The organism is Vibrio sp. L85, assembly GCF_963871815.1.
GTDB classification, from domain to species: Bacteria; Pseudomonadota; Gammaproteobacteria; order Enterobacterales; family Vibrionaceae; genus Vibrio; species Vibrio harveyi.
In genome coordinates this window covers 230,686-346,028 of the sequence record NZ_CAWMYL010000022.1, presented here as the reverse complement: position 1 = coordinate 346,028, position 115,343 = coordinate 230,686, and the positions used below count along the sequence as shown (strand labels likewise).

General features: G+C 44.6%; 100 protein-coding genes (2 of these 100 only partly in view). 46 read left to right on the top strand and 54 right to left on the bottom strand.

Features of this window, described 5'->3' with window-relative positions; all coding sequences use genetic code 11:
* Positions 1 to 1,136, bottom strand: the beginning of a protein-coding gene (locus tag AACR11_RS06190) for an HD domain-containing phosphohydrolase (RefSeq protein ID WP_029789755.1). It extends 2,011 nt beyond the left edge of the window; 1,136 of the gene's 3,147 nt are visible here — the first part of the coding sequence; the start codon lies at positions 1,134 to 1,136; the stop codon falls past the left edge of the window.
* 281 nt (positions 1,137 to 1,417) lie between these two features.
* On the opposite strand from AACR11_RS06190, the gene AACR11_RS06185 reads away from it, so the two are divergent.
* Together AACR11_RS06185 and AACR11_RS06180 are read left to right on the top strand one after the other, a co-directional pair.
* The gene (locus tag AACR11_RS06185; RefSeq protein ID WP_009696964.1) at positions 1,418 to 1,903 is read left to right on the top strand and encodes a type II secretion system protein; all 486 of its coding nucleotides are present in this window, start codon (positions 1,418 to 1,420) and stop codon (positions 1,901 to 1,903) included.
* Between the two features lie 92 nt (positions 1,904 to 1,995).
* Positions 1,996 to 2,445, top strand: coding sequence for a GNAT family N-acetyltransferase (locus tag AACR11_RS06180; RefSeq protein WP_005451904.1), 450 nt, complete (start codon positions 1,996 to 1,998; stop codon positions 2,443 to 2,445).
* Positions 2,446 to 2,604: 159 nt separating this feature from the next.
* Here AACR11_RS06180 and AACR11_RS06175 read toward each other — a convergent pair whose 3' ends face one another.
* Positions 2,605 to 3,003 carry a GFA family protein gene (locus AACR11_RS06175; protein WP_005451902.1) on the bottom strand — a complete coding sequence of 133 codons (399 nt, stop codon included), beginning with the start codon at positions 3,001 to 3,003 and terminating at the stop codon, positions 2,605 to 2,607.
* 284 nt (positions 3,004 to 3,287) lie between these two features.
* Here AACR11_RS06175 and AACR11_RS06170 point away from each other — a divergent pair, with 284 nt between their 5' ends.
* The 4 genes from AACR11_RS06170 (at position 3,288) to AACR11_RS06155 (ending at position 7,460) form a co-directional block, all read left to right on the top strand.
* The gene (locus AACR11_RS06170; protein ID WP_079325604.1) at positions 3,288 to 4,262 is read left to right on the top strand and encodes a tripartite tricarboxylate transporter substrate binding protein; all 975 of its coding nucleotides are present in this window, start codon (positions 3,288 to 3,290) and stop codon (positions 4,260 to 4,262) included.
* Positions 4,263 to 4,493: 231 nt separating this feature from the next.
* Positions 4,494 to 4,988 carry a tripartite tricarboxylate transporter TctB family protein gene (locus tag AACR11_RS06165; RefSeq protein WP_005451900.1) on the top strand — a complete coding sequence of 165 codons (495 nt, stop codon included), beginning with the start codon at positions 4,494 to 4,496 and terminating at the stop codon, positions 4,986 to 4,988.
* Positions 4,989 to 5,008: 20 nt separating this feature from the next.
* Entirely contained in the window at positions 5,009 to 6,535 is a 1,527-nt protein-coding gene (locus AACR11_RS06160) for a tripartite tricarboxylate transporter permease (protein ID WP_005451899.1), read from the top strand.
* A 154-nt stretch (positions 6,536 to 6,689) separates the two neighbouring features.
* Entirely contained in the window at positions 6,690 to 7,460 is a 771-nt protein-coding gene (locus AACR11_RS06155) for a sulfite exporter TauE/SafE family protein (RefSeq protein ID WP_029789757.1), read from the top strand.
* Between the two features lie 97 nt (positions 7,461 to 7,557).
* Here AACR11_RS06155 and AACR11_RS06150 read toward each other — a convergent pair whose 3' ends face one another.
* The 5 genes from AACR11_RS06150 to AACR11_RS06130 form a co-directional block, all read right to left on the bottom strand.
* Entirely contained in the window at positions 7,558 to 8,529 is a 972-nt protein-coding gene (locus AACR11_RS06150) for a TAXI family TRAP transporter solute-binding subunit (protein ID WP_005451897.1), read from the bottom strand.
* A gap of 211 nt (positions 8,530 to 8,740) precedes the next feature.
* Positions 8,741 to 11,788, bottom strand: a complete 3,048-nt coding sequence (locus tag AACR11_RS06145) for an efflux RND transporter permease subunit (RefSeq protein ID WP_079325602.1) — start codon at positions 11,786 to 11,788, stop codon at positions 8,741 to 8,743.
* A complete protein-coding gene (locus tag AACR11_RS06140; RefSeq protein WP_029789759.1) occupies positions 11,785 to 12,555 on the bottom strand; it encodes an efflux RND transporter periplasmic adaptor subunit in 771 nt (256 codons plus the stop codon). The genes AACR11_RS06145 and AACR11_RS06140 overlap by 4 nt, the downstream gene beginning before the upstream one ends.
* A 426-nt stretch (positions 12,556 to 12,981) precedes the next feature.
* Positions 12,982 to 13,548, bottom strand: a complete 567-nt coding sequence (locus AACR11_RS06135) for a hypothetical protein (RefSeq protein ID WP_005451891.1) — start codon at positions 13,546 to 13,548, stop codon at positions 12,982 to 12,984.
* A complete protein-coding gene (locus tag AACR11_RS06130; RefSeq protein WP_009696973.1) occupies positions 13,548 to 14,183 on the bottom strand; it encodes a LysE family translocator in 636 nt (211 codons plus the stop codon). The genes AACR11_RS06135 and AACR11_RS06130 overlap by 1 nt, the downstream gene beginning before the upstream one ends.
* Positions 14,184 to 14,586: 403 nt before the next feature.
* Here AACR11_RS06130 and AACR11_RS06125 point away from each other — a divergent pair, with 403 nt between their 5' ends.
* The 9 genes from AACR11_RS06125 to AACR11_RS06085 all read left to right on the top strand — a co-directional run bounded on the left by AACR11_RS06125 (position 14,587) and on the right by AACR11_RS06085 (position 23,212).
* Complete coding sequence (locus tag AACR11_RS06125; RefSeq protein ID WP_223295806.1) at positions 14,587 to 15,090, top strand: hypothetical protein; 504 nt, start codon at positions 14,587 to 14,589, stop codon at positions 15,088 to 15,090.
* Positions 15,091 to 15,178: 88 nt separating this feature from the next.
* Positions 15,179 to 15,673 (top strand): hypothetical protein, encoded by a 495-nt coding sequence (locus AACR11_RS06120; protein WP_005451888.1) that lies wholly within the window; start codon positions 15,179 to 15,181, stop codon positions 15,671 to 15,673.
* Positions 15,674 to 15,749: 76 nt separating this feature from the next.
* Positions 15,750 to 16,454, top strand: coding sequence for a molecular chaperone (locus AACR11_RS06115; RefSeq protein WP_050902775.1), 705 nt, complete (start codon positions 15,750 to 15,752; stop codon positions 16,452 to 16,454).
* A gap of 1 nt (position 16,455) precedes the next feature.
* Positions 16,456 to 17,142: a fimbria/pilus periplasmic chaperone gene (locus AACR11_RS06110; RefSeq protein ID WP_050582044.1), complete on the top strand. Its 687-nt coding sequence runs from the start codon at positions 16,456 to 16,458 to the stop codon at positions 17,140 to 17,142.
* On the top strand, positions 17,126 to 19,609 hold the full coding sequence (locus tag AACR11_RS06105; RefSeq protein WP_029789762.1) for a fimbria/pilus outer membrane usher protein: 2,484 nt from the start codon (positions 17,126 to 17,128) through the stop codon (positions 19,607 to 19,609). Before AACR11_RS06110 ends, AACR11_RS06105 begins: the two co-directional genes overlap by 17 nt.
* Entirely contained in the window at positions 19,599 to 20,471 is an 873-nt protein-coding gene (locus AACR11_RS06100; protein ID WP_017819447.1) for a hypothetical protein, read from the top strand. Before AACR11_RS06105 ends, AACR11_RS06100 begins: the two co-directional genes overlap by 11 nt.
* A 107-nt stretch (positions 20,472 to 20,578) precedes the next feature.
* Positions 20,579 to 21,247 carry a response regulator transcription factor gene (locus tag AACR11_RS06095; protein WP_017188108.1) on the top strand — a complete coding sequence of 223 codons (669 nt, stop codon included), beginning with the start codon at positions 20,579 to 20,581 and terminating at the stop codon, positions 21,245 to 21,247.
* Positions 21,248 to 21,483: 236 nt separating this feature from the next.
* Positions 21,484 to 22,962, top strand: a complete 1,479-nt coding sequence (locus AACR11_RS06090; RefSeq protein WP_029789763.1) for a carboxypeptidase M32 — start codon at positions 21,484 to 21,486, stop codon at positions 22,960 to 22,962.
* Between the two features lie 112 nt (positions 22,963 to 23,074).
* Positions 23,075 to 23,212: a hypothetical protein gene (locus AACR11_RS06085; RefSeq protein ID WP_009696979.1), complete on the top strand. Its 138-nt coding sequence runs from the start codon at positions 23,075 to 23,077 to the stop codon at positions 23,210 to 23,212.
* 91 nt (positions 23,213 to 23,303) lie between these two features.
* On the opposite strand, the gene AACR11_RS06080 is transcribed toward AACR11_RS06085, so the two are convergent.
* The 4 genes from AACR11_RS06080 to AACR11_RS06065 all read right to left on the bottom strand — a co-directional run bounded on the left by AACR11_RS06080 (position 23,304) and on the right by AACR11_RS06065 (position 26,689).
* Positions 23,304 to 23,876 (bottom strand): hypothetical protein, encoded by a 573-nt coding sequence (locus tag AACR11_RS06080; RefSeq protein WP_029789764.1) that lies wholly within the window; start codon positions 23,874 to 23,876, stop codon positions 23,304 to 23,306.
* Positions 23,877 to 23,925: 49 nt separating this feature from the next.
* Positions 23,926 to 24,456 (bottom strand): RNA 2',3'-cyclic phosphodiesterase, encoded by a 531-nt coding sequence (gene thpR, locus AACR11_RS06075; RefSeq protein WP_029789765.1) that lies wholly within the window; start codon positions 24,454 to 24,456, stop codon positions 23,926 to 23,928.
* Between the two features lie 104 nt (positions 24,457 to 24,560).
* Positions 24,561 to 25,508 (bottom strand): LpxL/LpxP family Kdo(2)-lipid IV(A) lauroyl/palmitoleoyl acyltransferase, encoded by a 948-nt coding sequence (locus tag AACR11_RS06070; protein WP_029789769.1) that lies wholly within the window; start codon positions 25,506 to 25,508, stop codon positions 24,561 to 24,563.
* A gap of 242 nt (positions 25,509 to 25,750) precedes the next feature.
* A complete protein-coding gene (locus AACR11_RS06065) occupies positions 25,751 to 26,689 on the bottom strand; it encodes a LysR family transcriptional regulator (protein WP_029789770.1) in 939 nt (312 codons plus the stop codon).
* 481 nt (positions 26,690 to 27,170) lie between these two features.
* On the opposite strand from AACR11_RS06065, the gene AACR11_RS06060 reads away from it, so the two are divergent.
* Both AACR11_RS06060 and AACR11_RS06055 read left to right on the top strand, forming a co-directional pair.
* Positions 27,171 to 27,800 (top strand): LysE family translocator, encoded by a 630-nt coding sequence (locus AACR11_RS06060; protein WP_009698046.1) that lies wholly within the window; start codon positions 27,171 to 27,173, stop codon positions 27,798 to 27,800.
* A gap of 614 nt (positions 27,801 to 28,414) precedes the next feature.
* Complete coding sequence (locus AACR11_RS06055) at positions 28,415 to 29,842, top strand: APC family permease (RefSeq protein ID WP_005451870.1); 1,428 nt, start codon at positions 28,415 to 28,417, stop codon at positions 29,840 to 29,842.
* A gap of 94 nt (positions 29,843 to 29,936) precedes the next feature.
* Here the strand turns inward: AACR11_RS06055 and AACR11_RS06050 are convergent, their stop codons facing one another.
* The 3 genes from AACR11_RS06050 to AACR11_RS06040 all read right to left on the bottom strand — a co-directional run bounded on the left by AACR11_RS06050 (position 29,937) and on the right by AACR11_RS06040 (position 31,793).
* A complete protein-coding gene (locus AACR11_RS06050) occupies positions 29,937 to 30,269 on the bottom strand; it encodes a DMT family transporter (protein WP_005451868.1) in 333 nt (110 codons plus the stop codon).
* A gap of 153 nt (positions 30,270 to 30,422) precedes the next feature.
* Positions 30,423 to 31,103, bottom strand: a complete 681-nt coding sequence (locus AACR11_RS06045; protein ID WP_223295804.1) for a hypothetical protein — start codon at positions 31,101 to 31,103, stop codon at positions 30,423 to 30,425.
* Between the two features lie 306 nt (positions 31,104 to 31,409).
* Positions 31,410 to 31,793, bottom strand: coding sequence for a hypothetical protein (locus tag AACR11_RS06040; RefSeq protein WP_029789860.1), 384 nt, complete (start codon positions 31,791 to 31,793; stop codon positions 31,410 to 31,412).
* Positions 31,794 to 32,370: 577 nt separating this feature from the next.
* Between AACR11_RS06040 and metA the strand changes: the two genes are divergently transcribed.
* The 4 genes from metA to AACR11_RS06020 all read left to right on the top strand — a co-directional run bounded on the left by metA (position 32,371) and on the right by AACR11_RS06020 (position 36,463).
* Complete coding sequence (gene metA / locus AACR11_RS06035) at positions 32,371 to 33,312, top strand: homoserine O-acetyltransferase MetA (RefSeq protein WP_005451864.1); 942 nt, start codon at positions 32,371 to 32,373, stop codon at positions 33,310 to 33,312.
* A gap of 148 nt (positions 33,313 to 33,460) precedes the next feature.
* Positions 33,461 to 34,189 carry a type IV pilus biogenesis/stability protein PilW gene (gene pilW, locus AACR11_RS06030; RefSeq protein WP_009698053.1) on the top strand — a complete coding sequence of 243 codons (729 nt, stop codon included), beginning with the start codon at positions 33,461 to 33,463 and terminating at the stop codon, positions 34,187 to 34,189.
* 305 nt (positions 34,190 to 34,494) lie between these two features.
* The gene (locus tag AACR11_RS06025; RefSeq protein ID WP_029789859.1) at positions 34,495 to 36,072 is read left to right on the top strand and encodes a S41 family peptidase; all 1,578 of its coding nucleotides are present in this window, start codon (positions 34,495 to 34,497) and stop codon (positions 36,070 to 36,072) included.
* Complete coding sequence (locus AACR11_RS06020; RefSeq protein WP_029789858.1) at positions 36,056 to 36,463, top strand: hypothetical protein; 408 nt, start codon at positions 36,056 to 36,058, stop codon at positions 36,461 to 36,463. Before AACR11_RS06025 ends, AACR11_RS06020 begins: the two co-directional genes overlap by 17 nt.
* Positions 36,464 to 36,554: 91 nt before the next feature.
* Here AACR11_RS06020 and AACR11_RS06015 read toward each other — a convergent pair whose 3' ends face one another.
* The 4 genes from AACR11_RS06015 to hrpA form a co-directional block, all read right to left on the bottom strand.
* Positions 36,555 to 37,070 carry an outer membrane beta-barrel protein gene (locus AACR11_RS06015; RefSeq protein ID WP_009698056.1) on the bottom strand — a complete coding sequence of 172 codons (516 nt, stop codon included), beginning with the start codon at positions 37,068 to 37,070 and terminating at the stop codon, positions 36,555 to 36,557.
* 195 nt (positions 37,071 to 37,265) lie between these two features.
* Positions 37,266 to 37,745 carry an outer membrane beta-barrel protein gene (locus AACR11_RS06010; RefSeq protein WP_005451857.1) on the bottom strand — a complete coding sequence of 160 codons (480 nt, stop codon included), beginning with the start codon at positions 37,743 to 37,745 and terminating at the stop codon, positions 37,266 to 37,268.
* Positions 37,746 to 37,754: 9 nt separating this feature from the next.
* On the bottom strand, positions 37,755 to 37,907 hold the full coding sequence (locus tag AACR11_RS06005; RefSeq protein WP_196334505.1) for a hypothetical protein: 153 nt from the start codon (positions 37,905 to 37,907) through the stop codon (positions 37,755 to 37,757).
* A gap of 51 nt (positions 37,908 to 37,958) precedes the next feature.
* A complete protein-coding gene (hrpA, locus tag AACR11_RS06000; RefSeq protein WP_079325600.1) occupies positions 37,959 to 41,996 on the bottom strand; it encodes an ATP-dependent RNA helicase HrpA in 4,038 nt (1,345 codons plus the stop codon).
* A 175-nt stretch (positions 41,997 to 42,171) separates the two neighbouring features.
* On the opposite strand from hrpA, the gene AACR11_RS05995 reads away from it, so the two are divergent.
* On the top strand, positions 42,172 to 42,756 hold the full coding sequence (locus AACR11_RS05995; protein ID WP_005433839.1) for an FMN-dependent NADH-azoreductase: 585 nt from the start codon (positions 42,172 to 42,174) through the stop codon (positions 42,754 to 42,756).
* A gap of 55 nt (positions 42,757 to 42,811) precedes the next feature.
* Here AACR11_RS05995 and AACR11_RS05990 read toward each other — a convergent pair whose 3' ends face one another.
* From AACR11_RS05990 to AACR11_RS05965, 6 genes are all read right to left on the bottom strand, one after another.
* Positions 42,812 to 43,309, bottom strand: coding sequence for a 4Fe-4S binding protein (locus AACR11_RS05990; protein ID WP_029789855.1), 498 nt, complete (start codon positions 43,307 to 43,309; stop codon positions 42,812 to 42,814).
* The gene (locus tag AACR11_RS05985) at positions 43,296 to 43,907 is read right to left on the bottom strand and encodes a TorD/DmsD family molecular chaperone (protein WP_029789853.1); all 612 of its coding nucleotides are present in this window, start codon (positions 43,905 to 43,907) and stop codon (positions 43,296 to 43,298) included. The genes AACR11_RS05990 and AACR11_RS05985 overlap by 14 nt, the downstream gene beginning before the upstream one ends.
* 130 nt (positions 43,908 to 44,037) lie before the next feature.
* Positions 44,038 to 44,889, bottom strand: coding sequence for a dimethyl sulfoxide reductase anchor subunit family protein (locus AACR11_RS05980; protein ID WP_029789852.1), 852 nt, complete (start codon positions 44,887 to 44,889; stop codon positions 44,038 to 44,040).
* Positions 44,889 to 45,518: a DMSO/selenate family reductase complex B subunit gene (locus tag AACR11_RS05975; RefSeq protein ID WP_005433785.1), complete on the bottom strand. Its 630-nt coding sequence runs from the start codon at positions 45,516 to 45,518 to the stop codon at positions 44,889 to 44,891. The genes AACR11_RS05980 and AACR11_RS05975 overlap by 1 nt, the downstream gene beginning before the upstream one ends.
* A complete protein-coding gene (locus AACR11_RS05970; RefSeq protein WP_029789851.1) occupies positions 45,518 to 47,965 on the bottom strand; it encodes a DmsA/YnfE/YnfF family dimethyl sulfoxide reductase in 2,448 nt (815 codons plus the stop codon). The genes AACR11_RS05975 and AACR11_RS05970 overlap by 1 nt, the downstream gene beginning before the upstream one ends.
* A 522-nt stretch (positions 47,966 to 48,487) precedes the next feature.
* Positions 48,488 to 49,801 carry a MipA/OmpV family protein gene (locus tag AACR11_RS05965; protein ID WP_029789850.1) on the bottom strand — a complete coding sequence of 438 codons (1,314 nt, stop codon included), beginning with the start codon at positions 49,799 to 49,801 and terminating at the stop codon, positions 48,488 to 48,490.
* 290 nt (positions 49,802 to 50,091) lie between these two features.
* Here AACR11_RS05965 and AACR11_RS05960 point away from each other — a divergent pair, with 290 nt between their 5' ends.
* The 3 genes from AACR11_RS05960 (at position 50,092) to AACR11_RS05950 (ending at position 52,989) form a co-directional block, all read left to right on the top strand.
* On the top strand, positions 50,092 to 50,442 hold the full coding sequence (locus AACR11_RS05960) for a hypothetical protein (protein ID WP_005451841.1): 351 nt from the start codon (positions 50,092 to 50,094) through the stop codon (positions 50,440 to 50,442).
* A 22-nt stretch (positions 50,443 to 50,464) separates the two neighbouring features.
* Positions 50,465 to 52,405, top strand: coding sequence for an alkaline phosphatase D family protein (locus AACR11_RS05955; protein ID WP_029789849.1), 1,941 nt, complete (start codon positions 50,465 to 50,467; stop codon positions 52,403 to 52,405).
* Positions 52,406 to 52,548: 143 nt separating this feature from the next.
* The gene (locus tag AACR11_RS05950) at positions 52,549 to 52,989 is read left to right on the top strand and encodes a tellurite resistance TerB family protein (protein WP_005451837.1); all 441 of its coding nucleotides are present in this window, start codon (positions 52,549 to 52,551) and stop codon (positions 52,987 to 52,989) included.
* A gap of 203 nt (positions 52,990 to 53,192) precedes the next feature.
* Here AACR11_RS05950 and AACR11_RS05945 read toward each other — a convergent pair whose 3' ends face one another.
* Both AACR11_RS05945 and AACR11_RS05940 read right to left on the bottom strand, forming a co-directional pair.
* Positions 53,193 to 53,723, bottom strand: a complete 531-nt coding sequence (locus AACR11_RS05945; RefSeq protein WP_005451835.1) for a 3'-5' exonuclease — start codon at positions 53,721 to 53,723, stop codon at positions 53,193 to 53,195.
* Between the two features lie 82 nt (positions 53,724 to 53,805).
* Positions 53,806 to 55,347, bottom strand: coding sequence for a sensor domain-containing diguanylate cyclase (locus AACR11_RS05940; protein ID WP_029789848.1), 1,542 nt, complete (start codon positions 55,345 to 55,347; stop codon positions 53,806 to 53,808).
* Between the two features lie 287 nt (positions 55,348 to 55,634).
* Between AACR11_RS05940 and AACR11_RS05935 the strand changes: the two genes are divergently transcribed.
* From AACR11_RS05935 to AACR11_RS05925, 3 genes are read left to right on the top strand one after another with little or no spacing between them, the layout of a single operon-like run.
* On the top strand, positions 55,635 to 56,267 hold the full coding sequence (locus AACR11_RS05935) for a DUF2760 domain-containing protein (RefSeq protein ID WP_045488389.1): 633 nt from the start codon (positions 55,635 to 55,637) through the stop codon (positions 56,265 to 56,267).
* Positions 56,267 to 58,228 (top strand): Hsp70 family protein, encoded by a 1,962-nt coding sequence (locus AACR11_RS05930; RefSeq protein ID WP_029789846.1) that lies wholly within the window; start codon positions 56,267 to 56,269, stop codon positions 58,226 to 58,228. Before AACR11_RS05935 ends, AACR11_RS05930 begins: the two co-directional genes overlap by 1 nt.
* Before the next feature lie 55 nt (positions 58,229 to 58,283).
* The gene (locus tag AACR11_RS05925; protein WP_029789845.1) at positions 58,284 to 61,094 is read left to right on the top strand and encodes an Hsp70 family protein; all 2,811 of its coding nucleotides are present in this window, start codon (positions 58,284 to 58,286) and stop codon (positions 61,092 to 61,094) included.
* A 72-nt stretch (positions 61,095 to 61,166) separates the two neighbouring features.
* Here AACR11_RS05925 and AACR11_RS05920 read toward each other — a convergent pair whose 3' ends face one another.
* Entirely contained in the window at positions 61,167 to 61,361 is a 195-nt protein-coding gene (locus AACR11_RS05920; RefSeq protein WP_005377692.1) for a hypothetical protein, read from the bottom strand.
* 86 nt (positions 61,362 to 61,447) lie between these two features.
* Between AACR11_RS05920 and AACR11_RS05915 the strand changes: the two genes are divergently transcribed.
* Positions 61,448 to 62,134, top strand: coding sequence for a DNA-3-methyladenine glycosylase I (locus tag AACR11_RS05915; RefSeq protein WP_029789843.1), 687 nt, complete (start codon positions 61,448 to 61,450; stop codon positions 62,132 to 62,134).
* An 84-nt stretch (positions 62,135 to 62,218) separates the two neighbouring features.
* Here the strand turns inward: AACR11_RS05915 and AACR11_RS05910 are convergent, their stop codons facing one another.
* Together AACR11_RS05910 and AACR11_RS05905 are read right to left on the bottom strand one after the other, a co-directional pair.
* Positions 62,219 to 63,196, bottom strand: a complete 978-nt coding sequence (locus AACR11_RS05910) for a Gfo/Idh/MocA family protein (protein ID WP_029789842.1) — start codon at positions 63,194 to 63,196, stop codon at positions 62,219 to 62,221.
* A gap of 11 nt (positions 63,197 to 63,207) precedes the next feature.
* The gene (locus AACR11_RS05905) at positions 63,208 to 63,495 is read right to left on the bottom strand and encodes a putative quinol monooxygenase (RefSeq protein WP_009698079.1); all 288 of its coding nucleotides are present in this window, start codon (positions 63,493 to 63,495) and stop codon (positions 63,208 to 63,210) included.
* Between the two features lie 103 nt (positions 63,496 to 63,598).
* On the opposite strand from AACR11_RS05905, the gene AACR11_RS05900 reads away from it, so the two are divergent.
* The 7 genes from AACR11_RS05900 (at position 63,599) to AACR11_RS05870 (ending at position 74,023) form a co-directional block, all read left to right on the top strand.
* Positions 63,599 to 64,477: a LysR family transcriptional regulator gene (locus tag AACR11_RS05900; protein WP_029789841.1), complete on the top strand. Its 879-nt coding sequence runs from the start codon at positions 63,599 to 63,601 to the stop codon at positions 64,475 to 64,477.
* A gap of 426 nt (positions 64,478 to 64,903) precedes the next feature.
* On the top strand, positions 64,904 to 66,247 hold the full coding sequence (locus tag AACR11_RS05895) for a sodium/glutamate symporter (RefSeq protein ID WP_029789840.1): 1,344 nt from the start codon (positions 64,904 to 64,906) through the stop codon (positions 66,245 to 66,247).
* A 229-nt stretch (positions 66,248 to 66,476) separates the two neighbouring features.
* Positions 66,477 to 66,968: a type II secretion system protein gene (locus AACR11_RS05890; protein WP_079325598.1), complete on the top strand. Its 492-nt coding sequence runs from the start codon at positions 66,477 to 66,479 to the stop codon at positions 66,966 to 66,968.
* A gap of 271 nt (positions 66,969 to 67,239) precedes the next feature.
* Positions 67,240 to 68,982, top strand: a complete 1,743-nt coding sequence (locus tag AACR11_RS05885; RefSeq protein WP_029789838.1) for an ABC transporter transmembrane domain-containing protein — start codon at positions 67,240 to 67,242, stop codon at positions 68,980 to 68,982.
* Entirely contained in the window at positions 68,982 to 70,760 is a 1,779-nt protein-coding gene (locus AACR11_RS05880) for an ABC transporter transmembrane domain-containing protein (RefSeq protein WP_005444422.1), read from the top strand. Before AACR11_RS05885 ends, AACR11_RS05880 begins: the two co-directional genes overlap by 1 nt.
* Before the next feature lie 491 nt (positions 70,761 to 71,251).
* A complete protein-coding gene (locus tag AACR11_RS05875; protein ID WP_029789402.1) occupies positions 71,252 to 72,979 on the top strand; it encodes a DUF3466 family protein in 1,728 nt (575 codons plus the stop codon).
* Positions 72,980 to 73,474: 495 nt separating this feature from the next.
* A complete protein-coding gene (locus AACR11_RS05870) occupies positions 73,475 to 74,023 on the top strand; it encodes an MSHA operon transcriptional regulator (protein ID WP_005442115.1) in 549 nt (182 codons plus the stop codon).
* Positions 74,024 to 74,067: 44 nt separating this feature from the next.
* Here AACR11_RS05870 and AACR11_RS05865 read toward each other — a convergent pair whose 3' ends face one another.
* From AACR11_RS05865 to AACR11_RS05830, 8 genes are all read right to left on the bottom strand, one after another.
* On the bottom strand, positions 74,068 to 76,290 hold the full coding sequence (locus tag AACR11_RS05865) for a TonB-dependent siderophore receptor (protein ID WP_029789403.1): 2,223 nt from the start codon (positions 76,288 to 76,290) through the stop codon (positions 74,068 to 74,070).
* Between the two features lie 216 nt (positions 76,291 to 76,506).
* The gene (gene fhuB, locus AACR11_RS05860; RefSeq protein ID WP_009699514.1) at positions 76,507 to 78,483 is read right to left on the bottom strand and encodes a Fe(3+)-hydroxamate ABC transporter permease FhuB; all 1,977 of its coding nucleotides are present in this window, start codon (positions 78,481 to 78,483) and stop codon (positions 76,507 to 76,509) included.
* Positions 78,483 to 79,367, bottom strand: coding sequence for an ABC transporter substrate-binding protein (locus AACR11_RS05855; protein ID WP_017819471.1), 885 nt, complete (start codon positions 79,365 to 79,367; stop codon positions 78,483 to 78,485). The genes fhuB and AACR11_RS05855 overlap by 1 nt, the downstream gene beginning before the upstream one ends.
* Positions 79,368 to 79,379: 12 nt before the next feature.
* Positions 79,380 to 80,144, bottom strand: a complete 765-nt coding sequence (locus AACR11_RS05850) for an ABC transporter ATP-binding protein (protein ID WP_005444434.1) — start codon at positions 80,142 to 80,144, stop codon at positions 79,380 to 79,382.
* A gap of 374 nt (positions 80,145 to 80,518) precedes the next feature.
* Positions 80,519 to 80,734 carry a hypothetical protein gene (locus AACR11_RS05845; RefSeq protein WP_005433984.1) on the bottom strand — a complete coding sequence of 72 codons (216 nt, stop codon included), beginning with the start codon at positions 80,732 to 80,734 and terminating at the stop codon, positions 80,519 to 80,521.
* Between the two features lie 99 nt (positions 80,735 to 80,833).
* On the bottom strand, positions 80,834 to 81,958 hold the full coding sequence (locus tag AACR11_RS05840) for an HD-GYP domain-containing protein (protein WP_079325596.1): 1,125 nt from the start codon (positions 81,956 to 81,958) through the stop codon (positions 80,834 to 80,836).
* A 259-nt stretch (positions 81,959 to 82,217) separates the two neighbouring features.
* Positions 82,218 to 83,423: an aromatic amino acid transport family protein gene (locus tag AACR11_RS05835; protein WP_009698092.1), complete on the bottom strand. Its 1,206-nt coding sequence runs from the start codon at positions 83,421 to 83,423 to the stop codon at positions 82,218 to 82,220.
* A gap of 174 nt (positions 83,424 to 83,597) precedes the next feature.
* Positions 83,598 to 84,791 (bottom strand): iron-containing alcohol dehydrogenase, encoded by a 1,194-nt coding sequence (locus AACR11_RS05830; protein ID WP_029789406.1) that lies wholly within the window; start codon positions 84,789 to 84,791, stop codon positions 83,598 to 83,600.
* 162 nt (positions 84,792 to 84,953) lie between these two features.
* Here AACR11_RS05830 and AACR11_RS05825 point away from each other — a divergent pair, with 162 nt between their 5' ends.
* Together AACR11_RS05825 and AACR11_RS05820 are read left to right on the top strand one after the other, a co-directional pair.
* Positions 84,954 to 85,451, top strand: a complete 498-nt coding sequence (locus AACR11_RS05825) for a hypothetical protein (protein WP_029789407.1) — start codon at positions 84,954 to 84,956, stop codon at positions 85,449 to 85,451.
* 65 nt (positions 85,452 to 85,516) lie between these two features.
* Positions 85,517 to 86,887, top strand: a complete 1,371-nt coding sequence (locus tag AACR11_RS05820; RefSeq protein WP_050582043.1) for a GGDEF domain-containing protein — start codon at positions 85,517 to 85,519, stop codon at positions 86,885 to 86,887.
* A gap of 37 nt (positions 86,888 to 86,924) precedes the next feature.
* On the opposite strand, the gene AACR11_RS05815 is transcribed toward AACR11_RS05820, so the two are convergent.
* The gene (locus AACR11_RS05815; RefSeq protein WP_029789411.1) at positions 86,925 to 87,557 is read right to left on the bottom strand and encodes an SDR family NAD(P)-dependent oxidoreductase; all 633 of its coding nucleotides are present in this window, start codon (positions 87,555 to 87,557) and stop codon (positions 86,925 to 86,927) included.
* Positions 87,558 to 87,849: 292 nt separating this feature from the next.
* Between AACR11_RS05815 and AACR11_RS05810 the strand changes: the two genes are divergently transcribed.
* Positions 87,850 to 89,109 (top strand): HD domain-containing phosphohydrolase, encoded by a 1,260-nt coding sequence (locus tag AACR11_RS05810; RefSeq protein ID WP_029789412.1) that lies wholly within the window; start codon positions 87,850 to 87,852, stop codon positions 89,107 to 89,109.
* Positions 89,110 to 89,202: 93 nt separating this feature from the next.
* Here the strand turns inward: AACR11_RS05810 and AACR11_RS05805 are convergent, their stop codons facing one another.
* Both AACR11_RS05805 and AACR11_RS05800 read right to left on the bottom strand, forming a co-directional pair.
* Positions 89,203 to 89,805: a 2OG-Fe(II) oxygenase gene (locus AACR11_RS05805; RefSeq protein WP_009698095.1), complete on the bottom strand. Its 603-nt coding sequence runs from the start codon at positions 89,803 to 89,805 to the stop codon at positions 89,203 to 89,205.
* A 168-nt stretch (positions 89,806 to 89,973) separates the two neighbouring features.
* Positions 89,974 to 90,741 (bottom strand): TerC family protein, encoded by a 768-nt coding sequence (locus AACR11_RS05800; protein ID WP_009702297.1) that lies wholly within the window; start codon positions 90,739 to 90,741, stop codon positions 89,974 to 89,976.
* A gap of 338 nt (positions 90,742 to 91,079) precedes the next feature.
* On the opposite strand from AACR11_RS05800, the gene AACR11_RS05795 reads away from it, so the two are divergent.
* Positions 91,080 to 92,036, top strand: a complete 957-nt coding sequence (locus AACR11_RS05795; RefSeq protein ID WP_045488354.1) for a LysR family transcriptional regulator — start codon at positions 91,080 to 91,082, stop codon at positions 92,034 to 92,036.
* A gap of 16 nt (positions 92,037 to 92,052) precedes the next feature.
* On the opposite strand, the gene AACR11_RS05790 is transcribed toward AACR11_RS05795, so the two are convergent.
* The 4 genes from AACR11_RS05790 to AACR11_RS05775 form a co-directional block, all read right to left on the bottom strand.
* Positions 92,053 to 92,934 (bottom strand): YjjW family glycine radical enzyme activase, encoded by an 882-nt coding sequence (locus AACR11_RS05790; RefSeq protein ID WP_029789413.1) that lies wholly within the window; start codon positions 92,932 to 92,934, stop codon positions 92,053 to 92,055.
* 21 nt (positions 92,935 to 92,955) lie between these two features.
* Complete coding sequence (locus AACR11_RS05785) at positions 92,956 to 94,500, bottom strand: YjjI family glycine radical enzyme (protein ID WP_029789414.1); 1,545 nt, start codon at positions 94,498 to 94,500, stop codon at positions 92,956 to 92,958.
* A gap of 207 nt (positions 94,501 to 94,707) precedes the next feature.
* A complete protein-coding gene (locus AACR11_RS05780) occupies positions 94,708 to 95,334 on the bottom strand; it encodes a LysE family translocator (RefSeq protein WP_005444463.1) in 627 nt (208 codons plus the stop codon).
* A 323-nt stretch (positions 95,335 to 95,657) separates the two neighbouring features.
* Positions 95,658 to 96,869 carry an HD-GYP domain-containing protein gene (locus AACR11_RS05775; RefSeq protein WP_005444470.1) on the bottom strand — a complete coding sequence of 404 codons (1,212 nt, stop codon included), beginning with the start codon at positions 96,867 to 96,869 and terminating at the stop codon, positions 95,658 to 95,660.
* 460 nt (positions 96,870 to 97,329) lie between these two features.
* Between AACR11_RS05775 and AACR11_RS05770 the strand changes: the two genes are divergently transcribed.
* Positions 97,330 to 99,036: a putative bifunctional diguanylate cyclase/phosphodiesterase gene (locus AACR11_RS05770; RefSeq protein ID WP_005444471.1), complete on the top strand. Its 1,707-nt coding sequence runs from the start codon at positions 97,330 to 97,332 to the stop codon at positions 99,034 to 99,036.
* 85 nt (positions 99,037 to 99,121) lie between these two features.
* On the opposite strand, the gene AACR11_RS05765 is transcribed toward AACR11_RS05770, so the two are convergent.
* The 5 genes from AACR11_RS05765 to AACR11_RS05745 form a co-directional block, all read right to left on the bottom strand.
* On the bottom strand, positions 99,122 to 99,595 hold the full coding sequence (locus tag AACR11_RS05765) for a response regulator (protein WP_005444472.1): 474 nt from the start codon (positions 99,593 to 99,595) through the stop codon (positions 99,122 to 99,124).
* The gene (locus AACR11_RS05760; RefSeq protein WP_009698101.1) at positions 99,582 to 100,919 is read right to left on the bottom strand and encodes an ATP-binding protein; all 1,338 of its coding nucleotides are present in this window, start codon (positions 100,917 to 100,919) and stop codon (positions 99,582 to 99,584) included. The genes AACR11_RS05765 and AACR11_RS05760 overlap by 14 nt, the downstream gene beginning before the upstream one ends.
* A 3-nt stretch (positions 100,920 to 100,922) precedes the next feature.
* Positions 100,923 to 102,341, bottom strand: coding sequence for an SLC13 family permease (locus AACR11_RS05755; RefSeq protein ID WP_005444477.1), 1,419 nt, complete (start codon positions 102,339 to 102,341; stop codon positions 100,923 to 100,925).
* A gap of 209 nt (positions 102,342 to 102,550) precedes the next feature.
* Positions 102,551 to 103,030: a GNAT family N-acetyltransferase gene (locus tag AACR11_RS05750; protein WP_009698102.1), complete on the bottom strand. Its 480-nt coding sequence runs from the start codon at positions 103,028 to 103,030 to the stop codon at positions 102,551 to 102,553.
* A complete protein-coding gene (locus AACR11_RS05745; RefSeq protein WP_009698103.1) occupies positions 103,027 to 103,503 on the bottom strand; it encodes a GNAT family N-acetyltransferase in 477 nt (158 codons plus the stop codon). Before AACR11_RS05745 ends, AACR11_RS05750 begins: the two co-directional genes overlap by 4 nt.
* A gap of 128 nt (positions 103,504 to 103,631) precedes the next feature.
* Between AACR11_RS05745 and AACR11_RS05740 the strand changes: the two genes are divergently transcribed.
* The gene (locus AACR11_RS05740) at positions 103,632 to 104,096 is read left to right on the top strand and encodes a DUF417 family protein (protein ID WP_005444484.1); all 465 of its coding nucleotides are present in this window, start codon (positions 103,632 to 103,634) and stop codon (positions 104,094 to 104,096) included.
* A gap of 376 nt (positions 104,097 to 104,472) precedes the next feature.
* On the top strand, positions 104,473 to 104,703 hold the full coding sequence (locus tag AACR11_RS05735) for a PAS factor family protein (protein WP_009698104.1): 231 nt from the start codon (positions 104,473 to 104,475) through the stop codon (positions 104,701 to 104,703).
* A 58-nt stretch (positions 104,704 to 104,761) separates the two neighbouring features.
* On the opposite strand, the gene AACR11_RS05730 is transcribed toward AACR11_RS05735, so the two are convergent.
* The 4 genes from AACR11_RS05730 to AACR11_RS05715 form a co-directional block, all read right to left on the bottom strand.
* On the bottom strand, positions 104,762 to 105,121 hold the full coding sequence (locus tag AACR11_RS05730; RefSeq protein WP_009701546.1) for a T6SS amidase immunity protein Tai4 family protein: 360 nt from the start codon (positions 105,119 to 105,121) through the stop codon (positions 104,762 to 104,764).
* Between the two features lie 215 nt (positions 105,122 to 105,336).
* Positions 105,337 to 107,013 carry an alkaline phosphatase D family protein gene (locus AACR11_RS05725; RefSeq protein ID WP_079325594.1) on the bottom strand — a complete coding sequence of 559 codons (1,677 nt, stop codon included), beginning with the start codon at positions 107,011 to 107,013 and terminating at the stop codon, positions 105,337 to 105,339.
* 291 nt (positions 107,014 to 107,304) lie between these two features.
* The gene (locus AACR11_RS05720) at positions 107,305 to 107,682 is read right to left on the bottom strand and encodes a hypothetical protein (RefSeq protein ID WP_005444488.1); all 378 of its coding nucleotides are present in this window, start codon (positions 107,680 to 107,682) and stop codon (positions 107,305 to 107,307) included.
* 402 nt (positions 107,683 to 108,084) lie between these two features.
* Entirely contained in the window at positions 108,085 to 110,439 is a 2,355-nt protein-coding gene (locus AACR11_RS05715) for a helicase-related protein (RefSeq protein ID WP_029789416.1), read from the bottom strand.
* 228 nt (positions 110,440 to 110,667) lie between these two features.
* On the opposite strand from AACR11_RS05715, the gene AACR11_RS05710 reads away from it, so the two are divergent.
* From AACR11_RS05710 to AACR11_RS05700, 3 genes are all read left to right on the top strand, one after another.
* Positions 110,668 to 112,356, top strand: a complete 1,689-nt coding sequence (locus AACR11_RS05710) for an NAD-dependent malic enzyme (RefSeq protein WP_029789417.1) — start codon at positions 110,668 to 110,670, stop codon at positions 112,354 to 112,356.
* A 166-nt stretch (positions 112,357 to 112,522) separates the two neighbouring features.
* On the top strand, positions 112,523 to 113,257 hold the full coding sequence (locus AACR11_RS05705) for a SanA/YdcF family protein (protein ID WP_009700901.1): 735 nt from the start codon (positions 112,523 to 112,525) through the stop codon (positions 113,255 to 113,257).
* Positions 113,258 to 113,502: 245 nt separating this feature from the next.
* Positions 113,503 to 114,873 carry an SLC13 family permease gene (locus AACR11_RS05700; RefSeq protein ID WP_009698107.1) on the top strand — a complete coding sequence of 457 codons (1,371 nt, stop codon included), beginning with the start codon at positions 113,503 to 113,505 and terminating at the stop codon, positions 114,871 to 114,873.
* Between the two features lie 196 nt (positions 114,874 to 115,069).
* On the opposite strand, the gene AACR11_RS05695 is transcribed toward AACR11_RS05700, so the two are convergent.
* On the bottom strand, positions 115,070 to 115,343 hold the 3' portion of the coding sequence (locus AACR11_RS05695; RefSeq protein ID WP_029789418.1) for a GGDEF domain-containing protein. Its footprint extends 1,064 nt past the window's final position; only the last 274 of its 1,338 coding nucleotides appear in the window; its start codon lies off the right edge, out of view; it ends in the stop codon at positions 115,070 to 115,072.

Genomic DNA, 115,343 nt, shown 5'->3' with positions numbered 1-115,343 from the left:
GCGATAGCCAGTTGTCCGTAAAATATCGGATGGCTCTTGAGACCAAATTCAGAGGGAGCACCAAGCACGGGCTGAAGTATATCTATTTCGCCATTGCGATACTTCTTCACCAATTCTGCAGAACTGAAGCCATTTACGAACTCCACTGCCATGCCCGTTTTCTCAGCGATGAGTTTTAAAACATCGATAGCATAGCCACCAGGCTCACCACTCTCGGTATAATCGTATGGTCCCCAATCATTCTGGTTGGACACAACAAACTCTTTATCATTCAATAATGCTTGCTGTTCTTTTGTTAAAGTTAACGGTGGCGATGTCGGAATTTCAACCTCTTGAAATACGTTGATGCTTGAAGCGATCACTTCACCTCGATTGTTAAAAATGAACGACTCTACGCCATCATCTTTTTTCATTCCGAGTTCAGTCGCTGTGATTTTCTCACTCAGAGACGAGAGCACGGTATCGACACCGATCACGGCGCCTTTATTACTGCGAACAGAATAGGATTGACCGGTGATTTTTAAATGCTGAAATAAGTAGGGATCGGTCTTGTAGACACTGTTTTTTGAGGCATTGTCGAACCAAGGTCTCCGAGATGGATAGAAGTTACTAGTTTGTTTTGTAGTACGAACCAGCTCAAGCGACTCTGAATAAAATAAGGAATATCTTGTTCGCTCTTCGCCTTCTCCTACAATTTTGATAACCGCCCAACGTTCATCCGGCGCCGCTCCTATTTTTCCTCTAACAATTGAAGAAGATTCCAAGTTAACTACTTGAAAGAAGAACTCTTCCTGATTCGCAAAGTAAATACTGTAAAAGACAGGGTTATCAATCAAGGTTTGGGTAAATACGTGCTGAATTTCATCTTCACTAAATTGTGTATCACTGTAATCAGCTACACTCCGCAGTATCCCTGCACTACTTGTTGCACTCGCATCAATTTGATGGATATGGCTACTGACGTCTTTAGCCGTCATGGTTAAGCGCGTCAAAATATGTTCCTCTGACATCTGCTTACCAAAGTAGTATTGCATTCCAACCCCGAGTAACGCAGTCACTGCAGTAGCAAATATGAAGAGACTTCCGACGGTGAACTTAATCGAAAACTTACGAGGAGAACCTGATTTAGTTTTCACGCGATAACGCCCTCCAATGGCATTGACGACAAGAAAATTCGCTACCTATGTTGGCAACTTGAGGCATATTAATATCAAGTCTAGTACATATTTTTCATAGACTTGCACAAGGAGCGACCAAAAGGTTATTAATCGGCAAGTACCACTATCGCAACCACAGTCTCAGTTCTTTCATAGGTTTCGACTGTTGAAATAATCGGTCATCTCAAATTTATCCTAAGCACCTAGCTCGCTAACATTACGCTTCTTTTGTATGCCCCCTCTATCTGTAAGAAATATCTATGAAGCAAAAAGGATTCTCCTTAACCGAAGTTACTGTAGCGCTTATTCTCTTAGCCATAATAAGTTTGTTTTCAGCACCACAAATCATGCAGAAGCAACGTCAAGATCGACTCAACAGCTTGGAATCTTTTATCGACAAATTTCATGACATCAACCAGGAGATGATGACACACGCTAAGAGTCAAGGTGTCGCAGAAATGCCGTTAGCAAAACTGTCAGAACTGAACATTTATGTCAGATTGGGAACGCTAGCGTTGGATGATTTCAATGTAGAGAAAGCGATGGGCGTGCAAGGGTTGAACCTTGCCAATATCGGACCGACCGAGAAACCGTCATTACTTATTTACTTAGGCAAGGAAAAGTCACCTGAACAGATAAAAGAGTCAGGTTGTTTCCTCAGTATCAGCCGCCCATCTCACGGCGCTACGAGTCTAACTGCAACTACGAATAAGTTAACCATCACAAAGTTTTACGACTATTGCTAGAGCTCCATTTTAGAGAGATTAGATTACTACGAAATCTTATTCTTCAATCGGCGTATGCTAGCTAATGTCTTATATACCCTTAAGGTTTTATTATGATCGTCGTGAAAAAAGCAGGTGTCTCTGATGTCAAAAAGGTCTCTCCTCTTTACCTAAAATATCTTGAGTTTTATCAAGTCGATGTTTCAGGTAAAGACCCAGAGTCTTTTATCAAAGCTCGTATTGAGAATGAAGAATCAGTCGTGTACTACGCAACGGATGAAAGTGGGCGGACGCTCGGTTTTGCGCAGCTTTATCCACTCTTCTGTTCGCTAGAAATGCGTAAGATTTGGCTTCTGTACGATTTGTATGTGGATTCATCACAGAGAAAACGAGGGATTGGTGAACGCTTATTGGAACAAGCGGACCAACTGGCAAAAGAGACCGACTCTGCCTTTGTTATGTTAAGCACTGGTATTGATAATAAAACCGCACAATCCGTGTATGAGAAACACGGTTACGTACGAGATGTCGAGTTTTATAACTATGTTCACATGCTTAAGTAATCAAACGAGCACATGAGCAAAGAGCGAAAAGCCGAGTTAATACTCGGCTTTTAATGATCAACTTACACCACTTTGTACTTGCTGATAGACAATCAAAAATAAACCTGCAAATACCGCTACTGTCAGTAAAACCTTTAACCAGAGAAACTTCATTTTTATCTACTCTTCTGGCGCATATTGGTCAAAAACTTCTTGAGCTGTCATTTTCTTGCTGTGTGGTTGCAGATCATAGTATGCGGGCTTCTCATCAGTGAAGATCTCTAAGCTTAATTTGAAATCTGGCTCATTAAATAATCCCGCAGAAAGAATATATTCATCTGTTGCCAACAAGTGGTAATAGATATTCGTGCCGCATTCACCACAAAAACCTCGTACTGCCCATTGGGATGATTGATAGCGTTTAGGCTCAGCACCGTTAAATGTCACACCGGGACCACAATGCACCGCATGCAGAGGCCCACTTGACCACTTTCGACACATATCGCAATGACAAAAGCTCACTTCATTGTGTTGAGGTGCGGTCACTTCAATAGCGCCACATAAACATGTTCCTTTCATCTCTATTCCTCCCTATTCAACCTCCATCATTATGGCGGTTTTAGACACTCCATTGATGTGACCAACCTAGTCTTTCACCACATTCTTTGATGAGTATATTTGCGTGAACTTTATGAACAAAACGTCGTTTATGCTCAATATTCTCTTTATCTACGCATTAGAGACATCACGTTAACACCTTATTAACCTTTAATTCATCACTAGCGAGTCACCCTACCTTGCTAGGAGAACAAATAATAAGACTCTTCAAAACAAGAGAGTCACCAACATAAGGAACGTGAAACATGTTAAAGGTACTCAAACCAACGCTCGCCGCATCCATCATTGCAGCCTCATTTTCTTTCCACACTTTTGCTGCTGATGTTGAAAAAATCCACTTTCTAATCCCTGGTGGTGCTGGTGGTGGCTGGGATATGACGGCTCGTGGTACAGGTGATGTACTGGTTAAATCCGACATCGTTGAAAATGTCTCTTTCCAAAACCTCTCTGGTGGCGGTGGTGGTAAAGCCATTGCACACCTTATCGAAACCGCTGAGCGCCAACCTGATACGTTGATGGTGAACTCAACCCCAATCGTTGTTCGTTCACTGACGGGTATCTTCCCGCAATCTTTCCGAGATCTCACACCAGTAGCCGCAACGATTGCTGATTACGGCGCTATCGTGACCTCCGCGGATTCGAAGTACAACACATGGGAAGATGTGGTCAAAGATTTCGAATCTAACCCACGTAAAGTAAAAATCGCCGGCGGTTCTGCTCGTGGCTCGATGGATCACCTTGTCGTCGCAGCTGCATTTAAAGGCGAAGGTTTTGACGCGCGTAAAGTTCGCTACATCGCGTATGACGCTGGCGGCAAAGCAATGGCAGCGCTTCTGTCTGGCGAAACACAATTGCTTTCAACCGGTCTTGGCGAAGTATTAGAGATGTCGAAATCTGGTCAGGTAAAAGTACTGGCGATTACGGCACCAAAACGTCTAGACGCTGCACCAAACATCCCTACCCTGAAAGAATACGGCAATGAGACTGTGTTCGCGAACTGGCGTGGTTTCTTTGCCGCTCCTGGCACGAGCCAAGCCAAACTCGATGAATGGAACGCGGCTCTGACCAAGATGTACAAAACGGACGAATGGCAAGTTGTTCGTGACCGCAATGGTTGGATTGACAACTACAAAGCGGATAAAGAGTTCTTCGCGTTCCTAGAAGAGCAAGAGCAGCAAATGGGCGATCTAATGCGCGAATTAGGTTTCCTTAAAAAGTAATAACTCCCATCCGAGTTTGTGGGGTTAGCTATAACCTAGCCCCGTTGTATTTGCACTCTAATTTCACCGTATATGGGCATTGTCGATATTCGACAAGTAAAAACTCCTTTGTTTATTGATTGGTAAACACTAAGTAACTCGACTAGCAGCGATGCGCTTAATTGTTAATGACTTGGTCCTTCTTCATTAACGCCCATATACGGTCTTTTCCTGTTGTTCTAGGAGTTGGATATGTCTCATTCAACCAATATTTTTACCAAAGAGAACTTGCTGTGCCGCGATCGTGTTGGCGCGATGATCTTTTTGTTGTTTTGCCTATGCTATGGCTACCAAACTACGCAAATCCCTCTCTTTCCCGGGGATGAATACGAACCCTTCACGGCTCGCACTTTACCGACCATTCTGACCTACGTCGGGATTGGTTTAGCGCTAATGCTATTGGTCACTGGTCAGCCCGATAAACAAAGCGGCGCTGTGATGTCATTCAACTGGAAATTGCTTATCGCCTTTTTAGTTTTGATGGCGCTTTATGGTCTGGGTTTGACTTACATCGGCTTTGTATTAGCGACAGGATTCTTCCTGCTTGCGGGCTTTTACCTTCTTGGCGAACGACGTAAATCGGTGTTGTTTGGAGCCTCATTCCCGTTCGTTATCGCGTTTTACTTGTTGCTCACTCAAGGTCTGGATATCTACCTTGAGCCTGGTCTGATTTTCACCATCTGGTAGTCAAAAGAAAGGACTGAATTATGTTAGATGGAATTCTACAAGGTTTATCCACCGCCGTGATGCCAATGAACATCATGATGGTGATTGTTGGCTGTTTTGTTGGTACGTTTATCGGCATGCTACCGGGGCTTGGTCCTATTTCTGCCATCGCTCTGATGATTCCTATCACCTATGGTTTGGATCCATCTTCGGGTCTGATTCTGATGGCAGGTGTTTACTATGGTGCGGTATTTGGTGGTTCAACTTCCTCTATTCTTATCAACGCACCGGGTTGTTCTTCAACCGTAGTTACCGCGTTTGATGGCTACCCAATGGCGCAGAAAGGACAAGCAGGTAAAGCACTTGCACTGGCGGCTTACTCTTCTTTCACTGGTGGCACGCTTTCAGCAATAATGCTGCTTGTGGCTGCACCTGCATTGGCTAACGTCTCGTTAAGCTTCCAATCTTCTGACTACTTTGCGCTAATGCTTCTTGGCTTATCCGCAGTGGCTGCGTTCGCTGGCAAAGGACAAGTAATAAAAGCATGGATGATGACCATTCTAGGCTTGATGTTGTCTACCGTCGGCATTGATAAAGGCGTCGGTGTCGAACGCTTCACCTTTGGTCTAACGGATTTGATGGATGGCTTTAGCTTCCTATTGTTGGCGATGGCGACCTTTGCGCTTGGTGAAACTTTGATGGGTATTTTGAAGCCTTCTGAAGATACGCGTGATGAAGAACAAGATAAGCTGAGCAACATTGGCTCGATGAAAGTCACCAAGGAAGAAATCAAAGAAGTAGCGCCAGTTTCTATTCGCTCTTCAATCCTTGGATTCTTTACTGGTGTTCTTCCGGGCGCAGGTGCAACCATCGCCGCCTTCTTAAGCTACGGCATGGAACGTAACCTTGCTCCAAAGGATAAAAAAGAGCAGTTTGGTAAAGGCAGCATCCGAGGTTTGGTGGCTCCGGAGTCAGCGAACAACGCAGCATCAAGTGGTTCTTTCGTTCCTCTATTGACCCTTGGTATTCCGGGCTCTGGTACAACCGCAATCATGCTAGGAGCGTTAATCGCTTACGGTATTCAACCGGGTCCTCGTCTGTTTGTTGAGCATCCAGATGTGTTCTGGTCGGTAATTATCTCCATGTACTTCGGCAACATTGTGTTGGTTATTCTTAACCTACCGCTGATCCCATACATCTCAAAGCTGTTGGCAGTCCCAAGAACCGTGTTGTTGCCGATGATTCTGTTCTTCTCCATTACGGGTGTGTATCTGGTTTCTTTCAACACCATGGACGTGTTTGTGATGTTACTTGTGGCAATGGCTGCCATCGCGCTAAGGCTGGCAAACTTCCCTCTCGCACCGCTATTGCTTGGCTTTATCCTTGGTGGATTAATGGAAGAGAACCTGCGCCGTGCATTGATGATTTCCGATGGTGAACTGAGCTTCTTATGGGAACGCCCAATCACACTGACATTCACAGTGCTTGCAGTATTGGTACTTGGCAGTCCGCTGTTTGTAAAACTTTTTCAAAAGCTTAAAGCACAACCAGTAAAAGTTGAGCAATAAGCATTCTATCTCTCCCTCAAGATAGACCTTTGAAACCAAGCCACCCTCTGCGGTGGCTTTTTTCTTGGACTAATCGCTACTTTATTTCTTTGGGTGAGTTGCGTAGTGTTAACCGTTCAGAAACAAAAATTATAAGAACAAAAAAGGATTTTTTATGCTGCTGGAATTTGCTCTCTTGTTTGCCGCAGGCGTCGTGGGTGGGATCATGAACTCCGTCGCCGGTGGTGGTAGCTTCATAACCTTCCCTGCCTTGATGGCGGTTGGCGTGCCTCCTATCATGGCGAACGCGACGAATACTTATGCTTCTTGCGCAGGCTACATCAGTGGTGCAATCGGCTTTCGCGAAGAAATCATGAAGAACAAGCAAGAACTGGCTTTCACTATCTCTTTCAGTTTGATTGGTGGCGCTGTCGGTGCTTACCTTCTGCTGAATACGCCGGAATCTGTTTTTCTTGAAGCTATTCCATGGCTACTGTTATTCGCAACCGTGCTCTTTTTAACTGGCTCACGCATGACCGCGTTGATTAAATCTCTGACCAAAGAGACCAAACACGCCGGCATTCTGGGTGTGATTGCACTAAGTCTTCTTTTGATTGGCGTCTCTGCTTATGGCGGCTTCTTCAATGCGGGACTAGGCGTGATCGTATTAAGTTATTTAGTGGTTGCAGGGCACCAAGACATCAACTTAATGAACGGGCTTAAGCTGCTGGTTTCGACCTGTGTTTCTCTGATTGCCATCGTAATTTTTGTTGCTAACGGTTCGATCGATTGGACCAAAGGCAGCGTTGTAATGGTTGGCACATTAGTTGGCGGCTACTTGGCAGCGCGAGTATCTCGCCAGTTGAATCCTAGTCATGTAAAAGGCTTCGTTGCCCTCTCTTCTATCGCGATTACCATTTACTTCTTCGTAGATGTCTATGCCTAACTCAATACCACGATATAACCAAAGCCAAGCGCTCATTGCTCACAAACAAAAACGCCATCGCAAACTACGATGGCGTTTTTATTAGTTCTAAGTGAAATTACTTAATCAAACCCACTTCTTTGTAGTACTTCTCAGCCCCTGGATGAAGCGGCGCAGATAGACCATCTTTCACCATTTCTTCTTTCTTCAAGTTGGCGAATGCTGGGTGTAGACGGCGGAAATCATCAAAGTTTTCGAATACCGCTTTCACTACGTTGTAAACTACTTCGTCTGGCACGGCCGTTGAAGAAACAAACGTCGCACCTACACCAAAGGTTTGGACATCACTTTCTGAACCGCGGTACATGCCACCCGGTACGTTTGCGATACGGTAGAAGCTGTTATCAGAAACCAACTTCTCAACTTGTGGACCGGCTACCGTTACGATATTGCTGTCACACGAGGTAGTTGCTTCTTTAATCGCACCACTTGGGTGACCGACTGTGTAAACCATCGCGTCGATCTTGTTATCACACAGTGCTTTTGACTGTTCTGATGCTTTTAGCTCAGATACCAGCTTGAAATCATCATTCGTCCAACCGTACTCTTTCATTAGCACTTCCATGGTACCGCGCTGACCAGAACCTGGGTTACCAATGTTCACTCGTTTGCCTTTTAGGTCATCAAACGTGTTGATGTTAGCGTCTTTACGAGCCACAACGGTGAACGGTTCTGGGTGTACAGAGAACACCGCACGAAGCTCTTTGAATGGTCCTTTATCTTCAAACTTGCTCGTACCGTTATAAGCATGGTATTGCCAGTCCGACTGCGCGATACCTAAATCCAACTCACCTGCGCGAATGGTATTGATGTTGTAGATAGAACCACCGGTACTTTCTACTGAACAACGGATGCCATGATCAGCACGTGATTTGTTCACCAAACGACAAATTGCACCACCCGTCGGGTAGTACACGCCAGTTACACCGCCCGTACCAATGGTTACGAACGTATCTTTAGCAGAAACTGAAAAACTTGTACTTAGTGCAGCCAGAGAAGCCGCGACAGCAATTTGCTTGAGCTTTAACATTGAACGTCCTTATTTTTCCTTTGTTTATGGCTTGGTAAGTATAGCAATCGTTAACAAACTGATAACGTTTAAGATCACATCCTGAGAATTATCACCACGCAGCAAAAGGCATTGATCGGTAAGCAATTATGAACCGTGTTCGACTTTAGTTTTAGCCCAACCAAAAAGCCCGCAGAATTTAACTGCGGGCTGTCCGGTATTTCAATAATACTTAGTCGGTCGCTAGGGTTCTCTCCTCGCTGTTGTCATTGACTGCGGATGCACTTTCATTCCCTTTCCCGTGTGTCCATAGGTAAATGGATGGGATCACGGTAAGCGTGACGATCATTGAGATCACGCAGCCCCAACCAACCACCAGCGCCATCGGCGACATGTAGTTATCGTAGCCACCCAAGCCGTACGCAAGCGGGATAAGACCTGCAACGGTTGTGATTGTGGTTAAGGTGATTGGTCTCACTCGGCTTTGCGTTCCACGAATTACAAACTCCAGCAAGTTGGTATCGTTACATTCCGCTTCGTGTTCTTTGAAGTGCCAAATCAACACCAAACTGTTGTTCACCATAATACCAATCAAGGCAATCATCCCGATGATGGAGAAAAAGCTCAGCACCTGATTATGTAAGAACAGAATGAACAGCGCGCCTGCGATGCCAAATGGAATCACCGTCAGCACAATTAAGGTTTCACACATTCGGTCAAACAGAAGAATCAGAAGCAACGCAATACCAATAAACGCCACGCTAATCGCGATCATAAAGCCTTGTTGCGCTTCTTGTGTTTCTAAGATCTGCCCTGTCGCAATGATAGAAGCACCGCCGTATTCTTTATTGGCAAAGGTTTCTTGAACCGCAGCAAAAACGGCAACGGGATCGGTCACGGTCGAATCGACACCTGACGACACGCGAATCACTCGCTCACCATTGAAGTGTTTGATTTGCGCTTCTGCATCGGCATTTTTCCAGCGAACCAACTCACTTAATGGCACCAGTTTGTTATTGCTGGCACGAACCAGAATGTTATCCAGTTCTTTTAAGGATTTGTCGTCATCTTCTAGCGCGACTCGGAAGTAAACTTCTTCTTCGCCATTAAAGATCCTTGTCACGCGTTGACCGTCAATCGCAAACTTAATGATATCGCCGACCTTGTTGGCACTGATGCCGTAGTACTTAAGCCAATGATGCTGTAGCTCAACTTGAATCTGTGGTGCTGGAGCATTTAAATCACGTCGTACTCGGCTCGTCCCTTCTAATGACTCAATGTACGCCGTCAGCTCATTAGCTAGCTTTTCTCGCCCTTCATCCGTACCGCCGACGACACGCAAATCCACCGGACGCCCTACCGGAGGACCGCCGCCATCAATATCGAACTCAATTTGAGCCAACCCAGTAATTTGCGTCGCTTTCTCTTCCCACTCTTCGACGATTTGTTCTGCAGTTCTTGTTCGGTTGTTTGGTGGTGTTAATGAAATCACCCAATAGCTATTTGGTGAGCTCACTTCGCCGTACCAATAATTCACCTCTTCAGTGCTTTTGATCAGCGCTTCGAGATGTTGTGTTTCTTTCCAGACGTCATCCAAATCTAACTCTGGATTCGATTCAGCACTGATTTCTATCAAATACGCGCCGTCTGTTGGGAAGAACAAGAAGCTCAAACTCTTATATGAAATCGCTCCTAAAGTCAGAATCACTACGGTAATACATGGCAGCGCTACTTTGCTGTTTCGAATGACAAGTTCAATTAAACGATTCAGTGCGCTTAAATCTAAAAATGGCTTTTTCTTTACCTGACTCTTCTTACTCAAAATGCCTTTTAAATGGGCAGGAATAAAGAACAGCGCGTCGATAAACGAAAAGCACAACGCAATAATGACCGTAAGCGGAATTACATAAACCAATTTACCGCTGTTTCCCGGTAAGAAGAGCAAAGGTATGAAGGCAATCATGGTCGATAAAATGCTTGCTAGGACCGCTGGGAATACACTCTTCACACCTTGCGAGACCGCCTTATCAACCGGATAACCTTCTTCAACTAGTGCCACGATTTTATCGCTCACCACCACGGCATCATCGACAATAATTCCGACAATCAAAATTAAGGCGGACATAGTGAACACATCCAGAATCTGCCCGAAAGGAGGCAGCAAAGCCAGCGTGCCGAAGATACATACGGGAATAGAAACCGCGACCCAAAATGCAATGCGTCTATCAAGGAAAAGCGCCAACGTGATCAGCACCAAGCCAAGTCCAACCAAGCCGTTGTCTTGCACTATGCGCGCTTTCTCTTGGATGTCTTCAGACAAATCAGAACCGATGGCAATAGTGTATTTGTCACCGAGCAGTTTTTGCTGATTTGCAATCAGAGCTTTCACCGCGTTAGAAGTGCTAATAACGTCCGCGCTTTCATTAGTTCTTAAGTCAAAAAGAATACTCTTATTACCGTTGATTGAGCCATAAACCTCGCCTTTTTCAAACCCATCCTCAATGAGACCTGCAACGTCTTTAAGTTGAATATTCGGGCTGAATGAGATGAACATTTCACGTAGCTCTTCAATGCTATCCAGCTCGGCAGAGGTCATCAGTTCTGGGTTGTTCTTTAACGTTTCCAGACGACCACCGCTGATCAGCGTATTACGCTCTGCAATCAATGCCGCCACTTGATCCAACGTTAAGCCATAACGTCTCAAAGAAATCGGTTCGAGTTGGATTAAGAACTCTGGCGCACGCAAATCGACGGTGTAAACTTCACCAATCCCTTCGACCCGTCGCAAAGCCAACTCTAGGTCTTTGGCTTTATCTCGCAGTGCTTTATAACCAACATCACCAGAAATACCGACCACCATGAAATCCAAGCTGTACGATTTTTTGATCGACAGCGTTGGCGCTTCGGTCACACCAGCGGGTAAATCCGTTACCCTTGCCAGTGCATCTCGAATGTCTTGGTAAACGGCATTCGGATCAGAGACATTGCTGTCCAACACCACACTGATGTTTGACACGCCCGTTTCCGACGTAGAGGTAAACTCTTTCAATCCAGAAATAGACAGCAATTCTTTCTCAATTTTACTGGTGATGTTGCTTTCAATATCTTTCGCACTGGCACCAGGATAAACCGTGACGATATCGCCTTTTCCTAAGTCAAATCGAGGCTTCTCAGCAAGGGGAAGATTGTAGGCAGTAAGGGCACCAATGCTGATGATCAAAATGGTCAGGATTTTAGACGCAAACTTTCGGTGAGAGAGCAAATCTAAGAAGAAATTCACAGTGCCTCCTGATCATTGAAATACACGTACGATTCCATTCCCGGATTAAGCTTGCCGTTAGCGTTTTCTACCGTCACTTCAACAAGGAAGCCCGGCTCACTGTTTTGGAAAGCAGGAGAAAGTAAAGTGATGGTGCCGTCCAACGTCTGCTCAACAGAAGGCACTTCGACCTTAACCTTCTCGCCTTTACTGAACTTGTTGAAATCAATCTCTAACAGGTGAAAACGTACTTTCAATCGTTCCATATCTGCAATGGTAAAGAGCGCATCACCCACCGAAATAAACTGCCCTAGCTCAACAGAGCGATTGATGACCACCCCATCAAAAGGTGCATCCGGAGAGGCTTTATCCAGCGTTCGTGCGGCGATTTTGTAGTGTGTATTACTTACGTTGAATTGAGCTCGACCAATGTTGGTTACACGAATTTGGTTGTCCACGTCACTTGCCGAGACGCCATTACTGGTCAGCAAGGATTGATAACGCTTTAATTGCTTTTCTTGAATATCTAACTCGGCACGACTCACCTCTAACTCGTTACGGGCTAAGTCCAAACTCAATGCATAGTCTTCTGAGGACAGAGACAATAGCTCCTGCCCTTGAGTCACAGAGTCACCGTTATCATAACGATAAGAATCCACCACGCCGACGACTTCACTTTTTACCACAACACTTTTTTCAGGAATCAGTTGACCAACAACGTAATCGCTCGCTGCATGAGCAGCGCTTGATAAAAGAAATAAAGGAATTAGTACGGATCTTTTTTTCATTTAGTTATCTCATTTCCGATGAACCAAATGACTTGTGTAACCGTTCCTCCGACAAGTCACCACTGACAGGAACACACAAGCCTTTAGTGTTTACTAAGGCATTAACCAGAAGTACAGCAAACGATTAACGCTCTTATTTATTGATGCTTGATATATAAATTATCAGTGGAGGTGTGGAAAAAAAGTGAGTCCTGAATGAAGCGTTTAACTACTTAAATCGAGGGAGTCCTTTCTGATTTGTTAGTACTTCGTTCAATCAAAACCGTTGCAGGTCTGTCGAGAGAAACTCGCCATGATTTGATATACCCCTATAACCTCGCGATGCTTGGCTATAAAAAAAGAGACAAGCCGATCGACTTGTCTCTTTCTCATTTCATCTTATTGTATTTATACCCAGGTCACTCCTAGATACTTAGGTATAGTACATCAATCTCTGAGCCATTGATGATCTTCACCACCATCTTTCTTATTGAAAAATGCAGAGTGTTGCTGTTTGAACTGATCTGCTTTTATCTCTGAAATCGGCCACAATGTAAAATCTTCACGAATAAAGCTATCGTCAATACCAAACTCAAGCGTTCTTAGCTTATTGCCGATAAATCGATAGATGTACGTTTCACCGGTCTTCTCGCACACCATTGGTACATGCGACATCGGCTGACCATTGACTGAAACTGACACCCATTTACTGCTCTTTGGCTCACAAGACGCTTGATTTACTACATCAATTTCGAACTTGTTGTCTAAGGTCGTACCGACAAAGACGACGGTGGAATCTTGCAAATAGACGCGCCTTAATAAAAGCTGTTTAGTATCTTGAGTACGTGTGGTTTGAATACCATTAGAAAATGGTTCGAAGTAAGACCAATGCCAGTTCCATTGCATGCCTTTTTCAACAAAGTGAAGTTGAGGTATGGTTTTCCAAGCCACAATACCAGCAAGCGCCGCAATAAAAGCGATCAGGATAATTAGAATTCGAACAAGTGAATGCATTAGACTGGTTTTTCTACAAGTAATTTAACACCAAGTGCAACCAGTACCGCTCCAGTTGCCCCTTCCATCCATTTCATAAAACTTGCATTTTTTAACAAGCTTTTCGCGGAATTTAATGCACCAGCCAGACCACATTGCCAAACCATCGCAATCATAAAGTGAATAGACGCCATGAGCATAGATTGCATTAATGGAGAACCTTCTGGGTTAACAAACTGAGGTAAAAACGCCAAATAGAACACTGCCGTTTTTGGATTAAGCACATTAGATAAGAAGCCTTCACGGAAAGAGCGTTTACCGCTATACGCTTGGTGGGTCTGTTCAGAGACAGCAATGCCGCCATTCGATTTCATTAACGCTCTCAAACTACTTAATCCAAGCCAGATCAAATAAGCAGCACCCACCATTTTCACCATTTGAAATAGTTCAGCGGATTGAGCTAAAACAGCAGAGATGCCTACAGCAGAGAAAAATGCATGAACAAACAGACCGAAACAAATACCTAAACTTGTCGTACAACCATCTTTAAGACCTGCACGACTGGTGTTACGAATCACCAAAGCGGTGTCCAATCCCGGTGTAAGCGTCAAAATAGTGATGGCAATGAGGAATGCCTCAAAATTCAAAATATCCATATTCTTGTAGTGAGTGATTGTGCATTACCCATCAATACCGTCAATCCACGCAATTCGCAAGCAACTTTTGTGATCAACATCGTTGAAAATCACATAACGTACAAAGCCATACGCATAAAAGCACTTAATAAGCATACACACAAATGATTTTAAGATGCAGGGCTCAAAACGTTGTCATTGATTCGAGGTCAAGGAAAACAACGTAGCGTCTACAAACCAAGTCATTCTCGCTAAACAAAGCATCTCGAGGTTACTTGAGCATAAGGTCTTTCTTATATAAAGAGAGTTACTACTATTTCTACAACTTTTATAAAAACGATCAACCTCCTTTACTACTCTTCTATTTCCATCAGGAATTATAGTTTATTTCAACAACACAAAATAAACGAAAGTTGGTGTGCAAATGGGATATATGCTTCTTTTTCATTGCTGCCTGATGATCGCAATTTGGTTATTTATATTTGCGCCACTATTTAGTAACGCAAATACCTTAACGATGAATCTTGTTGGCAAATTAGAAGACCGATGTGAGATAAATTTCACGTCAGGTCAGAAAATCGACTTGTCAGACAGCAATATAAAAACACTACCATTGGACATATATTGCAACCAACCACTCGGCGTAAGCGTATATTCAAAAAATGGCGGACTAAAACTGGATAAAAGAGATGATATTCCACCATTCGAGTATTTATTTGAAATCAACATTAACAAAGCAAATATTCATGAAGAAGTAAAAAGCATTGATTTGCTCTCTGAAAAACGCTTTGACAGTTCAGGTGTTATTCCTTTCTCGGCACTAGGAGAAATTAGAATAACACTAGAAGACCGCTTGCTATACGCAGGCTATTACGAAGACGTGATTGAAATTGATGTATTCCCCTCAATTAACAGCGTCATCAACTAGGAGTTCTGTATTCGATACAGAGAAAGGCTAGCTCGGTGGGATTTGGGCTAAACATGTATGTTATCTCTCAAGTTAAAGGAATCTTTTTATGAAAAAACTTACGATTTGTGCAGCGGCTGTTACAGCAATTTTCGGTTCGCAAGTTCACGCAGGTCCGGGTGATGTTCAATTAGTGGGTTATGTTTCTCCAGTATGTGAAGTATCAGGGCTTGCTACTCAATTGCTCGACTTTGGTGATGTAACACAAGAACAAACTGTTTCTATCGATCTGGATATGAAATGTAACGATGTCGATGGTGCAACCGTTTCTTTGACCAGTTCTGAAGGTGGTCTTGAATCGGATGATGACGAAGATTTCGCGCTAACTTATACCGCAACTTTTGCGCCTACAGGTCTTCCATCATTTGATCTAAATGCACCTGGTGGTCCGGGTTTAAACGATGTCTCTAGTGAGCTGTCATACCCAGGTTCTTCGGGTCTAGCATCTGGTGTTGATGCGACATTGACTGTACAAACAACAGAAGTGGCAACATGGGCGGGTGGCTACTCAGATACGCTAACCGTTAACGTGACTTCTAACTAAGTTCCCCTCCGGGAGGCTAAGCGTATGGCCTCCCTTTCTACACAGCCATACCAAGCTGACATTGATGGAGCTCAACATGACTCGATGGATTATCCTAGTCGCAACATTTTTATTTTGTTCTTACGCTAACGCATACAAGGTTGAACCTATGGTTGCTGAGATTGAACCCATAGGCAATCGAGCCCAAATGTCGATGCGTATCGACAATACATCCCGAGTACCCCTAACTGTTGAGCTCTATCCTTTTTCAATGACCATGGATGAGCAAGGTGTAGAAACAACAAAACCCGCAGACGATGAATTGCTCGTTATTCCAGTAACCGCAATCATAGAGCCAGGTCGCTCTCAATCGGTCATGATTCGTTATTTGGGTGATCCTTCAATCTCTGAATCAAAAGCATACCGTGTCTCCATTAAGCAGGTTGAAGTAGCCCGTGGCGAAGAACAAAGCGCTAAGATGGGGTTATTACTTCAATTCAATACACTAATTAATGTTAAGCCCCAAAATACATCGGCAAACTTAGATATAAAAAGTGTCAAACAAAAAGGAAGCAAATGGATTGTTGAAGTAGAGAATAATGGTAATAGTTATGGCAGGCTAACGAATACTAATTGGCATTTAACGGATGGCAGTAATTCTAAATACCTAAAAGGATTAGATATCAGTAAGTTAATCGCAGGCACACTTGTACTTCCTCATTCAACACGATTTTTTGAAATGAAACCATTGAAAGGGTTTGACGTGTCAGATTTGTCGATAGAAATAGAACAGGACAAATAACATGTTCTATCAATCTATAACATGTCTAATCTTGTTATTATTTAGTGGTTTTTGTAATGCAATCATTATTTCACCGACTGTATTTGAATTGAACACTGATAGAAATACAACATCACAGGTCATAGTGACAAATAATTCAACAGAAAAAATGCCGCTAGAAGTAAGTATTCATCAGCTAGTATTTAAGAAAAATGGTCAATATGAAACCAAAGCATTAAATAGCGACGTACTTTTGGTTTTTCCACCAGCAGCAATGTTAGCACCGAACTCAAAGCAAGTATTTCGTATTCAATGGCTTGATCCTTCTGTACAAAAAACATCCTCTAGCTACTTTATACGCTTTACGCAAGCTCATTTAGCGGGTGCTAATGGACAAAGTAGAGCTTTGCCTATGCAGCAGAGCGGAGTCAAAATTAAAGTGCATTATAACGCGCTGCTTCATGTGTACTCCAACAGCCAACAACCAGACGTCACCTTGGAAGTGTCTGATGCCGGACAATTGGTTATTCGTAATACTGGCGAACGCTTTACCTACTCTCGGCTACTGTATTTTGAGCCGTTAACAGCGACAGAAAATTACTCGCTCCAACAACAAGTCGGTGACCAATTTTTGCCACCATTTTCTACCTTCACCCTGCGTTCACGGAAAGCAATCCCAGTAGGAAAATATCATGGAAGAGAGCAATGAGCTTCGGAGCAGTGCTGTTTGGCTCCTATTCATTTTATTAACGATTTTATGTATCGCTCAAATCAACATCAGTTGGGCACGCGAGGTTGTGCTTAATCCAACAGGTCGAGATATCGAGCTATCCTCTCTTTTAAAAATCAGTGACAGCGTCTTGGGTCAGGCACAAGTCACCATTACCGCTGATGACGAGATTCGCTTACCGAAAGACAGTACCATCGCCCTACTTTCGTCATCTGTCGCCGAGTCAGCCTTAGAGAAATTACGAGACGCCCATTCAGAGACCTTATCTCAAGAAGACTTTCGACGTGCCGGGCTTGGGCTTACCTTTGATTTATCCACCCTAGAATGCATCATTTCAGTTCCTAACGAATTGAGCGTCACGCGACAAATATCGTTAGCTGAAGACAATGAACATTTTAATTATTCTGAACCCAGCTTTTTCAGTGGTTATGTTAATGTCACCGCATCGGCGAATGAAACTCAGACCATAGCAGAGCAAAATGACCGACAAAGTATTTACAGTACAAGATTTGAATCGGGCTTAAACGCAGGTTCTGCAAACCTTGAATACGAAGCCACCTTTGAAAATGGCTCGTCTCAAGACTCAGATTATTACCGCCAAGGCACGCGCTTAAACTATGATTTTCCTTCACAAGGAACGCGCCTTGTATTGGGTGATATGTTTAACTCTGGCAAGAGCTTTCAAGATGGTACCGACATCCTCGGAATCGGCATCACACGTGATTTTACTTTAATTCCTACTCGAAACGTGCGCCCTAAAGCCAATCAGTCTTTTACATTGCAACGCACGTCGAATGTCGACGTTGTTATCGATGGCATTGTCGTTCAGAGGCTGACACTGGGCGCAGGCAGCTATAACTTGAGTGATATCCCTCTCGCACAAGGTACTAACGATGTCGAATTGGTGATCACCGACTCTTCTGGGCAAACCGAAAGAATTCAATTTTCTGTCGCAACGGGGAATGACCTTCTTAACAGCGGAGAGTTTGAGTACAGTTTAATGGCGGGCGTGCCGTCAGAGGTCAATAACAACGAGCTCGATTATCAAACCGATCAAAAATTGATACATGGTTATCTTGATGTTGGTGTATTGCCATGGCTTACGCTAGGCGTAAACGGTCAAAAACGTGAAGACCTGTACCAATATGGTGGGACGGCTTTAATTGCAAGCTCACTAGGTGTCACCGAACTGTCCGCCTCTCAAAGCCATCATCCCACTCTCGATTCTGGGCAAGCATTTCGCATCGCTTTCGATGCAGAATTTGATGATGACAACCCTTGGCAACCACAATTAAGTGTTTTCTATGAATACCAATCGGAAAACTTCGCGGGCGTAGAAAGCTACGACACCATCGACTCTCCTCTCAACCAAACCACTCACTATGCCTCGGCGTTTGGTGCGTTTTATATTAATGACGATTTACGTGCAGCCATGACGGTCAATTACCGCTCTGGCACTGAAGATACTGCGAATTATTGGTCAGTTAGCCCTAGCCTGTCCGGTTCGTTCTTCTCGACACCTGCGACATGGAGCGCAAGGGTCAACTATCAGAACAACGACGTCGGTTCAGATGAATGGAATACGTCTCTCACGTTAAGCTGGCCATTAAGCGATTCCACACGATTAGTCAGCCGCTACAACAGTGAGGTCGATCAAGCAGTACTAGACCTCACTTATCAAAATAATGTAGGTAATACTGGGGGCATGTCAGGCTATGCTTCTGTTGTTACCAGCCGAGACAGCGACGCTGACATTGACCTTGGCGTTAACTATTCTGCCAACCGCTTTCAAGTTATCGCTGACCACGCTACGCGTATGGAGAGTTTGAACGAAGATATAAGAAACCACAGTACGCGTGTAGAAGTCAGTAGTGCGATTGCCTTTGCTGGTTCCTCAATCACAGTTGGACGCCCAGTCCGTGAAGCGTTTGCAGTGGTATCTAAGCACCCAAGCTTGGAAGAAAACAATGTTGATATCGATCCAACTCTAGACGGTGAAAACGCTCGCGTATATAGCCATAGCGCATCCAATGTATTGATACCGGACTTGGTTGCCTACAACCCTCAATTGATCAGTTATGACGTAGAGAACCTACCGCCCGGTTACGATTTAGGTGACGGGGCATTTTGGCTGAATCCTGGCTACAAACGCGGTTACCAACTCAAGATTGGCTCAGATTCTGTGTTAACCGTAATGGGAACATTACTCGATCGACGTACTGGCAGCCCTATCCCACTCATTGCTGGCGTGGCGACTTATTTGGGTAGCGAAAACCAACAGCCCATCGAATTCTTTACTAATCGAAATGGCTTGTTTGCAATCTCCGGCTTACGCCCCGGTCAATACCAACTCACACTCGACACAAAAGAAAAACAGACTGTGGTGATCACTTTAGATGAACGCAGCAATGTTTTAATCAGATTAGGAGAGCTTTATGTGGATTAAACCTTTTATCACTCTAATATTGCTTGCTCCCCCAGCATTAGCGGGTTCTCTTTGCTCAATGAGTAACTTAAGTGTCGAACCTGCTTCTACGCAGGCACGCTATGATGTGTTTGCCTCTGGTGCATACACACTCATTTCGACATATCGACTACGCGCGAATATTGAAGGCGAACAATGCCAAATTCCGGTCAAGTTAGAGATTGATGATGGTGACTCTTTTTTAAAAGGAGAAGCCAATGCCCAGCTAATTTTTGAATGGCAAGGCGGGAACGGTTACCAAAAAGGTAATCAATGGCATGTCGTCTTAACAGAGAATAACGCTGATATCACCTTTCAAATACGTTATCCGGCTCAACAATGGCTCGCCTCAGGTATTTATCAAGGTAAGCTCGAAGCAACAGTATTAACCGAACAACTGCTCAATAACGAATATGTTTTACCAGCTGTGACAAATATCGCAGTCACTGTTTTGCCGATGGCCAAAATACAGTTTTATGGTTTGACTCAACAGCATTACGAATTGGATATGGGGATACTCCAATCCAATAAAGTAGTTACATCCGCGCCCAAACTTTGGATTCAAAGTAACGCCGGATATAACTTGGTTTTTGAATCAACAAACCGAGGTGCGCTCCGACACGAATCTGCGGACACCCAGTGGGACATTAGCTACGATATGTATCTGGATTCTAAGCAAATTAACCTAGATCAGGCGAGTGCTAGAGTCAGCGAAAATACGCCATCTAAGGGACACGCTAACAACATGAAATTTATCATCGGCGATACGCTAAATAAACCGGGAGGTACCTACAACGATGTGCTCCAGATCTCAATTGAACCTAAGCTTTCGCAACAACCTTAGGCAGTCGCAAAGTTGAAACAGAGAAAAGTGGCGAGCACTATACCCCTAGACTAAGGTGATTACATTATCAATATTATTAGTACAAAACTATTATATAGGGGCTAGTTATGAATATGGGGACGCGTAGGAATGAATTAGAATCTAACATCCTTCTTATTGGTGAAAACTGTATTCAAAACCAGTTTATTCGCCGAGAGTTGGAAAAGAACCCCCAAAACAAACTTACCCGTAAAAGCATCCATTGCTTAGACGACGAAATTAACTTGTCCAGCTACAACGTTGTTCTGATTTCTAACTATTTATTGGAAGAAAGACCACTGTCTGACTACATCTCACTCAAAACAAAAAACACCGACTTAGTGGTTTATGACGTACCGAAAACGGGCTCAGATCTTCGGCTTTTTTCTTGTCTCAATCTCAAAGGCGTACTTTATGAAGATTCGCCAATAGAGCATTTAACTCGCTGTATCGATGCCGTCTTAAGTGGCGAATTATGGTTACCTCGAAAACTGATGGCAAAAATGCTGATTCATTTCAGACCTTATGCCATCAGCTCTCAAGAAATCAGCAACACATTAACGAAAAGAGAAAAACAAATCCTCGATCGTATTGTTCAGGGACAATCAAATTTAGAAATTGCTGACGCCCTGTTTGTTGCGGAAAGCACGGTAAAAACCCATGTTTACAAGCTTTACAAAAAACTCAACGTTAGCTGTCGTAAGGAAGCCATTCAAAAATTCAGCCGCCCTCTTAGGCAAGAAACTCAAGAACATTAGCCATCGCTGACTCTAGCTTTGTTTCTCAACGCTCCTTTTGGTTAGGTGTACAAGTGTCTGAATTTGTGCACAATAGACCTGCATTGTTTGTTAATAAATAGTAAATTAGCAACACTTCTCTATCGGCATTCTCTTGATGCGGCACTTTTTCTGCATCGGTGCTGAGGGATTCGAACAGTACGTTCAAGGACCCCGCTTGGGGCGTTTAAGGAAAGAACATAACAAAGAGTAGTCACATGAGCGCATTTCAAAAACTCGTCGAACATTCAAAAAAAGTCTCTAACTTTGGTCACTTAGCCTCCATCGTAGGGTGGGACCAAGCTGCCGTTATGCCATCAGGCGGTGCGGAAGCCCGTTCTAATGCAATGGCAGAACTTAATGTCCACATTCACTCTCTTATGACTCAACCTCATTTAGGTGATCTATTTGCACAAGCAGAAGAAGAGTCATTATCAACGCAAGATCAAGCCGTACTGCGTGAAATGAAACGCGATTGGCAGCAAGCGAATCTACTGCCTGAATCTTTAGTACAAGCGCAATCTCTCGCAGGTTCTAAGTGTGAACATGCGTGGCGTAGCCAACGTGGGAATGATGACTGGACTGGTTTCGAAAAAAACTGGGCAGAAGTCGTTAAACTGTCTCAAGAAGAAGCTCAAATTCGTGCAGAAGCTGCTGGCACATCACCTTACGATGCCATGCTGGAGCTGTACGAACCAGGTACAACATCCGCGTCTCTAGACGTGTTGTTTGCGGACGTAAAAACATGGTTACCATCAATGATTGATGAAGCCATCGAGAAGCAAAAAGCCAACAACATCCTGCTTCCTAACGGTCATTACCCGGCTGAAAAACAAAAAGCATTGGGGCTGGAAGTCATGAAGCTGCTTCAATTTGACTTCGAACATGGTCGTCTTGATGAAAGTGTTCACCCATTCTGTGGTGGCGTTCCTACTGACGTTCGTATCACCACTCGCTACGACGAAAAAGAGTTCGTGCAATCATTGATGGGCATCGTACATGAAACAGGTCACGCGCGTTACGAGCAAGGTCTGCCAAAATCATTAGCAGGCACTACGGCTGGTGAAGCTCGTTCAATGGGCATCCACGAATCTCAATCTCTGTTCTTCGAGATGCAAGTGGGTCGCAGCCAAGCCTTTGTTGAACACCTTGCTCGTCTGGCTTCTAACCATTTCGAAGGTCCTGAGTTTGCTCAAGACAACTTGTCGAAAATCTACACTCACGTGGAGAAAGGTTTCATCCGTGTCGATGCTGATGAACTGACTTATCCTGCTCACGTTATCTTGCGTTACGAAATTGAACGCGATCTCATGAATGGAGTTATTAAGCACACTGACGTTCCAGAACTGTGGAATGAGAAGATGAAGGCTTACTTAGGGCTGTCAACAGAAGGTAACTTCAAGAATGGCTGTATGCAAGACATCCACTGGACGGACGGTGCCTTTGGTTACTTCCCTTCCTACACGCTCGGTGCAATGTATGCTGCTCAATTCATGGCTGCAATGAAGCAAACGGTTGATGTAGATGGAGCGATTCGCTCTGGAGATCTATCCCCAATCTTCACTTGGCTATCTGATAACATCTGGAGTAAAGGCAGCTTGTTGTCTACTGACGACTTAGTAAGCCAAGCTACAGGCGATGTATTAAACGCGAAACACTTTAAAGCACACTTAGAAAGCCGTTATCTTGGTAAGTAAGATTTGCTTTTGAAAAAACCAAAAAGGCTGGTGAAATACCAGCCTTTTTATTAGTTTTAAATTTATCCCCAAATAACCTCGAGATGCTTGGTTCAGCGAGAAAGGCAATGATGTGTTAGCGAAGATCAAAACGGTCGACGCCAAGATCTTTCAAAAGATGACGCTAGATGTGTCGGACGACGACCTTGCCGCATTTCAGATTACTGCAGGTAAGTTAGCTGATAATTTAGCGAAAAAAGACAGCAAGTAAACTCACGTAGCCTCCAAACTTTTATGAGTATTAGCGGTTATTTTCCATGATCGTGATTGAATAAGAGAGCAACGCGTGCTGCTCTCTCCAATTAAGCTCTTATCCGGCTACGAATTTCTAATGTTTCTTGGTAAACATCTTCAAGGTGATACGGCTCAATTGCTTCATTAGAAATAAGCCACTCACCCAAGATCGAATCATCTTCAGTTTTTACGGCAATACAAGTGCCATCAACAAACATAATGTTGAGCCCATAGTCGTAGATAACAACCTCTGAAGAAGGGACAAACGCTTTATCAGCCAAATTTTCTTTTACTGCTTTACGGCTGCGTAATCGAATGACGTTGATACACTCGATTACTTTAGATTCTTCGCAAAACCTCACGCCTTCAAGCTGTGTCAGCTTTACCTCTTGTGGATTCAGCTCATCAACAAACCTTGCTACTGGCAAATGAAAGTCATGACCTTGGGGGCTTGTGTGCCATTCGTTTGTTAGCTCAACAAAACCAGTAGGCATCTGAAAAAACAATGGAGATAAGCTTGTCACCGGATCTGATTCAAGGCTCGTATTATCAATACTTGTCATTAACTTGCATTCTAATCCTACAATGCGCTTTAGTGCGTATATCGAAGCATCATCCATTTGATAGTCGAGTATTTCCATTACTTACCTCCTTACTCCATTGCTGACCGTTTTAATAACATAAACATCATCAAGAAGATGAACAAGCGACTTCTTCGATAACTTGATAGCTCAATTGCCCCTCTATCGTTTTACTTTCCATCAATGCGATGGAGTAAATTGGTATTGTTAGCGGTGAAATAAGAACCTCATCCAAAGGGGCTTGTTTTTCGACATGTCGAGCTAATGTAATGTGGGGGACGTACGTGCGTGACTCTGTCACAAACCCATGGCGCTCTAGAGTTTCTATTAATGCATTTTGTCGTTCTGCTATGGCGGGATTGTTCTTGATGCCTAGCCAAGCTAACTGTCTACCACTTTGATGGAACGTGCCGAGATGATCGACGACAATCTGCTCGCAAGAAGGCGTGACTGTGTGGAGAATCTTTGTGAGTTGCTGAGTTTCCTCGTTGGTCGATTCACCAATAAACGCCAAAGTAATATGGAAGTTGTCTTTTCGGGTATAACGCCCTTCAATTCCCTTTTGCTTCAGCTTATCTTGAATCAGTTTGAGCTTTGACTTACTTGCATCGTCAAACGTCATTGCAAAAAACAATCTCATCATAAACGTCCTTAAAGCCAGAATATCCATATTGTGGCAAACAAGCCTATGGAAATGAATCAACAGATAAAAGAAAGCCCAGAACAAACGTCTGGGCTTGGTGTTCACATTGCGGGTGCAAGTTGAGGTTTATACAAACAGCATTCACCATCAGGGCGTGTCTTAAAACGACGGTGCAACCACATATATTGACTCGGGCATGCCAAGATCGATTGTTCTACGATCTTGTTTACAAACACTGCCGCTTGGTCTGGGGCATTTTTCGGAAAACCTTCAACAGGAGCACGAAGGGTCAATGTATAGTGACCATCGCTACCACGAACCATGGTAAATGGTACTATTGCGCAGTCTGTTGAATCGACGAGCAAGCTTGTTCCTGTCGTAGTGCATGCACGCTTTACTGCAAACAAAGGTGCAAACGTCGAGCGACGCGTACCATAGTCATGATCCGGTGCGTACCAAACACGATGACCAGTATTGAGTGCTTCAAGCATGCCCTTAACATTTTTACGATCGATCAATGTACGATTCGAACGAGAGCGTCCCTTGTATTGAAAGTAGTCAAAACAGGGGTTGTTGTTTGGTCGGTAAACACCAGAACCAGATTTTTTGATGCCAAACGCACGAGCACCTAATTCTAGGTTCATTGAGTGAACCGCTAACATTAATACGCCCTTCCCTTGTTTCTCAAGCGCTTCGATGTGCTCCATACCTTCAATTGTCACGTGTTTGTTCACGCGTTTATCTGACCAGAACCATGCCATCGCGGTTTCGAATAAGGCAATACCTGCGTTGTCGATGTTATCTTTTAAAATCGCATCACGCTCTTGTTCACTCATCGCTGGAAAACATAGTTCTAAATTACGTTTGATCGTGACTTGTCGCTTTTTCATTAATCGCATAGCAAGACGACCAATTCCGCTTCCTAGCGCGAGTTGAACACGAAATGGGAGGAGACTAAAAAGGTACATGATGCCGATAATGATCAATGTGCCCCAGTAGCGAGGAGCCAGAAATTCTGCCTTGAATTTTGGTGCAGTATGCTTATTCATGAATGTGTCATCAGACGAGTTCGCCTATAAAGTTCTAAAAACAATGATAGAGATTAAAATCATTGACTGTGCTTATTACAAAAACTAAAGCGCGCGGATTCTAGGGCTCTTTAACACAACACACAATAAGAACTTTCCGATATTGCGGTCAGACCTATCAACTTGAACATAAAGGTCGTGATTTTCGTCGAATGGACACAAAAAAGCCGCCTTTCGTGGTTACAAAAGGCGACGAGTTAAGACTAGAGTTTTAAAACTTCGCTATCTAATACATTCTCTTTTACTAATTCAGACAGAATAGCGTTTGTTTTCTCTCTAAACAGATCTCTAAGTAACCTTACCGTTGGCGTTATAGACTGTCGGCTTGGGCAAATTAACCATAGCTCCGTCGGCGTCGGTTTATATTCACTCATGACATTCATTACCTTGCCATCCAGTAAGTCCTGCGACATGTCTAGACAAGATTTAATGGCTAATCCTTTGCCTGAAACACACCAACGTCGAACTAAGTCTCCGTCATTCGAAGCTCGGTTTCCTTTAAGTTTCACTTTGTATTCAGCACTGCCATCAGAGAACCCCCAGACATCTTGCAACGTATCGTGCAACTGATAAAGCAACCCATTGTGCTCAGCTAAATCTTGCGGATGCTTCGGTGTTCCTGCGAGATTGAGATACTCGGGTGTAGCGCACAATAATCGAGGTACGTTACAGATTTTAAAACCATACATACTGGAATCGGTGGGCGCACCATAACGCAACGCCATATCAACCGAATCACGGTAAAAATCTATGTTGCTGTCACTGATGTTGCTTCGCAATGTGACTTTTGAGTAGCTATCCATGAATTCATCCAACCATGGCGTAACCAAATTGCGCCCTAAATCAGAAGAGAGCGCAATACGCACCTCTCCATCAATGATATCGAGATCCTCACGCATGTTCTGCTTTGCATGTTCTAACATCTCTAGCGCTTTTTCACATTGAGGAAGGTAACGTTCGCCGGCGCTGGACAAACGTAAATGGCGTGTAGTACGAACGAATAGCTCCGCACCTAAAGAAGCTTCAACCCTTTTCACTGCTGCACTGGCCGTTGCTGTTCTCATATCGAGGGCTGTAGCAGCCCCAGTGATACTCCGAAACTCAGCGACTTTGAGCACGACTTGCAGATCTTCAAGCAACATATTATCTAATCCTATTTGATAATTTTCTGTCGATTATAATGCTTTAGAAAAGATAAGCATGTTTGAAAACTCACTTTTACTTAAGTCAGTTAACCTACTTGATCTACATTGCCCCTTCTGCCAAATAGAATTCTGATATACCCAAGTAACCTCGATATGCTAGGTTCAGCGAGACTGACTTGGTTTGTAGACGCGGCGGCGATTTAAAGGTTTAGTGGGTCTAAATCAAGAATCGGCAACAAAGTATACAAGCCAAGGCCCTTACTATTTGCAAAGAGTGCCCTTTGGGAGCGTGTCATTGACCCGATTGCTGCGTCAAACAACTTGGAAAGAGCTGGCTATTAAACTGCGTTGTTTTCCTTACTCTCGAATCAATGACAACGCTCTGAATCCTGCATCTTGAAGTTACTTGGGTATAGTCGTTTGTTTTTAAACACAAGCAGGTGTATAAACAGCGTGTAACCTTTCTATTGGAATAACCATGAACCTCGATACCTTGCTGGCTTTCGGCGGAATTGTTTTCTTTCTAGCGATAATTCCAGGTCCCAATGCCTTGTTGATACTGTTTACTGCACTGACGCAGAGCCGCCGCTTTGCCATTGCTAACATCCTTGGTGTGGCACTTGGTTTTATGATTCATGCGTTTGTATCCGCAAAAGGGTTGAGCTTGCTGCTTTCTCAATCGGCATTGGCGTTCAACATTCTTAAATGGATGGGCGTTGCGTATTTGGTTTGGTTGGGGATCAACAACCTAAAAAGCGGTCTTAAACTGGCTGACCAGAAGTTAAAGCTCGATCGTAAAGTTGAAGAACAAACTCTTAAACAAGCCTTTGTGAAAGGATTACTCACTAACCTTCTTAACCCGAAGATCGTGCTATTTTATCTGTCGATTTTCCCACAGTTTGTACAACCAGAACATATTCTTGAGCAAAGTATGATTCTAGGAGCACTGCAAGCAGGTATTGTGGCAAGTTGGTATTTATTCGTAATTTTCTTCGCAACGAAATTGAAAGTACTGCTTACTTCTTCGAAAACCAGCAAGTGGTTGAACTACGTTAGCGGTGCATTATTTATCTCTTTCGGCGTAGGGTTAGCAAATACTCGGTTTTAGACACAACGAGTTTTTCTGAACGAACAAAAACACGCTCTTTGGCGTGTTTTTTATTTTATACCGTTTTAACTTACACCTAAGCCCCTCGAAGTGCTTATTTAAAGAGCACGACTTGGTTCAACAGCGTGCGTTCGGTGTCTTTTTATGTTAGCCAAATACCGCAGCCAACAATAAGATCACAACAAACAGTGCTGCGACTAAACCTAATAAATACGATAGCTTTCCAGTGCCACCTTTTGGTGCTTGATTACAACATCCCATCATTTTCTCCATCTTCTACAACTTGTTGGTCGTATCCAATCTAGACCTTCCCCCAAGGTGAGAGTCAAACATTGGCAAAAATCCGCTAAATTTCCATATTTTCGGTAATAAATAATTCGCTATAAACACATTTATTAATATGCATTTTTTAACTCAATTTTGTGTTTTTTGACCAGAGCAAACGATTAAATTGATTACGATTAAGCCACTGAGATTTCGGTTCATTTTTGGGTAAATACATACCATTTTTGGCTATATACCCACAGATTCTTGCAGCCCTACAATACGCCGGTCTTACTTGTAGCACGCGGGTTCGCATCCAGAACTCGTGGCTCAATCATTAAAGGTATCGAATGAGCAATATCGCCAAATCCGCCGTCAAACTCAGTGTCTTTTCTGTCATCATGATTACGGTTACGTCCGTCGACAGTATAAGGAACATTCCGGGTGCCGCCTTATTTGGTAGTCACGCCATCTCTTTCTTTCTATTGGCTGGTCTTTGCTTCTTCGTTCCAACCGCATTAGTTTGTGCAGAATTGAGTACCACTTATCCGCAACAAGGCGGTGTGTATTTATGGGGTAAAGAGACGTTAGGTCCAAACTTTGGTTTTGCGACCGTGTGGTATCAGTATGCCGAGAACATTGTGTACTACCCACCGCTCATTTCATTCATCGTCGCGACTGGTGCGTATCCTTTCTTCCCTGAACTGGCACAAAACAACATCTTTATGTTGATCATGATTAACGTGATTTTCTGGGCTCTGACCTTGGTCAACATCTTTGGTTTGCGTTTGTCTTCGCTCATCACCAATGTGTTTGGCACTTTGGGGCTTATCTTCCCTATCCTACTGATCATCGGCTTGGGCGGTTACTGGGCTTATACCAACCCTAGTGAATCGCATATCTCCCTTCGTCATGCGTCTGACTGGCTACCGGATTTCTCGCAAGATGGTATTGGTGCAGGCTTTACAGCAGTTGTGCTTTCTCTAACAGGACTTGAGATAACCACGTCTTACGCAAGTGAAGTCGACAATCCGCAAAAGACTTACCCTAAGGCGCTGATTGCTTCAACTGTGTTGATTTTAGTCTCTTTGACTGCATGTTCACTTTCCATCTCTTCCGTAGTATCGAGCGATCATTCCAGCTTGAGCGAGGGCGTAATTCTGGCATTCAAAGCGTTCTTTGATGATTTGAACATGTCATTCATGCTGCCAGTTATCGCACTTGCCATTGTGTTTGGCAGCTTAGCGAGCCTAAACAACTGGATCATTGCACCAACCAAGAGCCTGCACGTCGCCGCAAAAGACCACTTCATGCCACTGACGCTATCAAAAGAAAATAAGAACCAAGCGCCGGTTCCACTTCTTTTGCTACAAGGTGCGATTGTGAGTGTGCTTTCTTTGGTGTTTATCTTGGTACCAAACGTGAACCAAGGCATGTGGCTATTGAATATTCTAATGACTCAGCTCTACATGGTGATGTACATCTGTATCTTCGTAAGCTTCTTGGTATCACGCCGTAAACATGCAGATATTGAACGTCCATTCCGCGTGCCTGGCGGCAAGTTCGGTATGATGTTAGTCGCAACACTTGGCTTGGTCAGTTGCTTAGTAACTATCTTCGTTTCATTCGATGTACCAGCAGGCATTAGTGCTCAAACTGGTGCTTACGCTTTGATTCTTGGCTTTATCGCCTTCAGCTTGCCAGCAATTGCAGCGGTGATGTACCGCAACCGTAAGCGTCGCCAACAAGGTCAATTGATTGAAGCGATGGCGAATTAATCTGATCAATGTTTCTTTAGATAGCAAAAAAGTGTTTCTTCAGATAACAAAAAGCCGCGAATGATTCGCGGCTTTTTATTGATAAACTTTTGGATTAGTGACCTACCGTCTTAGACAGCAAGTTCACAATCATTACGCCAGTAAGAATGAAACCAATACCGACGATAGCTGCAAGATCGAGCTTTTGTCCGTATAGGAAGTAGCCAACCGCAGCAACAAGAACAATCCCTGCCCCACTCCAAATTGCGTACACAAGACCAACAGGCATACTTTTCACGGTGACAGACAATAGGAAGAAAGCGATGCCATAACCGATAATAACCACGGTACTTGGCATCAACTTGGTAAACTGTTCAGTTTTAGGAATAGAAGAAGTTGCAATCACCTCACACACGATAGCAATAGACAACGCAACCAATGGAGGCATAGAAACAAGCATTTTGAACATAAGGCAATCAACGCTCAATTAACCTGAACTCGATGACATATCGAATCTCTGAGCGGCGCATTATAATCAAAATCCGTCAGCGCGCTATAAAAAGTGATGCAACTCACATTTACGCGGGTGTAATAATCACACTCAAAAGTCAGAATCTTCCAAATTGATGACGCAACCAGGTGCATCTTTTCGTGCTGTGATCAAAGCGTCTGGGTCTGCATAAACGATATTATTCAGTCCAAGCTTTTGCATATCATCAATATGGTACATCCACGCAGCATCGTCGATATCACACCCTGCTTTGTGTAATTTCTCGCGTTTATTCATATGACCAAACATGGTGATCTTAGGGTTAACATCAACCAAGGCAAAAAACGCGTCCTCATGTTGACGCCATAAGCTGAGCGACTGTTGCCATTGCTCAAGCTCTTTCTGATCAAAGCCATCGACATCCCATTCATCTTGCATGGCACCGCCAAACCAAAGTACATCAGAGCCTTTCATCACTAAGGTGCTCGGTGCTGCGGTTAATACATAATTCGCACAGGCAGACGCACATGTACCATTGACGATCAAATGGACTTGGTTGGTATAAACCCAGCGTCCAAGTTCCATAGCAGGACGATATTCACCAGAGTCACTGTCAATCATCATGGCAACCACACCATTTGGTTGAACATTTGCTAACTCAATAGCCTCTGTTACTTTCTCTGCTGTAATCTCACCGTTAAAGTAAAGAGTTCGTCCTTCCATATAAATCTCATTAGACAAACTGCATCCCGCTAATCCCGCGAGTGTGAGTGCGCTAAGCCACCTTTGCATATCCCTCTCCATGATCTTTGTTCCAAAACTGAAAGCCAACTTCAGATTAGTATTGGACAAGATGAATATAAGCGAGAGAGAAACTGGCACATTTTTGACCAACGTCAAAATATGCACACAGACACGCATGAAAAACTAAAAATACGCTAGCTAAAAAAGGAGACTAAGGGCTTTTGACGGTACCTTCTAACGAACTTGAGTGAGCGTAACACTCGGAACTGTGTGCCCGCTCATCGAAATACCACTATTAGATCTGCTCTAAATGGTGAGGAAAGCCTGCAAGGAAATGAATTTGAAATGATCGCACTAATAACCGCCATCAACACTATCGACGACATTGGCTTGACCGCCACTTAAGTGATGTTGTTGAGCAAGCTCAAAGTAAATATGCATATCAATAGGTTCTGGTGTATTCAACAACATTTTACCGACTTCGCGTTGGAAGTGCCCATAATTACCGAGCTCTTGCGTTAAGCCCAACTGCTCGTAACTCGCGAGACTAGTAAACATCCCATACGCATATTGATAGCGCGTCATATCTCGATGTTTCTCATGACCTAGCTCTAATAGCGCCTTATCAACTTCATCTGGTGAGTAGCTGTTCTTATCCCCAAACTCTCTAAGTAAAACATTAGGAACTTGATGTGCGATGCTCTGAATGGTCTCTTTTCTCTTAAAAATACCGAACATGATATCCTCCGCTGACGATGATTATCCAAACTGTGTACATAAGCACGAGTTGGTGAACCCTTTCGTGTTTTTAGTATTAGGGTTCAAAAATTATACTAACTCGATCTCATAATTGCCTTCAAACTCTACGCTCTGTGTTTCACAAAAATGTATTCAGAAATCTTGCAGCAATCACAGTTGGTAGTTTGTGTTTTCTTATCGACATGACCTGACAGCACTAAGCTAAATTTCATCGGCAGTCATGGAACATAGCGTGTCTTATTATTCGCCATTAGATGTATCAAGGTGAGTTATCGATTTCTTGTCGTCGCTCAGATGTATACCCAAGTAATCTCTAAATGCTAGGTTCCGAGAGAATGACTTGGTTTGTAGACGCGGCGGCGATTTAAAGGTCTAGTGGGTCTAAGTCAAGAATCGGCAACGAGTCACTTGGGTTTACAACGCAAGCTTCTGCTGAGATTGAGCCATATGAAAAGAAATCCCGTTCAAAGTCACATTTCATGTCGACATCCGCAAGCAATTACGTTAGCTTTAGAAGTATAGACGTCTAAAAAGTTAAGCTTAGGGAGAGAAAGCCGTGCCAATTAGAATTCCAGATCAATTACCCGCTAGTGATGTATTGAGGACAGAAAACATCTTTGTGATGAGCGAGAGTCGAGCGGCGAGTCAGGAAATCCGTCCATTGCGAGTGCTTATTCTCAATTTGATGCCAAAAAAGATTGAGACCGAAACGCAGTTTCTTCGCCTACTTTCCAATAGCCCTTTGCAAGTTAATGTTGAGCTACTTCGAATCGACAATCGTCCAAGCAAGAATACACCGACTGAACACCTTGATACCTTCTACCGTCAGTTTGAGATGGTAAAAGGTAAAAACTTCGATGGTCTTATCATCACGGGAGCGCCGCTAGGCTTGGTTCAGTTCGAGGACGTCATCTATTGGGACCACTTGAAAACCATTATGGAGTGGGCAAAAGACCACGTCACTTCGACTCTTTACGTGTGTTGGGCAGCGCAAGCTGGTTTGAAGCTTCTCTACAACTTGCCAAAGAAAACACGTAAAGAAAAACTGTCTGGTGTATATCACCATAACATTCACCACCAGTACCATCCTCTTTTACGAGGCTTCGATGATACATTTTTAGCGCCGCACTCTCGCTATGCAGATTTTTCACCGGAGTTTTTAGAAGAGCACACTGATCTTGATATTCTCGCGACATCTGATGTTGCTGGCGTTTATCTGGCAACAACCAAAGACAAACGTAATGTCTTTGTGACCGGTCATCCTGAATACGATTCCCATACTCTTCATAACGAGTACATTCGCGATCTGGGTGAAGGCATGGAACCTGCAATTCCAATCAATTACTACCCAAATAACAATCCAGATAATCCGCCATGCGCGAGTTGGCGTAGTCATGGTCACTTACTATTCTCTAACTGGCTTAACTACTGCGTTTACCAACAAACGCCTTATGATCTGGACCACTTCAGTGAAGATGCATTTACGAAAGACGATTAAGTCGCTGAATTAGAATGTGAACTAAGCCGCCAACTGGCGGCTTTTTTGTATCAGTTTGCTAACCTGATCGCATAGTAATTTTTCCTCATTAGGCTTTTGCACTGTAATTCATATCATGCTCTGTGGAACAGGGACGCAGGAAAAATAAATGAAAATCGTAAAGCTTGGTGCAGCAGTTCTCGTCATACAGATGGGATTGATGGGATGTGTGACCGTAAATGAAGACGGTAAAAGCCCTGTCGTTAAAGCAGATCCTGTCGCTATGGCTGAATCACGTATCGCTTTAGGTCTAGGTTACCTTGAAAGCGGAAGTATGATTCGTGCTCACGATAACCTTCAACAAGCCTTAACCCATGCACCTAGCTATTACCGTGCACAACTCTCTATGGCGCATTATTACGAAACGGTCGGAGAAGATGTCAAAGCGGAACAAATGTACAAACGCTCATTACGCCAAAACGCGAAGAACGGAAACGTACTCAATAACTACGGCACATTCCTTTGTAAACAAGGGGAGTACAAACAAGCCGACAAAATGTTTAATCGTGCAATTGAGCAGCCTTATTACTACCTTATCCCTGCAAGTTATGAGAACGCCGGTTTTTGTGCGCTTAAGTCAGACGATGTAGAAAAGGCGAAATACTATTTCACTCGCGCAATCGATCATGACCCTCACCGTCCTAAGTCTATTCTTCAACTGGCTAAACTTGAAATCGATAGTGGCAACTACACCGATGCGCGAATTCGCTTAATGCGCTTTAACCAAATGTACGGTGTTAAAAAGCCTTCCCTTCGTCTCATGGTAGAACTCGAACGTGCAGCAGGAAACGAAGCGTTAGAAAAGAAATATCAGTACCAATTGGACAGAATGTCTTGATGGGTAGTGAAGTCTATACTTCGCCCTGAGTCATTCATCCACCCGCCTCTCAGAATAACGATCTCCCTTTCATTCAGCAGCTTCTGTATCACACAGAAGCTCGTTGATTTTCCAACATAAACGAGTGTGATCGTCCCCACATTGCGATGATTCCCATTTGCGGTATGCAACCAGTTATTTATACATTCAAGCCTCAGTAAAAGGAATTTATATACAAGGTCAATGTTTATATCCAAGCGACCTCAAGATCCTTGGCTCAACGCGAATGACTTATGTATACAATTAACACAGATGTAAGGGAAACCATGTTTAAGTATAAAAACACAGCAGTATTGGCAGCTCTCCCTATTTTACTGTTACAGGGTTGTGGCGGTGGTGGAGACGGCACGACAACTGCCAGCAGCGCGGCTTGGACAGCAGGCGATTTTTCTCAATCAGCAAGTAGCTATGCCAATCAATGCAATAACGTAAGGACGGGGATTGATCCATACACAGGCAAAGCGTACCCGGACCAAGCTGGCTCAAGCATGTACGAAAAAATGTTCTTACGCGCTTTCAGCCACGAGACCTATCTATGGTATGACGAAATTCCAGATAATAATCCAAGCAACTATGCGTCTGTTTCCGATTACTTTAAGTCGCTAGTAACGCCAGCAAGAACCGCAACGGGTCAAAAGAAAGACCGTTTTCACTACATTCGTTCTTATGATGCTTTCATGAAATCTCAACAATCTGGTTTAGTGTCTGGGTTTGGCTTTAATTGGAAGTTCATTCAAGGGACAGAGCCACGAGATATTCGAATTGCCTACACCGAAGACAACTCTCCTGCCGCTCTTAAAGGTGTCGAGCGCGGCGACAAACTGATTAAGATTGATCACGTCGACGTGGTTAATTCACCACTTCAAACCGACGTTGATTACATCAACAACACCCTATTCTCTCCAAATAACAATCAAGACTACACCTTTACGTTTCTTGATAAGAACGGTGCTGTGAAAGTTGTCACCATCAAAGCGCAAGATGTAGCAACGTCTCCGGTTAAAAACGTTAAAGTGTTCAACTACGGAGATAAGACGGTTGGCTATATGCAGTTCAACGCGTTCGAAGCAACAGCTCAACAACCATTAATAGATGCGTTTAATCGCCTGTCTTCGTCGAATGTCGACGAAGTCGTGATGGATTTACGTTACAACGGCGGCGGTCTGATTTGGCAGTCGGCACAAGTCGGTTACATGCTATCGGGGGCGAATCAGAATCAAGTCTTTGGGCAATTGGTTTACAACGACAAAATCACAAAGTCAGGTCAAGGCGGTAAAGTTTACAATTTCGTTGATAAAGAAATTAACTGGGCGACAGGCAGATTAACAAGCAAATCTTTGCCGACATTAAGCGCCAAACGTGTTTATGTCCTAACCACCGACAACACAGCGTCTTCAAGCGAGCTTCTGATCAACGCACTTCGTGGTATCGATGTCGACGTAATTCAAATCGGAACAACGACCACTGGTAAACCTTACGGGTTTTCGCCTGAAGCAAACTGTGGCAGCGTTTACTACACTATTCAGTTTAAATCGATCAACGCAAAAGGCTTTGGTGATTTTGCAGATGGCTTCATCCCTACGGCAAAAAATCTTGTATCGTCTAATATTGGTATAGATGACAAAGTGGAAGGCTGTGTTGTGGCAGATGACATGAATGCACCGTTAGGCGATATCTCTGAAGGTATGCTTTCTGCCGCTCTCAACTATATGACGACAGGTAACTGCCCTGCTGCGCCTTCAGTGGCTCCTGCTCCTAGAGCAATGCCAATGCTAGGTGGTACTCCACTTAATCAAGGGATTGATCCACTTCGACAAGAGGCTATTCATGTCAACATTAACTAAAACAATGACCTTGCTTACCGGAGCGGGTATGAGTGTGATGCTATTGGGTTGCTCATCATCAAGTAACAACGATGATATGGTGAACGCATTGAGCATCAAGACTTCTGGTGACACAGTATCGGAGATTCAGCGCGCAATAACTACGATTCAAGGCAATCAAGTTCCACCCAAGATCGCGTCAAATACGTTTGAAACCAACTCTCATCTTTTGATCGTATCTGGACAATTAATGGATGAGCAAGGTGTGTCATTGAACGGAGCTGAAATCGAGTTGCCTGATCAATATACGTTGCAACTACGAGGTGAAGATTGCGGAGTGTATTACGAGAAGAGCGATAAGTTTATTCCTCTGACCAACATACAGTGTCGACCAAATCCGATTCAGGACTAAGTAAAAAGCACGCTGTTACCTCATGTACGTACCAGCGTGCTTTTTTCGTTCTAAGCCTTCAAATACGTTGAAGCTCTTCCCACTGTTTCGCTTATAAGAAATGGAAAGTCACGTTACCCGTGATACTACTTACGGTGTCACTGTCACCATTGATATCAACACCAAAAGCTTGATAGCTCGCCCCAACAGAGATGTTATCTAACAAGAAGTACTCTGCGCCGACACCATACATGTAAGACACACCGTCGTCTTTGTCTAGGTTGCTTAAGTTGCCATTGTATTCAACGTTAAAGGCGTTGATACCGCCTTTCGCGTAAACGTGCAGAGGACCAAAGTCGATACTTGGTTTTGCCGCAAGATAGAAGGATGAGAGATCCACATCACCACGGCTACCCGCTAAATTTAAATCTACCTTGCCATGGTTGAAGTAACCCACTTCGAGACCAATGAGCGGCAAGATGCCAGTACCCACATGTACGCCATAAGTCGTATCGTTTTCGCTGTCGATATCAGACTGACCGATTTGACCACCAGCATAAATCCAAGAGTCAGCAAACGCGGAAGATGAGCATAGCGCCAAAGCCAATAACGAGAGTTTTGTTTTCATAGTTATACCTTTCCTGTTCGATTCCAGAACGGAACATCACGTGATGCATAGTTAGGTAATTACTATATGCGAAAGATTGATGGTTTTAAGGTCAAGAAACGAATAATTTTTGTTCAATGTCTATTTGTGTGATTTACAGACAAAAAAACACCGGCATATTGCCGGTGTTTATCAAACCTTCGAAAGACTCGCCGATTATAGGAAGTGCAGTGTCGCGTTTAGAGAGAACGTACCGATGTCGTCTTTGCCCGCTGTGTAGTTCATGTAGCTTGCGCCAACAGACATAGGACCGAAAATGAAGTATTCCGCACCTACACCGTACATTAGATCTAGATCATCGTCATCTTTGCCGCCAGATACTTTCTTATCCCACTGGTGAATACCGCCTTTCGCATAAACGTGCAGAGGACCGAAGTCGATGCTTGGTTTAAGCGCTGCATAGTATGAAGTCAGCTTAGTTTCTTGACCTGCAATCTTGAATTCACCGTGCTGAGTAATACCCGCTTCGATACCGATAATTGGCAGGATACCTGTACCTACGTGCACAGAGTAAGACGTGTCTGTTTCACCTTTGAAGTCAGACTGACCTACAGAAGCACCACCATAAATCCATGAATCTGCCATTGCTGCAGAAGAAGCACTTAGTAGTGCTACTGCCAATAGAGTTTTCTTCATCATCAACCTTTACTCTTTATTATTACCCACTTCTGCGTCACGCAGAGGTTGGTACTGCAAACATAAGGGAGGCGAACCATTGCCTCCCTCATGACTTAAAAACACTTGTGGGAAAATATCTGCAATTACTGTACCAATCGCGTCTGTCACTGGACAACCCATTGATTAGTCAGTAAACCCCACAAGAAAAACTGCCGCTATTGTACTGATCGATCAGCAAGCATCAATCGCATTTTTGACTCGTTTATCAGAAACCGGATACGGCGTGCCCAATTGTTGAGCAAAGAAGCTCACTCGAAGCTCTTCGATCATCCAACGGATCTCTTTCACGTTCTCTGGAATCACCATACCTTTCGGAATTTTGTTGAGCAGCTCTTTGTAGTCGCTCGTAACGGATTCCACTTTCAGCATGTGCAAACGGTCTTTGTTTGGATCGATCGGCAGCTTCTCCATACGACGCTCAATCGCACGCATGTAACGCAGAATATCTGGCAGGCGTTTCCAGCCACACTCTGTCGCGAAGCCTTTGAAGATCAATCCTTCGATTTGTGCTTTGATGTCCGATAATGCGAACGCCATGGTGAAATCGATCTTGCCTTTCAACTTCTTATTGATATTGAAAGCGGTCGTCAGGATGGTTTCCACTTGCTGTGCAATGTCCACCACCGTATCACCAAGCTCAGCACGAACGTGTTCTTTCAGTGCGTCAAACTTCTCTGGCTCCCAAACCAAACCGCCCTGCTCTTCGATAAGCTTATCGACACCACACGCGATACAGTCATCAATCAGATCCAACACTTTACCGTAAGGGTTAAAGTACAGACCCAACTTCGACTTATTCGGTAAGTTAGAGTGCAGGTATTTAATTGGCGACGGCACGTTCAACAAGATCAGACGACGCTGACCCGCTTGCATTGCCGTGACCTGCTCGTATTCAGTCTCGTACAGTTTAATTTCAACACTGTCTTTGGCATCAACAATCGCTGGGTACGCTTTAACGTCGTAACCGCCACGTTTTTGTTGGTAAACCTTAGGCAGTTCGCCGAAGCTCCACGTATGCAGACCTTCTTGCTCGATGTCGTCATCCGCTACTTTTGAAAGGGTTTCTTGAACTTTGTCTTTCAAGCTCTCTTTCAATTCGTGAAGGTCTTTATTTTCCTTCAACTTGCGATTTCTATGGTCAACCGCGCGGAAAGTCACCTTCAAGTGCTCCGGAATTTGATCCATATTCCAATCTTCGCGCAGAACTTCCACACCCGTCATTCGACGCAGTTCTTTCTCTAATGAGTCCAGCAGCGGCGCTTCCATTGGTGTTGCACGAGCCAAGAAAGCATCGGCGTAGTTTGGCGCAGGGACAAAGTTCTTACGAACTGTCTTCGGCAGCGATTTAATCAAGCTCACTACAAGCTCATGGCGTAAACCTGGGATCTGCCAGTCAAAACCCGCAGGCTCGACTTGGTTCAAGATCGGCAACGGCAAGTGAACTGTCACACCGTCGCTGTCATCGCCCGGCTCAAACTGGTAGCTCAGCTTAAGTTTCAGGTTGTTTTGATGCCAGAAGTTCGGGTAATCCAAATCGGTAACGTGGCTTGCATCGCCTTTGAACAGCATCTCTTTCTCGAAGTTCAGCAGTTCTTTGTTGTCTTTCGATGCTTTCTTCCACCATGTATCGAAGTGTTTGCCAGAGACCACTTCAGTGCCAACGCGTTGGTCGTAGAAATCAAACAGTTCATCGTCATCCACCAAGATGTCACGGCGACGAGATTTGTGTTCAAGCTCTTCCACTTCTTGAAGAAGCTTACGGTTTTGCTTGAAGAACGCGTGCTTGGTTTCCCACTCACCTTCCACCAGCGCACTACGAATGAACAGCTCACGACTGACGGTTGGATCGATACTGCCGTAGTTCACCAAACGCTTCGGTACAATTGGCACGCCGTAAAGCATCACTTTCTCGTGTGCCATGACTGCTGCACGTTTCTTCGACCAATGCGGCTCGCTGTAGCTGCGCTTAATCAAGTGCTTCGCTAATGGTTCAATCCACTCAGGCTGAATCTTAGCAATGATGCGACCCCAAAGTTTTGAGGTTTCCACCAACTCAGCAGACATGATCCACTTAGGCTGTTTCTTGAATAAACCTGATGCAGGGAAGATATGGAAACGAGCGTTACGCGCGCCTTGGTATTCATTCTTCTCTTGGTCTTTCATACCGATGTGTGACAACAAACCAACGAGGATTGAGCTGTGTACGCCATGGTAAGACGCAGGCTCATCGTTCAGTTTGAATTCCATTTCACGCATCGACTGGTGAATTTGGAAGTACACATCTTGCCACTCACGCACGCGCAAGTAGTTCAAGTAATCTTGTTTACATTGCTTGCGGAACTGGTTGCCCGTCAGCGCTTTCTGCTGCTTCTGGATGTAATTCCACAGGTTCACGAACGTCAGAAAATCTGAGTCTTCATGGAAGAAACGTTTGTGTTTGTCATCTGATGATTGCTGCTTGTCACTTGGACGCTCGCGCGGGTCTTGAATCGACAATGCAGCCGCGATGATCATCACTTCTTTCAATGCGCCTTGCTTTGGTGATTCCAATACCATACGCGCTAAACGTGGGTCGATTGGAAGACGTGCAAGTTGACGACCAATGCTGGTTAGGCGTTTTTTCGGGTCCTTCGCTTCTGCGTTAATTGCCCCCAGCTCTTCCAACAAGCGAACACCGTCTTGAATGTTACGTTTGTCAGGTGCTTCCACAAACGGGAAGGCTTGAATATCGCCCAAACCAAGTGCCGTCATCTGCAAGATAACCGACGCTAGGTTGGTACGCAGGATCTCAGGATCGGTAAACTCCGGACGTGACTCAAAATCTTCCTCTGAGTACAGACGGATACAGATACCCTCTTCCACACGACCACAACGACCTTTACGTTGGTTCGCACTCGCCTGAGAAACTGGCTCGATTGGAAGACGCTGAACCTTAGTACGGTAACTGTATCGGCTGATACGCGCCGTACCCGGGTCGATAACGTATTTGATTCCCGGAACCGTCAACGAGGTTTCCGCTACGTTGGTTGCCAGTACAATGCGGCGACCAGCATGAGGTTGGAAAATCTTGTTCTGCTCACCCGCCGACAAACGCGCGTAAAGCGGCACAATTTCCGTGCTCTTCAGGTTACGTTTAGACAGTGCATCAGCGGTATCACGGATTTCACGCTCACCGTTCATGAAGATCAGAATGTCACCTAAACCTTCATCGCACAGTTCGTCTACCGCTTCGAAGATACCTTCAAGTTGGTCACGATCATTATCGTCATCACCACTTAGTGGGCGGTAACGCGTTTCTACTGGGTAAGTACGACCTGACACTTCAATGATTGGTGCGTTGTTGAAGTGTTTTGAAAAACGCTCAGGGTCGATGGTTGCCGACGTGATGATCACTTTCAGATCAGGACGACGTGGTAGCAACTCTTTCAAGTAACCCAAGATGAAATCGATGTTAAGGCTGCGCTCGTGCGCTTCATCGATAATAATGGTGTCATATTGATTCAAGAAGCGGTCATGCTGAATTTCAGCCAGCAAGATACCATCCGTCATCAATTTGATTTGGGTGTTTTCAGAGATCTGATCGTTGAATCGAACCTTGTAGCCAACAAACTCACCAAGCTTGGTTTCCATCTCTTCAGCAATACGGTTCGCAACCGAACGCGCCGCAAGACGACGAGGCTGAGTATGACCAATCAGACCGAACTTACCACGACCAAGCTCCGCACAGATTTTTGGTAGCTGAGTGGTTTTACCTGAACCGGTCTCACCCGCAACGATAACCACTTGGTTTTCTTCGATCGCTTTCGCAATGTCGTCGCGTTTTTGGCTGACTGGCAGGATTTCAGGGTATTCAATCGTTGGTTTGTAGCTACTACGTTGCTCCACAACCATCATGGATTTGGCGATGTCTAATGCGATTTCATCAAACACAGCGTTACGTGCTGCGTCTTTTTTGATTTTGCTTGCACCAGAGATTCGTTTACTCAAGCGGAAGCGATCACGCATCATGCACTGGTTAAGTGCCTTGCGCAGTGACGCCGCGTTATTTACTTGAGCCTGAGGCGTAGCATTCTGAGAAGCTTGTGCTTGAGATGCATTAGCCTGCTTCGCTTTGGCATTTTGCGCACCATTTGACGGTGTCGCTTGCTCTTCAGCGGGATTCTTTTTTGGGGGCTGTGACGAAGTCAAAGCGTTTCCTATTCTTTTCATTACATAAAACTGCGCGGATTGTAGCACATAAGGGCTAGAACAAGATAACGGAAAGCAGCTTCAAGCAATCATTCAATTTTTTCGAACAACTTAAGCAAATCCATCGGGTTTTGAGTCGACGAGCATTGCCTATAATGCATCACATAGCCGAAAGCACTTATTAAAGGAAATCCATATGTCTCGTGTACTAGCTCTTAAATCAAGCATCCTTGGCGATTACTCTCAATCAAACAAACTGGTTGAAGACTTCATCAAAAATGTAGACCAAGATAAGCTAACTGTTCGTGACTTAGCTGCAAATCCACTGCCAGTTTTAGACTTTTCCGTTGCGACAGCACTACGTGCAACAGAGGATCTTTCACAAGAGCAACAAGCGGTGGTTGACCTGTCTGATACCTTGATTGAAGAAATCAAAGCAGCGGATACTTTGGTTATCGCAGCACCAATGTACAACTTTACGATTCCAACTCAGCTGAAAAACTGGATTGATTTGATTGCTCGTGCAGGCGTGACATTCAAATACACAGAAAACGGCGTTCAAGGTCTGATTGAAGGTAAGAAAGCAATCGTAGTCACCACTCGTGGCGGTCTTCATAAAGACTCACCAACCGACAGCATGACACCATACCTACGCACAGTATTGGGCTTTGTTGGTATCACGGATGTGGAGTTTGTTTACGCAGAAGCGCTAAACATGGGTGAAGACGCAGCAGCGAAAGGCATTTCAGACGCGCAAAGCCAATTGGCAACCTTGGCGTAAGATTAAATAGAATTGAGTACAAACAAAAAGGGATTGGTTCGCGCCAATCCCTTTTTTATCGTTTTAAGTCAAAGCTGATCATGCTGTTGTAGCAGCTTTGCGCGCATTGTCCGCAACCTTTGCATTTGGCAGCGTCAATTTTAGGTTTGAAATCGTCTTGCCATTGCAAAGCATCATATGGGCAACTGTCCTCGCAACTGCCGCAATAACCGTATAAGTTTTCGCAGCTGTTCGAGATAGTGGCGATCAAGCCTGTAGACTCTGTTTGGTTTGAAAGTGCTAATGTAGGGCACGCCGACTTACACGCGCCGCATAAATCACATGCCGAGTAGCTGATGTCTAACGCGGCAACGCCATCAACCATTTCTATGATTTGGCTTGGACATGCAGAAGCGCACTTTCCGCATCCATCACAAAGCCGAGTGAACATCGACTCCTCCACCGCATACGGCGGTCTCGCTTTAACACGAGGCTCTTGAGCTTGCTCTACTGGCGCGCGACGGAACGAAAACAGACGTCGCTTGCTTAGATCAACCGATTCAGACTGGCGCATCCGAGTAATCTCTTTTTGCTGGTACAACGACTTGATATTGCTCACTCAAGGATTGAAGCAATTCTTCAGTAAGGCTCGACAGTTTTGAGTAAGGCGTGAGCGTCACCGCTTTTTTGAAGCGCTTGTTGAAAAAGCCAAACCACGTCATCAAGTGTTCGCGTAGCATTTCAGCCGCCAGTTTTTGCTGTTCAGTTTCAATCAACATGCCTAACACCATCAACATCAAGCCGATCTGGTCTTCTGGTTCACGTTGGTCAGATTTCAAAGCAAAACCACAACGCTGCAAGAAGTAACGATATTCAATGGTTGATTCACCAAACAACACCGCTTCTTTATCTAGATAAGCCGAACCCCAAGGTGGCGCTGGCATCTCACCAATACCGGCAAACATGCGATCGTGCTCCATTTGCAGTGCCTCTTCACTCTCGCTTTGAAAACTGCGCAGCATGTCATTAAGTGCTTCAATTGGTGTATCAGTATTGCTCAGCAACGTATCGAGATTTGCCGCTGGGTAATCTTTTGGCTGGTAGTAAAACAGTGCACCAAACAGCTTAAGAACGATGCTGGTATCTTGTGGTTCAAGTTGAGAAATTTGCATGAAGTACCTTTGATGACTGGTGTTTTTATTCTTCGATTAAGTAAAACGGAATTGAGGTGGGACGAATACTCGCCCCACTCTATTAATTGTTATCAGTACAAATAATGCTTATCAGCACAAATAACGGCTATCAGTACAGACCAGATGTAAAGTGCATGCCGTAGAACACGTTGCGACCTAGAATCTCTGCAACGAACAAGGCAACGAATGCCACGATAACCAGCACGTTCTTCTGACGACCTTCTGCGGTAAACAACTCAGCGAATACCCAAAGAGCAGCAGCAACCACAAGCAACAACACGTGACCAGCAACATAGCCTGATAGCATTGTGATTTGATCCAAGCCACTGTGAATCGCCGTTGAGATACCTGCGAAGTAAATCGTCTGCATCACTGAGAACGCTAGGTTCAGCGCAATCAAGCTCACACCAGCCCACATTAGGCGACGATTGGTTTTCTCAGCCGTCACGTCCAATACGTTGATCAGCGTGTAGCCAAACATCAGACCCGAAGTCACGACCGTGAACCAAAACGCAACCGTGGTCATTGGTGAGTACCATGCTGGTACCGTTTCGATTTGGTAAACATTTGCCATCGCGAACATGAAAATCACGCCAACCGCGATAGACAACCAGTTCACAATTTTGCGAACGCCTTCGCTGCCGATTTTTAGAATCGTTAGCAACCAGTACAAGCCCGCTAGAGACAGAAAGCTTGCACCCGTTAAGATCTCGTTAGATAGCGCCGCACTGCCAACACGGTTTAATGCGTTGAAGGCACGAAGAGGGCTACCCAAGTGAGTGGTTGAGAACAAGAAACCCAATCCCATTACAACCAAAATTGCGAAACGAGCGATGTTCATACGAGGTTCTGTCACGCGTGGTGGCTTACCGAATTTCTCGAACGCATTAACCGTTAGGTGCGCGCCAACCGCTGTTTGAGCGAGAACCGTAAAGGCAACTAATGGTGCTTCGTATAACATTATTTCACCTCTCTTGGATTCTGTAGGAAACCAGTGCGGTCATTGGTTGGACGACCATTTGGATTTAGCTTCACGATCAAGTTCGGGCTCGTAATGCGAGAATCTGGCAGTGGTGCCACATCCGCGTTTGAACCGTATTTCGCGCGTAGCTCATCAATTGGACCAAACTCAATCGCACGCAATGGACAGCTATCAACACACACTGGCATTAAGCCTTCTGCGACACGTTCGTAACAGCCATCGCACTTAGTCATGTGACCTTTTTCTTCGCTGTATTGAGGTGCGCCGTATGGGCATGCCATGTGACAAGATTTACAGCCGATACACACGCTTTCATCGACAACGACAAAGCCGTCTTCTTCACGCTTGTGCATTGCACCTGATGGACAAACCTTGGTACACGCAGGGTTAGTACAGTGGTTACAAGAGATCGATAGATAGTACGCGAACACGTTTTGACGGAACGCACCGTTTTCTTCCGTCCAGTTGCCGCCTACGTATTCGTAAACACGACGGAAGTTACGGTCGATACCCAGATCTTTGTTGTCTTTACAAGAGAGCTGACATGTTTTGCAGCCAGTACATTTGCTTGAATCAATGTAAAAGCCATACTGCTTCGCTGTGCTCATTATTTAGCCCCCATTTTCTTAATTAGCGTCACTTCAACGAGGTTGGTATGGCTCGGGTTTGATTTTGCCAACGGGCTTGGACGTTGTGTCGTCAATACGTTGATTGAACCCGCTTGGTCAACACCTTTACCATTTGGTGAGTACCATGCGCCCTCACCTAAGCCAACGATGTGTGGCATGATGCGTGGGGTTACTTTTACGCGAACGTTCATTTCACCGAACTTACTGCGCACGCTAACCAAGTCACCGTTATCAATGTTGCGAGAAGCGGCATCGACTGGGTTGATCCAAAGTTCCTGTGGTGCCGCTGCTTTTAGGATGTCGACGTTACCGTACGTAGAGTGCGCACGTGCTTTGTAGTGGAAGCCCGTCAACTGAAGCGGGAACTCTTTACGATCTGGTGAATCCCAGCCGTTGAACGTCGATACGTATTCAGGCAATGGCTTGATGGACTCATCTTCGTCCAGTTCCCATTCTTCGTTTATCTTCGCTAGGGTCTCTGAGTAGATCTCAATCTTACCTGACGGTGAAGGCAATGGATTCGCTTCTGGGTCACGACGGAAGTCTTCAAACGCCACATGTGGACGATCGAACTGCTTCTTGTAGATACCCTGCTTTCTCATCTCATCGTAAGACGGCAGGTTTGGATCGTTGTTCTGTTTAACGGTCTGAGCATACATCCACTTAAGCCACTCTTCTTGAGTGCGACCTTCAGTAAACTCATCAAACACGCCCATGCGCTTCGCCACACCAGACATGATGTCGTAGATTGGCTTACATTCGAAACGAGGTTGAATCGCTTGGCTTGCAAAGATGAAGTAAGGCATTGACGCTGCCGCACCATCCATACAGAAGTCCGATTGCTCCGAGGTTGTACAGTCTGGCAGTACGATATCGGCATACTTCGCAGAAGAGGTCATGTGGTTGTCGATCACCACAATCATTTCACACGCTTTTTCATCTTGAAGAATTTCGTGTGTGCGGTTGATGTCTGAGTGTTGGTTAATCAGACAGTTACCTGCGTAGTTCCAGATAAACTTGATGTTGTTTTGTAGCTTCTGAACGCCTTTGATGCCGTCGGTCAGATCTGTCATTTCTGTACCGCGGTAAATCGCGTCTGTCCAAAGGAACATTGGGATGGAAGCGCTGATCGGGTTTGGTACTTTAGGGAAGCGTTGGAATGGGTAAGAATGGTTACCCTCACGAGCACCAGTACCACCACCTTGTAGACCAACCTGACCACGAAGCAGAGACAGCATCATGATCGCTTTACACGCTTGCTCACCGTTTGCTGAGCGTTGTAGACCCCAACCTTGGGTGATGTAAATGCGTTTTGCATCACCGATTTCACGCGCAAGTTTCAAAATCACATCAGCCGGAATACCTGTGATTGGCTGTGCCCACTCTGGCGTTTTCTCGATACCATCTGGACCTGTGCCCATGATGTAATCTTTGTAGCTGCCGTTTTCTGGCGCTGACGCAGGCAGTGTTTTGCGATCGTAACCCACACAGTAACGGTCAAGGAAGTCTTGGTCGACTTTATCTTCGCTAATCAATACATGTGCGATAGCAGCGATCAGTGCAGCGTCAGTACCATGCTTGATTGGTACCCATTGGTCTTCACGACCCGCGGCAGTATCGGTGTAACGAGGGTCGATACAGATCGTACGTGTGTGGCTGATGTTTTTTGCGTCCACGTAGTTATGAACCTGACCACCGCCCGACATACGAGTTTCTGCAGGGTTGTTACCAAACATCAGACAAAGATCTGCGTTTTGTACGTCGTCAATCGAGTTGTTGTCTACCCAAGTGCCGTAGAAATACTCAGACATACATTCAATGTTCGCTGCTGAGTAGTCACCGTAGTGATTTAGGTAACCACCACAAAGGTTCATCATACGAGCAACCAATGTCGCGCTCGGATCCCAACTCTTAGTTACTGTGCCACCAAGCGTACCTGTACCGTAGTTTAGGTAAACCGCGTCATTACCGTAGTCTTTAATGATACGTTTTAGATTGTCACCAATGAGGTCAAAGGCTTCGTCCCAAGTGATACGTTTGAACTTACCTTCACCACGTTTACCAACACGAAGAAGTGGGTATTTCAAACGGTCTGGCGAGTAAACACGGCGACGCATAGAGCGACCACGCAAACAAGCACGTACTTGATGGTTGTGGTTATACACATCATCACCCGTGTTATCGGTTTCTACCCATTTGATTTCACCGTCGACCACATGCATGCGAAGCGGACAACGAGAACCGCAGTTTACGGTACATGCCGACCAGACAATTTTTTCATTTGGTTTTGCTGGCGTTTCTTTGGCAACCGCTTTAGTTGCAAACGGGAGAGAAAGCGCGTTTCCTGCTAACGCCAAAGCGCCAAGTGCAGAACCACCCTTTAAAGCATCACGCCGAGTAATATTAAACTTACCATTTTGACTCATGGTTTTTTCCTAAATTACGTTTTTGAATTTGGTAGTGGCGCTTAATTAATGGATTTAAGTGGGGAAAGAACACTCGTTAGAAATAAAAGACATTGAGATTGTATTTTCAAAATAGGCATTCATTGAAAATATCTAATTTCGTTTTAATTAATACACAAGGCAAATCAAAACAGTATTTCTACAAAACCATCAATTAAGCCAGAACGCACAAGCCTTGAGCAACTAAGGCATGGCGACCTACCACTATCGATATCCTTGTAGATTTAATGGTTAATAAGTTTGACCCCCATCAATTTATAAAAACGATTAAACGTAATCTTATATTTCATTTCGAGCTTTTTTATTAATGGAATATTAATAGGTCAGAAGGATGTCAATTAAATTAAATATAGAAATGATTTTTGAATTAAATAAATAAAAAATACAAATACAGAAGAATGGGAATAAGAATAATTACCAATTAATAAAATTAAAAAAGCCTCATGTCAATATGAGGCTTTTGGTATTTATTTTGAGCTGAGATTAAAAATCGTACTGGAAATAGATCGTATTGTAGTTACTACCGCCTTTAATGCGACCAAACTGGGAAGCGTTCTCGAAGATCGCACTGCGGTGATGCAACGAGTAACCGACCCACATGTTCTCCCAATCTTTTTGGTTGAACAGGTCGCCAACGTTCACATCAACTGAAAAATCTAAATAGTTAAGTAAGTTACTTGGCGTATAACCCTTCTCTTCCATTTCTGTTGCTTCTATGTAAGTAATATTATCGATGTAAGACATACCTTCTGCCACACCAAATCGCCACTTCGTCGGCCAATTGAAGGTGTAGTAAGCCTTAATCGCCACAACATATTCGGTACTGGAGGATTGCACATCAGAAGACCAGTGATGAACAAGACCCGGCGTTAGGTAAATATCCAAAGGTAAGCCAAACAACTCATCCGTCAATGGGTGCCCGTAGAAGAAAGAGGTCATTTGGTTATTGTACTCATCTTTCTCGGCATTAAGTTTGAAGATGTCACCCATATTAGAAGGCGTAGCCCAACCGTGTGCGACTCTTAGATATGGGCGATTTCGTAAATCAGACTTACGTTCTTTGCCTTTATCGTTGAAGAAACCAAAGCCAACAAAGACTTCACCTTGGTAACGGTCTTCTACGATTTGGCTATGGTATGCTTCACTGTCTAGGCGAGTAACGCTAGTTTCCCCCAAGAGATACAAGTTAGAAATCACGTGGTAACGTGCTTTGATACCTAAGTTAGCATCAATACCCGCACCAATTTTCTCTCCCGTCGCGTCTTTGAATGAGTAGTACGAGCTATTGAAGTCGGCGTCTTTATAACGAATTGTAAAAGTGGGCTCTAATTCCCAATCGCCAAACTCATAGTTAGCAGCGATTCGGTAGTTAGAATGAAACTGGAATTCGTCATCCGCCATCACTTCAAATTCAGCACGCCAGTTTTCGTCAAAGTTGTAACGAATCTGACCACCAAAATCGACGCGATCCCCTTCGAAGGCATTTTGAATGGACTTCGGGATATCTACAAAGCGCAGGCGCATAATCGCACTTGCACGCCAATCGGAGTCACTCTCATCATACAAGAACACCCCACCTTCAATACCGTCAATGTAGAGATGCTCGTTTTCAAAGAACATCATCGGCACAAACGTGCTCACTGTTGAGTCGTCATTGGCAGTATAAAATGGAATTGAAGCAGTACGGTACATCGCTGCAATCCCCCACTCTTGCTCTGCGTTTTTTGACTCCGCTAAAGCAGCACCACTAAGCAATAAACCAGAACATGCCAGCGATACTGTTAATACGTGTTTCATAGTTCCTCTATGTCACTGTTATTTGAGAAGGTCTCGAATGAGAAAGAGTATATCTGACTTTACCCGCCTATCTGTGAAAATTTTGCTTTATACACCAAAGAGCAAGCCCTACCAGTTAACACTGGCAATAAGTTAACCTCCTACACACTGCACTTTTGGCTAAGTTGATTACTCTGCACACAATCAAACGGGAAACGGTCAAATTTCTCTCTTCTCTCGTCAATGAGATTTAGATTTTTGCCAGATTCGCCGATACAATAGAAAACCAATGATCAAAGCCGCAGTTAATCGTGAAAGCATCTGAACTCATCTCCATTATCAACAACTTGCCGGAAGGTAGCGACCCCGATATCGTGATGGGTGAAGAATGGCTACCAGAACGCTTGGAAAACACCACACTCGATGGTGATATGCTGTTTTTACACTTCGATAATGCACCGGAAGATGGTCAGGGTGAAGAAGAAGGTCGCGGCTTCGTAGAGCACGAAATTGACTTGATTCGAACTCGCCTACAACAAATTCTCGATGAAGACAGCGACAACGCTTCAAAAGCTGACGCAATGTTGGGTTTATTTCTAATGGGACATGAACTTAGCAGCTCACAAGTTATCGAAATACTCGAAGAAGACTCAGAACACTGATCCAGAATAGTAAGGTACCACTTTGCCAACATCGCTCAATACCAACGAACTTTCCTCCCTTCCTCTGGTTGTTGCCGGTCCAATTTTAAGAAAAGTTACCGCGACGGAAGTGAATATTTGGTTGGTGACCACGCAACCTCTCGAAGGCTTGGTTGAAATCAGCGATGCGAACACTGGTGAACAATACTATTCCAAGCCCGTATCAGCAGAACATCTTTTGCAAGTAGGCAAACGTGCTTGGGTTTGCATGCTGACGTTACAAGGCGAATTTCCTACCCATAAAGCATTGCGTTATCAACTCCATACTCAATCCGGTTTATTGACCGAATTGATGCCTCAATTGGTCTACGGTGAAGACACAGATTCAGTGCAAGGTGTCGAATTCCTAATCAGTGAAAAAGCCGATTATGTTCTTCATGGCTCTTGTCGTAACCCACATCATTTTAGTAAAGACACTTTGGTCCAAGCTGACGCAAAAGTTGCTAGCCAACCGATAGAAGACCGCCCTGATATGCTCATCATGAGCGGCGACCAAATCTATGCCGATCATGTCGCAGGTCCGATGCTTGATGCTATTGAACAATTGGTCAAATTATTAGGCTTGCCTGATGAAGAGTTCGACCAAGCGCCAATTAAAAACACGCAAGAGCTGTATCAAAGCCCAGATTGTTTTTATGGCAGGGATAACATTCTTCCCCACTATGTTGACGATGGAAGCATACTCACCAAGCTCTTCCCGCATCGTGGCACACCCATTTTTAGCTCGCGCGAATGTGAAAACCACCTCATCAGCTTTGCCGAGCTTTTTGCGATGTACCTACTCGTTTGGTCTCCAGTACCTTGGACATTAGTCAATCGTGAACGTTTATTGGATAGAAAATTCACGACCGGCGGAAAAGCTTTAGAGCCGAAATGGCAACAACATTGGCGCGATGAGAAAGTTCACATCGATGCATTTGTCGCAGGGTTAGATAAAGTTCAGCGTTTGCTAGCTCACGTACCGACCTACATGATCTTTGATGACCATGACGTCACCGACGATTGGAACCTAACGGTTGGCTGGGAAAAAGCAGCGACTGAAAATCTCTTCTCGCGCCGAATCATCGGCAACAGTCTGATCGCTTATTGGTTGTGCCAAGGTTGGGGTAACGCGCCAGAAAAATTTAACGCCCCTTTTATGGAGCACGCTCGTCGTTACTTTGAAGAACTGACTTCAGAGTACCAAGATGACTTCATCCAATACCTATATCGATTCGAAGATTGGCATTACACCATCCACACGTCACCGAAAGTAGTTGTTTTGGATACACGTACTCGCCGCTGGCGTTCAGAATCACGCATGAATAAACCATCGGGTTTGATGGATTGGGAAGCCTTGATTGAGTTCCAACAAGAGCTGATGCATCAAGACAAAGTGATCATCGTCTCTGCCGCACCCATGTTTGGTGTGAAGTTTATTGAAACATTGCAACGCATCATGACCAGTTTTGGTCAGCCGTTGCTGATTGACGCAGAAAACTGGATGGCGCATCCAGGCAGTGCGAATACCTTGATCAGTATTTTCACTCACACCAAAACCCCGACTAACTTTGTCATTCTGTCTGGTGATGTGCACTACTCTTTCGCTTATGACATCAAGTTGCGTTTCCGTCGCAATAGTCCAAATATCTATCAAATCACATGTAGTGGGATTAAGAACCAGTTCCCAGCGCAACTGCTGACAGCGTGTGATGCCATGGACCGTTTGCTTTATAGCCCCCGTTCACCGCTAAACTTCTTCACCAAACGTAAGCGTTTGAAGATTTTTAAGCGTGCGCCAAGTAACCACAATTTTTACCGATTAGTGAACCAAAGTGCAATTGGCGAGCTGAGATTGGATGACGACGGAAAGCCATGCAATATCAGTATTTTAACTGGTGAAGGTGATTCAATACATTTCCCGCCTACAAAGGTTGAGGAATAAATCCGCTTTTTGGCGGTCAAATACTGTATTGAGCAAAAATGTCATCTCAATCGTATGAGATCTTGATCAAATTCAATCAAGACCTTGAGATTTGCTCAAACCATTACCATCTTAAATAAATAGATAACAGCTTGGTGCTCAACATGTTTAATTCGCTTACTTCATTATTTAAACAACTTATAGAAGGCTCGGACCTTAGCCAATCCAACACACTGTCACCCAATATGGCGATAGCATGTTTGCTTTGTGAAGTAGCTGGTGCGGACCATCAAATCGATGAAAGAGAGCAAGCAACCAAACGCTCTTTGATCATGAAATTGCTTTCCCTAACAGAAGAAGAGACCGACACCCTACTGAATCAGGCTCAAAACAGATCGAGTGAGTCGACTTCCCTTTATGACTTTACGTCCCAACTGCGTGAGCTTTCACAAGAAACCCGCTATGAACTGATCAAGAGTATGTGGGAAGTGGCGTACGCTGACGGTGAAATTGACCCATTGGAAGATGCCGTAATTCGCAAAACAGCGGAGCTGCTCTATGTAGACCACAGCGATTTTATTCGAGCGAAATTGCAATCTCAGTGAAGCCCAGTCTCCATAAACAGTAAGAACCAATAAAAAACGCGCTACATGAGCGCGTTTTTTGTGTCTCTAGTCTGGATTAGGTCGAATCAAACATCGTCATCTCCGCAAGAGACTAGCCAACATTGTTGTTATTTAAAACTAACTTAGTACTGGCTTATGACGAGCAGACTGAAATCCAATGAAAGATTTATGAAAACAGAAACTTATAGCATGGTCAGTGCTAGTTTCGCCAAGTTGTAAGCGTCAACATAGCCCGAGTGCTGGCGACCTTCCCACTCAATGCCTTTTGCTTCTTGCGCCGCTTTATGACCAATGCGCTTATCTTTAAGACGGTTTTGGATTCGGTACAACGTCGCTAAGTTGATGAACTCGGTAAATGGCGCGTCAATGCCCTTTTGTTGGCATTCTTCAAGTAAGATAAGGTCATCGCGCCCCCATGAAGCATAGATCTTATTACGACCACCAAAGTTCTTTAGCATCGACTTAAGCACTTCTTCCAATGGTCGACCTTGCTTTTCAATCTTACGTGGTGTGATGCCAGTTAACTCTGCACAAAACAGGGACACTTCATCATGCTCAGGTTTCACGTAGTATTGCGCGCGCTTAACGATTTCACCTTTCGACAAATCTATTTCCGCCAAACCAACTTCAATGATCTCGCCTGTACGACCAACGCCGTTTTCATTCCAGCAGCACATTTCTAAATCGAAGCAGACGATACGGTTATGGTTCATAGTTTGTCTTGATTCCTAACGTAAATTTGAAAGCGTGAGATTTTACCGTAACGAATCTCAAAACTCGAATTTGCTCGCTGAATTAATCGCCGATCGATACAGAGTTTCGACCATTTTTCTTACTTTGGTAAAGTTGCACGTCCATTTTATGGAATAAGCTCTCAGGATCTTCGTCGTTATGTACCGCAGCGCCAATGCTCAAAGAACAAATGATCGGTGTACTTTCATATTCAAATGGCGAGCTTGCGACAATACCGCGTAACTTCTCCAGATAGGCGGCTAGTTCTTCCTTGTCCGTCACTCTAGATAAAATGCAGAACTCATCGCCACCTGCTCGGTAGAAACGATCACCATCGAGCAAGTTCGCATTCACAAGCTTGGTTACGTGCAATAACGCTTCATCTCCAGCTAAATGACCGTACTTATCGTTAATCACTTTAAAGCGGTCAATATCGAAACCCACTAAAGAAAAGTCAACGCCACTATTAATGTAGTGCAGTAAGTTATCGTTAAATACGCGTCGGTTAAGCAATTGGGTCAATGGATCCAACTCCGCCATGCGTTTTAGCTCAACCGTTTTGTTATCAAGCATCACCGCAAGACGTTCTTTTTCACGTGATTGAAGATTGACGATATAGCTGATCAAGATAGCAATGACTAAACCCGCAATACCGGTCCCATAAAGGACAGAACGCTCCCACGCCGAAACGGATTCAGACAGCTTAAACTCAACACGCCATTCGCGATTTGGCAGTTGAATCGTGCGACTAATAACTTTGCCGTGCAGCTCATCCCAGTTTGAGCTTTTGAACAATAGAGGGTCGTCGTAAGCATCAAAGCCCTTGTCTTCAACTTTTACAGACATATCCAATTCCGTCGCGGTTTTGGTAATCAATTGATCAAAATAGACAGTACTGCGCACTACCCCAACAACGACACCAAGTAGCTCGTGTTTGTCATAGCTAAATACCGGGTGGTAAACCAACAGACCACTTTTCTCTAATGACTTGTCGTATCCGTCTTGAAGCAATCGGACTTTGTCTGAAATGTTAGCTCGATCGTGGGTAATAATGTCATCTAGGATCAGTTCGAAACGCAAACGTGAAGAATAAAAGCCAAGCAAAGACAAGTTAGTTTCAGTTCTTGGATAAATATCAGTCGCTATGTATGCAGGAGCTTGGTCTTTCAAGATGTAACCAAACGTCTTCTCACCATCTTTCGGTACTGTAAAGATGTCAAAATCAGGGAAAATTTGACGAGTTTTCGCCAAATAGACGTCGAGCTCACTTGGTTCAACACGTTGCATCCATTGCAAGCCAACCAAGCTCTGTGAACTTTCGACGACTTGTTTTGCGTAGTAAGGAAATTGTGTCCAGTATGACTTATCAACGGAATGGAAAAAGTTTGCACCAGCGCCGATGAACTCAAGATCGTTTTCTACTGCCAGTTTAAGAGATTCCGCTTGGCGATCTGCCAGGGTATCGAAAATGGTCATGGTGTAACGCTGTTGTATTTTATAAGCGACACCAACCATGCCCGCTGTGACAATAACGACTGCAATAAAAGCTACAATAGAAGCAGAGTACCGTTTGAAAATGCTCTGTTGAGCCGTGCTATATGTCATTTACTGTTCCACGTTTTTTGCGTGTCATGCTTCGATAATGATGGAAATACTGCGCCACATGTGGGTAAACATCAAGCAACAACGTTTGCGTCCCCATCTAATCGTTGATTTTTCATGCTAATCATGCGGTATATTCACGAATTATTACAGTCTTAAGCCTTGAATATGCTACCATCCACCATCATTTTAATGTCTAAACTTGGTGCAGGTCGCAAAGCCGATCTCTTTAGTAAACATGTGTGAGCCAATACTAAGCGCCAATAAATCAATAGAAAGAGAAAAATGTCATGAACATTGATTTGAACCTAATTCCTCAAACGTTCGATATGCTTCACGCAGGTCTAGCCGCTTCGAGCGTTTTGCTTCTTCTGATCGCAGTATCTCGTAAATCTAAAGTGATTGAGAAAGTGGTAGAAAAACCAGTCGAGAAAATCGTCGAGGTTGAGAAACCAGTTGAGAAGATCGTTGAAGTAGAAAAAGTAGTGGAAGTAGAGAAAGTCGTAGAGCGTGTTGTAGAAGTTGAATCAAAACTTGCAACAGCATCAACGGACTCTGCAATGCAGCTGCTTTCTATCATGCAACAAGAAGCTCGCCTAATTGACTTCTTAAAAGAAGACCTAACGTCATTCTCTGATGAAGAAGTAGGCGCAGCCGCTCGCGTAATCCACACTGGCGGTCAGAAAGTACTGAACGACTACGTGACGCTAGCGCACGTTCGTAGCGAAGACGAAGAAACTCGCATTACGGTTGAAGAAGGCTTCAACCCACAAGAAATCCGCCTAACTGGCAACGTAACAGGCAGCGCGCCATTCAACGGCACGCTAGTTCACAAAGGTTGGAAAGCAACATCAATGACGTTGCCTAAACTGGCTGAGAACTACGATGCATCTGTGATCGCTCCAGCTGAGGTTGAGCTGTAATGGAACACATGAACCAAGAAAACCATTCTCAAGAAGCGTCTGTTGAAACTCAACAGACGCCAAAATTCAGTGTTGGTATCGACTTAGGTACAACACACTGTGTCATGTCTTTTGTTGATACTCACGACGAAGACGCTCGCGTTGAAGTAATGCCTATTCCGCAACTTACTGCGCCGGGCACGGTAGAGACTCGCAACCAATTAGGCTCTTTCCTATACCAGCCGCACGAGCACGAAATGAACCCGCAATCACGCGTTCTTCCGTGGTCGAGTGAGCCAAAAGCTTTGGTTGGTGCAGTTGCACGTAACCTAGGTTCGAAAACGCCAATTCGCCTTGTTGCAAGTGCGAAATCTTGGCTTTGCCACGCTGGTGTGAACCGTCGTGATGCATTCCTGCCAGCAGGTAGCCCAGAAGAAGTGGAAAAAGTATCCCCTCTTCGCGCGACAGAGCTTTACCTAGAGCACCTAAAAGACGCTTGGAATCACACCAACCCAAATCACAACCTTGCTGATCAAGACGTGACTATTACGGTTCCTGCTTCTTTCGATCCTGCTGCTCGCGATCTAACAGCAGAAGCAGCTCGCAACGTTGGTTTTGTGCACCTAACGCTTCTAGAAGAGCCACAAGCTGCACTTTACAACTGGATCGATAACAGCAACGACAAATGGCGCGACGAAGTTGAAGTTGGCGACATCGTACTTGTGGTCGATATCGGTGGTGGTACAACCGACCTTTCTTTGGTTGAAGTAACTGAAGACGACGGCAACCTAACTCTGAACCGCATCGCGGTAGGTGAACACATCCTACTTGGCGGTGACAACATGGACCTAGCACTTGCGTACCGCTTGAAGATGAAGCTAGCGCAAGAAGGCAAAGAGCTACAACCATGGCAAGTTCAGGCAATGACGCACGCATGTCGTGACGCGAAAGAAGCGCTACTGAACGACAGCGAACTTCAGTCAGTGCCAATCGTAGTACCAAGCCGTGGTTCTAAACTGCTTGGTGCAACGCTGAAAACAGAACTGACTCAAGAAGAAGTACAACAAACACTGGTTGACGGCTTCTTCCCTCAAGTTGCGATTACCGATCACCCTGTTCAACGTAACCGTGGTGCACTAACGCAAATGGGTCTGCCTTACGCACAAGATGCAGGCATTACTCGTCACATTGCTGCGTTCTTGTCTAAGCAAGCCAATGCTCTTTCTACTTCAGGAAATGGCGCAGAAGCAGCTCAAGATTTCAACCCATTCGCTAACATGCCTGGTATGCCAGGTGCGGATGCAGCGCAATCGGCTGACTTCATCAAGCCAACCGCAATCCTATTCAACGGTGGTGTTCTGAAATCGAAACTTCTAGCAACTCGTCTAGAAGACACGATCAACGAATGGCTAATTGAAGCAGATGCAGAAATGGCGAAGCGCCTAACAGGTGTGGATCTAGACCTTGCGGTTGCTAGCGGTGCGGCTTACTACGGCTCTGTGCGTCGTGGTCAGGGCGTTCGTATCCGTGGTGGTATTGCTTCGGCGTACTACGTGGGTATCGAAAGTGCGATGCCAGCGATTCCGGGCATGGCGCCTCCAATGGAAGCACTTTGTGTTGCACCATTTGGTATGGAAGAAGGTTCAAGCGTTGACGTACCAAGCCAAGAGTTTGGTTTGATCATCGGTCAACCGGTTAACTTCCAATTCTTCGGCTCAACCGTTCGTCGTGATGACCTAGCAGGTACTCACCTAGACTACTGGGCACCAGAAGAGCTTGAAGAGCTTCCAGAAATCCAAGTAACGCTGCCTGTATCTGAAGGTCGTCGTGAAGGTGAAGTGGTTCCAGTAACCCTAGCCTCTCGCGTCACAGAGCTTGGTACGCTTTACTTAGAAGCCATTGCCGCTGATAACGGTCAAAAATGGCATGTTGAGTTCGATGTGCGCGAAGACGCGAAAAGCAACTCAAACGAAGAAGAATAAATAGAAATCAAACGGCATCCAATCGGGTGCCGTTTTTAAATACACGAAGGTTTGTATGGCATCTCCTCGTTTTCTTGTTGGTATTGACCTTGGCACCACAAACACTGTTGTGGCGTACTGTGAAATCACCGACAACCTTGAACAATCCGAAGTATCCCTATTCGACATCGACCAATTAATTGGTCCGGGTGAAGTGGTTCGTAAACCATTACTGCCCTCTTTCCGCTATCACCCTGCGGTTGGTCAAATCTCCCCTTCTGACCTAACACTCCCTTGGGAAAACGAACCTGTCTCTGGCGACATTAGTAATGTGATCGTGGGTGAATGGGCTCGTGAACTAGGCGCAAAGGTGGAAGGACGTCAGGTATCCAGCGCTAAAAGCTGGCTATCACACCAAGCAGTGGATCGTAGCTCAGACATTCTTCCTTGGGCTGGTGCGCAAGACGTAGATAAAGTTTCTCCCGTCATTGCCAGCGCAAGCTACCTCAACCACATTCGCCAAGCGTGGAACTACCGTCATCCTAGCAACAAGCTAGAAGACCAAGATGTGGTTGTGACCGTTCCAGCGTCGTTCGATGAAACCGCTCGTAAGCTTACGCTTGAAGCCGCTGGGTTGGCAGGTTTAAAGAAAATCGTCCTGCTCGAAGAACCACAAGCCGTATGTTACGACTGGTACGCACGCCACCAGCAAACCGCAGCTGATGAACTCAAAGAGTTACCGCTGATTCTGGTGTGTGATGTGGGCGGTGGTACTACCGACTTGAGCTTGATTGAAGCCAGTTTCTCTTCACAAAATGAGCTAGCCCTTGATCGTATTGGTGTTGGTGAACACTTGATGCTTGGTGGTGATAACCTCGACTTAGCATTAGCACACCTTGCGGAAAGCCGCTTCAACCAAAGTAAGAAGCTCACTGCTGCAAGCCTAACTAAGCTGATTCAGCAAACTCGCAAGGCGAAAGAAAACCTGCTTTCAGCGAGTGCACCTGAAGAAGTAAAAATCACCATGCTAGGCAGCGGCTCTAAACTTCTTGGCGGAACAAAGAGTATTGGGCTGAGCAAACAAGAAGTGCACCAAATCGCTTTGGATGGCTTCTTCCCGCTTTCTGATTTCAGTGAAGTACCAGACAAACGCCGCAGCGCCGTTGTCGAGTTTGGTCTTCCCTACGTTGCTGACCCAGCAGTGAGCAAACACGTTGCCGAGTTCTTAACTCAGCACCAACAAGTTGCTCGTGCCGCTCTTGGCATTGAAGACGACAAACAAAATGCAATTCCGGTAGGTTTGCTACTTAACGGTGGTGTGTTCAATAGTGAACTTGTGACTGAGCGAGTCACTACCCTACTTTCCGATTGGCGCGGTGCTCCGGTTACGGTATTAGATAACCCACATCCAGATTGGTCAGTTGCACTGGGTGCTGTTGCGTTTGGTAAAGCACGCCGTGGCGCACAGCTAAAAATTGGTGGTGGCGCAGCGCGTTCTTACTTCTTGCACCTTCAAGAAAAGAACAAGATGGGCAAAGCGCTCTGTTTACTTGCAAAAGGCACAGAAGAAGGTCACGAGATCCGCTTAAGTGGTCGTCGTTTCTCGCTTACCCTAGGTGAACCCGTTCGCTTTAACCTGCTGACGTCTACCCACGACACCTTAACCAATAACACCGCTATTCAAAACGGTGTGATGGTGGACGTTGATCCTGACTTATTTGCCCCTCTTCCGCCTTATATCACCACCCTTGAAGGTGAAGGCGCTGAACTACAAGCCAACCAGAAAGAGCGCGTAGAAGTACAACTGGCGTGTCAGTTGACCGAAGTCGGCACGCTTAAGATGGAATGTGTCAGCGCAGAAGACGATAGCAAACGTTGGGAGCTGGAGTTCGAAGTTCGTAACAAGCAAACCGATGACAGCGAGCAAGTTAAGCTTCACCCTAAACTGAACGAATGTAAGGAGCTAATCGCTCGCCTTTACAGCGGTAACAAGAAAAGCGCAGAAAGCAAAGAGATCAAAACCTTAGCCAAAGATCTTGAGAAGAAACTGGGCAAACGTGACGAGTGGGATTTCACTACCCTACGTCAACTTTTTGATACCTTTGCACAAGGTCGTAAGCGTCGCCGTCGTTCTGAACAACACGAGAAAAACTGGCTTCGTTTGGCGGGCTTTGCGTTGCGTCCGGGCTTTGGCGATCCAACCGATTCATGGCGCATTGAGCAAGTTTGGGGTCTATACCAACAAAACATTCAGTTTAAGAACCATCAAGGTTGGACTGACTGGTGGGTATTCTGGCGTCGCATCGCAGGTGGTTTAAGCCAAGAGCAGCAAGAGACCATCTTGGCGGACATCGCGAAATACCTACACCCTGGCGCGATGAAAAACCCACAATCCGCCAAAGCAGCGCAAGACATGGGTTACGAGTCGATGGTTCGCTTGTCTGCTTCTCTGGAGCATTTAGAAGTCGAAGACAAGGTTCTATTGGCTACGTGGTTCTTGAGCAAAGCCATCAACCATAACCAGTTCGAACAAGCGCACTGGTGGGCTATGGGTCGCTTGGCATCGCGTACGCCTTTGTATGGCAGCCAGCATAACGTCATTCCTCGTGAACAAGCGGAACAATGGTTACCTAAACTGTTGGAACAGAACTGGCAGAAAGAGCCAATGATCGCTTTCGCAGCCGTAATGATTTGTCGTAAGACGGGCGACCGCCTATTTGATATCTCAGACGACTACCGTGAACAAGTTCTCACCAAGCTGAAGCAAAGCAAGGTGCCTGAATCTTGGGTATCACTGGTTGAAGAAGTCAAAGAGCTATCTGAGAGCGAATCGAAGCGTATCTTTGGTGATGCGCTCCCAAGCGGTCTGACGCTGGTAAACAACTAAGCTCCCATGCTTACAAACGCAACAAAGCCCTTCATGAGAAGGGCTTTGTTTTATCTGATTCTACTTGCTGACTTAGTTCATTTCCGTATTGATCACCACATCACGCGTTTCATTATCCATATCACTGATGCCGACCACTGAGATTTCACGGTCAGATAAATTCTCAATCATGCTGTCTTCCAACCCACCGTCCGTCATCCACGCATAGAATTTTTCCGCAATACGATCCGAACCTTCTCCGACAAACGTTAATGTGACCTTCTTCATTTGTGACACTCCATCAATTTACGATTCAGCCACTTAAGCGTAGTATGTTTCGCAAATATCGACATAAACTAGGACTAACTTCTTTTATGAGTATCGAAAAATTTGACGCGATTTATCAGCGCGCTGCTGAGCGTAAAGGTGGTGAAGATCAACTTGAAGCGCTTTTGTCTCATCCACTAAGCAAAGAAGAATTGGCAGCGATTCCCGATGACCGTTGGCTGGCCGCTTTTTCGATGAAGGTATTCCAAAGTGGGATTTCGTGGAGCGTGGTTCGCAACAAGTGGTCGAACTTCGAAGAAGTATTCTTCGGATTTAAGATTGAGCCCTTGTTAATGCTGTCAGACGAGCAATGGGAAACCAAAGCAACCGACAAACGCATCATTCGCCATCTCACTAAAGTCATGTCGATCCCTGCTAATGCTCGTATGATCCACGAAGCAAAAATCGAATACGGCTCGTTTGGCAAAATGGTTGCCGATTGGCCGCAAGAGAAAATCACCGACCTATGGGCATATTTGAAGAAACACGGTAATCGCCTAGGTGGAAATACCGGCCCTTACACACTTCGCCAAATGGGCGTTGATACCTTTATCTTGTCTAGCGACGTCGAGGCTTACCTGCGTAATTGCAAGATCATTGAAGGTGGCAAAGACACTAAAAAGTCGCTCGACGCCACCAACAAAGCGTTTGTGCAATGGCAACAAGAAAGTGGTAGAAGCCTGTCTGAAATCAGCCAAGTTATTGCGTTCAGCACCGGCGATAATCGCATTTAACCGAGATTAAACCCAAAATACAAACGGCGCACTGATCATTGGATTTAGTGCGCCGTTTTTATGTTCATTGGTTCAAGTACAGACTTACTTTGAAGCCAGTGATTCCCACTCAGTCAGTATCTGCATAATGCGGTGAGAGTCTTCCCATGTTGCACAAGGGTTTTCTAACGAGGTACGCCCCTCCTCAACCGCTTGGCGAATAGTGCGCACTTGATAGAAGAAAGCGTCCCCAGCTGCCGGTACAAACACTTCACGCTTCGACGTCTCGTAAATTTCCACACTAAACTGGTTATCTTGCGTTGGTAGCCATGGGTTCGAGTCTAACGTAATACAGCCTTTGCTACCCAGGATGGTGAATTGGTGTTTCAATCCGTGATCTTCGGCGGTATGCACGCTCGCCGTTTGTTGCTCACCGAATTGCATCATCAAGCTCGATTCACAGATATTCCCATCGTTACCTCGTCGACCAATCGCCGTCATAGAGCGGTTTCCAAAGGCTTGTTCACCCAACATGGTTTTCACCACCAAGTGCACCAATGATATTGGGTAGCAACCTAAATTATACAAAGCACCTTTGCTGTCTGGATTAACAAACTGCGCAATCGACGCAATATAAGAAGTATGGATGGAGCGAAATTCGCCGATCTCTCCCGATTTAAGCACCGAAAGTAACTCGCTGATCAACGGGTGATGCAAGTACATCAAGCCTTCAGCAAAGAATACCTTGTGCGATTCGACTGCCTTTAGAGCCAGCTCGGTTTTTTCCATATCTACCGAAAGTGACTTCTCACAAAGAATCGCTTTACCCTGCTCTGCCGCTTTGACGATAAAGTCATGATGAAGGTGATTTGGCAGTGCGATGTAAATAATGTCGACTTGTTCATCGGCAATCAACGCATCGTAATCGGTGAAGGTATTCTCGATGCCATATTGCTCAGCAAATGCATTCAAGTTCCGTTCCGAACGTCCAGCAACTGCGTAGAGCTTACTCTTGTCATCGCCTTGGATTGCCTCTGCCATGACACCTGAGATAAAGCTTGTGCCTAAAATGCCCCATTTCATGTTCACGTCTCCTATTGAGCTTGGGTTTCGAATGCTTGAACTAACTCCGCCATTTCAGCTGCAATGAACGCTTGTGTATGCGGCATAGCAAAATGCGCTTCAATCGCGGCGCGGTTTTCATATCGCTCCCAAAGAATCACACGCAGTGGGTCTTTCGAATCGTAGGTCGCATTCGCTTGCAAACACCCAGCTTCGCTCTGCATATCAAGGCAAAATTGTTCAATGGTCTCAACCACTTGTTGTCTTGGCTTATCGGCATTCATTTTCAGTTCGGCGGTAACAAAAATCGTCTTGCTCATGATGGATCTCTTTCTCCACTCTTAATCATACGTCCACTGTAATTAACCTCATATGATTGATAAACTCTGCTTTAGTTATTTCTTTATCAACTATGGGTGTGTAATGGACAAATTAACAAGCATGAAGGTTTTCGCTTACGTGGTCGAACATGGCAGCTTTCGTAACGCCGCACACCACTTTGATATTTCACCGACCATGGTTGGCAAACACATGAGCTTTCTTGAGCAAAGCTTAGGTACGCAGCTGATTCATCGCACCACGCGCAAACAGTCCTTGACCGAAGCTGGCAGACTCTACTATCAAGAGTGCCACCGCATTATTGAAGACATCACCAACGCAGAGAACCTAATCCAGACGCTGATCAACCGTCCAACTGGAACAGTAAAAGTTAACTGCCCAGTTACCTATGGTAAAAAGGTGATTGCGCCCATCGTGGCTGACTTCTTAGCTGAATTTCCCGAACTGAACGTTGAGTTAATGTTGGATAACAGTTTGATTGACCCATATCGAAGCGAAGCAGACGTGATTATTCGTATTGGTGAGTTGGTCGATTCATCGTTAGTTGCAAGAAAACTCGGGGAATACGACATGACTTACTGCGCCTCACCCTCTTATCTTAAGCTGCATGCCCCTATCCAATCGCTTGATGACCTTGAACATCATCATTGTTTGGGATTTCAGTACCACCAAGGGGAAAGCCAACAGGTGGTGAACATGCCATCTAATACCTTTGGAAACAGCAACACCCGATTAACGTCTAATAATGGTGATGTGCTTAAGTTTGCCGCGTTAAAAGGCTCTGGTGTTCTTCTACAACCAAAGATTTTAGTTGAACAAGAAATCCAGTCTGGCGCGTTGGTAGAAATTCTCCATTCACACATTCCCAAGCCAAAGCCGATCCACCTGCTTTACCGTTCAAAACAGCTTTCCCTTAAAAATCGCACCTTCGTCGATTTTGTTCTTTCTCATGTGAGCCAATAATACAAACAGACAAAACGGCTGTAATTTAACCAAGCAATTAGTTTTTATTGTCGATATGACAAATATTATTTCTCATTAATTATCTTTATTTTTCATACCATTAGCACAGAACGCTCATTTGATGAACATAATTTATTGATTCCCATCAATTGCATTGCCCTGACAAAGTGACTAGGATTGCCGCCTTTCCTGAGTGAACTATCAAAATAACATCGAGAATTTAATCTAATTTCTCTCCAAGTTCGTGCGTAATCACGACATTTGCACTCATTTCAAACTGCATAAGCACATTCCTTTGCTTATGAAAACGACATTGATTTCTCAACACTTTTGGTCACGTATGTGACTTTTTTCGTTGGGAGCGATTTTTCAATCAAGGTTGGTCACAAGGACGCTACCCCTTGACTGCATTTACTGGAGGATAAAATGCCTAAAGGTCTAATGCTGACTGACTTAGCCATTGCTGGCTTACTATTGATTTTGGCAAAAGTCATTCGCGTTCACACGCCACTACTACAACGTATGTACATTCCATCGGCGGTTCTCGCGGGATTATTCGGTCTGATTTTTGGACCAGCCCTGCTAAACATACTGCCGTGGACCGATACATTTACCGCTAACGCAAGCCTATTAACTGCTGCACTTTTTTCTGCGTTAGGTCTGGCAACTGATGTCCCATCACCTAAGACCGTCGCACAGCGCGCTGGCTCATTGTGGGCATTCAACCAAATCGCTTCTGTTTCACAGTGGTTATTTGCAGCAATGTTTGGTCTCGCGATCACTACCTTCTTCTGGCCAGAGATTAATCCAGCCTTTGGCGTAACAATGTCTGCAGGCTTTATGGGCGGTCACGGTTCAGCTTCTGTTGTTGGCGAAATATTCACGGGGCTTGGTTGGGAAGATGGCTTCACACTAGGTTTAACCTTCGCAACCGTGGGTATCTTCATTTCGATTTCTGTCGGCATGCTCATGCTGCAATTCGCATTGAAGATGGGTTGGATTCGTAGCTTTACGACATTCGATAGCATGGACGAGCACGAGCGAAAAGGTCTTGTTAAGCCTGATGATCAAGAGGCGGTAATGAAAGACACTATGTCTTCCCTGTCGGTTGATTCTTTTGCGATTCACGCCGCATTGGTGGTTGTAGTAACGGCATTCTCCTATGTTGCTGCTAACTATTTATCTTCCTTCCACGATAAGGTGCAGATCCCAACGTTTGTAACCGGGTTCCTTGGCGGTATGTTGGTTCGGATTGTCGCAAAGCAGACCAAAGCGTCACGTTACCTTTGTGATAGCGCGTTCAAACATGCAGCGGGCATCAGCACCGACTATTTGATTATCTTCGGTATCTCTGCAATCAAGATTACCGTCTTGGCCCAATACTTAATGCCTATGGTAGTACTAGCTCTTGGCGGCGTATGTTTCACACTTTGGTTAATCTTTTGGGTGGCTCCACGCATCATGGGAGACGATTGGTTTGAAAAAGGTATCTTCTCTTGGGGTTGGCTGACGGGTACGGTTGCAATGGGTATTGCCCTACTGCGTATCGTCGATCCTAAGATGAGAAGCAAAGTATTAGATGACTATGCCATCGCTTACGTTCCTGGCTCAATCACTGATATTTTCATCATCTCTTTGATGCCAATTGCAATGTACAACGGCATGCACTGGCAAGCTCTTGGTGTTGGTTTAGCATACATAGCCGTAGTTCTTTTTATTTGGCGTTTTGTTTTCAAACAAGGCTCACAGACCGCAACGAATCCATCATAACGACCTGATTTACCGAGCCTCATTTTAGCTGAAATGAGGCTTTTTCTTACTGATATCTCAATAACTTTTTATGTAAAAACAAACACACTTCAAGTTAAAAAAATGAGCAATTTGTTTTATATATAAGAACATGACTACTCATCGCATAACTTCATTCTTTTTCAATACCTTTCCAGCCATAATTTTGTTCCAGAATAGCAGTCTATAAAAGCAAATTCGGAGGTTGGCTGTGCGTAATTCCAAAGGTTTTACTCTGATAGAATTGGTGATTTGTATCGTCATTCTGGGAATAGTAAGTGTTGTGGCGTTTCCAAAATTTTTAGACATCCAAAAAGACGCACGTATTGCGGTCTTGCATGGCGCAAGAGAAGCTTTGATGACCGCAAACAATCAAGTTTATGCGAAAGCAGTCATGCAATCTCAAGAACAAGTCGATGGTGGAGAGGTCAAGAATATTGACTTGGATAGCGATGGTGTTAAGGATTTAATTGGCTATTACGGATACATAAAGAACGTAATACCTGCACAAGAACTCGCTGGTTTTGCCCCTCAATTGACTATCAATCGATGGTATGGCGTGGATGATGAAAATGAACCTTACTTCTTGATTGGCTTTGCTAATAAGCCCGTAGATATCTCTCATCTTTGTTATGTTGAGGTTTACTACCCGAAAACATCAGGTGGTCAAATAAAATACGAAATTCAAACTAGAGACTGCTAAAACCACTCGGAATGAGCTTCAAAAGCATCACTTTTGAAGCTTTTATCCCCTAACAACCCAAAACCCTTCAAAACTTCAAATTAACAATAAATTCACATTATCTCGTTACATCCACACCTTTCAGCGATACATAAGGCAGCAAACCACACTGTTCCTGCCAAATCGACACATTGTATTGTTTTTCATTTCGCTCAAAAATTCCGCTTGTAAACTCATTAATTCGCTCAATAATAGTTCTATAACAAATTCAATAATTTAAGCAGGAGGCGAAATGAGAATATTCTGGCAGCTGCGTTGGTACTTCCAACTCAAATGGAAACAATATGTGGGGTCAATCCTATTGTTTGCCGTCATTTCAGCCCTTCAGCTTGTTCCCCCTAAAGCAGTCGGCATTATTGTCGATGGTGTGGTTGATAACACGCTAGAAACCAGCACCTTACTGATGTGGTTAACCGGTCTTATTGCGTTATTTTTTGCGATATATGGCTGTCGAATTCTATGGCGTATCTGGTTATTTGGCGCGAGTTGGGAATTAGGCACTATTTTACGTAACCGACTCTATCGTCATATATCCACGCAACCTCCTCGATTCTTCGAAAGATACAAAACTGGCGACCTGATGGCTCGTGGTACCAATGACGTGCGCAACGTCGTGATGACAGCCGGTGAAGGCGTATTAACCGCGGCAGATTCGGTGATTACGGGTATTGCTGTTTTCATTATTATGGTGACACAAATCAGTTGGAAGCTGACGTTAATGGCTCTTTTACCGATGCCATTCCTCGCGATCATCATCTTTTTCATTGTTCGCATTCTGCATAAGCGTTTTAAGATCGCACAAGAAGCTTTCTCCACAATGTCAGACATGACTCAAGAATCATTGAATGGCGTACGTATGCTGCGAGCTTTTGGGTTAGAAAACCAAGAGCAAAAGCGTTTTGAAGATGTCGTCGATGATACTGGCGAGAAGAATATCGCGGTAGCTCGCGTTGACGCACGTTTTGACCCAGCAATCCAATTGACCATTGGCATGTCTTTCTTCCTAAGCGTGGCATCAGGTGCGTATTTAGTTGACCAAGGTGATATTACACTTGGGGATTTGACCGCATTCACCATGTACTTAGGTCTTATGATTTGGCCGATGTTGGCATTCGCGTTCTTGTTCAATATTCTGGAACGAGGCTCTGCTGCGTGGAATCGCCTACAAGAAATATTTGATGAGAAGCCAGAAATCATCAGTGGCGATACAGCATTAGGCACGGCTCCATTACCTTTGCAGATCAAGATTAATGAGTTCCACTGGTCAAAAGATCTGCCCGCTGCGCTCACCGATGTTCACATCACTTTGGAGCCTGGAAAAATGCTCGGCATTGCAGGTCCTGTCGGTAGTGGCAAATCAACCTTGCTAACCCTACTGCTTCGTCAACATGACATGGACAACGGTACGATTCAATTTGGTGATATCAAAATCAAAAACGCACTCTTACCAGAATGGCGAAACCGCTTTGCCGTGGTCAATCAAAGCCCGTTCTTGTTCTCTAAATCTATCTTCGACAACATCGCTCTAGGTAACCCTGACGCATCAAAAGAAGACGTTTATCGTGCGGCGAAACTGGCTTGTATCCACGACGATATTGAGAAGTTTCCTGAAGGCTATCAAACAGAAGTGGGCGAAAAAGGCATTACCCTCTCTGGAGGTCAGAAACAACGTATCGCTATTGCTCGTGCCATGTTGCTCAATGCACAAGTGCTGGTCTTAGATGACGCACTATCTGCCGTTGATGGGCGTACAGAGCATCAAATACTAAAGAACCTAGAGACGTATTACCGTGAACAGGCGTTAATCGTCATCGCTCATCGCCTCACTGCACTAGAGGCAGCCGAAGAGATTGTCGTACTCAACCACGGTCACATCGCAGAACGTGGTCAACATCGCGCGCTCCTTGAGCGGCAAGGTTGGTACGCAGAGATGTACCAATATCAAAAATTAGAACAAGCAATGGAGGACGAATAATGAAGCAATCAACAACGTTTAAACGGTTATTGTCTTACCCATTGTCGCAACCAAAGCCGATGTTAAAAGGCTTAGCACTGCTGTTTATAGCCGCGTTAGCCAGCGCGGGTGGACCTTGGCTCGTTCAATACTTTATTGATGAACACATCGCGAAAGGTGATTATTCACGAGATATTTTGATTTCATTGGCAGCGGGCTACATCGCATTACAGCTTATTTCAGCGACGTTTCAATATTTCCAATCGCTGCAGTTCAGCATTGTGGCGACCAACACAATAAAAACGATTCGCAAACAAGTTTTCGCTGGCGTCATCAAGCAACCCTTGTCCGAGTTTGATTACACTCCTGCTGGTAAGTTGGTTTCAAGAATCACCAACGACACGGAATCGCTGCAACAGTTTTACGAACTGCTAATCGCGACGGTAGTGAAGAACGCGGTGATGATCTTGGTAATGCTTGGGGTTATGTTTTACATGAGCTGGAAACTGACGATCGTGGTGTTAGTGCTCCTACCTATCGTTATCGGCTTCATGTACCTGTTCAAAAAACTAAGTACCGAAAGCTACCGCAACATGCGTGATTTACTGACAGACATTAACGCCAACTTGAGTGAGTCTATTCAAGGCATGAGTGTAGTGCAGTTGATGCAGCAAGAAGAACGATTCAACAAGCAATTCAACGGGCTCACCGCAGATCATTTAGTCGCATCAAAGAAAGTTATTCGTTTGAACGGCTTCCTACTGCGTCCGCTCATGGATTTACTCGCGGGTCTTGCACTGCTCTCACTCGTTGCTATCTTTGGTTTTAATGGCGTAGAAATGATTGGTGTCGGCGTTCTTTATGCCTTCATAAGCTACTTAGCGCGCGTAACTGAACCTTTGATTGAAATGACTCAGCAGTTGGCATTACTTCAGCAAGCATTAGTATCGAGTGAGCGAGTGTTCGAGTTGATGGATGCGAAAGAACAAACCTATGGTGACGATCACCGCCCACTCCAAACGGGTGCAATCGAATTGAGCAACCTCACTTTCAGCTACGATGGCAAACAAGACGTGTTGAAAGACATTTCTCTCAAAGCTGCTCACCAAGACTTTATCGCTCTTGTTGGTCATACCGGCAGTGGTAAAAGTACCCTCGCATCACTACTGATGGGCTTTTATCCAACGAACATCGGTGAGTTACGCATCGATGGTCGCCCATTAAAGTCCCTAGGAAAAGACGTACTTCGTAAAGACGTTGCCATGGTTCAACAAGACCCGCATATCTTACCTGCTAGCGTAAAAGAAAATATTTCTTTAGGTAGAGCGGTCGAAGATACTCAAGTTTGGGATGCACTAGAAAAGGTAGGATTGGCAGAACAAATTCGTCGTTATCCGAATGGTCTAGACACACAACTTGGACAAGGCGAAACGAATCTTTCTGCAGGTCAAAAGCAGTTGCTTGCGCTGGCGCGTGTTTTGGTGGCTAAACCAAAAATCCTTATCTTGGATGAGGCAACCGCGAACATCGATTCGGGTACTGAAGCTCTGATTCAAAAAAGCTTAGAAGTTCTGCGCCAAGATATGACGCTTGTCGTCATTGCGCACCGATTATCGACTATTTTAGATGCCGATCAGATTATCGTTTTGCATCATGGCGATTTGGTTGAAAGTGGCACGCACAAAGCGCTGTTAAAACACAATGGACGATACGCGCAGATGTACCAGCTTCAGCAAGCAAATCGACATATTCAGCAACTTGAAGAGGAAGATGACAAACAGTTTGAGGAAGCTGTTTAAACAGTCTACAGACCCAGACATTAAGCCCGTTGGTCATACTGCTGGCTTTTGTTTATCCCCAATACCGGCGAACCGACTCGATGTCTCGTTCCCCGGTTTCCACCACCTTCATTTCTAATATTCTTAGACTATACCCAAGTAACCTCGAGTGTATACAAGCCAAGACAGCTCGCCCTTCGGGAGCGTGTCATTGCCCCGCTTTTTCAATTAAACCAATGGCTGTGTCAAACAACTTGGAAAGAGCTGGCTATTAAACTGCGTTGTTTTCCTTGACCTCGAATCAATGACAACGCTCTGAATCCTACATCTTGAAGTCACTTGGGTATATAACCCGTTATCCATTCTTATTTTAAAACTATTTACTTTGTATTTTTATGTATTTTTTTGTACGTGAACACATACAAAAAAACACCGTTCAATAATGAATTATCTATAAATTCCTTGGTCACATATTACCGAAAACATTATTTAGAATGATAGGAATTGGATGGATGAGTTTCAAAGCGAATATTAAGTTTATAGCGCTTGCTACTGCTGGTTTTTCAATAAGTTCACAAGCTGCACTATATCAAGTAGTGCAAGTCGTTCCCGATAACACTAATTTATCTTCATTTGGTTCCGCGATTCAAAGTGGAGACATTAATGATCCAATTACTGGACAACCTTACTCACTCGGTTGCTTTGAAAAAGAAGCGAATTGTGATGCCAGTAAATTCAAAATAGCACTCGATGTTCGCTCAACGGCTATGCTAGAGGGGAAACCTATTGATGTATCTGAACTGAGAGAAGAAGTACCTTTTGCAATGGATTCTAGCTTTGCATATCGAGGTAGTGAATCTGGTTTTAAACGATACTGTGACAACGAAAAAAAATACAAGATTTGTTCAGCGTGGGCGAGCACACTCTGGCAAGCATGGTCATTGGGTCACAATGAAGCATCTGAGCCAACAGTAACCGCATACGTAGAAGGTGACCACAACACAGCCTTCCCTCTCTTTAACCCAAATACCAAAAACAGCGTGGTTAATGCTTTAACAAAAGACGCAAAGTCAATTGGGACGGTGGCGACTGGATTAGACTCTAAAGACACCATTTCAACAGTTAAACCAAACTTTACTACTGCAGGCGATCAAGCAGCCATAGTCGCAACCCGTGCATGGGCAACAGATGGCACTATCACTGTTGGCAGCGTGGCGAGAAAATCAGGATCGAACCACAGTTCTAAAGCTGCAATATGGGATGACAAAGGAAATGCGATAGAACTCGAATGGCAAAGCAAACGACTCAAAGGCGGCAAAAGACTTGCCCAAGGTAGCATGCGAGACTTTGTTACTGATGGTAGTACTGTCTATGGCGTCGGCTACAACTCGTATCAGAAAGACAACTACATGGACGCCACCGTCTTTGTTGGCGACCTTAATAAAAAAGAAGATTGGGTCAACAAACCCGTGGACGGGGCACAGCAACGAATTAAAAACAAAACACTGCATAGCAATTCAAGGTTAACCGGCGTTAACTCTAACTTCGTTGCGATTGGTGAAGCGAAACGTTCAGGGCAGTATTTAATGCCAACAGGTTCTGCGCCCAACCGTTTATTCGTCGTCAATGATGTAAGAGCAAAAACATTGCGAGCCAACTATTTGCAATCCGGGATCTTCTTTGACGGTGCGAGTGGAAAAATGGGTGCAATCAATACATACAATGAAATTGTCGGCAGAGTGGATGCAGAAAAGGTACGCGCATCGAAAGGCAAACCACGTAGACAACGGGCGTTTATCTTGCCTTATGCAAAAAATAGTAAAGTCAGTGAAAGAGCAAAAACGCTGTTTGATGGAAAAGCGTGGTATTTGGATGATTTAACAAACGGTTCAGATTCAAGCGATACTTCGTCCACCTCTTACTCCCAAGAAAATAACCGATTCAGAATTATCGATGCGAGCGACATTAATGATGCGGGCATTATTTCTGCAACAGCGCTGAAGTGTCATTCTGGATATAAAACCACCGCCAATAATGCGACTTGTTCAGATAAGGAAGAAGTCGTTGCGGTTAAATTAATTCCAATTAAAGGAAAAACAGCGAAGAATATTGTACCTAGGGATGTTGAAAAAACACCAACGAAACGTAATGGCGCGGGTTTGGGGCTATTTACCGCATTCGGGTTGATTATTCTTTCAATTACAAGAAACGTTAAGACAAGAAAAATAAACATTAAATAGGAAAATATTGGAGCAAGTTAAAAACGTGAAAGCACGTTTTTTATCTCCTCGTTAAAAACACATCGTAGATGACAATGGTGACTCCCCTGTTTCTGAACAACCAATTAAAACAGAAATGGGGCGTTCATGAGCTTAAAACTCTATTTGAAGTTCAGAACAGGCAAGGCTAATGAGATTTACGCCCTAGCTTTGAGCTTTTGATGAAGACTCGAAACTGACGTCCCTTTCCTTTTACAAAGTCGGAAGTACACTAAGGTTACTTTGGAGATGTTCAGGTTAAAATCCCCATAAAACCACCTGATTCTATTCATAATCTAAACAATTTTTTTATTTCTTACCTATTATTGACATAACCCCTCGCTATTTTGAGCGATGTCGTTGTAAAATCGCGCTAATTACCGACACGTTTTCCCTCAGCAAAGTGGATTCATTCTGCTTGCCGGGACTCGCGTCTATCAATTTTCCTATTGCATGTTAATTTCATGACTGAAGTCCATGGACCAAGATAAGTTTACTAACATCTATCGCTTGCCAGGTTCGCTACAAATTCGAATCGCTAAGTGGCAAAAGACCTTCCGCGGCACATCTGATTTGGTTCTTCATCAGGTGCTAATGGAACGTAATAAGCAATTTAAGAAACCAAGCTTTTTACCAAAGAGTTGGTGCATCACGCCTATCGATGAGAATGACATCACCATTACTCATCACGGTAAATACATTCAAACCGTCATGCGTACCATGCTGGACAGAAAGGTTTCTTACAAACGCCTATTCTTATCTCGAATGGATGCGGACAAAGGTGAGAAGGTATTACGCGAGTACAAGCTTGAGTGGGTAAGAAAGCACAATCAGATTGCTAAAAAGTACAACCAAATCAAGAAAAAACAGTACATGAACTTTGCAAGAGAAGAGGAAGAAACGCTCTACCCTTCAATCCCAAAAGGCGAGTTCGATAAAGCGTTATGGAATAAATTGGTGGTTTCTACCTTTGGTCCCGAGAAAAAGTACAAAAACCCTCATTACGTGCGCAAAGCTGATTTCTAAAAAATCCCCCGATAATTCGGGGGATTTTTGTTTCACACTAATATTTACCAATCGTAGGTTAAGCTCGCGATGACATTACGACGGCCACCGTACCAACAAAAGCCATCACATGTCGCGACATACTCTTTATCTGCTAGGTTCTTAGCTGCAACTTGCAACTTGTAATCACCAATACGGTAGCTCACCGTCGCATCCATCAAGAAGTAGCCCGGCACTTTAATTGTTTCAGTGTTATCGCCGTATGATTCACCGGTGTAACGCGCCCCAAGCCCAACAGCTAAGCCATCAAGTGTCCCTTCTAGGAAACGGTAATGCGCCCAAGCGGATGATACCGTGTTCGCCACTTGAGATGGAGAATTGCCCACCCATGCTGCGTTCACATCTTCTTTGATTTCAGAATCCACATAAGCAATGTTACCAAGCAATGTCAGTGACGGGGTCACATTTGCTACTGCTTCAAATTCAATACCCTTATTTTCTACTTTACCAATTTGAGTTAACTGATTGAGGTGGATTCGAGCAAGGTTCTCTTTCGTTGCTTGGTAAGCTGCAATATTAAAGTAGCCATCGAACGTACGAGGTTGGTATTTCACACCGATTTCAAACTGGTCTCCACTTTCTGGCTTCGCAGGCTTGCCTGCACTGTCTTGCTGAATAATAGGATCAAAATACTGCGAATAACTAAAGTATGGCGTAAAACCAGCCTCTGAAATGTATGCAGTACCTACGCTAAACGTCCACTCTTCATTATCAACTTTAGTTCGAGAGCCTGTCGTTACATTGTGAACCTCATTGCTCGTATTATCATAACGTGCGCCAAGAAGAACCGCCCACTTGTCATTGACCAGAATGTGGTCTTGTAGATAGATACCAAGCTGCTCGTTATCAACCTTTGTTCGCTGCTTGTCGGCGTCAGTCAAAGGCTGAAGCGTTGTTGGGTCTAGCAACCAAACATTGTTCGAATAACTTGGGTTGAAAACATCAAAACGCGGATCTGGCAAGATTCCAATAGGCGTGGTTAAGAGTGAATTTCCATCAGCCACCAATGGGTCGCTTGCAAAGTCTTTACCATCAATACTGACCATCTGATAGTCAATACCAACCATGAGGTTATGTTCAACACTTCCCCATTGCATGTTGTGCATCAAGCGGTTATCAATATTGAAAGCATCAGAAGAGCCCTCTTCTGTACTGGCCGCACGCAGGATGCTTTTGCGCTCATTCAAAGGATCAAGCAGCGGACCTAATCCTGGGACGTCAGCAGCATAGACGTACGAATACATTTGTCGAAGGTTGACATCCATTTGGCTATAACGAGTCGACTGAACAAAAGAAGTCGTGTCATTGAACATATGTGCAAACTCGTAACCAACAGAAAGCTGTTCGCGTTCAAACGTTTCCCAATCCGTGTTCCCGACCGCAAGACTATCGCTTATCTTACCGTTTTTGTTTGGCTTCAATGTTCCCTCTACAGGTAAGAACTGGAGGTATGGGTCAGAATCATCTTTTTGGTAACTGGTCAGCAAAGTAATTTCTGACGTATCAGTGAACTTGTAAGTCAGTGAAGGAGCAATAAGGAAACGCTCGGCCTCAACGCCATCAACACGTGTGCCGTTCTTTCGCGCCAAACCTTGCACACGAACAGCAAGCTTCTCATTCACTTCTGAGTTCACATCCAGAGAAATCTGTTTGCGATCTTCAGAACCATACTCCACCGACACCTGACCAGAGCCACCATCAAACTGAGGGCGTTTGCTCACTAAATTGATAACACCACCTGGAGGGTTTTGACCATAAAGCACAGAGGCCGCGCCACGAAGCACTTCCACTCGCTCTAATGCAAACGGGTCAATCTGCCAACTGTAAAATCCAGATGAATACAGACGAGTTCCATCTTGATATAAGCCACTATTCGCCTGCTTAAAACCACGGATAATAAACCAATCTTGCTTGTTATCTTCACCAAAATAATTGGTTTGAATGCTTGGCGTATATTGCAGTGCATCTGAGACACTGATTGATGCGCGGTCATCCATTTGCTCACGAGTCACAACGGAAACAGCGCGTGGCGTTTCGTTGATCGCTAAATCCATCTTCGTTGCAGTACGACTCTTCGCACCAAGGTAGCTAAAATCAGGACCAACGGCACTGTCTTCTTGTAGACCAATTACAACAATGTTTTCATCTTCTTGAGCAAGCACTTGAGGGGTTACTAGCACCATCGCAATAGCCACTGCTGCGGGTGTTAGCATAAACTGCCGATTCATCATTTTTCTCCTTTTTTGTCGGCAACCTTTCCAACCTTTTATGCATTGAGCGAATAGACAAGCCCACACGGGTTGGTTCCGGCATAACCACTGATTTTCCTTAAATGCAAAAACACAGGACGTGCTTTGCTAGCATCACAAACTGGGTGATGAGAGCGATCACCCAGTTCTAGATTTTTATTGTTTTGATATGTGAGGAATGAAGCCAAATCGTCGTTACAGTCGACGTAGTCCCCACATCAGATACAAACCACCAATAAGAGATGCCACCAATCCTGCAGGGATCTCTTGCGGATAAAGCACCTGTCTGCCCATCCAGTCAGCCAATAGCATCACACCTGCACCAAGCAAGGCGGCACATAGCATGTGTTGCGATGCTTTATTAAAGCCAAACAAACGTGCCAAATGTGGCGCAAGCAAACCGACGAAACTAATAGGACCAACAACCAAAGTCGCGCTGACAGTAAGACAAGCCACAAGCAATAGTAAAATGGCACGAGAACGGTCAACTTTGAGACCGAGAGCTTTAGAAGAAGAAGCCCCGATCGGCAAAATATCTAACCAGCGAACACAAACAAAACTCAAACCAATAAACACAATGGCAGAAAGAGCGAGCGGGAGCAGCGTGTCCATTGACACGTAATACGTCGAGCCTGAAAGCCAAGCCAATGCTTGATAACTGCGTGGGTCACCCGTTGCCAAAATAAAACTCTGGATGGCATTCATGAGTGCAGTAATGGCAATACCTGTCAGCAAGATTCGTTCTGGTTGGAAGCCAGATTTTCTATTCAACAAGACAATGATTAGTACCGTCAACAAGGCACCAATCAAGCCACCAATAGACAAAGTCACAACCGATGCACCAACGCCAGTAAACATAGCAATGATCAAGCCCATTGCAGTTCCTGAGCTGATACCAATCACTTCCGGGCTAGCCATCGGGTTGCCGCTTAATCGCTGAATCATGGTTCCTGCAATCGCCAACATAGCCCCGGCCATCGCCGCGGCTAAAAGCCTAGGTGTGCGCCATTCCAAAAATAGCCATTCATGGGTAGAGAAAAGCGATGTCCAGCCGTCGTTCTGAACTGAAACGGTGCTGAAGAGCACGATGCCCGCCAAGATGATCAACAAAGTAAATGTGATAGCGTGTTTGTTAAGTTTGTTGACGCGCTCCGAGTGACGAGTGAGCACGGTTTGCGTATGCCCTTGCGTCTTTTGTGATAATCGAGGTAGTAACCAAAGTAACAGTGGTGCGCCTAACGCGGCAGTGGCAGCTCCTGTTGGAATAAAGCTCGCCATCAAACCCGGTAATTGTTGAATGACTAAATCGGTGAGGGTCAAAAGCATTGCACCAATCAACATTGAGATCCAAAGTTTGTGCTGAATCTTATGCACGCCAATCAAGCGTGTAATAGCTGGCGCAGCAAGACCGATAAAACCGATGATACCCACCGTCGCCACAACCCAAGAAGTAATAAGCACCGCTAAGCCAAGGCAAACAAAGCGCAGCTTCGCTAGCGACACACCTAAGCTCTTTGCTCCTTGCTCTGATAGCTCCAAAAGGCTCAAAGGTTTAGCAAACAAAAATGCCACTAGTGCAGCAATGGCGACTCTTGGTGCAAGATAGCTGAAATCATCCCAACCACTTTGAACTAAGGAGCCTGCTCCCCAGATCATGAGTCCATTGAGCTTCTCCGTATTCATCATCAAAATGACCGTACTCAGAGAAGCAAAATACAAGTTGATCACCAAGCCAGAAACAACAACAACGGTCGGAGAAAGAGCCCGTCGCCAAGACAACAACATCACTAGCCCCATTGAAGTGATACCACCAACCAAAGCAACTAAATTGGCAGAAAAGTCCAGCATCCAAGGTGTGAATAACGTGGCAAGCATGAGCGTAAAGTTCGCCCCACTCGCAACGCCTAAAGTCGTAGGAGATGCCAACGGATTACGTAGAACCTGTTGCATCAACACACCAGCAACTGCCAAGCCCGCTCCGGAGATCACCGTCGTAAATACGCGTGGCCACCAGCTAAAATGAAGAAGAACGGAATTTATCGACTGGAAATCAGGCTGCCAAAGGCTTGCTAAACCATTGGAAAAGGCGGTGGTTTGACTCAGATGTAACGCTCCAACCGACACCGTAAACATAGAAAGTAAGATCACTAAGGATAAAGGAAAAGCTCTCATTAGAAGTGCTCCTTCTCTTTTGCCGCAGCGACTAAATGAGCAAAGCGAACCGCAGAGGGCATGGCACCAAAGCTCCAAACAGGATCAACGCGCATAACAGGGTGACCTGATTGTTCTACGATATATTGCCAAAATTGGTCTTGTGCCAACTGTTGCTCTCCACCATGAGGAAGCGGATCCACAATAACGATCTGCGCTTTTATTCCCGCGAGTTTGTCGATACCGACCATACTAAAACCCCAGCTATTGGTTTTTTCCGTCCACGCATTAGAGAGACCAAGCTGGTTTATTGCTTGTGAATACAAACTGTTCTCGCCAAAGACACGCACGTGTTTAGTGTCCATAAACTGGACCATTAATAATGGCGCTGAATTTTGGTCGACTTTTTCTTTGAGTGAGGCAAGCTGTGCCTCTGACTGTTCAATAAACGTTTCTGCTTCTACCTCTCGTCCCAATTCTTTGCCGAAAGTACGAGTGAATTGAGTCAATACCGACCAATCCGTGATTCCCTGCCCGTAAAGATCTATCGTTGTAACAGGCGCAATTTCCGCTAATCGGCTTTCCATCGCAGAAAAATAAGGGGCAATAAAAATACGGTCGGGTTTGAGCTCGTAGATACGCTCAATGTTGGGTTGCGTTCTTAAACCCACATCTTTTGTTTGTTTTGGTAATATTGGGGCTTTCACCCATGCGTCATAATCTTGCCCTTGTGCGACGCCAACCGGAACAACACCGAGTGCAAGCATGGTTTCGGTCTGTGTCCAATCCACCGACATCACTCGTGGTGATGGCGTCTTATCAACTGCATGAGCAAACAGAGGAAAAGCAAGACTTGTCGCCCAAACAAGTCGCTTCAGCAATGAAATAAGCGGCTTACAATCCATTGTTGACCCCACTTAGCTTGGCATCGCTACTGGATACCCAGCAGGATGGTCAGAAATACGCATTTCAATGCCATAGATTTGCTGCAACTTAGGCTCGGTAAATACTTGTTGAACGTCACCTTGCGCTATCAAGTCGCCTTGGTGCAGTGCGACAATCTCATCACAAAAGCGTGCAGCTAAGTTAATGTCATGCAATACGATGATGACCCCCAAACCTAAGTCCTTACTAAGTTTAGAGATCAAAGAAAGCATATCGACCTGATGACTAATATCGAGCGCAGACAAGGGCTCATCAAGCAACAGGTATTCGGTTTTCTGTGCGAGTAACATCGCAAGCCATACTCGTTGGCGCTCACCACCCGAAAGCGTGTCAACAAGGCGATCGGCATATTTGGATGTTCCTGTCATTTCCATCGCCTCTTCCACGATGGTTTTATCTTTTGTACTCAACCGTCCTAATAAACCATGCCAAGGGTAACGACCAAAGCTCACTAAATCTCGACCGAGAATGCTGTCGGTCATGGGTAAGTGCTGAGGAAGGTAAGCGATGTGCTGGGCGAATTTCTTTGCCGATAAACGGTTGATGTTGTCACCATGCAGCAAAATATCGCCATCACTGTATGGTTGTTGCTGAGCGAGCAGCTTGAGAAGTGTGGATTTGCCAGAACCATTGTGTCCGACAAGCGCGTACGTTTTTCCAGTTTCAAACGTCAAATCAAATGCTTTCAACAAAGACTTACCGTCAATATCGAATTGGAGTGCTTTGGCTTCTAACATCCCTACTTCACCTAATCCTATTTACGTCTCGGGGCTGGTGAAACTTCGCTTTGCCGTCTACCTTCCCGTTACGTTTTATAATTTTATTCAACAAAACGATTAATAAGCTTGGCTTTATATAACAGCAAAGATACAAATGCAAACCATTGTCATTATCATTAATAAATAATTTTATAAATCTTATTGGGAGCACATTCTCGCTACAAAAAGCACGTCAGAAGCAAGGGGAAAAGCCATTTAAAACGAAATGAAATAGGGATTGGAAATGAGGACTATCGGCGGCGAGCATCGCTATTCGCAATGCTCGCTCAAGGAATAAGTTAAGCTGCGACGATAAGAAAAATTGGATGAGAGCCGCAGCGTTGTTGAACCAGTTAATGACGAGCGTCAGCGCCAAACTCTACTTCTTTATAGATATCGGCCAGCGACTTCTTACCTTGTTTGTCTTTGGCTGAACGCTTTCTTGGTTGGTAGTGATACTCTTGGTCATGCAAAGCTTCTTCATGTTCCTTTGCCGACTCTACGAATTCAGCATTCGCAAGTGCTTGTTGGCGTAAGCGGTTTACTCTTTCTAGGGTTTCCCACAACATACTTCACCTCCAAACGAATTACTGTATACATATACAGTATTATTTATTCCGACCTCCTAGTCAATATTTTGATTCCTTTCATGGTTTGCTCCTCTACTTTCACATTAACCCCATGCCAGCATAATGCTCTGGGTACTTATGAATAATTTGTTTTAAGTAGCCTTGATGTTCGCGCAAAGCATTCACGCATTCTCGGGATAACAAGCCTTGGTAAACGCGTTTTTCAAGCTCTAACAAGGCATACGGGATTGACCACGCTTGACGATATGGATGATGGGTGGTCATGACATCAAACACATTAGCAACTGCCGCGATTTGAGCGGCGATAGGAATCCCTGAACGATCTAGCCCATGTGGATAGCCAGACCCATCGAGGTTTTCATATTGGTAAGACGTAATTTGCTGAAATAAAGTGACACTCGGATGAACTGGATTACCAATTCTCGCCACAATGTTATCTGCTGACTCAACACATTGTTCAATATGCTCAGATAGCAGCGCTTCTTGCTCTGCATTCACACATCGGCGATTACATACCACATCAGCAGGGAGTTCTATTTCACTCAAAGCATGATAACGAGTGAACATTCCAATTTGCTCGACAACTTCATCACTAAATTGATAAACATCGGCAAGCTCTGTCGCAATTAATTGGGCGTACATACCAATACGCTTAGTGTGCGAGTAAACTTCCGGCGAATACCCTGGCATCAAGCACTGCATTCTTTCTGCCAAGATTTCAATCGCATTGACGACGTGGTCTTCAGATTCAACGGCAAATTGCACCATCTCAAAATAGGGTCTTAGCCCATTTAAAGCCTCGACGCTAAACGCATTGGGTTGAATCGAATTGAGAAACACAAACCCAGTAAAGGTTTGACGGTCATAACAAGGAATAGCGACAGACGAGTGGTAGCCTTGTTTCAACAAGGTTTGAATACGTGGACAGTGGTTGATGTCGTAAAGATCGTTAACAAGACGAGGGATGGCATTGTCTGCAGCAATGCTCAGGTTGTGCAGTTTTCGAAGTGGCGCTTCGTGATGAGCCAAACACCAAGTGTCGAACTCACTTTCGGCAAAAGATTTAAGCATGCCTTGTTTAGGGTGATACTTAGCAAAAGACACCCTATCGACACACGGTAAATGTGCCTGCATCCTATTCTTCAAAGTTTGCATTTGCTCATTGAGCGGTTTTGCAAACGGGTAAAAACTCCGGTGCGCCATACTTCACCTCCACACCAAGTAGAGAAACCAGAAGAAAAGGCTCATGAAAGTCAGCGTATTTGATGTGATTAGAGCGGCTTTTCTCCACCTAAATTATCGACATACCACAACTTAAGTGTACGAAATAAAAACAGTTTTTCGCCAATCTTTTCACCGAATATTCTACGGTAATTTAATCCAGATCAAAAAAAACCAGTGCTATTTTGAGCACTGGCTGTTTTATGCAAATTGAGTTTTCCGATATCAATCCGTTTGGTGATTAACCCAACGCAGGAAGAACACCCAAAGTAATGAGTAGCTGCGCCATCACAATACCAGTACCAGCGATACCTGTTACTAATAGTGCTCCTTGTCCACCTGCCACACGGTATTCACCCGTAAACTCATCAGAGCGACGCACCTTTACCACCATCACTAGCGGTAGGAAGATAGCAAGAATAGCTAAAGCAATTGCAGCATAACCTAGCGCCATGATGAAACCTTGCGGGTAAAACAATGCAAAGCCTAGTGGTGGTGTAAATGTGATCACTGCTGCAACCAAACGGTTTGGCTTTTCACTGTCACCTTTGATCGTGTCACCCAAGAATTCAAACAGACCCAAACTCACACCTAGGAAAGACGTCAGAAGTGCAAGGTCAGCAAATACGCCTACCACACTACCAAGATTTGACTGGTGAACAGTTTGAGACAGTTGACCAATCAATGCGCTCAAACCACCGTTTTCAATCAAGGTATCTTGGCTTACTACACCAAGCGTTACAATTTGCCAGAAAATGTAGATCACGAGCGGAATTGTAGAGCCAACGATGATCGCTTTACGCAGAGACGACGTGTCACCGTCGAGGTAGTTAACAATAGCTGGGATACTGCCGTGGAAACCAAAAGAGGTAAAGATTACTGGAATAGCGGCAACGACAAGACCTTGCTCTATTGGCATGCTTAGCAAGTAAGATTCGGTCACGTTTGGCGCAAGAAATGACAAGACTGCAATCATGGTCACCATTTTAAGACCAAACAGCACGCGGTTTACTTTGTCTACAGTGCCAGTGCCCACTGTCACAACCATGGTCACGATAAGGGTAAAGATGATGGTTGAAGTCGAGCCAGAAATATCCAGACCAAACCACTCTGTCAGACGGTCACCAAACTGAGCACCACCACCCGCAATGTAAGCAGCACACAATGAGTAGAACAAGAAGAGCATGGCAAAGCTTGCAACCCATTTGCCCTTCTGACCAAGAATTTGTTTCGCTAGAGTATGAAGAGTTGCACTGCTGTCCGCATATTGGTGAAGCTCCAGCATCAACAACGCAGTAAACGCCATTAACGCCCATAGCCCCAGCATAATAATTAAAGAGGTAGAAAAACCAATGCCAGCAGAGGCAAGAGGAAGCGCCAGCATGCCAGCACCAATCGTAGTCCCAGCAATAATCAGGGTGCTACCAAACACTTTAGATCGACTCATTGTATATTTATCTTTACAGCTTTATAAGATTTATCAGCATCAGATCGGGCAACGGCATACCAAACCTAACACCATATTTGGAATGATGACGATTCTGTAGGATCTTTCTAATAAGATCAAGCAAAGTGTAAGGATAAAAATCCACACGCGTAAACTTAAGTGTACATAACTTTTTTAAACTCTAATTTCTGCAAGCAATTGGGCGCACTCCTCTTCATTCATAAATTTAGGAACAGGATAATTCCAGTGCGCTTCTTTAAGGATCAAACTCACTAACTCTCCAGTATCAGAGGATTGCAACAGTGGCGATGTTTGTTCGATGCCAATTGCGTTATACAAATCTTCTAGCCTATGAATGAAATCTTGTGCACTCGCTCTATCCTCACCTTGCGTTCCGATCAAGGCTTCACTTAGGGCTGTCAGTTGTGGCTCAATCTCAGAGAAAGAAAATCGAAGGACAGGGAGCAAAGCAAGACCATTCGCCATTCCGTGAGGTATGCCATACTTGGCACCCAAGTTATGCGCGAATGCGTGAACGTAACCAAGACTCGCTTTGGTGAAGGCTAACCCAGCATAGTAAGACGCCATTGCCATTTTGTTTCGAGCCTCAATATTACTTCCGTCTTCTACGGCTTGAGGTAAGTACTTGAAGATAAGCTTAATAGCCGCAATCGAATAGGCTTTGGTATCAACAGTCGCATTACGGGAAATGAAAGCTTCTACCGCGTGTGTCAACGCATCAATACCCGTATCAGCCGTTATCTTTGCCGGTAAACCAACCAGTAAATTCGCATCCAATGCGGCCATTAAAGGCACCAATTTCGGATCCATTAATGGAGTTTTGTGGTGGGTGTCTGGTTCGGAAACAACAGCGGCAATCGTCACCTCAGATCCAGTACCAGACGTCGTCGGAATCACGAATAAAGGCGCAGGAGTTCTCCACACACGAAACAAACCAGCAAGCTTCTTAATGGATTTCCTGTTTGTCACCCGGGCAGCAATAACTTTGGCACAATCCATGGCAGAACCACCGCCAAGCGCTAAAATCGCGTCACATCCTGAGTCGAAATACATCGTTAATCCAGTCTCTACTTGATCGTATGTGGGATCTGGTTTTACTTCAGAAAACAGCACAACGTCTAAACCTCTGGCTTTCGCGCTTTCTATTACCTGCTCCGCCATACCAATTTTTACTAAGCCGTCATCAGTCACAAGAAGCAACTTTTTAAAACCAAGATCAGCAATCGCCTCCGTCAATTCATGGAGGCTGCCAGCACCAGAGAATAATGTCGGTTTAGGGAGAGGGAGTACATAGGCGGCGGCTTTCAAACCATTGGTATAACCGCGATAAAGCAGATGTTTTAACATAACAAGTCCTTTTGTTTTGAGCTTTTATTCTAGTTGCTTTTCTACTCAATTCGAGTGAGGAGTTCACAGAATTTTGTATTGATGTGTCTCAGTTTTTAACCCATCAAAACCAATTTTTATCTACTACTCTATAACTTAAGTACTAATGAATAAGGGCGAGCTATGGAATATAAGCTGTTTGTTTTGCTTGCTTTTTCAAGCTCTGCTTTCGGAAACTCGTTAGCGAGCTTCCCTAACAACTTTGAGCAACTAGTACTGGTAAAACAAAGTGTTATACCAGGAAGAAATGTCGTTTTGCCGCCAAGTACACCAACCTTCATTCAAGAAACAGTGAAAATGTACAACTGGACCAATCAAGGCAAAGGTACCAACTTGAATATTTATGTTCCTAGACACAAAGTCGAAGCCTATAAAAACCATGGTCCTTACTCCGACGGTCTAACCGCTGTCGCAATTTACGAAGAGGAGGACATTATTTTTGTCACCGAGCATCTGGCTGGTGAGGCACTTTATGGGAGTTATGATCGACGAGGCAATGACATATCAGATCGCCATCCATCATTAAGGGTCGAAGCTTGCTATCGATGTCATAACGGATATAAGGACATTTGCATAAACGGAACTTGTGCCGTTCCGATTATTGATGTGTTTAATGAGTAATTCATCACGTGGGAACTTCAATAAGAATAAAGATATTCCTATCGCATTTTGTTCTCGTCATTCTCATGATCGGCGGTTTGGGTTACTACAATTTTCATAACTCAATGGACACGATCGTAAAGACGACGATTACCTCTCGCGAACAAAGCGCAAGTGCACTTGTTCACCATGTGAGTGACGCGGTGCACGGGGGTAACTATGCCAACCTAATGCTGCCTAGCTTTAAAAACCAATTAAAAATGCATACTGATCTCCGTTATTTTTACGTCAATGGTTATTCCTCTGTAACTAATACTCCCATGTCTGTTACCTATAATCGCAACGCAGACGAAATCTGGCGGACTGACTACCCTCCCACGTTTGAGCAAGACTTGGAGCAACGCATTGCTAGATTAACCTCCGTTAAAAATGCTGGTTCAAAGTCCAGTATTAAAGTGAACTATCTGCTCGCGCGCCTTAATGACGCTCAAAACCAATTCCACCTCAGTCAGGAGTTGAAAAAGAACTACACGCTAGACCTAGCACCCTGTCGTATCGTTGGAGAAAGCCATCTCAGTTTCGACAAGAATATTCTCTACATAACTTTGCCATTAACAGGGAATAATCAAGGTAATATCGAACTGCTTTATGACATCGAACTGGTTAGTGACATACGTGATGCATTTTTGATGGACTCTATTCGCGAACTTGTTCTGGGCATGATGATTTCATATCCTCTCTTGCTCTTATTGTCTTACCATATTTCCTCTCCTATTAAGAACTTATCGACATTTATGCGTCAGAACTTTGAGGCTATAAGCCTATTGCAAGTACCTAACATGAAGAGAAAAGACGAAATAGGCGATCTTGCTCGCGCATTTAGCCTTCTTGTAGATAAAGTAGTAAGAAAAAACAGAGAGTTAGATGAAATGGTTAAGCACGATCCTCTTACCGGCTTGTACAATCGGCGTTCACTTGAAGCCTCGTTCCGCTCTCTGTGCTATCAAGCTAATAAAACGTTTATCGCCTGTTTTTTTATCGATATAGACCACTTTAAAGAGTTTAATGACCATAGAGGGCATTTAGAGGGAGACAAAGCGCTTAAGCGCGTCGCCGACGCCTTGGAATCTTTTGCCGCTCAAAGCCATGGTTATGCATTGAGACTGGGTGGTGAAGAGTTCGTTGTATTAGCGCCAGTACATGATGCCAGAGAAGCGATCGCAAAAGGCAATCAGTTACGAGGAAGAATAAAGCAGCTCAAGATTATTCATCAAGATGAACCGGAACCTAAATATCTGACAGTCTCTATAGGAGTTAGTCTTTCTGAACGAACTCAAGCTGATGCGATCAACCCAAACGGGCTGCTAGATGAATCCGATGAGGCACTGTATGCTGCTAAAAATTTAGGGCGAGACCGAGTCGCATTGTATTCAAATGAAAACAGGGACAGCGCCTAAACACTCTCCCTGTTTTTGATTCATTCGATTAGCACATTTAGTACGTTAACTCTGGATCGACACAATGGAAGATCTCTCCGCTTCCTCTGCCGTCTTCAAGCATGTCAAAAATCAAACGAGCAACTTCTTGACGATATACCAATCCATGCACTTCTTTCGGCTCGACCAAAACACCGTTGCCTGTCACGTCACCATCTTTAAGACCACCTGGGCGAATAATGGTGTAATCCAAATCACTAGTCTGTAACCATGCTTCTGCCAATGACTTCTCCCGGACGACACCGCCGAAGCCTGCTTTAGAGCGTTCAGAAAGATACTGCCAGCTGTCACCACAACCGAGAGACGTCACCAATACAAAACGCTTCAGTGAAGCGTGGCATGCAGCATCGATAAGATGGCGATGACCAAGATAATCCACCGGAACATCCGCACGAAAGCTGCCCATAGTACTGATGATGATGTCATCTTGATTAAGCTGCTCGACAACCGCATTCACCTCAGTCGCTACCGTTGCATCACACGTAAAGGTCGAGTGGCATATCGCCTTCAATTCCGGATTCTTATCTGGATTTCTTGCTACGCCAATCACTTGAGTACCCTTATCAGCAAAATACTGCGCAATTGCCAAACCAAGACCACTGCTCGCGCCCCATATAACGACTCTTTTCATAACTTACCTTTCACAATACACATGATAATGAGAATACTTTACATCACTATTTGTGTGGTTTTCAAAGGAAGTCAATCGAACAAGGAAAAATCTTTCGAAATCAATACGTAGTTCAAAGAAATGACCAAGAGTTCTGGGCTTCGGATGAATTTTACGTGCGACAAGCAGTATTATTCTCGGCATAACTATAACTAAGCCATGTGCACCCTTTTTAGGTATCAGTTCGCTGTCGCATTCCCCTAAAAAATCAAAATAAAATAAGCACAGGCGAGTAAAAACGTCGGTAATTACAATGAAGCAATCTTCCCACTCCATCTCGGGGTTTGAAGTCGATCTAAAACAAGCCCTGATCTGGGTAGCGCGTGCGTTAGATTACGTAGGCGTAGACGATACACACCATAGCCATCGAGTCGCCTATATTGCCTATCAATGTGCGATCACCTTAGGTTGGGACATCAAAAAAGCAGAGTTCTGTTACTTTGCTGGCATGATCCACGACTGCGGAGTTTCTGAGACCCGCGAGCACATGATGCTGCTTGAACAGCTTGTTCCTCAAGACGCCAAAGCGCACTGCATCCGTGGCTACCACACGCTTAAGCAATGTCGGTTGCTCACTCAATTCGCAACGCCAATTCTTTATCATCATACGCACTGGAAAGAACTCGAACAGATCGATCTTCCGACATTTGAAAAAGACGTAGCTGCACTGCTTTACCTTTCTGATCGTCTCGATTTTATGCGTGCGTATTACGTATCTAACTGCCATAGCGACCTTGTCACCTTGCATGAGGAACTGATTGCCGAGTGTGTAATGGCAAATGCGGGCACGCTGTTTAACCCAGACATGTGCGACGCGATGGTTCAATTGATCATGACAGATGCGTTTTGGTTTGCGATGGAGTCAGAGCATATCGAAACGATTGGACTTCAATTTGAGAATATAGACTGGCTGCAAAAACAACTAACCATAGAAGACATGAACAGTTTGGGTTTGTTCTTAGCTCGTATTGTTGATGCCAAGAGCCCTTTTACTTATCAACATTCACAAAAGGTCGCTGAACTGTCTCGTTACTTGGCGAAGAAAATGGAGTTGGATGAGCACGAACAAGAGATGATTTTTATTGCTGGACTCGTTCACGATATTGGTAAACTCAAAACTCCGGATGAGATCCTTCATAAGGAAGGACCGCTGGACCAGCACGAATACACTCGAATTAAACGTCACACCGTGGACACAGAGTTAGCACTGCATAAAGTGTTTCCTACCGCCAAAATTGCTGAATGGGCTTCCAATCATCACGAGCGCTTAGACGGCTCAGGTTATCCCTACCATAAAACAGGTGAAGCCTTGGACGTACCATCGCGCATTATTGCGGTCGCAGATGTCTTTCAAGCACTTTCTCAAGATCGTCCCTACCGTGGACGCATGACGCAACAAGAAATCGCCATCATCATGGATGAGCAGATCAAATCAGGTAAGCTCTGTTCTGATGTATATCGAGTTTTGTCATCACACATGCAAACGTGTTATGAGCTCTCCACTCAAGCTTAACGCCGAGCCGTAAACAGGATAAAACAAAGGGACACCAGATTGGCGTCCCTTTGTTATTTCAAACGTATTTCAACGCGACCACAATAATAAGGTCTAGTGAGCGATGTCGAGCTGGTTATCTTTGACACCGTTAATACGGAACCAACCTGCAATACTGAATCGCTCAGCGTTTGTCGGCAACACTTCGTGTGGGAATTGCTCAGATAGGAATACGAACAGACGACCAGAACGCGGTGGAATAGTCGCAATTTTGTTGTCATTCAAATCGTACACCACCAACTCACCTGCATCTTCTTCGCTCCACGACTCATTCATGTAGAACACCGTGGTTAGGCGGCGGTTTTCATTGCCCTTAAAGCAGTCGAGGTGTTTTTGGTAGAAGTCACCTTTCTCGTATTTCGCGAAGTGCGCTTCGTACTCAAACAAGCCTAGAAAGAAATGACGGTTTGCTTCCAAACGGATCTCTTCCATCTTATCTAAGAAAGACGCCACTGGTGCACCCATGTCGCGTTTCAACCATTGGATCTTGTCACTGCGAATGGTTTCAATACGAGTCACGTCGTCGTTACGACCAATACGTGCTTTCTTCCAATCATCAGGAATACAGTCACGCAGCTCAGCCACTTCCTCTTGAGAAATAAAATCATCCCAGATGTAGTATCCGTGCGTCGATAACGCGTCGATCAGTTTGTTCATTCTATTTTGTTCACTCGTATAGGTTTGGGCGGTCTATATAAGAAATCCGTGCTACAACAACAAATTCCATTTTCTATCGACACGACAAATCCACACAATTCGCAGAATACAGACGTAAAAAAGCCGCTCTCAAGAGCGGCTCAGTTTGGTTCAGTTGCTACGTTTCAATTATCGAGTTTGAAGCGCAACAGAACGAGGCCGGATTGGACGAATTCGCTGAATCACTGGGCGTTGTTTTTTCTTTAGCTGGATATGACACATTTCCAACACTAGACCAAACGCCATCGCGAAATACACGTAACCTTTGTTGATGTGAATAGCAAAACCTTCTGCCATCAACAGACCACCTAGCAATACTAGAAACAGTAGAGCAAGTGTCTTAAAGCCCGGGTAACGCGTCACTAGATTGTTGATTTTCTCCGCCGTTAATACCATTACAATTGCTGACGAGATGATTGCCGCCACCATAATAGGTACCTCGCTCGTTAAACCAACTGCGGTGATCACCGAGTCCATTGAGAACACAGCGTCAACTGCAACGATCTGCAGTAAAACCACGGCAAGACCAGTACGAACATGAGTCGAGTGACCGTGTTCTGTATGCGTTAACCAACTCCACAACTCTTTCAAGCTTTTCGCCAATAGGAACGCACCACCTGCAATCATAATCAAATCACGACCAGTAAATGCGTAGTCGCTAAAGCTGATTAACGGCTGAGTAAGCTGCATGATCCAAGAGATCGAGAACACCAAAACAATGCGAGCCATAACGGCAAGACCGATACCTAGGTTTCGGGCAAGTTTACGCTGGTGTTGTGGTAATCGTTCACACAGAACGGAGATGAATACGACGTTATCAACGCCTAAGACAACTTCAAGAGCAAACAAGGTAGCGAAGATAGCCCACGCTTCTGGTTGCATGAAAAGTTCTAACATGAGTACGCCTCCGATGATTGGAAGCCATACAGTGAATTGTTCAGTCGACTAAAGGGGTCGTCCATTAAGTTTATTTAAACCTCTGTTACTTAGGAAAGTTGAGTAAATCACCTCTCCTATTTGTTCGCAATCCCCTATTTTGTCAGGCTTATGTCAACCATCTTTCGTCCTCTAAGGGTTATTACCACTACTCACCCCCATAAAGTGCCCAGTTGAGCCAAATCTTTATATAGAACACGAAAAGAAACACCTCTTTTTGCGTGCTTCAACAATCGTAAAAAAATGTTTCACAATAATCTTTGATATACTGAGAAAAATCACACTAGTTAGTCTTACGAATGGATTACATAACACTCTCACGCATTAGCCTTAAACACCTCACCGTATTGCACATGTTGCTCACAACACACAGTGTGACTCAAGCAGCAGAACAGCTTTGCGTGACCCCTTCTAGCGTGAGTAAAACGCTAAGCCAATTGCGCGACATTCTTAAAGATGACCTTTTTTACCGCGATGGCACTCGCTTAGTCCCAACGCCGTTTGCTTTAAACATCGGTCCTTCGGTACACGGCATTCTTTCCAGTATGAACGGTTTGCTTTATCAAGGTTCATTCAATCCTGCGTATTACGAGGGTCGCTTCTCTTTGGCGATGCGTGAAAGTACCTTTGAAATTTTCGCACCAATGCTACAAAACCTATCTCAACAAATGGGCAGTCGAGCACAATTGAACGTCTACGCGAAAGAGCAGATGAGTTTTGATTCTTTAATCCGTGGACAAGTGGACTTTATGATTCTGCCGCACGATATCAGCCAACCACCTACGCATAATAAAGACTTGGTTTGGCAGACGATTTTGGAAGATGAGATGATCTGTTTGATGGGCAGTAACAACCCATTGTCAAAAGAAGATCTCTCGGTAGAAAACTACTTGTGTGCTAGGCACATTGGCATTCACGATAAAGACTTATCTCAACCTTACTTTGAGCAGAACTTAACTCAGCGCTACGCCAAACGCAGTATCGCGATGCACGTGGCGGACTTTGGGTCCGCAGCTGTGATGTGTCACCACTCAGATTATCTGTTCACTTGTTCAAAGCTTTGGGCACAAATGGCACTACAAGCGAAAGGATTAGTAGAAAGACCATTGCCGTTCGAATATGGACAAGTGGCGTATAGCTTGGTGTGGAACAAAGCGAGCCTCAACGATCCCGCTTTAAGATGGCTACAACAACAAGTGCTTAAGGCTTGTGAAACCTTAGGAGGATGCAGCAAACCAAGAGTGAATAAACTCTAAAGTTATCCCCGCTACGTTACACATAGACCGATGGCATGGTCATTGGTCTGCTAACGAATTGGCTCAATTGAGCGTGGAAGCGCTCCATTTCATCCTGAGAGCATTTCTCCCAGCCAAGGGCTTCGCCGGTTACACCATGATGCTGAAACGCGTTCAAACGAATGTTGACTGATTCAGGTAACGCTTGCAGATAGTGCCCAACTGTTGCGACTTCCGTATCGAGATCGCTCTTACCTGGAATATGCAGTAAACGCACTTCATACAACTTGCTTGCTTCGGCTAAATACTGAATTGCTTGAAATACACGGTGATTATCCCGCCCAACTAACCAGTGATGCGTTTCACTTTGCCACGATTTTAGGTCGATCATCGCCCCATCCATATACGGTAGGACTTTTTCCCAACCTGCGGTAGATAAAGAGCCATTGCTATCAATGAAGCAAGTAAGATGTTGCAATTCAGGGTCCTGTTTAATCCCTCTAAACAGCGCAATAATGAAAGGAAGCTGTAAGGTAGATTCCCCACCGGATACCGTCACACCGCTAATAAAAAAGCGCTGTTTTCGTATCAAATCGAGCATTGCTTCCACAGAGTAGTCAGTAATTTTTGGATTAGATTGGTGCTGACATATCTCTATACAACGATCGCAGTGGGTGCACTCCTCTTTAAGCCAAACAACGTTGTTGCTTTTGTCGAACTTCAGTGCGCCAACAGGACACTCGCTCACACAATCCCCACAATGGTTGCAGTGATTGATTGTGTGCGGATTGTGGCAGTTGATGCACTGATAGTTGCAACCCTGTAGAAAGATGACTAGACGGTTTCCAGGTCCATCAACACAAGAGAACGGAAGGATACGAGTTACCTTAGCCAAGAGGTGTTCCGATCGTCTAGCCATCTTATTCTTATCCGTCACCGATTACTTAGCGTAAGTCGGTGACATTTCATGACTCACCACACGTGGTGAACGCTCCAAAATACCGGTGTTCTTCGCCGCTTCTGCGCCTAGGAATGTAGTATTAGTACGTGAACCTTCTGCACCGTATTTCGCGATATCAGACAGCTTCACCATGTAACCCGTCACGCGAACCAAGTCGTTCGATGCCACGTTTGCCGTAAACTCGCGGTAACCAGCATTCAATGCGCCTTTACATAGGTTGAACATCGCTTCTGGGTTCGATTTCACGGTTTCGTCGATAGTCAGAATGTCACTGATGCCAGAACGGTAGTATTGGTGATGACCTGCCGTCGCTTGCACGTAAGACACTGGATCTGGTTCGTTGCCGTAAGGAATGCGTACGCCCGGCGTCACATCCAAATCTAAGCTGATGCCACCTTGCGCGTGTAGTAGCGCTTTGCCTTCCAAACCAAATTTCACTGATGTGTTTTCTACCAATTCAGCCAACTTCGCAGAGATCTTATGACCTAGCTCATTTGCCGCTGTGTCTTGACCATAACGACTCGCATTGCCCTCTTTCTCTAGCAATACGTTTACCGCTTCTGCCATGCCATAAATGCCATACATTGGCGCAAAACGAGACTCTTCGATCAGACCTTCTTGCGTTAGAAAGCCTTTAAAGAATTCAGATTTCTCATGCAAATGTGAAGCTCGAGCATCCATCAACTCAACCATCAAACCGTGGTATTCTGGCAGAACGTTGTTGAAGAAATCTTCACGGTTATCTGCACGATTCGCCGCTTCTTTTAGATTCATACGCACTAACGTGTTTGAACCACCAGCCAATGGCAGAGAGTTGTAGCAACTCACGATACCAAAGCGACCACCTTCGTACGCGCTCACATGCATTGGGTAGTTTGCGATGTGCGGCTTGCTGCACTCACAAATGTTTTGTGTTGCTTGTTTTAACAGGTCGTCTGGTGTAACTGCTTTGTCGTACATGAACGTTAAGTTTGGCGCGATCTGTTTTAGCTCTGCGTCAACTTTCAAAATCGTACGACAAATGATGTTGTCCGTAGGACCAATATTCACGTGCATGAACGCGTCTGGCAATGTGCGATCAAGCATGACCCAGAAGTGTTTCAGTTTTTTGTATATTTGCTCGTCAGTTAGGTCACCCACGTAAGGCATTAGCACGTCATCAAGTTGACCAAGGTAAACGGGAATGTTGGTTACCGAAGGCACGTGATGATAAATGATGGTCAACATGTTGATCGCATCATCAAAATCTTCTGCTGGAGCTAACTCCAAGTATTCAGAACCTTGAGAAAGAAATTTTGCGTAATCAGGCAAAACATAGCGCGGCTTAAATGGCGCGTGACCTTCAAACATGTCACATATGACGCCTTGCTGCATCGCTTGCCTTACCTCGTCAGAGACGGTCATATATGGAATTGTGGCTTCGGCTTCCAAAGCAAGAAAGTTTGATTTCTGTTTTGGAGATAAGTTGCTATCGGTCGCGATAGCAAGGAAACGCTGCTGAAGATCAGAAAGGCTTTGAGTCATCTAAGATGTTCCTGGAGAAAATACAACGAATACGTCCTTTCAAATCGTTTGCTCACTTTTGAGCATTGGTTGAAAGGACGCGTTGAATTCTACGCCTTGAGAGTCTTTGCCACTAATGAAAAAAACCAAAAAGTTGATTTCCATTTTGGAAATAAGGTTTTGCTAATTTAGCCTAAGTTTTAATAACTTAGCGAAATAATTATCAATTCAGCTACGATGCGCAGTCGACAACATAACGCCCGCGCTAATGAATACACCGCCCGTTAAACGATTGAATAACTTCGCTCGTCCTTTCGCAAATAACCAATCCGATGTTTTCACGCCCAGCAAACCATAGAAGGTCAGCCAGCTCAGTTCAAACACCACAAAGGTACTAGCAAAGACAATATATTGAGTGAATAACGATGCAGATGGGTCAATAAATTGAGGAAACAGCGCGGTAAAGAACACAATGGCTTTCGGGTTACTCGAACCCACAATAAAACCACTGGTAAATGCGCTTAAATAATTCGAAGAAGATTGCTCCGGTTGCGCTTGTGAGAAATCCGTTTGCTTAGAGCGTAATGCTTGAATACCAAGCCAAATAAGATACGCAGCACCACACCATTTAATGATGTTAAACACCAGTTCTGAAGAGGCGATAACGACGCCAAGCCCAGTAAAAGATAAGGTAAGAATTATAGTAATTGCCGTCAGACTGCCAAGGGCGGTCGCAAAGGCATGGCGAAATCCATTACTGACGCCTTTACTCAAACAAAGCAGCGAGCTAGGACCAGGAGAGGCAGTCAGAACAAGTATCGCAAGGGTGTAGTAGATCCAAGTATCGAGTTGCATTGGCGCTCCTTTCCAATGTGTTGATGGGGGTACAGATCGTGTAGCCTACTTGCCTTTCTCGACGTTTCTATCCATGAAACGTAACGCGGAAAGACACCACATAGCTTTTATGAAAGCTGAACGACGATAACTGAACAGGCTCAAAACCAACCTAGCTTTTAGTAAAGCCTATGAGTAAGCAAGCTAAGTAGAAAAACTCAGTTTGCCTCGCTTCTAGTCCACTTTGAGCTGTTTAGTTATGCAATCAACATACTGGTAATATGCAACCGTGTAAAGCGATTCGTTACTCGACAGATATTGTGAATAACCCACCTTAATTGCGCTTAATCGTAGAAAGGTTTTGGATCCACTTCTAACGATGATGGCGCTACTGCTTTCTCAACCGAATGTGAGCTGTTTTTTAAATCTACCATAGCAACATCGATGTAACGCTTATACTTACGTGAGTAGAAACACTTCACGATGGGTTTAAGTGGCTGAGAATCGTTGGATGTCCACACAATGCCAACTCGACCATCACTCAATTGTACTATCGAGCCCACAGGGTACACACCTATGCAGTTGATGAACTTGTACACCAAGTCGGGATCAAGGTGGAATGGCGTCAAACTCAATAAGATTTTAAACGCTTCTGCCGAGCTCATGCCCTTTTTGTAGACGCGATCCGCCGTCAATGCATCATAGATATCAACGATACAGCTCATGCGCCCATGCATTGGGATTTGCTCACCTGATAAGCCCAGTGGGTAACCAGTACCATCAAGTTTCTCGTGGTGCATCAAGCACACATCACGACTCACGCTACTCAATCCTTTAACGCCAACAATGATCTCACCTGCGAACACTTGGTGGAGTTTCATGTGTTCAAATTCTTCCGGTGTTAAGCGAGCAGGTTTATGCAAGATCTCATCATCAACTTTGATTTTACCAACATCATGAATGATGCCGCCGATCGCAAGTTGTTTCAGCGTCTCTTTGTCTAGCCCTAAATGCTTACCGAAAGAAACCAACAAACAAGCGACATTCACTGAGTGCTCCAAAAGGTAACTGTCTTTTTGGCGCAGCGCTGATACACATTGGAGTGCATCAGAATCGATGAATACGCTGTCAATCATGTCATCGGCCCACGATTCAATCTCGTTGACCTCAATGATTTTTCCTTCAAAGGTTTGGTTCAGCAGCTTTTGTGCTAAACACTTCGCTTCCGCAATCAGTTTTTTGGCACGTTTGTGCTGCGCCTCGCGGGAACGGAACGCTCGCTGGATTTGAGGAGTGGTCGTGATTTCAGAAGCTGACAACGTAATGTCATGCTCTTCCTCAACAGGCTTAAAGACGCACTGCTGCGCTGAGAGTTTCTGATCGACCCAAACGTACTTTACGCCACTCGCATGCAGTTTTTTGATGCCCTGCTCCGTAGAGACACGACCAGCATTCGCGAGGTTGACACGTTTGTTCTGTTCAATCGCAGTAACGAACATACCGATACTGACGTCTGCGATCGCTATTTTTATTGAGTCTTCTGGTTTGTACTGCATACGCGCAACTTGTTAACACTTATTATTTAGCAAACGCATTATAAGAGATCTGACCATTCACTGTTATAAGAATTCACTATCATTTAGAATTAATGAGCTTTTGGTCAATATATGAGACAACATCGCCACAATAAACCACTTTTATTTTATGGACTTAGGTCAAGATTTCATCACAGATGCTGACAATTTCGATAATTTGGGTGCTGAATCAATAACTTCTCAATACAAATGGTATTTACTGTTGACTAAGTTTTATAAATACCGATTATTAGTCGCATTACTCTAATAATTATTCTACTTACACATAAACAGCGTAAGCTCATTAACATAACAGACTGTCAATCTGGACCGACTTCTTTCGTTTGCAGTGTAAAAGGACAAACTTCAAAAATATGTCATTTGCGTGTAGCTCGACTTATATACTTATCTCCAAGACGGCTTGGGTTATGGGGGAAGTATCTTGACCAACAAAGTTGATCAAACTATTTCAGAACACGATCGTGATTTTTTACAGATCGTTGAACAACGCTTCATTCATATCTTCGATGTGTTTAATGAAGGACTCTTCTACATGGATGAGTTCGGCAGCATGGTTTTTTACAACCAGCGTTTTTATGAGCAGTTCGGCATCAACGCTGGGCGTATCAACCTCGATAGATGGTTAGAGTTGGTGCACCCGTTAGATCGAGAACGCTTATCTAAACGTGTCGATGAACACATCACGACCGACAACACTCGCGTCACGACCACCTACCGCCTTCGTAAACCCAACGGACAATATGTTTGGATCGAAGGCGTTGCAATGACCAAAGAAACCGAACTGGGTCATTATATGGTTGGCAGCCATCGCGATATTTCTGAACGTAAGTTGATGGAGAGTTACATTCATCAAGTCGCTTTCCATGACAACGCATCCGGTATGGCCAACCGCGCTCACTTACTGCTTAACATCAGTGAATGCGTAAAATCCAACGGTGCTCATGCGTCGATTTTTTACATCCAGATCGAAGAGATCAAGTCGTACCTAAACCAATACGGTAGCGAACTTGTTGATGGTTTAGTAGAAAAGCTATTGCAAACGCTTAGTCACTTACCTTCACCAAACTGCACGGTTTATCGTGTTCACGATGACGACTTCGCGATTTTGGTACTTGACGACGTGCCGCTCGAACAGTTGCAAGAATACGCACAGACCATCAAGCAAAATTATCACGATGCCGTTGTCGAACAAGGGCAATATCTTGGCAGTAACATCAGTATCGGTTTATACCCTTCCATCGATCCGGAACACTCTGCTGAAGAAATTTTGCGTAAAGCCGCACGCACTTGCCAATACGCCAATGAGAAGAACAAAGATCGTATTGCCGTATACAGCCAGAAAACGCAGTATGCGGTTGATCGCTATTTCTTTATTGAGCAAGGCTTAAAAAACGCACTTGAAGAGCGAACACTGAGTGTAAAATTCCAACCAATCGTCAGTGCATCCGATCTGCAAGTCGTGAGTTTCGAGTCTTTGGTACGTTGGCGCAGTAAAGAGTTCGGTGAGATCTATCCAGACGAGTTCATTCCCGTCGCAGAAAACAAAGGCTTGATCGTTGAGCTTGGCTATCAAGTATTCGAGAAAGCGTGTCAGTTCATAAAGAGCTATCGTGAGCGCTATCAAAACCAAGTAAGGGTGAACGTAAACGTATCAGTATTACAGCTTCTCAATAGCGAATTTCCAAACAAAATTAAAGCAATGGCTGACGAAGTAGGAGTCGAGCCACAAGCAATTGTTTTGGAGCTTACTGAAACCTTTATATTGGACAATAACCAGGCAGCTATTGCTCCTTTGAACACCTTGAGTGAGTTGGGCTTCGCTCTCTCTTTGGATGACTTCGGTGCTGGTTACAGCTCATTAAACTGCTTCTTCGATCTGCCAATGACACAGATTAAGATTGATAAGTCGATGGCTTGGAAGACATTAACCAACCGCTCCTCTCATGAGTACCTGAAGTTCTTAATCACTATGTGTCGCGAACAAAATATAGAAGTGGTTATCGAAGGGATTGAAGACGCAAAAATGCGCGACTTCTTTACCAGTATGGGCGTGGACTACCTACAAGGCTATTGGTTCTCGAAACCGCTTTCAGTGGCGAGCGCAAGCCGATATACCTTAAGTCAATAAAGGCGCTCACTAAGAATCGGTCCTCATCATTGAACTTCCCTGAGCTGGAGACACTCCAGCCCAGGCTTTTCATTTTGTTTGCGATTTATCTCAAGCGATCAAACACAACATTTTGATCTAAGTGCTCATGATATTCGGTGTAGTCTAATCCCATATCAAAGATATATTTAGTCACCAAATTTCTGACACATTCGACCAATTGTTCCGCTTGCCATGGCTTTTCAAAGTAACGGTCAATGCCTGCCGAGTTAATCGCATTAATCGTATCCGTATGGGTTGCTTGTCCTGTCAGCAGAACTTTTCGCGTATGGATAAAACGGCTGTCTTTGGAAATTTCCGTTAGCAGCTCTACACCTGTTTTCCCTGGCATGACGTGATCTGAAATAATGAGAGCGATCATCTCACCTTCCGCATCCAGTTCGTCCATCAGCTCAAGAACTTCATCGGCAGACTCGCAATCTTCAATGTTGAGCCATTGGCTTAACGACTGTAAGTCTTGCAGAACCGCGCTTAACACCTCTCGCTGGTCATCAACGCAAATTAAATTAAGCTTGTCCATGTTCATCCTCTACCGGTAATTTAATTCTAAATATGGTTTTCTCACTGTCGCTTTTCACCGCAATTGAGCCGTTGTAGCCAGCCACAATACGTTTCACTATCGACAGCCCCAACCCTAAGCCAAACGACAACCCACCTTTTTTCGTGGTGAAGTTTGGTCGAAAAATCTTTCTGCGTGTCGCTTCATCAATCTCTGGACCATTATTCGCAATGGTCACAAGTATCTTGCTTTTACTCACACGAGTTTGGATCTCAATCGCAGGTGATTCTGTCTCTCTCATCGCATCACATGCGTTCTTTAGGATGTTGACCCAGATCTGCACCAATTCCGTTTGTGAACCAACAAACAAAGGCAAGTCAGCAGGACTAAAACGCACGCTTACGCGTCGTAAATCGCTTTGTAACAAAGCAAGCGCTTGGTTTATCGAGTCATTGACTCTAAGCCCTTCTTCTTTATCGATGTCCGTGCGACCAAGCTGTTTCACCGATTTCACGATGCCAACAGTGTGCTTGGAGGCAATGCGTAAGTCGTGTAAATCACGCCCCATTTGCCAGTAACGAATGGCTTCTTCTGGTCGCTTTAACCAATGTTCATTTAGGTAATCAGTCGGCACTGCACGGGCGAGTTCACGAGCCAATTCTTTGGGTAAACCGTAATATTTTTCGAAATGGCGTCCCCGCTTTCTTGCCTCACTGGAAGAAACTTTTTGCCCTTGCATCAAACCAAAATCAAAGAACTGACTTGCTTCCGGATGAACTTCTTCAAGTAATTCCATGATCACGGATTCCAAACGCTCCGACTTACTACTCACCACCCCAATGGCGTTATTAAGCTCATGCGCAATGCCTGCAGCAAGTTGACCTAACGTCGTCATTTGCTCTGCGGTGTGCAGCTTTTGCAGTGCTTTCTCTTTGGCTAAGGCTTCTTGCATCGCTCGACGTTGACGGCGCGACAGCTCATTGACCATGACAGGCATAAACTGCGCCGTTAATGGTCCATATTTGCCCGCTTCCACAGCCGGAGTATTGCGCTCTATCCACGCTAGCTCAACATCCGTTTGCGCTATCACCGTTGACGACGCGGTCCACGTTCCTGAAAAGAAACTGTGCACACCGATAAATGCCCCTTTCGATGCAGAAAACACTTCGGTTTGCTTTTTACCGTCTTCGGAAAAGTAGCCAGCAAGCTCGCCTGATAACACGTAATAGAGTCGCTCGTTGTAACCGTCTTGTTCAATCAATACCGAACCTGCCGCTACGGTAATGCGACGCTCGATATGATTGAAGTAACGCTCGACCAGCGTATCTAATTTACTTTCGTACATGGCTTAACCAATGTGTCCAACCGTGTGAAGAATCCACACCATCAAGAAGCTCAACAACACACCAACCACACCGAGCACAACGCCGACACGAGCCATTTGATTGCTTTGTACATGCCCAGTTGCATGAGCCAATGCGTTTGGTGGTGTACTGATTGGGAGAGACATTCCTAATGACGCTGCGAAAGTCACTACTAGAATCAATGTCACTTCACCGCCCAACGGAGTCAAGGACGCCATAGATGTACCAAGCGCAGCCATAATAGGCATCAGCAAGTTAGCCGTCGCTGTGTGGGACATAAAGTTCGCCATCACCAAACATAAGAACGCCGCACCAAACAACACAACATAAGGTGAGAATTCATCAAACGGAATACTATGCACTACCAGCTTAGCTAGACCCGTTTTATCCAGAGCAAGCCCAAGCGCAATACCACCAGACACGAGCCAAAGCACATCCCAAGAGATTTTTTTCAAGTCTTCTTTGTTGATGATGCCAGTTAGCGAGAATACCGCGACAGGAATTAAAGCGACGGTGTACGAGTTCATGCCATGAGCAGAACCCATCAACCAAAGTAAAATGGTGCCTGCAAAGGTGATGTAAACAATCATCGCTTTCGGTGTTTTTAGGAATTTGCTCTTAATATTGAGGTCAATCGTGGTTTGTTCCGCTTTATACATAAAGCCGATTAAGAACCAAGCAAGAGCCATCATCACAACCACAAAAGGAACACCGAAGACCATCCACTCACCGAAGGTAATTAAGTTATCACCAACGAGATACTTCAAGGCAATCGCATTTGGAGGCGTACCAATTGGCGTGCCGATGCCACCAATGTTTGCAGCAACAGGAATACACAAAGCAAACGCGATACGCCCAGGATCTTTGGGACCAAACACCGCAATCACTGGCGTTAGAATCGACAACATCATTGCGGTTGTCGCTGTATTCGACATAAACATCGAAAAAATCGCCGTGATCAGCATTAAACCTAACATCACGTATTTAGGATTTTGCCCAAAAGGCTTGAGTAGCACACGCGCCAAGTTCACATCCAAGCGATATTTAGTTGCGGCCATCGCAAGAAAGAAACCGCCCAAAAACAGCATAATGATTGGGCTAGCAAAGGTCGCCATGATGTCGTTGTATTGCAATAGCTCGCCAAAATGAGGCTGCCCTTCATCAAACCTAAAGAAAATGATGCTCTTGTTGGATACGAGCAACAGCTCAAGCACGATGATCACCACCGACGTGGCATAAATTGGGATCGGTTCAAATACCCAGCAAAGCGCTGCAAGCAAGAAGATTGCAATCACTCGTTGCTGAATAATGGTGATTCCTTCGAATGGAAAGGCTGACAATGGCATCAGCAAAACGAGCAAAGGGATCACCGTTGGGATGATGTATTTGAGATAAGGGCGCATAGTACTACTTCTCTTCCTGAGATGGTTTACCGTGAGATAACAAGCGTAAGAAGCTGTTTTTATTGGCTTCCTTTCGCCACTCCGAGAAGAAATTATGCGCGCCCTTTAGAGGAGGGTTTCTGGTGTTAGATCAATGAACTCTTATTCACGACGGAAAACATGCGGTATCTGTGTTCAAGCTCACTAATTGAGCGAAATATATTTATCGATCACACAGCGCTTCCATCATACGCTCGCTCCATAACATAGTTCGTCAGTATCGCTCCACGCACCTCAACTTGTTGTTCCTTAAGCACAGAGAATCCCATGTGCTCAAAGAACGGACGAGCGGTAATACTCACCTCCGAATAGAGCCGTGTCAGCCCTTTTTCTTTAGCTTGCTTGAATACATGCGCCATTAGTGCGCGTCCAACCCCCTGCCCTTGATATGCGTGATGACAGAAAAAGTGGTCAACAAGCCCGCTTGATTGAACATCGCTATAGCCCACAATGACCCTATCTAACTCTGCGATAAAGGGTTGAATGTCCGTCATTTTCTGCAGCCAAATTTCTGAATCAAACTCGTCTGGCGCCCACGCTTTCAGTTGCTGTTCGTTGTAGTCTCGACGGTTGACATTACGTACCGTGTTATAGAAAAGTGCCCAGAGTATTGGTGCATCTTGCTCACGAAAATCACGAATAACAATCATAGTTTTTCTATTAAATCGAACTGCATTAATTGGCCTCGCACACCTGGCTCACCTACTGGGTACCAACCATGCTTGAGGTAGAAACGTTCTCCCGCATCATTACCCGGAATATAACGCAATCTTGCATATACGCAGCCCTCTTCAACAAAGCGTTTGAATAGGAAATCTTGCAATTGCTTACCCAGCCCTTGATGACGAAACTCCGGCAGCAAATAAAACAGGTTGATGTATCCGAATCTATGACCCTCTTCATCGGCTACCGGATACCGACACTCTAATTGCCCGATAATTTGGTCATCTTTGATCACATGAAAAAAACCCGCTTCGGGATCTTCCACTATCGACTTGAACCACAAGGTGATTTCTTGAGTATCGAACCCATTTTGATGACCAAAACTCACCTCATACGCGTCTTGTCGAAATGCAATGCACAAATCCAAATGACGAGATAAATCGACGGGAACAAATTCCATTTAAGCCTTTCCTTTTCTTGCTTAGCTTGCCTATATAGACATTAGTTATTTTATATAACCATAAATTCAAGAATTTTATAATTCAACCGTCGGTCATTTGAAATCATGCTTTTATAGGAGAAGTTATTATGCATGCATCATCTGTTACCCAAAAACCGACTCAATTTGGCTACTACCTAGGCGTATTTGGCGTTGCCTTGGTTCTTATCTGGCTAGGTATTTATAAGTTCACCCCTACAGAAGCCAAGCTAATTGAACCTTTGGTGCTTAATCACCCAGCAATGTCTTGGCTGTACAGCATCATCTCAGTTCAAGCAGTTTCTAATATCATTGGTCTGACAGAAATCATTGTCGCACTTGGATTGATCATCGGTTTGAAAAAACCAACCGTTGCCTACTGGTCTGGTATTGCGGCTAGTGTCATCTTTCTTGCTACACTGAGCTTCTTAGTTACGACACCAAACACATGGAAAGTTTCCGACGGTGTTCTAATCGCGAACTTTTTCCTAGTGAAAGATATTTTGTTCCTAGCAATTTCAATCAGTGTGATTGAGAAGAATAAACCGAGCTCGTTTACAAAGGCAGCCGCTTAAGTAACAGGCACTTTTAAAGTGAATGAAGAGGAGCGCCATTTGATAGTGGCGCTTTTAATCAGGCGTAATACAACGCAGTGTTTTTCCATGTCAGCTCCCTTTTTAATCCTTTAAAATCGAACTTGTTAAAGTGCAAATAAAAGTACGCTTTGAAGTCCTTGAAGTTCCCAACTTAAATATCATCTATAAGAATCATACCTCCCTATCACGCTGATTTAAATAAACATTTAATCTCGGCTCATACATAACTACTGATAAATAGTTACTTCGCTTCGAAAATTTTCATTGGGCAGCTTTTCTGTGATTGGTGCGTCTGAAATTTAGCTTGTAATCGAATACACTCCATATGCACCCCGTGCAATAAAAAAGGAATTATATGAAAACGCTTATTTATGACACGCTTGTCAACCTTGCTAACCAAGAACCTGAACACCACGCAAAGATCCGCCAAAACTTGTATGAGCAACTCGATCTGCCATTTGATAAGCAACTTGCATTGTATGCATGCGCTCTTGGCCCAGCGAGTTCAGGGAAACTGGAAAGCCGTGAAGGAATAGACAATGCAGTAGACAGCGCGATTAGACTGTTAACGACTCCTGAGCGTTAATTTGCTTTTTGTTCTGTGACGGCCCTACTCCCCTAAGGGCCGTTTTTCTTTCCGAGATTTAATCAGAAGTCGTGAGTCGCTGGACTTGTTCTGAGTGTGAGAAGTCGATGCAATAAGCGAGCTCTACCGTCCCTCCTCTTTTCGCTTGATACTGTTCTACCGCTTTACGGTCAATGAGTTCATGAATACCTGCAAACACTTCTATCGATAGATCTGAAAACTCTACGTACCCCTGCATTGCCACTTTCGCGTCTTTTGCCACTTCTGTTTTTGGATAAAACGTGGCGATGCACGAAGCAAGAGCAAAGTTCGTCAACAACTGCTCGTTACTGTGATTTTCAAGCGGACTTGCTCCAACCAATAAACTGTAAAACCAACCGACACATCCTAACCAGACGCTATTTTTCAATGTCTTCATCCTTGAGTCTCATCCAAAAAGTTTAAACTTTCAGCTAGATGCAACCTAACGCACCTTTACGTCTCATTGCACCCAGCATTTGGAATTTGCGACACATTCGAGGAAAGTGATTGTTCATTGGGAGTGAGGACGTCATATGTAATCAAGCCAGCAACGACCTTGCTGGCTTAAGGTTAACGTTTAAGGAATTCGTTCAAGGAGAATGAGTTGAAACCCTATTCAAGAGCGAGCGTGACACCATCTGTTGTTGATGCCATCTTTGTGGTCACTTGGTAGTTTTTATCTTTAACACTAGAGAGCATGTACCAAGTAGATTGCGCTTTTTCTGGTGTAAAGGTTACACGCATAAAGCCACGCTGTTTAATGTCTGTCCATTGCAACTCAGAAACCAAATGCGGCAATGTGTACTCCATTTGTGCGATGGCAACGGGCTCTAACGCTAAGTATTCTTCTAAACCCGGAGAGCTAACCGAACTTGTCGCAAACTCGACACCAACAGGGTTATTAGATACATCCTTTAACTCACTGGTCCATGCATTGTGCGTATCACCAGCTAAGCAAACAAAATGACCTTCACTCGCTTTTGCAATCTCATACACTCGCTCTCGCTCAACATAGTACCCATCCCAAGCATCGAGGTTATATGGCAGCTTAATCGTATCTGAGCTTGGATCAGCGAGGTAATTTGAAATCGCACTGTTCACCGCGAGAAGAGCATCCATTTTCTGCTCATCTGTGGCATTAAATAACTGAAACATTGCTAACATAACCGAGCTCGGAAGCTCCATACGCGACATAAGAACTTGCTGCCCAAGAACATTCCATTTGGCGTCTTGGCTGTTAAACGCATTCATTAACCAAGCCAGTTGTTCAGTACCAAGTAGCTCCCTATCAGCACTGCGTGATTGCGCTACGAGTCCACCAATCGCATCCATTGTCGGTGCATTAAGCGAAAAGTAGTCCAACGGCTGATCTCGCCCAACTAAGCGAGTATCGAGCATCATTAGGTTGATCAAATCACCAAACGAGAACTGACGATAAATCAACATATTCGAAAAGGTATTCTCGCGAACAGGCAACCACTCAGTCCATGCTGCGGCAGCGGCGGCGCGTCTGTCGACAAAACTGCCTTCATTATCTTGATGGTTTTCTGCACCATTTTTCCATGCGTCATTCGCGAGCTCATGGTCATCCCAAACCGCAATCATTGGCAATGCAGCATGCAAAGCTTGGAGATCTTGATCTTGACGGTATTGAGCATAGCGCTTTCGATAGTCATCTAAAGTAATGCATTCGGTACCTTTACTTGGCTCACGCCCCAACCTAGCTGCATCTTCACTGGCATAACCACCAGCGCCATATTCATAGATGTAATCACCGAGGTGCAAAACTACATCGAACGACTCTGTTTGATGCTGTTTGAGAATCTCTTTATAAACGTTGAAATAACCCGCGGGATAATTTGCGCAAGACACGACAGCCATGGATGCTTTATCTACGGTGCCTTCAGGTAGAGTTTGTGTCATCCCAACGATGCTAGTGGTCTCGCCTACCATGAAGCGGTAGTAATACTGAGTACTCGGGTTGAGGTTTTGCACATCCACCTTAACCGTAAAGTCTCGACTGGTGTCCGTGGTGAAAGTACCGCTTTGCTCAACGGTTGAAAAATCTTCTGATCTTGAGACCTGCCATGTTACATCCACGTAACTGGCGGCGGTGGTCACTCGAGTCCAGATAATCACTTGAGTTTGGGTCGGGTCGCCGCTGGCCACACCGTATTCGAATGATCCCGTGGGAGTCGCATCGCTATCATCGCTACCACAGGCGGTAAGTGTTGTTGCAACGGCTCCTGAAGAGACGGCTTTTATGAAATCTCGACGAGACAATGACATAGTAACTTCCTTTGTTATTGTGTTTTTATTAACGCGCTCGTTCCTGCACGATTTAACCAGCCAATAGACGCATTATGCTTCTTTGGCTAATTACTCTAAAAAACATTAAGTTAGAAGGTAGTTATGACAATTGTATTTCTTGATGTTACATTTTTGTTAATTTAAGTGTAAATACTCTATATTCATCACACTTCCAACAAATCATGAAGGTATTTATAAATCTGATAGGTAAAACAAAAAAAGCGACCTTTTGACAGGTCGCTTTTGTGTTTGGGGATCGTTCCTTGGGTGTTAGAGCCTCAAATTCAGCACATCTTGCTCGGCAGTTTCTACTTTTAGTTTGCTTCGAGATTCAATGTACTCAATCTGCTTTGAGTCTAACGAATAAGGCATAACTACACGTAATTCATGGATCCCTTCATGTTTTGCTAGCTTCACCAACATCACTAGATTGGATTCATCACTCTGACGTGAAGACATCGATTTTAAGGCAGCATCCCAAAGGCGATCCTCTGGTAAGCTCAACTCCGCGATGTTCTGTTTCCACATCAAGCCAAAAATGGGAGCGATGGTGGCGAATGCCTCCAAGAAGGTCCACTTCTTACTTCCCGTTGCCCCTAGGAAGCTTGTGTAGTCGAATTCAATGCATGTCTTTCCTTGTTGCTCCATCCTATGCCTCGACACTCTGAAATGAGATATACAAAATATCGTTCAATTACTTTGATATAGCAATAGGATATAAAACAATGGTCTTTTATGCCCTAATTTAACCTCAAAAGGAAATATTAAAACCAGCTTTGTAACAAATGGAGTACAGCTTCGCCATATATAAGCATTCAATTGATTAATATTTTAAACGACGAACTAAAACTACGGTGTGCCAAGGCATACCAGTGGATGACGACTATTACGTTCAAAAGACGAATATCGAGTCCTACTTGCGTTTGTGATTAGTCATAATCTATCGAGGTTTCTCCGTAGTCGTGATACCCCTGCACATACAGACCTAAGATGTCATTAAAGTACGAGGTGTCGCTTAGTTCGATTCCGCCTTTACTATTCCGGTTTAGGTTATTTTACATCGAGCACTCGACTGGCTTTCTTATATTGCACTTTCCAGCCTGACCATCGTGGTAGCTCCCAGCGTTTTGGGTCACCTTTCCGGTTACCTTCTGTGTAGATGACATGAACCAATTTACGTGACACAAAGTACTCTACGTCGAGTTTTAGTTCAGCTAACACCAGCTTAAGTGGAAACTGTTCTGCAAAATCTTGATATTCCCAATCTGGAATACCTTCGAAAGGGATATCATCCGCGTCAAACAGTTCGATGTCTTCTACACTTTCGACACCAAGCGTTTCCAGCTGTTCGACCAGCCAAGTAGAAAAAGACAAATCATCAAGCATGCTTTTATCAACAGGAGTTTGGTTTAACCCGAGAGCGTTATAGATCTTCCAATGCTGAATTTGTTGCTTTCTTAGTGGCGCAAATCCCGGCAATAGCGCTTGTTCATCAATCATCTCGACAATAGACTGAACCGCCACTTCTCCTTGAAGTGCTTGGTATTCAGTACAAATGGTTCGCCCTGCATAGATCAAATGCATGGTCGCGCGCGGGACTTCTTCTTCATAATTGGTTTCGCCTTGCTGCCATTCGCCAAGTTCTAATTCACGTAGCAGCGCCAAGGAAACAGGTAACATCACAGATGCAAGGTTAAGCGTCTGCTTTACGCCTCTTCCGGGGACACTATGGCTATCGAGTACCAATGCTGCCTCACTTTTATCAGGGAAGCGGCTATTGCGACCGACCACCATTTCCATCAAGCCATTGCCCAAAGCGTCACGGCGTCGTTCTCGACGAACGAAGACCAGCTCAGGATGCAACTTGGCGATTGCTTTGGTCAGTTCATCACGTTTGTATCGCGATGCTACGTCAAGTTCTGGCAATTCAAACACTTCTCGCATCTGTTTCGCCAAGCCTTGTGCTTCTTCAAGTACGCTCACATCAACATTAACGCCGGGAAGTTGCTCTCCTCTCACCAAGCGAATCATCAGCGATGCATCACAACCAAATGGTTCTTCTTGCGCTAGGGCTTCGGCAGACTCACCGCCTTGCAATTGATGCAACTGAGCTGGAACAGAGAGTGCGGCAGCTAAGTCGATCATCGCTTCTTTTTCTGATTTGGTTTGCATACGAGTGACTAAATCAGCAAACAATGCGTCAATAGGTAAGGGGTAAACTTTTTTACCATGCTCGGTGACATCACCTTGTTGGTCTATCGCTTCCATACCTCGCAAGGTTTGGCTCGCGGAGAGCAGCGATTTTTCAGGTAACGCATCAAGAAATTGAAGTTCGGAAAGTCTATAGCCGCAACAAGCAGCCGCAAGCATAGGCTCCACAAGTTCTTCACGATGTAATTCGGGTGGGGTAACCAATTCTAATGGCGCATGTTCACCAAACAGACGAATACACGCCCCTTCTGCAACACGACCAGCACGCCCCATTCGCTGAGCGGCACTGGCTTTGGAGATATGAGTTAATGTCAGAGCTGTGCGTCCGTTTCGTTGCACCGTTCTGCGTTCCAAACCACTGTCGATCACCACGCGGATATTGGGAATGGTCAGCGAGGTTTCCGCCACGTTGGTCGCTAAAACCACTTTGCGTTGATTTTGTATCGTTAACGCATGGTGTCGCTCTTCATCACTCACCGAAGCATGCAGCTTCACAATCATTACGTCATTGATGTTTTGCAGCATTTGTGCGCATTGAGTAATTTCTTTGCGACCCGGTAAGAAAACGAGAATATCGCCCTCTTCGTCTTCCAGCGCCTCCTTCACTGTTCGAACGACATCATTCTCGCAACCTTTTTTGTTCGGCAAGTAACGGCTATCCAGTGAACGATGGGTAACGGTAACAGGAAAACAACGACCTTCCGATCGCAGCCGTTTGGCATCCAAATAGTTCGCCAGTTTTTCACCTTCTAAGGTTGCTGACGTCACGATCAAGCGGTGTTGCTTTTCTTGCTTTAAAATCGCAGTAAGGAGATCAATGTCCCAGCGACGCTCATGAAATTCGTCCACCATCACGATATCGAAGCTAGCAAGCTTGTCTTCTGCGAACCAACGTAGTGCAACACCAGGCGTCACAAACACGACTTTGGTGTTTTCATCATAGTGAGCGTGAAGCTTAATCGCGTAACCAATCTGCTTCCCTAACGGTTGACCAGATTGATCAGCAAGAAACTCTGCCAATGACGTACATGCGATTCGACGCGGCTCAATGACCAATACTCGACCATGATTAGCAGACCAAAGCGGTAAACGCGTAGATTTACCAGAGCCCGTTTCGGCTTCTACCACCAAATGGTGGTGATTCACGAGTTGGTCAAATTCAGCTTGTAAGCTATCGATAGGCAATTGAGACATAACAAATAAGAACGTGATAATGGATTGCGGGGCATTATACCTGAGTGAGAAATTCCTGCTTTAGGAATCGATTTCATGGTTATGTTTTCTTTCCAGTGACGATATTTTCGTCGGGAACTGAATTTTTTTGCGACATTACGTTGATGTACATCAACGAATGTTTACAACTAAATAGTGAACCCGTTAGAATTTTGCACGCATCCTTCAACCCTACATTTAAGGCACCCAATGAACAACGACAAGCGCCCACTCTATATCCCATATGCGGGTCCGGCTCTTTTAGCGACTCCTCTATTGAACAAGGGCAGTGCGTTCTCTGCAGAAGAACGTAGTTCATTTAACTTGGAAGGTCTTCTACCAGAGACAACTGAAACGATCCAAGAACAGGTAGAGCGTGCGTACCAACAGTACAAAAGCTTTGAAAGCGACATGGATAAGCACATTTACCTGCGCAACATCCAAGATACAAACGAAACGCTATACTACCGACTAGTTCAAAACCACATTTCAGAGATGATGCCTATCATCTACACACCAACTGTTGGTGCAGCGTGTGAGAACTTCTCAAATATCTACCGTCGTGGTCGTGGTCTATTTATCTCATACCCGAACCGCGATCGTATCGATGATCTGCTAAACAACGCAGCCAACCACAACGTTAAAGTTATCGTAGTGACTGATGGCGAACGAATCTTGGGCTTGGGTGACCAAGGTATTGGCGGCATGGGCATTCCAATCGGTAAACTTTCTTTATACACGGCGTGTGGTGGTATCAGCCCTGCGTACACGCTACCAATCGTACTGGATGTAGGTACTAACAACCCGCAACGTCTAGCAGACCCAATGTACATGGGCTGGCGTCATCCTCGTATCACGGGTCCAGATTACGATGCGTTTGTTGAAGAGTTTATCCAAGCAGTACAACGTCGTTGGCCTGATGCGCTAATCCAGTTCGAAGACTTTGCACAGAAAAACGCAATGCCGCTTCTAGAGCGCTACAAAGATCGCATCTGTTGTTTCAACGATGACATTCAAGGTACAGCTGCGGTAACGGTAGGCTCTCTACTAGCAGCATGTAAAGCGGCAGGCACTAAGCTTTCAGATCAACGTATTACTTTCTTGGGTGCAGGTTCAGCAGGTTGTGGTATCGCCGAAGCGATCATCGCACAAATGGTGTCGGAAGGGATTTCTGATAAGAAAGCGCGTTCACAAGTTTACATGGTTGACCGTTGGGGTCTATTGCAAGAGGGTATGCCTAACCTTCTTGATTTCCAGCAACGCTTGGTTCAGAAGTTCGACAACACAAAAGAGTGGGAAAATGAAGGAAATGGCTTCTCACTTCTTGATGTGATGCACAACGCGAAACCAACAGTGCTGATCGGTGTATCGGGTGCTCCGGGTCTGTTCAGTGAAGAAGTAATCAAAGAGATGCACAAACACTGTAAGCGCCCGATCGTGTTCCCATTGTCGAACCCAACTAGCCGTGTAGAAGCAACGCCAAACGACATCATTCGCTGGACAAACGGCGAAGCATTGGTTGCAACAGGTAGCCCATTCGAGCCAGTGGTTCATGAAGGTCGTTCTTACCCTATCGCACAATGTAACAACAGTTACATCTTCCCGGGTATTGGACTTGGTGTTCTGGCGGTAAATGCGAAGCGTGTAACCGATGAAATGCTGATGGAATCAAGCCGAGCGTTGGCAACATGTTCGCCATTAGCTATCAACGGCACCGGTGCCCTACTTCCACCACTAGAAGAAATTCACTTGGTATCGAAGAAGATTGCATTCGCTGTTGCGAAGAAAGCAATTGAGCAAGGCGTTGCGCTAGAAATCACCGATGAAGCGTTAAACGACGCCATTGACCAAGCGTTCTGGCAGCCTGTTTATCGCCGTTACAAACGCACAGCATTCTAAATTTTGCTACGCTTTGTATAATAATTAGCCCTCGCATTGCGGGGGCTTTTGTTTTTTATGCTTTTTTTTCTCATCCTAACCGTATTTTGGCATAAATGGGCTTCTCTCTTTTCATTTCTATCAGATATGATGAGGGATACACATTGAAATAAGGACATCGAACGTTTTGCTGTTTTCCCGCATAAAGTCAAAGTGGAAGCTTAAATTCTCATGGAAGCGTCTGGCTTTGGTTTTGTCGATCTCTTTAATCGGTCTCCTCGTCACCGTTATCGCCATAGACCGTTGGGTTGTGCTACAAGCACAAGAACAAATTTTTACCGACTACGAACAAGTACCTGAGCATGAAGTCGCCGTTGTTCTTGGTACCAGTAAATACATTGGTAAGGTGCTCAACACCTATTACACACACCGAATCAATGCGGCTATTGAGTTGTACAAACAAGGCAAAGTGAAGCAATTTTTGTTGAGTGGGGATAACGCTCACCGCTCTTACAATGAACCTTGGACGATGAAACGAGACTTACTGAAAGCCGGTGTGCCGGAGGAGGTCATCCATCTCGATTACGCAGGATTTCGTACTTTGGATTCGATTGTTCGAGCAAAGAAGATTTTTGCCTCTGAGCGCTTCCTAATTGTCACACAGCGGTTCCACTGTGAGCGTGCTCTTTTCATTGCCGATGCATACAATATCGACGCACAATGTTTGGCAGTAGCAGGTCCAACGGCAAGCAAGCAAAAACTCAACATGCGCACTCGTGAACTTATGGCTCGTGTAAAAGCATTCTTAGATCTGTACGTAATGCATACTCAACCGCGCTTTCTTGGTCCTCAAGAGCCAATCGTTGCCGTGGAAGAGGTACCAGAAACCATCGATAACGAACGTAATATCCCTGTGCAGTAAACCCTATGAGATGTCGTTTATTTCAACCACTCAGCCATGCATTACACACCGATAACAATTCATTAAAAGTAAATGGGTAGCTTTCTACCCATTTCTAATTCCCAACCTCACACTTTCTTGCTCGACCGTCGATTCAGACAAAATTACCTTTCGCATTCGCAGTAACATTTAATCAATAAATAACTACAAGTCAGTTACTTTGCCATAAAAAACCAACACTAAGGCAATGCAAAAGGAGCACAACCATGACCGCACTCGCTGTGACATTGAAGAACTGGTTCTTCACTCGCAACAGCATGATATTAACGTCTAATGTCCTGCTGTTCGCTATATTGTTCAACACCCTACCCTTTGATCCTCAAGTCGTAACTGGCTTGTGTATTTTGATTTTCGTAGCTGTACTTTGGTTAACGGAAGCAATCCATGTGAGCATCACGGCCCTTTTGATCCCGCTACTCGCGGTATTTTTAGGGGTCTTTAATACGCAAGCCGCACTGAACAACTTCTCTAACTCGATCATCTTCTTGTTCTTGGGTGGATTTGCTCTTGCCGCTGCCCTTCATAAACAAAAGCTCGATCAAGCCATCGCCGATAAAGTGTTGCTCATCGCACGCGGTAAGATGTCAGTTGCTGTGTTTATGTTGTTTGGTGTTAGCGCGGGTCTTTCAATGTGGATTTCAAACACTGCAACCACAGCCATGATGTTGCCATTGGTTCTAGGTGTAATGAGCAAACTGGATGCGAAGAAAAGTCACAGTACCTACTTGTTCGTTCTACTGGGCATTGCTTACAGCGCCTCTATTGGTGGCATTGCAACGCTAGTTGGTAGCCCACCGAACGCTATCGCAGCGGCAGAAGTCGGGTTGAGTTTTACAGAGTGGATGGAACTAGGTTTACCAATTTCATTGATTCTCATGCCTATCGCTATCTTGGTCCTTTACACCATGACTAAGCCTGATTTGAGCCACAAGTTCGAACTTGACCACCAGCCTGTTGAGTGGACAAACGGCAAAATGATCACGCTAGCAATCTTCCTATTGACGGTTACTTTGTGGATTTTCAGCAAACCAATCAACGCGATGCTAGGTGGCTTTGCTAAATTCGATACCTTAGTGGCAATCGGTGCAATTCTTTTGCTTGGTGCGTCACGAGCAGTGGAATGGAAAGATATTGAGAAAACCACCGATTGGGGCGTACTGATCTTGTTCGGCGGTGGTATCTGTCTGAGCAATGTGCTTAAAGCGACAGGAACAAGCGTATTCCTAGCAAATGGTCTAGCTGGATTCCTAGAGCAGGCAGGCGTGCTACTGACTATCTTAGCCGTTGTCGCATTCGTCGTTTTCTTAACTGAGTTTGCAAGTAACACGGCGAGTGCTGCACTGTTGGTGCCTGTATTTGCAACCATTGCTGAGGCTCTTGGTCTGTCGCCAGTGATTCTATCTGCGCTAATCGCTGTTGCTGCGTCTTGTGCCTTCATGCTTCCAGTAGCAACACCACCAAATGCTATTGTTTTTGCAACGGGTCATATTAAACAGAAAGAAATGATGCGAATTGGTATGGTTCTGAACATCGCATGTATTGGTGCACTAACGCTGTTCGCTTGGTTGTTCTGGTAACAACGAGGTTCTGGAAAAACGCAGAGAGCTACATCATGCGCAGCTCTCTGTCGTCAAAGTCTAGCACTACAGCTGCTGTTCTCGGTAATCATATGAATACCTAGCTACTACCCCATAGTCATGTTCAGCAGTTTCCCTTTTGGTGGTCGGTCGGCCACCTTTTTTCTTCTCTGTATTTCTCTGTCTAAGGCTGGATTTAAGACGCCACATCTGACTTCATTTGCATGCCGTAATTCACTTCGATTCGGTTGCGACCATTGCGCTTAGCTAAGTAGAGCACTTCGTCTGCACGAGCCATCGTCTCAGAGACTCGTTCATTTTGCATCTGAGCGACACCGATACTGCACGTCAAAGGTTCACCATGAACCCACAAGTGACTTTCAACATTTTGTCTTATGACTTCTGCTTTTTTTACCGCTTGTTCCACATTGGTGTCAGGGCAAAAAACCACAAACTCTTCCCCACCCCAT

Excerpts from the sequence above, each read along its gene's own strand:
- AACR11_RS06185 (WP_009696964.1), top strand. The coding sequence starts at position 1,418 with ATGAAGCAAAAAGGATTCTCCTTAACCGAAGTTACTGTAGCGCTTATT.
- AACR11_RS06180 (WP_005451904.1), top strand. The coding sequence starts at position 1,996 with ATGATCGTCGTGAAAAAAGCAGGTGTCTCTGATGTCAAAAAGGTCTCT.
- AACR11_RS06175 (WP_005451902.1), bottom strand. The coding sequence starts at position 3,003 with ATGAAAGGAACATGTTTATGTGGCGCTATTGAAGTGACCGCACCTCAA.
- AACR11_RS06170 (WP_079325604.1), top strand. The coding sequence starts at position 3,288 with ATGTTAAAGGTACTCAAACCAACGCTCGCCGCATCCATCATTGCAGCC.
- AACR11_RS06165 (WP_005451900.1), top strand. The coding sequence starts at position 4,494 with ATGTCTCATTCAACCAATATTTTTACCAAAGAGAACTTGCTGTGCCGC.
- AACR11_RS06160 (WP_005451899.1), top strand. The coding sequence starts at position 5,009 with ATGTTAGATGGAATTCTACAAGGTTTATCCACCGCCGTGATGCCAATG.
- AACR11_RS06155 (WP_029789757.1), top strand. The coding sequence starts at position 6,690 with ATGCTGCTGGAATTTGCTCTCTTGTTTGCCGCAGGCGTCGTGGGTGGG.
- AACR11_RS06150 (WP_005451897.1), bottom strand. The coding sequence starts at position 8,529 with ATGTTAAAGCTCAAGCAAATTGCTGTCGCGGCTTCTCTGGCTGCACTA.
- AACR11_RS06140 (WP_029789759.1), bottom strand. The coding sequence starts at position 12,555 with ATGAAAAAAAGATCCGTACTAATTCCTTTATTTCTTTTATCAAGCGCT.
- AACR11_RS06135 (WP_005451891.1), bottom strand. The coding sequence starts at position 13,548 with ATGCATTCACTTGTTCGAATTCTAATTATCCTGATCGCTTTTATTGCG.
- AACR11_RS06130 (WP_009696973.1), bottom strand. The coding sequence starts at position 14,183 with ATGGATATTTTGAATTTTGAGGCATTCCTCATTGCCATCACTATTTTG.
- AACR11_RS06125 (WP_223295806.1), top strand. The coding sequence starts at position 14,587 with ATGGGATATATGCTTCTTTTTCATTGCTGCCTGATGATCGCAATTTGG.
- AACR11_RS06120 (WP_005451888.1), top strand. The coding sequence starts at position 15,179 with ATGAAAAAACTTACGATTTGTGCAGCGGCTGTTACAGCAATTTTCGGT.
- AACR11_RS06115 (WP_050902775.1), top strand. The coding sequence starts at position 15,750 with ATGACTCGATGGATTATCCTAGTCGCAACATTTTTATTTTGTTCTTAC.
- AACR11_RS06110 (WP_050582044.1), top strand. The coding sequence starts at position 16,456 with ATGTTCTATCAATCTATAACATGTCTAATCTTGTTATTATTTAGTGGT.
- AACR11_RS06105 (WP_029789762.1), top strand. The coding sequence starts at position 17,126 with ATGGAAGAGAGCAATGAGCTTCGGAGCAGTGCTGTTTGGCTCCTATTC.
- AACR11_RS06100 (WP_017819447.1), top strand. The coding sequence starts at position 19,599 with ATGTGGATTAAACCTTTTATCACTCTAATATTGCTTGCTCCCCCAGCA.
- AACR11_RS06095 (WP_017188108.1), top strand. The coding sequence starts at position 20,579 with ATGAATATGGGGACGCGTAGGAATGAATTAGAATCTAACATCCTTCTT.
- AACR11_RS06090 (WP_029789763.1), top strand. The coding sequence starts at position 21,484 with ATGAGCGCATTTCAAAAACTCGTCGAACATTCAAAAAAAGTCTCTAAC.
- AACR11_RS06080 (WP_029789764.1), bottom strand. The coding sequence starts at position 23,876 with ATGGAAATACTCGACTATCAAATGGATGATGCTTCGATATACGCACTA.
- thpR (WP_029789765.1), bottom strand. The coding sequence starts at position 24,456 with ATGAGATTGTTTTTTGCAATGACGTTTGACGATGCAAGTAAGTCAAAG.
- AACR11_RS06070 (WP_029789769.1), bottom strand. The coding sequence starts at position 25,508 with ATGAATAAGCATACTGCACCAAAATTCAAGGCAGAATTTCTGGCTCCT.
- AACR11_RS06065 (WP_029789770.1), bottom strand. The coding sequence starts at position 26,689 with ATGTTGCTTGAAGATCTGCAAGTCGTGCTCAAAGTCGCTGAGTTTCGG.
- AACR11_RS06060 (WP_009698046.1), top strand. The coding sequence starts at position 27,171 with ATGAACCTCGATACCTTGCTGGCTTTCGGCGGAATTGTTTTCTTTCTA.
- AACR11_RS06055 (WP_005451870.1), top strand. The coding sequence starts at position 28,415 with ATGAGCAATATCGCCAAATCCGCCGTCAAACTCAGTGTCTTTTCTGTC.
- AACR11_RS06050 (WP_005451868.1), bottom strand. The coding sequence starts at position 30,269 with ATGCCTCCATTGGTTGCGTTGTCTATTGCTATCGTGTGTGAGGTGATT.
- AACR11_RS06045 (WP_223295804.1), bottom strand. The coding sequence starts at position 31,103 with ATGCAAAGGTGGCTTAGCGCACTCACACTCGCGGGATTAGCGGGATGC.
- AACR11_RS06040 (WP_029789860.1), bottom strand. The coding sequence starts at position 31,793 with ATGTTCGGTATTTTTAAGAGAAAAGAGACCATTCAGAGCATCGCACAT.
- pilW (WP_009698053.1), top strand. The coding sequence starts at position 33,461 with ATGAAAATCGTAAAGCTTGGTGCAGCAGTTCTCGTCATACAGATGGGA.
- AACR11_RS06025 (WP_029789859.1), top strand. The coding sequence starts at position 34,495 with ATGTTTAAGTATAAAAACACAGCAGTATTGGCAGCTCTCCCTATTTTA.
- AACR11_RS06020 (WP_029789858.1), top strand. The coding sequence starts at position 36,056 with ATGTCAACATTAACTAAAACAATGACCTTGCTTACCGGAGCGGGTATG.
- AACR11_RS06015 (WP_009698056.1), bottom strand. The coding sequence starts at position 37,070 with ATGAAAACAAAACTCTCGTTATTGGCTTTGGCGCTATGCTCATCTTCC.
- AACR11_RS06010 (WP_005451857.1), bottom strand. The coding sequence starts at position 37,745 with ATGAAGAAAACTCTATTGGCAGTAGCACTACTAAGTGCTTCTTCTGCA.
- AACR11_RS06005 (WP_196334505.1), bottom strand. The coding sequence starts at position 37,907 with ATGGGTTGTCCAGTGACAGACGCGATTGGTACAGTAATTGCAGATATT.
- hrpA (WP_079325600.1), bottom strand. The coding sequence starts at position 41,996 with ATGAAAAGAATAGGAAACGCTTTGACTTCGTCACAGCCCCCAAAAAAG.
- AACR11_RS05995 (WP_005433839.1), top strand. The coding sequence starts at position 42,172 with ATGTCTCGTGTACTAGCTCTTAAATCAAGCATCCTTGGCGATTACTCT.
- AACR11_RS05990 (WP_029789855.1), bottom strand. The coding sequence starts at position 43,309 with ATGCGCCAGTCTGAATCGGTTGATCTAAGCAAGCGACGTCTGTTTTCG.
- AACR11_RS05985 (WP_029789853.1), bottom strand. The coding sequence starts at position 43,907 with ATGCAAATTTCTCAACTTGAACCACAAGATACCAGCATCGTTCTTAAG.
- AACR11_RS05980 (WP_029789852.1), bottom strand. The coding sequence starts at position 44,889 with ATGTTATACGAAGCACCATTAGTTGCCTTTACGGTTCTCGCTCAAACA.
- AACR11_RS05975 (WP_005433785.1), bottom strand. The coding sequence starts at position 45,518 with ATGAGCACAGCGAAGCAGTATGGCTTTTACATTGATTCAAGCAAATGT.
- AACR11_RS05970 (WP_029789851.1), bottom strand. The coding sequence starts at position 47,965 with ATGAGTCAAAATGGTAAGTTTAATATTACTCGGCGTGATGCTTTAAAG.
- AACR11_RS05965 (WP_029789850.1), bottom strand. The coding sequence starts at position 49,801 with ATGAAACACGTATTAACAGTATCGCTGGCATGTTCTGGTTTATTGCTT.
- AACR11_RS05950 (WP_005451837.1), top strand. The coding sequence starts at position 52,549 with ATGTTTAATTCGCTTACTTCATTATTTAAACAACTTATAGAAGGCTCG.
- AACR11_RS05945 (WP_005451835.1), bottom strand. The coding sequence starts at position 53,723 with ATGAACCATAACCGTATCGTCTGCTTCGATTTAGAAATGTGCTGCTGG.
- AACR11_RS05940 (WP_029789848.1), bottom strand. The coding sequence starts at position 55,347 with ATGACATATAGCACGGCTCAACAGAGCATTTTCAAACGGTACTCTGCT.
- AACR11_RS05935 (WP_045488389.1), top strand. The coding sequence starts at position 55,635 with ATGAACATTGATTTGAACCTAATTCCTCAAACGTTCGATATGCTTCAC.
- AACR11_RS05930 (WP_029789846.1), top strand. The coding sequence starts at position 56,267 with ATGGAACACATGAACCAAGAAAACCATTCTCAAGAAGCGTCTGTTGAA.
- AACR11_RS05925 (WP_029789845.1), top strand. The coding sequence starts at position 58,284 with ATGGCATCTCCTCGTTTTCTTGTTGGTATTGACCTTGGCACCACAAAC.
- AACR11_RS05920 (WP_005377692.1), bottom strand. The coding sequence starts at position 61,361 with ATGAAGAAGGTCACATTAACGTTTGTCGGAGAAGGTTCGGATCGTATT.
- AACR11_RS05915 (WP_029789843.1), top strand. The coding sequence starts at position 61,448 with ATGAGTATCGAAAAATTTGACGCGATTTATCAGCGCGCTGCTGAGCGT.
- AACR11_RS05910 (WP_029789842.1), bottom strand. The coding sequence starts at position 63,196 with ATGAAATGGGGCATTTTAGGCACAAGCTTTATCTCAGGTGTCATGGCA.
- AACR11_RS05905 (WP_009698079.1), bottom strand. The coding sequence starts at position 63,495 with ATGAGCAAGACGATTTTTGTTACCGCCGAACTGAAAATGAATGCCGAT.
- AACR11_RS05900 (WP_029789841.1), top strand. The coding sequence starts at position 63,599 with ATGGACAAATTAACAAGCATGAAGGTTTTCGCTTACGTGGTCGAACAT.
- AACR11_RS05895 (WP_029789840.1), top strand. The coding sequence starts at position 64,904 with ATGCCTAAAGGTCTAATGCTGACTGACTTAGCCATTGCTGGCTTACTA.
- AACR11_RS05885 (WP_029789838.1), top strand. The coding sequence starts at position 67,240 with ATGAGAATATTCTGGCAGCTGCGTTGGTACTTCCAACTCAAATGGAAA.
- AACR11_RS05880 (WP_005444422.1), top strand. The coding sequence starts at position 68,982 with ATGAAGCAATCAACAACGTTTAAACGGTTATTGTCTTACCCATTGTCG.
- AACR11_RS05875 (WP_029789402.1), top strand. The coding sequence starts at position 71,252 with ATGAGTTTCAAAGCGAATATTAAGTTTATAGCGCTTGCTACTGCTGGT.
- AACR11_RS05870 (WP_005442115.1), top strand. The coding sequence starts at position 73,475 with ATGGACCAAGATAAGTTTACTAACATCTATCGCTTGCCAGGTTCGCTA.
- AACR11_RS05865 (WP_029789403.1), bottom strand. The coding sequence starts at position 76,290 with ATGAATCGGCAGTTTATGCTAACACCCGCAGCAGTGGCTATTGCGATG.
- fhuB (WP_009699514.1), bottom strand. The coding sequence starts at position 78,483 with ATGAGAGCTTTTCCTTTATCCTTAGTGATCTTACTTTCTATGTTTACG.
- AACR11_RS05855 (WP_017819471.1), bottom strand. The coding sequence starts at position 79,367 with ATGGATTGTAAGCCGCTTATTTCATTGCTGAAGCGACTTGTTTGGGCG.
- AACR11_RS05850 (WP_005444434.1), bottom strand. The coding sequence starts at position 80,144 with ATGTTAGAAGCCAAAGCACTCCAATTCGATATTGACGGTAAGTCTTTG.
- AACR11_RS05845 (WP_005433984.1), bottom strand. The coding sequence starts at position 80,734 with ATGTTGTGGGAAACCCTAGAAAGAGTAAACCGCTTACGCCAACAAGCA.
- AACR11_RS05840 (WP_079325596.1), bottom strand. The coding sequence starts at position 81,958 with ATGGCGCACCGGAGTTTTTACCCGTTTGCAAAACCGCTCAATGAGCAA.
- AACR11_RS05835 (WP_009698092.1), bottom strand. The coding sequence starts at position 83,423 with ATGAGTCGATCTAAAGTGTTTGGTAGCACCCTGATTATTGCTGGGACT.
- AACR11_RS05830 (WP_029789406.1), bottom strand. The coding sequence starts at position 84,791 with ATGTTAAAACATCTGCTTTATCGCGGTTATACCAATGGTTTGAAAGCC.
- AACR11_RS05825 (WP_029789407.1), top strand. The coding sequence starts at position 84,954 with ATGGAATATAAGCTGTTTGTTTTGCTTGCTTTTTCAAGCTCTGCTTTC.
- AACR11_RS05820 (WP_050582043.1), top strand. The coding sequence starts at position 85,517 with ATGATCGGCGGTTTGGGTTACTACAATTTTCATAACTCAATGGACACG.
- AACR11_RS05815 (WP_029789411.1), bottom strand. The coding sequence starts at position 87,557 with ATGAAAAGAGTCGTTATATGGGGCGCGAGCAGTGGTCTTGGTTTGGCA.
- AACR11_RS05810 (WP_029789412.1), top strand. The coding sequence starts at position 87,850 with ATGAAGCAATCTTCCCACTCCATCTCGGGGTTTGAAGTCGATCTAAAA.
- AACR11_RS05805 (WP_009698095.1), bottom strand. The coding sequence starts at position 89,805 with ATGAACAAACTGATCGACGCGTTATCGACGCACGGATACTACATCTGG.
- AACR11_RS05800 (WP_009702297.1), bottom strand. The coding sequence starts at position 90,741 with ATGTTAGAACTTTTCATGCAACCAGAAGCGTGGGCTATCTTCGCTACC.
- AACR11_RS05795 (WP_045488354.1), top strand. The coding sequence starts at position 91,080 with ATGGATTACATAACACTCTCACGCATTAGCCTTAAACACCTCACCGTA.
- AACR11_RS05790 (WP_029789413.1), bottom strand. The coding sequence starts at position 92,934 with ATGGCTAGACGATCGGAACACCTCTTGGCTAAGGTAACTCGTATCCTT.
- AACR11_RS05785 (WP_029789414.1), bottom strand. The coding sequence starts at position 94,500 with ATGACTCAAAGCCTTTCTGATCTTCAGCAGCGTTTCCTTGCTATCGCG.
- AACR11_RS05780 (WP_005444463.1), bottom strand. The coding sequence starts at position 95,334 with ATGCAACTCGATACTTGGATCTACTACACCCTTGCGATACTTGTTCTG.
- AACR11_RS05775 (WP_005444470.1), bottom strand. The coding sequence starts at position 96,869 with ATGCAGTACAAACCAGAAGACTCAATAAAAATAGCGATCGCAGACGTC.
- AACR11_RS05765 (WP_005444472.1), bottom strand. The coding sequence starts at position 99,595 with ATGGACAAGCTTAATTTAATTTGCGTTGATGACCAGCGAGAGGTGTTA.
- AACR11_RS05760 (WP_009698101.1), bottom strand. The coding sequence starts at position 100,919 with ATGTACGAAAGTAAATTAGATACGCTGGTCGAGCGTTACTTCAATCAT.
- AACR11_RS05755 (WP_005444477.1), bottom strand. The coding sequence starts at position 102,341 with ATGCGCCCTTATCTCAAATACATCATCCCAACGGTGATCCCTTTGCTC.
- AACR11_RS05750 (WP_009698102.1), bottom strand. The coding sequence starts at position 103,030 with ATGATTGTTATTCGTGATTTTCGTGAGCAAGATGCACCAATACTCTGG.
- AACR11_RS05745 (WP_009698103.1), bottom strand. The coding sequence starts at position 103,503 with ATGGAATTTGTTCCCGTCGATTTATCTCGTCATTTGGATTTGTGCATT.
- AACR11_RS05740 (WP_005444484.1), top strand. The coding sequence starts at position 103,632 with ATGCATGCATCATCTGTTACCCAAAAACCGACTCAATTTGGCTACTAC.
- AACR11_RS05735 (WP_009698104.1), top strand. The coding sequence starts at position 104,473 with ATGAAAACGCTTATTTATGACACGCTTGTCAACCTTGCTAACCAAGAA.
- AACR11_RS05730 (WP_009701546.1), bottom strand. The coding sequence starts at position 105,121 with ATGAAGACATTGAAAAATAGCGTCTGGTTAGGATGTGTCGGTTGGTTT.
- AACR11_RS05725 (WP_079325594.1), bottom strand. The coding sequence starts at position 107,013 with ATGTCATTGTCTCGTCGAGATTTCATAAAAGCCGTCTCTTCAGGAGCC.
- AACR11_RS05720 (WP_005444488.1), bottom strand. The coding sequence starts at position 107,682 with ATGGAGCAACAAGGAAAGACATGCATTGAATTCGACTACACAAGCTTC.
- AACR11_RS05715 (WP_029789416.1), bottom strand. The coding sequence starts at position 110,439 with ATGTCTCAATTGCCTATCGATAGCTTACAAGCTGAATTTGACCAACTC.
- AACR11_RS05710 (WP_029789417.1), top strand. The coding sequence starts at position 110,668 with ATGAACAACGACAAGCGCCCACTCTATATCCCATATGCGGGTCCGGCT.
- AACR11_RS05700 (WP_009698107.1), top strand. The coding sequence starts at position 113,503 with ATGACCGCACTCGCTGTGACATTGAAGAACTGGTTCTTCACTCGCAAC.